The following is a 112,095-nucleotide window of genomic DNA, read 5'->3' on the forward strand; positions in this document are numbered from 1 at the left end:
CAGGCCCCTGGTGGTGATGGTTGATCTTGGTCGACAACCCTTCTACCAGGGGCTATCTGCGTTGCGGATCAAGGATGATGATCTGCAACGGACCCGTGACCTGCAGCGTCACGGTGGAATGGGCTCACTGTTGATGATGAACCGTGGTGAGCCACCGCCCGGCCGCCACACCAGGATCGCGACAAGAAGCTGGATCGCCCCGGTGAATACGACCACCAGGGCCGTGAGGTCGTGCAGCATTCGGCCGCCGGGTGAGGCCAGCAGCAATCCGGCCGCAGTCAACAGGTCAACAGGTCAAGCACCTGCAGGGTCACCGTAATCCGCATCGTCGGAAAGAACCGCGGCACGGCCTTCCGGGCGGAAGCGGTGTGTCGCGTGTTGAGCGTGGCCTCAGTTGTCATGACGAGATCTCCTCAGTCGTTGGATGCGCGACCCTGCGCACCCAGTGGTTTCGGTTAATTCCCGAAGGCGTCGGCGTGCTCGGCCACCCACTCGGCCCAGGAGAGCGCGGGACGGCCGAGGATCTTCTCCACCTCGCCGGTGACGAGTGCCGGTTGCCCGGCGCCTCGTGCATACCTGGCCAGCAGTGCCTCCACGAACCGTTCGGCCAGGCCCTGCCCGATCATGACCTGCCTGACCACCTCCGGCGGGATCTCCTGGAAGCGCAGCGGCCTGCCGAGCACCTCCCCGACGGTCGCGATCAGCTCCGTGTGGGTCAGGGACTGAGGGCCGGTCAAATCCAGCTTCCGGCCCAGGAGACTGTCGGAAAGCAGCGCGCGGACGGCGACCGCAGCCAGATCCCGTTCGTGAATCGGCGCCTCGGAGAAGGTCGCGTAGGGCCCGCGGACGACGTCACCTGCGCGGATCTGACCGCCCCATGCCAGGAGGGTGTTGACGGCGAAGGCGCTGGATCGCAGGCTCACCCAGTCCAGGCCGCTCGCCACGGCGGCGGCCTCGACCTCCTTGTTTCTGTCCCCGTTGAACCGGGACGGCTGATTGTCGAGGTCGTCCTCGACGTTGATCGCGGACAGCACCGCCACCCGCTGCACTCCGCGTTCCTTGGCGAGCGCCAGCAGTTCGGGAGCGGCGAGCCCCACGGCACGCGGGTGCAGGAACAGGCCTGCGACGCCTTGCAGGGCAGATGCGAGCGTCTCGGGCCGCGCCGGCTCACCCTCGACGACCTCCACCCCGTCGGGCAGACCGGCCGCTTGCGGGTTGCGGGTGATGGCGCGGACCTTGACCCCCTCGCTGACGAGCAGGCTGGTCAAAGGGCGTCCGATGGTGCCGGTCGCTCCGGTCATGAGGATCATTTGATCTTCCTTTCCATGGATTCGGTAGAGTTTGTCGGATTTGGGGACGGCGTAGCCGACTGTCCCTGGTCACCGTCCGGGGTCAGGGCGAGGACCAAGACGGCGAAGAGCGTGTGCGCCGCGAGCAGGACCACTGACGTTCGCCTTTGACCTGCTGGTATTGGATGTCCAGGGCCTCGAACGGGCCAGTGGCGCGGACCACGAGCAGCCTCGCGACGTTATCCCGGCCGTGAATGGGCTTCGGGCCCAGTGCCAGCGCTTGCCACTTCCATCGGTCCACAGGGTGACCTCAGGCGCCAGGACTCGCCAGTGGGGTGTCGGGGTTGCCGTTAACGTGGCGGCGATGCTGCGGAGTCAGCATCCAGATTCTGCGGCCGGAGGTCGTCAACTTCTGACGTCCAGTACAAGCGTGGGGTCCAAGGTCAGAGTGGCCACTGCCAGTCCGAGGAACACGATCGCCAGGAAGAACTGGGGTGCGAAGTCGTAGACGCGCAGGTGGGTGTAGAGGGCGCAGACGAAATAGAGGACGAGGCCGGCCGCGGCAGCCGTACCGATCAAGGGTACGCCGAGGAGGCCGAGCGCCAGCCCGAGCGCGCCTGCGGCCTTGAGCGCCCCAATCGGAAAGACCAGCCAGTTTTCCGGCACTCCGGCCCTTTCAAGCGCGGGACCGAGTGTCCGCATGATCGGCTTGAGACGGGTCATGGCGGCGAAGCCAGAGAAGGTGTTGAAGGCGATCGTCACCAGAGCGGTCACGACATAGGCGGTAGACACGAGAACTCCAAGGAATCGTCTGGTTACGGCGTGACTCGCCGGCACCTGGTCAGCCTCCTGAGAGGACCTTCGCGTCGGGAGTGTGACATCACCGCAAGCCACGTGTGATGTACGTCATTCCGATGTCACACTCCGAGCCTGTGAACACTCCCAGATCCCGAATCCGTGCTCGACGGATTCAGTACGTCAGATGGATATTGGGAGGCATCGTCGATGACCGTCGTTGAGCACACCGCGCCCGACAGCGCAGGTGTCATTCCACTTCCGGCCAGAGGCAAAGAGGTTCTCAAGGTCAATGTGTTCGAGCGGGGAATGTCGCTGAACACCCAGCTCGCGCCGATGTTCCCTTACACCGGACCGGGTGACCTCGTTCCGTGCGGGTGCCTGCTGCGCGGCCGTCCCGGGGAGGAATACGGGCAGTTCTGGCACGAGAACTCCCAGGAAGAGGTTGCCTATGCATTCGGATCGAACCTGGCCATGCTGCCCACAGGGTCCTTGGTGGTCACCCCCAAGATCCATGGGGTCAACTCCTTTCTCGAGGAGCGGCACAACCCCGACGCGTTCCTGTTCCTGGTCATCGTCCAGCGGCAGAGCGACGCCGACGCCAACCCTGAAGATCAGTACGAGGCGATCCATCTGCGCTGCGAGGAGTGCCACGAACTGCTGCTCAGGCACGTCTTCAGCGCCGACCCCACCAGGCCACAGGATGACGGCAGTGACAAGGACGATCGGTACCCCTCCTTCGCCACGGTTCACGGCGCCGTAGCGGCCACTGAGAAGTTCAACAACGACGAGGAGCTCCGCACCTGCGGCACGTGCGGTCACCTCAATGCCCCATTCCCGGCCGCGACCTGGGGTTGGCAGCACTACCTCACCCAGAGCCGGCTGGTCAACGTCGCCCGCTCGACGGCGCTCGCGACGGCCGGGGACAAGCTCTCACCTGAGGGGATCACCGAATGATCAAGCGGGCCAGGTTCCAAAATGTGTTCGACCTCGCAGGCGAGATCGGCCCGTGGGACGAAACCCTCGTCGCACCACCTTTCGCCGATCCGCAGGTGTACATGTCACGGGGTTCGAGCCCGCAGCCTTTCTTCCTCATCTGTGAGAAGGACACGCTCCTGATGCAGTGCACCGGCATCGCCGACGTGGAGCTGCGGTATACGAACATGCGTCACACCAGGCTGGAGGTGGGTGACATCCTCTACATCCCGGCTGGGACGCCCTGCCGGATCGAGCCGCAGGAGGAGGCCATCCACCTCCGCTTCAAGGCGATCACCCCGGGGCTCGAGGGCGTGGCCTGGTTCTGCCCATCCTGCGACGCCGAGGTCTGGCGGCATGAGTTCCACGCCGGGGCGTTGCCCGTACAGCAGGGTTACCTCGACGGCTGCCGTGCGTTCAACGCCGAGGTGGGGCGCCGTATCTGCGACTCGTGTCGCACAGTCCACCCGCAGGTGGACATCACTGGATACTCCTGGGCCCGTACGGAACAGCCCGGATGAGATTAATGAGGAACGAGATGAGAATCGAACTCAACCGTGAGCTCTGCGCGGGCTCCGCCACCTGTATCGGGTTCGTGCCCGCCGCATTCAAGATCGGCCAAGACGGCAGAGCCGTACTGCTGATCGAGGACGTTGACGGGATCGATGCCGCGCACGTGGCAGATGCCGTCGCGAACTGCCCGGTCGAGGCCATCAGCCTGATCGACGGCAAATGATACGCACACGGTGAAGCGGATCGTCGTCGTCGGCGCCGGCCTGGCCGGGCTGCGCACCGTCGAGGCCCTGCGCAAGCTGGGCTTCGACGGTGCGGTCACGCTCCTGGGCGCCGAGGAGATAGGCCCCTACGACCGGCCGCCCCTGTCGAAGCAGGTGCTGACCGGGAAGGGGGATCCGGCTGAGACCGCCTACCGGAGCGCCGCCCACTATGCCGACCTGCGGGTGGAGTTGCGGCTCGGCCAACCAGCGACGGCACTGGACCTGACCTCGCGTACGGTCAAGACCGATGGCGGCGAGCTGTCGTTCGACGGGCTGATCGTGGCGACCGGAGCGGCTGCCCGCCTGCTTGCGGTCGAGAGCGGACCGTCACGTATCCACCGGCTGCGGACGCTCGACGACGCGCGAGAGTTGCGAGATGCCCTGCAGGTGAGCCGGCACGTGGTGGTCATCGGGGCCGGGTTCATCGGATCGGAGATCGCCTCCAGCGCCCGCATGCTGGGGCTGGAGGTCACTCTCCTGGAAGCCGCTCCGGTGCCCCTCGCGCGGGTGGTCGGCCCGCAGATCGGTCAGATCTGCGCGGCACTCCATCGGGAGAACGGAACCCGGTTGATCTGCGGTGCCCAGGTCGGCTCCGTGGAGGGCTCCGGCAGGGTCAGGCTCACCGATGGGCGGATCATCGAAGGCGACCTCGTGGTCGCGGGCATCGGGGCGGCGCCGGAGACCGGCTGGCTGGCCAGCAGCGGGCTGACCGTGGCTGACGGGCTCGTCTGCGACCCCTTCCTGAGCGCCGGCCATCCCGCCGTGTACGCCGCCGGCGATGTCGTACGGTGGCGAAATCCGTTGTTCGGCACCAGTATGCGGACGGAACAGTGGACCAACGCGGTGGAGCAGGCCCGTCGCGCCGCCGCGAACCTGCTGGCCGACCCGGGCAAAGGGCAGCCATACGCGGGCGTCAACTATTTCTGGTCCGACCAGTACGGCGTGCGCATCCAAAGCGCCGGCATCGCCGAGGCCGACGAGGTCCGCGTCGTCCACGGGTCACCGGCGGAATTCCGCTTCCTGGCCTACTACCGCAAAGGCGACCGGCTCGTCGGCGCCTTCGCCATGGACCAGCCCGTGCCGCTGGTCCGCAGCAAGTTGCTGATCGAGGCGCGCACGAGCTGGGAGGAGGCGCTTTCACTCGTAAGGGCAGGGGAGATCCTGACCTGATCCACGTCGATTGGATGGGGGAGCACGGTGGCCCTCCTCGCGGTCGCGATCAGCCGGTGGTATGGCGCAGTCGGCCAATGTGGACGGCCTCTCCGAGGGCTGGATCAGCGGCGCGTGCGGGCGGTGCGGCCGAGAACTTCTTTCACATCACCGGCGGCGCCGACTGCATCAGTATCCCCGGCATGCTGGTGTGGTAACGCACCAGCGCCGCCCACCCCTGCTCACTGGTCACGATGTCACCCAACGTGCCTCCGATGAACACGTTCGCCATGTTGTCGAGCGGCGCTGCCGTGCTCGGTACACCCCCGATGGGCTCGTCGTCGAGCACTCTCAGGTGCCTCGACGAGGGGACCGCCTACCGCGCGGTGAAGGTGCCTCCGCCGGGCCGGGTTCAGGCGCCGACCGGGCGCCAGGCCGGTCGGCCGCCGTTGATGTGGACGCGGCCGAAGACTACGTCGGCGAAGTGGACGCCGAATCCGATCGTGTCGGGCTGGGCCAGCTCGGTGACGAGGCTGCGGCGGAGGCTGGTGGACTGTGCGCGGTCGTGGTCGGCGGTGGCCTCCCATAGCGGGTGGGTGATCTGGACTGGAGTGGAAGGCGTCGCCGTAGGCGATCACCCGCTGCCCGCCGGCGCTGATCACGTAGGCGGTGTGTCCTGCGCTGTGGCATGGGGTGAGCATGACGCGGACGCCGGGGAAGATCTCCTCGCCCTCGCGCACGGTGCGCACCTGCGGCTGCATGGCCTGCTCCGGGCGGATCTGGACGTGGGGCGGGCGGATGGCGGGCATGCCGAGCATGGTGGTGCGATGGCGGCGGACGGCGGAGACGGCTCGGTCGATCTCGGCGCGGTCGGCCTGCGACAGCTGCGAGAGATCGCCGGTGATCTTCGCGATCAGTCGCCGGATCCTGGAGATTTCCTCGGCTGAGGGGGTCGCCTCGGTGCGGGCCCAGTCCTCGATGTCGGTGGCGGCTAGGACGCGTTCCCGGTTGCGGAGCAGGCCATCGAGATAGGCCTGCAGATCGGGCAGGTAGGACACATCGGTGCGGAAATGGTCGCAACAGCCGGCGCAGCGGAACCGGTAGGGGCAGGCGTTGCCGCCGCCTTGACGTTGGAGGGTTCGGCGCAGATCCCGAAGGGGACGGCGACTTGCCCGATGGAGCGGCGGACGTGCTCGGAGTCCAGCAGCGCCTGGGCGTCGCGCCAGACGCGGTTGCCGTTCCGGTCGAACTGCATCGCGGTCACGCGGTCCACGGCCTGGCGGCGACGTTTCTCACCGACTATTGGTAACCCCGGCTAACAGAACCTGCGGAATGAGATCGTCGGCTGACATGGTCGCGTTTCCGTCAGGATCATGGCCCTAAGGTCGGGTCGCCCCGCGCTTATTGGCTCGCGAGCCCGGGCAGAACCAGCCGCTGCGCGTTCCCGCCTACCGGGTAGCGGGCCACCTGGTGGGCCTGGCCGGTGTTGACGTTGACTGCGTACGTGCGGACGTCGTCCCGGTTATGGTAGACGATCGCGACCTCGGATCCGCTGGTCCATAGTGCGGTGCCCCTTACAGCGCTGCCACGGCCTGCGGGCAGCCCGCGTATGGACACCTTCCGCAGGGTCCGTCCGGTCTTGGCGTCCAGCACGGTGAGCCTGCGCTTGGTGTGGTCCGGGAACTCGAAGGCGGCCACCGTGTGGCCGTCCGGGGCGATCTCGCTGAACATGATGAACTTCCCGTTGAAGCGCACCGGCCGGCCGCCGCCGGTGACCGGCATCTGCCACAGGTCGGTCTTGACGTAACGGACCAGTTCGGCGACGCCGCCCTTGATGCTGACCACCTCGTACTTGCCGTCCACCGGCCGGCTCTTGCCGGTACGCACGTCGATCAGCAACCCGGGATCCTTGGTCCCCTCGCGCGGATCGAAGATCACGTAGCGGCCGTCGTCGGAGAGCGCCAGCATGGAGGCCAGGCCGAACCGCTCCTCCTTCACGGTGACAGGTGAGGTCACCTGCGTGCCGCCCACCAGATCACGGACCACGTGTGCTTGGGCCTGGCGACTGTAGTAGACGAGCATGCGCCCGTCCCGGCTGATCGCGACGGGCACGTTGTTGTGCTTGGCGGTCGCGACCAGCGCCTGCGGCACCCGGTAAGTCGTGCCGCTCCGGGTGACCACCCGCCACTCGACCGTGCCGCAGTCGATGCGGACTGGGTTGCTCTGGTGCTTGCAGCGCGTCTGGAATGCGTACGCGATTGGCCCCACCGCCCCGTCCGGCAGGTCGGGAACGGTGTCCACCCGCTGCGGCGTGGCCGTGCGGTCGGCTCGCTGCCACGGCAGCGCCACGGCAGTGCTCGCCGCGCCTACCACCGCGACCGTCGCGACGGCGGCCAGCACGGCGGTGGCCCGCCGCCGGCGCCGGTGGCCCGCCATGGCCACGTCGGCCAGGTCAACCAAAGGCGCCTCTGCGGCGATGCCGTCCAGCGCCTCACGCAGCCTCGTCATCGGGCCACCTCCTCGATCTCCGGGTCGTTCAGCAGGTACGCCAGTTCGGGCGCGAGCGCCCGCAGGCGGCTCAGCGCGTGATGGGCCTGGCTCTTGACGGTGCCGAGCGCGCAGCCGAGCGCCTCGGCGGTCTGCGCTTCGGTCAGGTCCTCCCAGAACCGCAGCACGATCACGGCCCGCTGCTTGGGCGTCAGCTTGGCCAGCGCCTTGCGTAACATGATCCGCTGGAGCGCGGCGTCGTCATAGGAGGCGCCACGCTCCGGCAGATCGGCACTCGGCGCCTCCGGCCGCGGCCGACGCTTCCACGAGATGTACTGGTTGACGAGCGCCTTGCGGGTGTACGCCTCGGGATTGCCGCCGCCGGACAGCTTGGACCACTGGCCCGCGACCTTGATCAGGACGCTCTGCAGCAGGTCCTCGGCGAGGTGCGCGTCTCCCGTGAGCAAGTACGCCGTCCGCATCAGCGCCTGTTGGCGGGCGAGCACGAACTCGCGGAAGTCGTCGTGACGATCCAATGTGATCTCCTCTCACCCGTTCCAACGCGACCCACCGGACGAAAGGTTGCACCCTTTTCTCAGGCGTCGCGATACGGGTTTCCCGGCGTCCCAAGACGGGAGTGGCGGCGGGAGTGACAGTCGGCGTGGCGGGTGGAGGAGATCGCGGACGGATGGCAGCGCCTGCGCCTGGCGGCGGAGGGCGGCCCGAGCGCAGGGGCGGGAGGTGACATAAGGGGCCTGCGAATCCTAGAACGGTGGGGTCCGATAGGGTTTGATCATCTCTCGTCGGCATAGATGCCGACGTGGCCGCCTCCGTTGGGACTATCCGCGCCGGTTCCTGCAACGTCTGTTGTGGCGGCGGAAACTCCGGGATACCAGCCCATCTCGGCTGAGGCCGTGCCGGCGAGGAGTCCGATGCCAAGGGCACCCGCAGTGAGGCTTATAGCGGTGATGCGCTTGATCGTGTTCATTAGTGTTGCCCTTCTAGTGCTTTCCCAGATGGCCGTAGACGGCCCGCAGGCCGTGATGACAGACCGCGAGCGAGGCGTCGCCTCGGGCGGTCCTGTCCTAAGATGACCGTGACGGGTCGGAGTGTGACATCCCGCAGCCGATGAGAGACAGATCACATAGCGGCGGCGATGTCGTGCTCCGGGCGCGTGACCGGGCTGCGACTGCGGCGTCCAGCTCCTTCCCGGCCCTGGTGGCCGCGTCGGGTTCGCTGAGGAGACGGTGGCGGTCGATGACCTCACGCTGGAAGATCTCGTCGGGTTCGACCAGCGGCCGTACGGCCCCCAGAGCCGCGAACCCGTCTCGGCTGGCACCCGAGCCCTGGGAGGAGGCTGTGGGTCTTCTATGCCTCTTCTGGGCTCGCGGCGGCTTTCGATGGTTATCTGGGGGTTGTCAAGCGAACTAGCTGGTCACCCCCTTGGAGCCGGTGCGGTTGACTCCGGCCTCGGCGGCGAGATCTTCAGACCAGGAGACCCAGGGTTCCGGGCGTTTCCCACGCCGTCAGATGCCGCTCAGGGTCGGTTTCCTCCTGGGCGCACTGGTTGATCAGTTCGGCGAGGGCTCGCCGGTCCTGCTCGGGGAGGTCCTGCAGGAGTGCGATTACCGGCTGGAGCACCTCCATCGCGGCCTCGGGAGTGATGGCGTCGTCGTCGCTGAGGTCCAGACTGATGACGATCTCGGTGAGGGCTTTGGCGAGGGTGCGTTCGAGCGTGGTCATGGTGGGGCTCCTGCCTGGTCGTTGAGGGGCGGTGGGGCCCTGGTCAGCCTGCGGCCGGTTCGGTGAGCCGGGCTTCCAGATCGGCGATCATCTGGGACAGCAGGCTGGTGTTCTCCTGCCGGACCACCTGCGGGCCGACCTTGTCGATGCCGGCGACCTTCGTGATGCACTCGTCGGCGGCCTTGGCCATCGTTTCGAGGTCCTTGCGGGCGATCGAGCGGGCGTTGTCGGCCTCGAAGGTGGTGGCGCGGTGCATGTCCTTCATCGACGTCATCGCCGCTCGGGCGGCGGACATCGCGTCGCGGGCGCTGAACTCATCGCCGTGTCCGCGGCGCATGTAGCGCGTGACCCAGACCCGGCGCCGAGCCGGGTCGGCCGACGGCATGAACCTTTCCAAGCGGTCGCCCCGGTTGGCCGCGATCACGCGGACGACACCGACGGCCCGCCGCAGCCGGGGACCGTCGTTGATCCCGACGCCGGTGGCGATGTCGGCGTAGCTGACCTCGCGCCCGTGGTTGCTGCGCAGCCAGATCATCACGTCCGCGACGTCGTTCTCGGCCTGCGTCCAGCCCATCGCGTCGCGCCGTGGTGTCCGCCGTGGGCTCACAGCAGCTTGCCGTTCTCGTCCAGGAACTTCGCCAGCGCGGCGTCGTCCAGGGCCGAGCCGGTCGCCAGGTCCCGGACGGCGCTGATGGCCGCCTCGGCGCCGTCGCAGAGCTCGGCGATGGCCTCGGCGCGATCGGGGGTGAAGCGGATCTGCTGCTTGTGCAGCAGCGACAGCGCCCGCGAGGCGGCCATGCGGATCTCGGCCATGGCGTTGAAGACGTCCATGGATGCATCGGCCTCGGATCCGTCACGGGCCGCTCGGGCTTGGGCCGCGAGCGACTCCCGCTCACGGCGCAGCTCCCGGGTGCCGGCCGTCTCCAGCGCCGCCCCCAACCCTCGCTGGACGGCGGCCTTGAGCGTGTCCCGCTCGGCGCGCAGCTCCTTGATCTGCGCCCGGGCCAGCTCCAGATCGCATGCCAGGGACGCGGCCGAGGCACTGCCGCCAGCCACGGCGGTGCGCCGCGCCGCCTTGGCCTGCCCGGCGATCGCGCGCTCGACGTGCTCGCGGACCCCCTCGGTATAGACCAGCGTGTGCGACACCCCGGCCGCCCGGGCGACGCCCCGGAAGGTGATCGGCTCCCCACTGGCCTTCAACTCCTCCAGCACGGCCATCACCCTGCCGCGTTTGACCTGGCTGTCGGTGCGCCGCAAGGCCCGCAGCGCCTCGCCCGGACTGCGGCCTGTGGTGTGCCCAGAGGCGGGCAGGGGCCCGCTCACGCGCTCTCCTGCCTGGGCCGGCCCGGAAAGCGGGGCATGCCCAGATCGGTGACCCCGCCCTCGGTGGCAGCGCGCGCATGCTTGGCCCGGACGATGCGCAGCACCTCGGTGGCCTCCAGCAGTTCGGCCCGCTCATCGGCGGGCAGCGCCTCCAGCTTGGCTCGGGCAATGCCGGCGATCTTCTCCATCGCCTCGATGTTGGCGTCGAAGTTTCGGATCACGAACTCGTCGACCTCCCAGGCGATCGCCGTGTCCCGGTCGGCCCGCATCGCCGCGATCTGCTCGTCCACGGCCGGCAGGTGCGAGGGGTCAGGGGTGAAGAACTTGCAGGCGGCGCACTGAAAGCGGATCACGCAGGCCTTCCCCCCGGCTCTGACGTTGCTCGGCTCCTCGCAAAGGCCGAAGGGCACCGCCACCGACCGCGCCTCGTAGGCGAGGCCGGAGCAGGCCGGCCGGGCCCGGCCGGTGCGATCGAAGCTGTGGCGGCTGACCATCTGAACCGCCTCCCGCTTTCGTTTGAGGGGGACCGTAAAGTACCGGGCCGTGGTCTGCATAGATCGGTGATCCATAAGCTCCCGCAGCACGTCGATCGGCACTCCCGCATCAGCGTGCCGCTGGCAATAAGTGTGCCGGAATGCGTAGGGGAAGATCAGCGAGCGGTCGAACGGCAGCCGCCGCCCGTCCGGGCCGAACTCCTCGGCCAGCAGTTGCGGCACCGCATCGGCGAAGGCCCGGATGATCGGCGAGATATGGTCGGATTCCAGGTGCCGCACCTGCCCGAACTCCCCGGCCGGCGGGAACAGGAACCCTTCAGAGCCGGTCGGCAGGTCGATCGTGGCGCGGACGGCCTGCCAGCTGTGGACCGTAGTCACCGTCTCGGCCGGGATCGGCAGCCGGCGCCCATTGCGCAGGCCCTTGCCGTTGTCCCAGCGCAACAGCCAACCCTCCCCGTCCTTCTCCAGGCAATCGGCCTCCAGCTGCGCGATCTCATAAGGGCGGCGACCGGTATCACGCAGCAGCTCATAGATCGCCACCGACATGGCGTGGACCTGCTCCTTCGACAGCCGCCCGTGGCTGACACCGTCGCCCAGCAACGCGATGTGGTCGTTCAACTGGGCGATCACGGAATCTGGGATGGCCTTGCCGATCTCGTCCTCGTTCGGCTCGGGCTGCTTGATGACGTGACTGGGGTGCCGGACGAAGGTCGCCGACATGCCGTTCAGGCGTTCGGTGAGCCGGCCCCATTCCAGCACCTTGAACCACATCGTCAGCAGGTTGGACTTGTGCTTGAAGCCCATGTCCTGCCCGTCGGCTTTGACCAGGTGCTCAAAGCCCGCGACGACCGCAGTCATGTCGGCGAACCCCAACGCCGCAACGTCCAGCCCACCGCCGGGACGGGCATCCAGCGCCTGGGCCGCCGTCTGCATCGCCTTGTGTGCCCGGCGGACCTCGGTGGTCGTCGGCTTGGTCTCGGAGATCCAGGCCACCAGGATCTCCCGCAGCCAGCCCTGCCGGATCATCGAGATATCCAGATCACCGGGCCGGGCGGTGGGCTTGCCTCGCTTGCCCCTAGCTCCGAGATCGGCCAAATCCAGCGTCGGCCGACTCGCCGGATCCACCCTGCGGAACCGGTCGAACGCCGCCCCCACCACCCGGAACATCTCGCGCAGCAGCGCATCGACGTTCGCCGTCGCCCGCCGCGGCAACGCCCCCAGCGAGAACGCCGCGATCGAGGAGACCTGCTGCTTGGCCAGCACCTCGACCGACTGACGGACCGCTGTCGGGTCCAGCCGCCGCCCCCGATTATCGCGCGTAGCCAGCGCGAACAGCACCTCCAAGCGGACCAGCGGCTCCAGCGGAGCCAGCGAGAACTGGTTGACGATCAGGAACGGGGCCTGACGGTCCAGCCAGGCTGCGTCCACCTCCTCCAAGCCGTCGGCCTTCAGCCGCCGGGCATGCAGGTCACAGATCCCCGAGCCCGGCCGCCCATCCCGCGGGCAGCCCCCGACCAGACAGGCCGGCAGCGGATTGTAGGCGGCCGGGGCGGCAGCCCACGCCTGCAGATCATCAGCGCCGGGACGTTTGCGCTGCATGTCCTTGTGCCGCAGCGAACCATGCGCGGCGCACAACCCCCACACCGCTCCGTGTCAACGGCCATTTGGTTCTCCCCGTGGGCAGCCCACCACGATGCAGGGCCTGGCCCGGCCGTCGATCACCCGGTTGCGATCCGGGACAAAGCCCTCCCGGAAGTCCTCGATCGCCAGCCCTGACTTGCGGAACGCCTTCTCACACAGATCACACATGACCTGGGTGCGCGAGATCCGGTCGCAGGCTGCCACCGTGCAGCGGTAGGCCACCGTGCACCGGTTGTCGACATCGCCGGTGAACAGCCTCGTGTCCGCATCCCACTCCCCGGGCCGCCAGGGCGACGGGGTGTTCACCGCCAGCCACTCGGCCCAGGCCGCAGCCTCCGCCGGCGCCCCCGCAGCCGCCTCGCCCTCCTCGGCCGGGCTGCGCAAAGCGATCACATTGTCGATGACGCTGTCCGGCCCGCTCACGACCGCGCCTGCCTTCTCGCGGCGGCCACCATCTCCACGGCCTCGCGCTTGTCGGAGTCGGTGACGTGGGAATACACATCCTGCGACGAAGCCGAGACATGGCCGACGATCTCTTGGACCACCCGGCGGTCCACCCCGGCCCGCCGCATCTTCGTGATGGCACTGTGCCTTAGCATGTGCGGCCGGGCGCGGAATCCGGCGCGGGCGGCCAGGCGGCAGAACAGCTCGTAGGCGTTGTCGTACTTCATCGGCTCGCCCAGCGGAGGGTGGAACAGGTTGACGAACACCATGTCAGCCCCATGCCGACACCGGTGGCCTCGGCGACCGCGTCCCGCTCGTACTGGTAGTGCGAATACGCCTCGATCGTGTCGCGCTCCACCGGGATCGCCCGCGGCTGCCGCGCATTGGCGAACGCGCCGTTGGCGTTCAGGCGCCGCCGGACGTGGACGTGCGGCCCCTCGTGCCGGCAGCCCAGCACCCGAGAGTCCGGCAGCAGGTGCATGTCCTCGCGGCGGAGCCCAGCGCTTCACCTATTCTCATGCCGGTCTCGGCAAGAAGCTGGATGAGGAAGGCGTCGCGGGCGTGCCGGGTCAGGCTGAGCAGCACGGCGATCTCCTCATCCGACAGCCACTCATAGCGCGGGACCGCGACCCGGAACTTGATCGTGCGGGCCATCACCGTCCGGTTCTGGCCGTCCTCGCCCGCGTCGAACCCCGCCGGCAGATAGCGCAGATACTTCGGCCGGGACAGCGCGTTGACCAAGGTCGGCGGCACCCACCCCTGCAGGCAGCACCATGACAAAAACTCCACGACCGTCCCCATGATCGCGTTCGCGGTGCCCTCGCTGCGATATCGCGCCTTCGCCCCCGGTCTGCGTGACCGCGCCGGCATTGACTCGTCGACCAGCCACCGCATCATCACCATCAGCTGCGCCAGGCTCGGGCGCGACCAGTCCACGCCGCAGCCCAGGCAGTACGACAAGTACAAGGCGATCCGGCCCGCGTAGGTCTTCTCGGTGTTGAACGCCCGGCCCGCCGCGCGCAGCCCCGCCAGGTACGCGCACGCCTCGACGTGCAGCCCAAGATCCTCATCGAAGACCACCACCCACGACACCGACCCGTCGGCGGCCACCGCCCGCTCAGGCCGGTAGAACCGAGGCAGTGAACCTGACATGCCTGACATGCCGGAAGACCCCCGAAGTCACTCGTGAGGCAAGACGCGATCACGTTACATGCCACACATGTCTGACTACAAAGAGTCACCCAAGATAACCTCACGTCCCCTGACGTGACCTACTTGCCTGACAACCCCAGATAATCCGTCAGGCAAGTTCCCAGAAGGCCACTTGCCTTACTTGCCTGCCAGCCCAGACGGACCCCAGATAACAGGAGCAAGCGTCGGCGGCATGACCTGCCCAACTGTCGCCTGGTCCGATTCGCAGACGATTGGTGCCTGCTGGTGCACGGCACCAAGGCCGACGCGGAAAGCCTCCGCGATGAGGGGTCCTGGCCCCGATGGGCCTGCGCCTATCGCCGGACAAGACCCTGATCACCCACATCGACGAGGGCCTCGTCTTCCTCGGCTGGCACATCCAACGTCGCCGCAAACGAGGCACCAACCGGTACTACGTCTACACCTATCCCTCACGCAAGGCCCTCAAGGCGGTGATGGCCAAGGTGAAGGCGCTGTGCCGGACAACAGGGACTCACCTGCCGTTGGACACTCTGCTGCTTCGGCTCAACCCGATGCTGCGAGGCTGGTGCAACTTTTTCCGGCCTGGAGTGTCCAGCGCGACCTTCCAGTACCTCAGTTCGTATGTGTGGAAGCGCGTCATCAAGTGGATACGACGCAAACATCGTCGGACCTCATGGAAGGAACTGCGACGTCGCTACGGCGGCGGTCAGTGGTGGCTGGCCAGCCAGAACAGGCAACTGTTCGACCCGGGAAGGTGAGCACCACGCGCTACCGATACCGGGGCGTAGCTGGCATACCCTGCCCCTGGCAGACCACTGGGTGAGCACGATCAACAACGTGGGCGCCACGACGGGACTTGTGGAGCGCCCGGTGCCGTGAAATGGCACGCCGGGTGCGGGAAGCGGCTCGGAGAAACGGGCCGGTTGAAAGACCGGCACCGCGCTCCGGGCCGACTTCACCACCAAATATTCTACCATATCACCGCAAACTGGCGGGGGCGGCCGTTTAGACGACACGGATGGCCGGCGTAGATCTGGTCGCGCCCACAGAGCGATCGCCGTGGCGTCAGTTGGACGAGGGCTTTCATCCAGTCGCGCACCGCAGCCCGAGGGCCGACGACTGTGCTGACAAAGGCATCAAGACGCGAAGATGTATGGATTAGGTCGATGATCGTCCACATCGACCCGACCACGACAGCGATAAGGATGTTCAGTATGCCAGCTTTGGATGATCTTCTCCGGCCAGAGGTTTACCCGCGGTCCTCCATCTACGATCCGGCGTGGCTGGTGAGCCTGAACATGGGCCCGAACCCGCTGTGGCTGTTGGAGGACCTGTCGCGGGATCTCGATCTGAGGCCAGGCATGCGGGTGCTCGACCTGGGCTCAGGCAAGGGAGCCACCTCGGTGTTCCTGGCCCGGGAATTCGGCGTGCAGGTCGTGGCCGCCGACCTGTGGATCGCCACCGATGTCGCCGAGGAGGTCTTCGCGGCGGCCGGAGTGGCCGATGAGGTGTCAGCGGTCAACGCCGAGGCCCACGCCCTGCCGTTCGAACCAGAATCCTTCGACGCAGTCGTCAGCATCGACTCCTACGAGTATTTCGGCACAGCTGACAGCTATCTAGCCTACATTACGCGATTCCTCAAGCCTGACGGCCAACTGGGCATCGCGACTCCCGCAATGACTGCCGAGGTCCGCAACCTGGGTGCCATCCCGCCCCATGTCAAGGCTCTGGTCGGGTGGGAGGCCATCGCCTGGCACACCGCAGAGTGGTGGCGCTTCCACTGGGACATCACCGAGCTGGTCACTGTGACCTCGGCGCGGCTGCAGGAGGACGGCTGGCACGACTGGCTGCTATGGACCCGCGCGTGCCTCGACGCCGGCTCCAGCGACCGAGCATCCCTCGAACAGACCATAGCCATGCTCGAAGCCGATGAGGGTGAATTCCTGTCGTTCGCGCTGGTGACAGCGCGCAAGAACAAATCCGTTTCAATGCGCGACTAGCGCCTGCCCGCCGAGCGTGCCTCCGACGACGATGGGAATGTCCTGCAGCGAAGCCTTCGACCTGCCCAGGCCGGGAGGCGCTGCTTCGCGCCTCCGCACACACGGGCCGCACCGCCCTGACCCCATCTGTCCGACCGTGACCATTGACGGTGCTCGTGACGATGAGGTCGGGGCTGTATGGACCGTTTCCCAGCAGCAGCTCGTCAGACACACAGCAGCCCAGATTGTGAACCTTGTGCCCGCAGTTCCTCAACAAACATCAGGTTCACCGGCGGCGACGAGCCGGCCCGTCTGGGTTCGTCGACCAGTTGACGGGATCGCCCCCTGTGGTCCTGGGCAGCGCCCACCTCGGCTCCGACCGCTGACCGCGGTCGGACGGCGCGACGCCCAGGAGGGGCATGACTGCCTGGTCGAGGAAACGGATGATCTACTGCTCGCTGGGAGCCACGCCCTCGTGCATGAAGTGCTGCAACAGCGGGCCGCTTACCACTAGCACCGGCGTCATGTGTACCGCCCGCCGGGGATCTCGCCGCAGGCGGCGGCCTGGCATAGCGTTTCCAACATGAGCTGCTGGCGATGGCTGACGATTCGCTCCATGAGGGCGTCGACGACCAGGTCCTCCTTGGTGGTCCAGTAGCGGTAGACCGACGTCGGGCCGAGGGAATGGTGGCCTTCGAGTCGTTGCTCCGCCGCTTCCCTGGATCCGGCTCCCGTGTCCGCCGGACGAGCTCCCACTGGCGCCTCCAGGGTGCATTCATGATCTTCCGCGGCATGGAAGCGCTGCCAGTCACTTTCCAGCGCTGATGGGGCGAAGACGCCGCCCCAGGTCGTATGGCTGGCCGCCGGATCGCCCCTGCAGTACGACACGGGGTCACGTCCACGGTGATCTACATGCTCGACCGCCTCGCCCACAGCAAGGTTGCCTAGATAGTCGGCGATCGGGGTGGGCTTTCGACCGGTGAGGCGTTCGACGCGTGCGTGGTCACGTCCAACCAGCCGTCGCGCCCGTACTTTCCCAGACCTGTCCAGAGCAAGGGGAGATCCTCGCCTGATCTTCTTGCCTGTACACGGCATGGGCCCGCGAACGGGTGCTCTCGATCGCATCGTTCGTGGACCCATGCGCCCGGTTCCTTAACGCTGGCGCAGTAGCTCGATGACCGGCGCCATGGCGTCCAGGCCGCCCTCCAGAACCGTGATGTAGCGGAATCCGAACCGCTCACGGTTCCTTCTGAGCTTGTCGGCGATCTGCTCCGCCGTACCGACCAGGAAGCCAGGAACCTCGCCGCGCTCTTCGATGCTCAGCGACGGCGCGAGGTGCTGGAGCCGCTCGAGCGCCGTACGCCGCGCGCTGGTCACCATTACCGCCGGGGCCTCGTGGTTGAACTCCACCTCGGCGATCCGGTCGCCGAGCAGGGCACGCACCCGCTCCACCCGTTCCGCCATGGCCTTCGCTCCAGCGAAGACGGGCAGCCCCACTCTCCCGTTCGGACCGTCCGCACCGCCGTTGAAGGCGATGATGTCGGCGTGTTGGGCCGCCAGTCGCAAGACTCGCTCGCCCCGGCCCGCGAGGAGCAGGGGCGGCCGACGCCGCGACGGGTCAGGGTTCACCGCCGGGTCGGTGAACAGCCGGTGCAGGTCGGCCACCACATGCTCAAGGAGGGCCGCGCGCTCGGCCGGTGTCGGGTATGGCATGCCGAGCGTGTGGAGCTTTTCCCGGGAGGCTGAGGGCCGCCCGGCGGCCAAGCCGAGTTCGAGGCGGCCGTCGATCAAGAGATCTGTGGTGGCGATGTCGCGAACGAGCAATGCGGGAGTGTAGAAGGTGGCATCGAGCACGTACGTACCTATCCGTGCTCGCTCGGTGGCCTCGGCGGCCGTGATCATCGCGGGGAATGGAGCGGGTTTGCCGAGGTGGTCGATGACGGAGATGGTGTCGAACCCGATGTCTTCGGCTTTGCGGCACTTCTCCTTCCATTCGCGGCGATCGGCGGCCGCCTGCAGGGCCACGCCGAATCGGAACGCCCGGCCGGTCATGCGGCATCCTGGGGCTGGAAGTGGTGGGCGTGTTCTGCCGCCCATTGCGCGAACGTGCGGGGCGGGCGGCCGGTGATCTTCTCGACGTTATCGGTCAACGTGGTGCCGTACTTGTTTGGCGTGCCGACCATCTGAAGAAAGATCTCCACGACGTCTGCATCGCGGACTCCAGGTATCTGGGTGAAGGCCCGGAAAAGCGACAGGTTCGGTCGCTTGCCCAGCGCGCCCCACTCCTGTCGTGTCTGGTCGGGCGTGAGTTCCTCGAAACGTAGGTCCCGGCCGGTTGCCTCGGCCAGGTGGCGGATCATCTGGCGGGCGGTCAGGACCTCCGGCCCGGTGAGGTGGTAGGCCTGGTCGGCGTGGCCATCCTGGGTCAGGACCGTCGCGGCCACGGCGGCGATGTCGGACTCGTGGATGGGCGGAGACTTGCGGTCGCCGTACGGCTCGCGCACGACGCCGGTGGTGCGCAGCGGCTCGCCCCAGTCGGTGAGGAAGTTGGCCATGAACTGCACCGGGTTCAGGTAGGTCCACTCCAGGGGGCTGGCCCTGACGGCGGGCTCCAGACTGCCCTCCTGCCAGCCGCCCAGCAGCGTGACCTTGCGTACCCCGCCTTCCCGGAGGAGATCCACGATCTGTTGTCCGTTGCCCAGCGGCTGGTAGTCGCCGCCGAAGGTGATCAAATGGGCGGCGCTGATGCCGCCGAACGCTGGGCGTAGCGTGCCGGCATCGGTGAGGTCCCCGCCAATCACTTCTACGTCTTCGGGCAGGCTGGCGGTGGCCGGGTTACGGGTCAGCGCCCGCACCTTCTGGCCTTGATGGAGCAGGTGGTAGATGAGGTGGCGGCCGACGGTTCCGGTCGCGCCGGTGACGAGAATGGTCATGATCTCCTAGAGGGATGCGGGCAGCCTGAGTGTGACATCGCATCAGCGGGGACGGAGGCCGTCGAGTGCGATCTCGGTGAACCGCCGCCAGTCGCCGGCGGCATTGCGGATGACCGCTGCCAGCCCACAGACGATCATGTTGACGTCCGCGATCGTCACGTCCGGCCGGATCGTGCCTAACACCGCCGGCCCGCGCTCCTTCGATCAGCTTCGCAATGATGGCGTGGAGCGCCGCGCGCGTCTCCCCTTGCGGCTCGGTCGAGCCCATGGCCTGCTCGATCACGTCGGACATGCCGCGATCTTGCGTCAGTACCTCGCCGACATGGCGCAGGAACAGGCTAAGCGCCAGAGACGGGTCGGCCTCGGCCAGGCATTGCGCTTTCGCGAAGGCGATCATCTAGGCGGAGCGGTGCTCGGCGACGGCCTCGATCAAGGCTTCGCGGGTCGGGAACTTCCGGTAGAGGGTCCCGACGCCGACCCAGGCCACCTTGGCGACCTCCGACATCTGCACGTCATAGCCGTGCTCGGCGAACAGCGCCCGGGCCGCCTCTAGGACGCGGTCGCGGCGCCCGGCGGGTGGGAGTGCTACATCGAGGACCTTGCTGAGGCGGGGCAGGACGCAGTGACCACCAACGGAGAGTTTGACCCGAAGAAGCTCAACCCCATCGCCACCAAGCACGAGATCACCTACGAAGAGTGGCGATCGAGGAGTGCTGAGATCCGGGCTCCTCCGGCCGTGGCGAGCCAGGTCTCGAAGCTCGTCAGCCCGGGGTGCAGCTTGCGGGCGGCCGGGATATCGGCCCCGTAGCCGCCGGAGCCGTTCAGGAAGGCGATCGCGTCGGCGAAGTCCTCGCTCTGCGCACGCACGGTGTCGAGCGGCAACCCGCTCGGCAACCGCAGACTGATGGCCGGAGTGGCCATGGCCACGGGAGCCGGAGGTCCATGGACGGCGGTCGAACTACTGCGCTGAACCAAGGCGGAAGGGAGAGACGCCCAGCTGACCCGTTCCGCGGGCGGCTGGGCGCCTCTCACCATGGCTGCCATCAGCGGACAATCTTGGGCAACCGGCGGACCGCGGATGATCGTTGTTCGATCATCCGAAAGGCAACGCGTCCGCGAGGTCGTCCCCCAGGTCCCCGAGCAGCCCAGCGCCGTCGACCACAGCGTCGAGCCCCCTGGCCCCGGCGTCTATCACCCGCTGACCGACATCATCGGCGTCGTTCACAAGGAACTTGCCGACGACATCGCCCACCTTCGCTCCCGCGACACCGCCGATGAAACCACCGACGACAGCGCAACCCCCAGCCAAGGGGGTGAGGACACCAGTAGCAGCACAGCCACTCCCCGCTAAGAGAGCGCCTCCGGCTGTCCCCGCGACCGCCCCGCCGAAGGTCGCGAGTCCGCGGACCGCCACCCGCAGGACTCTCTCCCCGGCGTTGAGGTCATCGCGGTCACGGTCCTCCTGCAACTGCCGCGTAAAGCCGTTCAACAGTGGGAAGACGCTGTTCCTGCTCAAGGAGCGATAACCGTTCCATAAGGCTCTGAATGCGCGTTCCTTCCACCCTCTGTGAGGTTCATCACCGGAGACTCTTCCGAACGGCGCCATTGCCGTACTCGTACGCCACGGACGCTTCTTGTCCAGTGCGGAGCGTCCGACACCGATCTGTGTCCAGGTCCTCCCCTTCCGTAGCTTTGCGGCTCCCGCTACTGCCTTCTTGACCGCTCTGGCGATGGAGAGGAAGACGCTCCCGATGAGCTTGCCGTCGGGGTCGCTGAAGGTGACAGGGCTGTCGCCGGCGTAGGCGTAGCCGTTCATCTGCTGCGGATCCTGCGGATCGATGATCGAGTCGACGCTGATGAACCTGCCGAGGCCCGGATCGTACTCTCGGACGCCGAGCTGCGTCAGCCCGACGGAGGAGTCCCTGTTGCCGCCGACGAACCCCTTCTCCCCTGGCCAGGTGCCGCTCGGCTGTCCGCGTAGCTGTCCGAAGGGTTTGAAGCGGCGCTGGACGACCTCCTGGGTGGCGACGTCGATGGCGATCTCGCCGGTGCCGTTGTGGTCTCCCGCCAGGAAGTGCGCTCCGCTCGGCCGCCGTATCGCGACGGTGGCCGAGTCGTGGGTGTAGTACCGGGTGGCCTCGGTGCCGCCGGTGGTGGTGTTCAGGCGCAGCTCCATGCCGGGCAGGTAGAGCGTGGTCGCCCTCGGCTCGCGGCGGATCAACCGGTTGCCGTCGGCGTCGTAGAGGAAGGACGTGACCTCGCCGTCCGCTGTGATCTTGGTCAGCAGGCCCTCGGGGTCCCATTCGAGCGCCTGGCCGGGGCGGCTGATCGTGTTGCCCGTGGCGTCGTAGTCGTAGCTGTCTGTACGGTCGCCGGCCCCGCCGGTCTGTGTCACCGAAGCCACCGCATGTGGATGGGGCTGCCCGCTCGCTGGATAGGTGTAGACGCGAACGGTGTCGGCCGTGCCGGCGGTGGCGTGGCCGACCTCCTTGGTGCGATTGCCGGTCAGGTCGTAGGAGAAAGACTCCCAGTACGGCGCCACGCCGCCCACCACTGAGGCGGCTGGAGCGGCGGCACAGGTCGTGGTGCCCTGAGTCCACACCTCCGTCAGGCGGCGCAGGTAGTCGTGGGTGAAGCACTGGGTGTCGGTTCCGGAGCGGGAGACGTCGGCGATCTGGGTGATGTTGCCTGCGGGGTCGTAGGTGTAGGTGACTGCGCGGTCCACGCCTGCGACGTCCTCGCGGTCCACGCGGGAGGACAGAAGGCGCTGGGTGCCGTACTCGTAGGCGTTGGTCAGCCAGGTCTTTTTGCCACCGGCGGACAGCTCGTACTGTTCGGGCTTGCCGGAGAGGCTGTGGATCGACCTAGTCACGTAGGTGCTGAGCCCGGAGGTCGTGGTCGGCCGTCGAAGTTCGTCGTAGGAGTGCACGACTGTCTCGGCCGGCAAGCCGCCCGCGGCGGGGAGGCTGGTCGACTGGACGGTACCGTCGAGCCGGTAGCGGGTGTCGAACACATAGGATCCGGACAACCCCTTCTCCGCGACCGGGATGGTGACCGTGGTGCGGATGGCGCGGTCCAGCGTGTCGTAGGCGTTGACGGCCACGGTGTACGGCTGACTGTCGACGACGCGGGTGGAGCCGGAGAGCAGTCCCTTGCGGATGGTGTCATAGGTCCAGGACGAGATGACGGGACCCGTCGCCGATCCGTCCCGGGTCGCCACCTTGCGTCCGAGTCTGTCGTATTCGTTGACGATCTTCTTGCCGCGCGCGTCCGTGATCGAGATGATCCTGTCCAGGTTGTCGTGGGTGAATGTGGTCGTGCCCCGGTCCGGGTCGTCGTTCTGGATCTCCCGCCCGCGCAGGTCGTAGTGGTGGGTCCAGGTGTTGCCCGCCGGGTCCGTGACGGTGGCCTGCCGGCCGCGTGGTGTGTAGGTGTAGGTGGTTTTGTCGTAGGCGCCGGTTGGTGCGTCCCCGCGATACTGGCGTAGTTCCACGATCAGTCCGCGGGCGTCGGTGAGCGTAGTGGCTGGGGTGTCGCCGTCTGGAGGGTCCACGGTGACCCGGCCGCCCGCGTAGGAGGTGACAGTGCGCCACCTCTCCTGGCTGTCACCGTTGCCGACGACGAACCTCTCCAGGACCGTGCGGTTGCGTCCGTCGTGCTCGTACGCCTTCTGGGACTCGACGTTGCCTTCAAAGGGGCCGAAGAGCGTCGCAGAGGGGGCGCCGGTGGAGTAGTACTTCTCGTACTTGCGTGCCATGTTGCCGCGCGAGTCGTAGAGGTTGTCGGTAATCAGCCGCCCGCCGTTCGGGCCGGGGTCCTGAGTCTGGCGTGGCCGCAGGAGGCCGTCGTAGAGCTGATACGACGGCGTGGTTTGGCCGCCGTCGGCGGTCAGCCGTTTGGTGCCGATCGCGACCATCGCGCCATCGGTCGTCTGATAGCTGTATTCGAGGTTGGGGTTCTGCCCTGCGGTGGCGGATCTGTCGGGCAGCCAAACCCTCGTCAGCCGGCCGAGCGCGTCGTAGGAGAGGTCGGTGCGCTTGCCGCTGGCGTCGATCTCGGCTGTGGGCAGGCTGAATGCCGGATCCAGTTCCTTGATCGTGGTCTGGCTGGTGGTTGCGTCTCCCGCCTTCGCCGGCGGGCTGGTCACCTTGACCTGGGTGTTGAGTGCCGCCGTGTCGGTGTAGGCGGTGGTCGTGACATTGCCGAGGGCGTCCGTCGAGGTCAGCTCTCGCCCATAGGAGTCATAGGTGGACGCCTCCTTGCGGATGTAGGTGGGGGTGGTGCCGTCGTGCGCGGCGATCTCCTCGGACTTGGTCAGAAGTCCCTTGGTGGGCGCGGCTCCGAAGGCTCCGCCGTCGTAGAAGGAGCGGTCGTCCTCGATGACGTGCTTGCTCCGGTCGGGGGTCGCCGAGCAGTTCACAGAGACGGCTTCCACTCGTGAGGGGAGGTTGAGCAGCCAGGAGGACTTGTTCTGTGCGTAGCTGGTGCGGACGCATTTGTCATCGGCGGTGGTGGACAGGTCGCCCTTGTCGTCGACCTGGGTGGGCAGGCCGGTGGTAGTTTCGTGTGTGGTCACCGTCTCCGTCTGACGCCAGGCGCCGCCGTCCATCAGCGTCCAGGTCTTACTCGCGCCGATACCGGTGAGGTTGGCAGTGGTCGTGCCCCAGCTCCTGGTCCTTGTGGCCGTCTGGTGCCGCCACGGGGTGTTGACGGTCTTCGTCTCGACGGTCCCGCCCGGCTTGTCAAACTCGGCCTTCTTCAGCTCGAAGCCCTGGAATGCCTCGTGATCGACGTGGCTGCCGCCCTCCCCGTCGGACACAGTCACCTGTTTGACACCGCCCGAGTTGTTCAGCCGATCTCCGTGCATGCCGCGTAGGTACAGGTAGTCGGTCTGGGATCGCGGGTCGTTCCAGCCGCCGGTCGTCATCCGGACATGCCCGTAGCCGCGCCACTGCGACCATGTCTTGTCCTTCTCCTTGGTCAGACCGTCGTCGTCATCGAAGTGCCAGGCCGCACCGCCGAGGTAGGCATAGTTGGTGAGCATGTCGGGCGCGCCACCTGTCCTGTCGACCTGGACGACCTGGGTGACGACGTACTTGTGGAACCAGTCCGTGATCGGGTCGGCGTAGCCCGCCGGAGTCCACTTGACCGGGAAGCACCTGCGGGTGTTCGTCTCTGGAATAGGCAACGCGTCCAGCGTGCAGTCGGCGCCGGAGTAGCTGACGTCGATCTGGCCGCCGGACTCGTCGTAGATCGCCCCCACGCGGTACTTCACGAACGGCGCGATATCGTCGCCGATCTTGTCCAGGCGGTTCGGAAGCTGCACGTGGTTGAAGGTCACCGACGGCAGCGTGACGGCCGGCGTAGTGGCGTGACCGGTGTGGGTGATCGACTTCACCAGCAGGGCGCGGTCGATGTCCGCGTCACCCCAGCGGTGTTCAACGGCCCACGAGTCCACGTTGCGGTAAGCCCCGTCGGCTTTGAGCGCTTGCGTGGTGACGCTGGTGAGCCGCTTGCGGGACCAGAACGTGGGCGACACCGTTCCGTGGGTGTCCTTGCATTCGGTGCCGGCGTCGCAGTTCAGATCCCACGGTACGTCGGCCCATCTGGTGGGGTTGCTAGTTATCTTGCTTTCCGCGCAGTCGAAGTCGCTGGTCGGCAGGCAGCGCTCGGCGACGCCGAAGGTCACCCTGGCAGGGGCCTTCACGGTGAACAGGGTATCGGCGCGCTGGCCGTATTCGATTCTGCTCAGCCAGCCTTCCCTGACGTAGGGGGTCTCGTCGGCGGGCTTGAGGTTACGGCCGTAGTGGTTGCGCTCCTGGGTGTAGAAGTAGGAGACGGCGTTGCCGCGTGGGTCGACGATGTAGTCGAGGTTCCACTGGTAGGCCTGCTGGCACCAGGAGGAGGCGAACGTGGCGCCGTGGCAGGGTTCGCCGGCGTCGTCGCCGAAGACTGGGCTGGTCCAGGCCGAAGCGGTCTCCGGTTTGCCGCTGCTCCAGCCGGGCAGCCGGTTGAGGCCGAAGAAGTACTGGGTGCCGTCGGTGCCGGTCACCTTCCAGTACTCGCCGTCGTTGTCGCCGTTGGCCTTGGCGCTATCCTTCAGCAGCTCGATCCGGGTGCCGTCGTCGTCCTTCATCCGCCAGGTGCCGTCGGCGGCCTGGATGAGCTCACCGCCCTTGCCGTTCCAGCTGATGGTGGCGTTGTCATAGGCCCAGCACCGGTCGCCGGGCGAGTTGCCCCACTCGTCCTTGGGCGCGCCGTCGTCGGAGCAGGGCTTGTAGCCGCGTTGGATGTGGCCGGGCCACAAGCCGAACCCTTCGCCGATCCAGGACGGCTGGTTGTTGGTGTTGGAGGTGCGGCCGTCCAGCGTGCCGGATGAGTAAGAGATCGACACCTCGGGCTCCAGCGAGCCGGGCACCGGCGGCACCCGCATCGGGTAAGACCAGGAGAAATCACCGGACTGTTCGGAGACGTTCCAGGTTGCCGAGGGGGAGAGCTTGCTCGCCGAGTAGTCGCCCTTGTCGCTGGACGTCCCCGCCACGGCGGCGAGCACCGTCGTGGCGGCCTGCGATTCGATGGTGGCCGTGAGGGTCTTTCGCTCGGTGTCGTGACGCGCCTGCACCGGCGTCCCGGTACGGCAGGCCGCCACGTCGGGGGTGGTCAGCGCACACGCGGGCAGCCGCACCAGCCGCAGCCGGCTGCCGAATGAGCCGCCGTAGGCGGAGGCGAGCCGCGAGTAGTCCAACTCGACGTCGGTCGGACCCTGTGCGGTCAAGCTGAACAGCCGCCCGTTGGCCGTCACCTTCGCGTTTCCCGACGCCCTCAGCTCGGCGGCTCCGGGCGTGGGCCAGGTCGCCGTCTGTGGGACGGGGTCCGGCTTGCGCGGGATGGCGGCCAGCGGCTTGCCCTTGACGATCCGCTCGGCGCTCTTGACCTCGGGTCTGCCGTTCTTCGGCCCGGGATCGGCGTATGCCGGGGTCGCCACAAGCGTCCCGGCCGCGACGACCAGGGCCGTGAGCACGGCTAGGCTCCGCCGCAGGACCGGGTCCGTTAACCCGTACATGGTTTCCTTCCACACAGCAACGCAGGAATGGCACTGGTAGTCACGGGGCCAGCCGGGCCCCCGTCGGGTCAGGAAGCGGTGCCCGTGTCAAGCTCAGCGCCGCCGGCCAGCATCTGGATCTGCTCCTGCGACGCGACTCCTTGGAAGGCCCAGACGTCGTCGATCACGCCGGGCCAGTATTCGCCCCAGACCCCATCGCTCCTGGTCCTGCCGAGGTGGAAGGCCTTGGTGGCGTTGAATCCCTTGACGTTGAAGCGCCAGGAGACCTTCTCCTCGGTCTGCTCCAGCTCGCCGTTGACGTAGAGGCGCATCTCGTCCTGGAAGGCGTCATAGACGATCGCGACGTGGTCCCAGGAGAAGCCGGATTGAAAGGCCGAGTGCTCCGCGGTCGGCTTGGCCGCCCCGATGGCATCCTTGTCGGGGATCTCGATCTGGTAGCCACCCGCGCTCACCGGATCCGCCGCATCGGGACGGTAGCGCAGCGTGAAAGCGCTGTTGACCTCTCCTTCCTGGCTGAAGATCGTCACCGGTTTGGCCGGGCGGCCCGCGGTGGTCACCCAGCCTGCGATGGTGAAGCTGTCGTCGGTGCGGACCGCCGGCATGTCGGTGGCGGCGTAGTCCCCGTTGCCGTCGAGGACCAAGCCGCCCGGCGGCGTGCCGACCCAGCCCGCGCCCTGATCGATCAGGGCGTTGCCGTAAAGGGTGACGTGCCGGCCGAGCGCCGCATCGTCGGCCGAGACGGATTGCGGGGCGCCGGTGGCCAGCGAAGCGATCTCCGAATCGGTGATGGCCTGGTTGAAGACGCGCACGTCATCGATGTCACCAGGGAAGAACGCGCGGACCGCGCTGCCCCAGGCACCGGCGCCGATCAGCAGCGGGCCAGTGGCGTTCCAGGCGGTGGTGAAGGAGGTCGTCTGGTTGAGCTTGCCGTTGACGTACAGCTTGATCTGCTTGGTTGCGGCGTTGTAGACACCGGTCAGGTGGGTCCATGTGTTCGGCTGCGGGACGCTACTGGACTGGGCCCGTACGATCTGCGCCGACGTCGTGTCGTTGCTGAACCTGCCGAAGACCCAGCGGTTGTAGGGCACCGAGTAGGACAGCTCGAACGCGTTGCGCTGGCTGCCCGCCTGGGTGGTGATGACCGAGGTGGATGCGGGCTTGGTCGCCGGTAGCTTCGCCCAGGCCGAGACCGTGAAGCTCTGGCTCGTGTCGAGCACCGGCCCGGCGGTCTTGAGATAGCCGGTGGAGCCGTCGGGGCGCACGGCCTTGCCGATCTTGCCGGTGGCACCGAAGGTGATCGCGCCGACCTTACCCGCTGGGTATGTGCCGTTGACCTCCTCAGCCCTGGTCGCCCCGGCGGCCTCATCGAGCTTCCAGTATGCGGTGCTCTGCCGTACCGCAGCGGCCGAGTCGTTCAGCTTCCAGCGTGCTTTGATGACCGGGTGCTGGGTGAACAGGTCGCCGACCTCCTCGGGCATGAGGAGTCGATCAAAGATCCGCACGTCGTCGATCTCGCCGGGGAAGAACGAGCGGGGCGTGCCGTCCCAGGCGCCGGTGCCGATGTACAACGGATGGCCGGTGGGGTGCCACGGGGTGGTGAATGCCGTAGTGTCCTGGAGTTTTCCGTTGACATACAGCTTGATGTGCTTGGCGATCCCGTCGTACACGCAGACCAGGTGCGCCCATTCACCGCCGTCCGGGGAGGCGGTGCCGGTGGCCCGGACGACCGTCGCGTCGGCGTTGTCTGCGCTGTACCTGGTGAAGATCCACCGGTCATGGGTGGGGCTGTAGATCAGCTCGAAGGAGGGGCGTGTGACACCCGTCTGGCTGACGACGATGCCGGAGTGCGCGGGTTTGTCCTCTGGCAGCCGCGCCCAGGCCGACACCGCGAAGCTCTGGCTCGTGTTGACGACGGCGCCGGTCGTCGCTGCGTAGCCGGTGCTGCCGTTGAGCTGCATCGCCGTCTTGGAGATGCCGTCCACGCCGAGAGTGACGCCGTCGTTGACGGTCGCCGGGTACGCGCCTCCCGCGGCCACTACCTGCGTGGATTCCACCGGCTCGTCCAGCGTCCACTGGGCCTTGGCCGGAGCGCCGGCTTTGACGCGGAAGGCGTACCGGCCGATCTCGCTGACGTTGCCTGCGGTGTCGAATGCCTGCACAGTGACGTAGTTGAGGCCGGCGTGGTCGGGTGCGACGTCCAGCGTCACCGCGCCGCCGGTCGAGGACGGCCTGCGCTCGATGGCTTGGGTCGGGTTGCCGTTGATGCCGAACCAGTACTTGACGACGTCGCCGGAGGCGGAGTCGGCCGTGAAACGTCCGTACCTGCCGACCCCGTCGATCCACGGATCGGCCTCGTTGTCCGGATCGGACTCGGGATAGGCGGTTGAGGACAGGACCGGCGCTGCTGGAACGCTCTTGTCGTAGGTGAAGTAGCAAGCCGTTTGCTCGCCCGCGTGGCTCCACGGACTCCACTGGTAGCCATCCCAGGTGCGGACGGCCCAGGAGATCGTCTTGTTCTGGGGAATCGTGGACGGCACGGTCACGTAGAACGTCGAGCCGGTGGTCTTGGGGCCCACCTGCTTGGTCCACTGCACCTCACCATCCCAGCCCAGCCGGAACTCCGCGGTCACCTTGGCGGCGCTCTCCGAGTCGGGGTCGTGCAGCACGGCGTAGAGGGTGGGCGGGACCCGCACCGCAGGCGGAGAGGAGGCTACGCACTTGCCGCCCGGGCTCATCGTCAGGTTGGACTGTTTGGGCTGCGGGGGCGGGTTGTTGTACTCCACTCTGAGCCAAGCGTCGTCGGCGAAACGCTTCCAAGCGTAGCGATCGTCCTCATTTGCGGCCTTGAGCCCGAAAGTGGTGGTAGACCAGCTACCGGCGGCGGCCTGCCGCACGGCGTCGACGGCATTGAACTCCACGTCACCCGCGGGGCAACTGGACGACCAGCCCTTGGCCACGTCACGGGAGTCCAGGTGGTCAACCCAGTTGTCGGCAGTGGAGTTCCACGTCGATCCCTCCACGAATCCCTTGGTCCGCCAGAGCTGCACCGACCTGTCCGCGCAGGAGTAAGCCCACGTTTCCTTCGCGATGAAGGTGGCGGAGATGATGTGCTTGCCGGCGTACGCGCTGGTCAGCATACGATAGAAGATGCGCTTGACGTCCGAGGGCTCGCAAGCGCTGTCCGCTTCGCACAAGCCCACGCCGGCAGTGGAGCTGCCGCCGAACTTGTAGTAAGAATCGCCAGGATGCGCTCGGGACACATACGCCCAGCCTGACGCCTTGACCGTCTTCCATACCGGGTCAATGTAGACAGGGAACCGCGTGTCAGGATCGTTGATCAGTTGCAGGTTCGGGGTGAGGACGAGGCTGTCGCCTCCGACCGCGGTGTCCAGTTCGGCCACCTGGGAGACCGGCGAGGGCCCCTTAGCCAGATCGTCCTTGGCCGCGGTGGGTGGCACGCCAGAATCCCACATGATCGCACCGGGAGCCTCGAAGAGCTTGCCTCCCCCGGCACGATCCTGGGCCGTCAGCCGCCCGTCGCTTTCTCTGCGCACGTCGAGCCCTTCAGCATGCAGGCCGAAGGTGAGCTTGGCCAGGGCGGGACTGGCCGCCGCCTCTCGGTTCTTCACCACAAGCGTGTGCGCGAATCCATCCACGTCCGCTCGCACGACGAGGTCGATCCCCGGCAGCACCTCTGGGTAGACGGCCGAGTCGGCACGCAGCTCGGGCTGGGGAAGCCGCCCCGGCCACCTGATCGCCATCTCGCGCCCGGCATACGACATCCGCGCCAGCGGAGTCTCGCCCCCGCCGGACACCGCCAGGCCGATCACCGTCGCCCGCGGCCCGATGGTGCCGTCAGACCGCCTGACCATCGTCAGATCAGGCTTCACCCATCCGCCGTCCTGCCTGACCCGGACCGGCCGCAAGTGCTCCACAGCGGTGAAGCTGCCCTCGGGGTTGGCGAAGACCTCTCTGGTCTCGCTTCTTTTGGAAAGGATCTCTACCGGGGCGTCCGCCTGCCGGGCCGCGCCTCGAGCCGCCTCTTCCGACGGGGCAACTGGATCTCCGGTATTCGCCTCCACCGGCAATCCCATGGAGAACACCAACGCAGCGCATAGCGCGGTCAGCCTTCGTAACACAGCCATCAACCTCATCTGAAGCAAGGGGAAGGATGATCGGACCGATCCACCGGACCCTGAGAGGGATTGGGCCGCCCACAATGTGACTAGCTGCACGTGTGACAAAGCCCACTGCATCGATCCGCCCGCCGCGCGCGACCCAGCCAGTACTTCGTTATGCAGGCAATTGCTGGCTAGCCGGCTCGCGGGGTTGCCATCACCAGCGCGAGATCAGGAGGACAGTCCCGTCCCAGCGCGCTGTTGGAAGGTCAATCATGATCCCGGCGCTTTCGCCGCCCGGACCAGAGAGCCGAACAGAGGCTCCCTTGCCCTTGAACGAGGGGGTGCGGCCGTCGCTGATCGCCGACCTGATACCGGGCACCATCGCCATCCGCGTCGCCATCGACACGCCCTGCCCTCCCCTGATGAAATCATCACCCTGGTCGACGGCCTCCTGCACGGCTTCGCCTGCGCGAAATGAGACCACTCGACGGCCATCAGGCTGCGCTGTCCCGGCCCAGCATTGAAGCCAGGCCGGGCCGGTTCGTCACGCCTTCATGAGCGCGAACACACCCCAGCCGAGCAAGCCCCTCTGGCGGAAGGTGAAGTCGCAGCCGTTCGCTCGACAGCTCGGTCCGCCACGAATGAGATCCAGGTCACATTTCTGCGCCGGATGTCACAGAAGGCCACCCATGGGGCTCGTAGACAGCAGCCGCACATAAAGGGAGACCTCTGAGGCCCGATGTCATCCAGGTGTTCGCCGACCATCGCGAGCTCCTATGCCCCATCGTCCACAACACGCTGGGCAGCGTCACCGGTACCGAGGACGTCCTGCAAGCGACCTGGCCGACGTGCCCGTCCCCATAGGGAAGACGAACGCCCTGGAAAGCAGCGAAACGCCCAGAACACCAAAAGTGATCGAACGGCAACACTGAGCTTTCGACGCGGTTTCAGTGCCATTTCGGCTTACTTACCAGCATGACTCCCGTAGGAAAACCAAGAAAGACGGAAACGGAATGACGAAGAATCTGCCAGTCATGATATCGATGGCGGCGATCGCTGGTGTTCTCACGACCCTGCCAGGTGGGACCGCCCAGGCAGCGACATCCGGCGCAACGTCAGCACCGGCAGCCCAAGGGGCACGGCAAACCGCCATCAAGCACAAGGCCAGCATCAAATGCACCCGCCCCAAGGGCGCTAAGACCAACTATTCCTGGGGCGACGGGTCAATGTCGGTCACGGTCTACTTCAACAACCATTGCTCGCACCAGGTGCGGGCGAAGCTGCACATCAAGAACTCCATTGGCGGCAACTTCACAAAATGCCTCGTCACCAACGGCGGAACGAAGGGTCGGAAGAAATTCAATATAGGGCTGGCCAGCACACTTACTGAGATCACCAAGGGCTGCTGACCACTAACATGCACGCGGCGGGACGGCGATCAGCGGTTCAGGCGAGCGTTGGATGCGTCACTGCGCGGATTCGTGCCGCGCAATACCTTTCCAGGGCATTCGCCAACGCCTACGAGCCGCCGTCCTGCTCGACTCCATGGGAACGGCCGGGAAAATTGCCGGGTGCCGACCTAATTCCCGACGGCCAGCGCACCAGTAGCGGCGCCATCGCCAGCAACCCGGCCAAACCGCAGAGTCCGATGACGAGTGGTGGATCCTGCCATAGATCTGACAGAGCTCCCGCCCCGGCGGTGGCAGCGCACATCCCCACCATCAGGCCCGCCATGGCGACTCCGTAGGCACGACCCCGGTGACTGGCGGGCACCTCTTGGATAAATCGGGCATTGAGCGCTATCTGGAAGGCTGTGCCGTACCCCGTGATGGAGAGCAGTGTCAGGACAATGGGCAGTGGCGGGTCGGCGAAAATGGGAAGCATGCTCGCGCAGGAGAGAAGGGCCATGCCGGGCACCAGTCGCCACCTACTGGCCGGCGTCGTGAACCGGCCGTAGACAATGGCACCGCATACGGCCCCGAATGGCATCGCCGCCAGCAACAGGCCGTAGGTGGCATGGCCACTGTGCAGGTAAGCCGCGTACGCCGTCATCAGACCTTCCGGAGCGGTGGTGAACGCCGCTCCCACCCAGGCGAGCATCACGAAGGAACGCAATCTACGACTGGTCAAGATCATCCGTAGGCCATGAGCCGTGTCTCGGAGGACCGTCGTGCGCTCGGAGCATGGTGCAGCGGGGCGGCGGACCACAAAGGCGGTCAGGAGGGTCGCGGACAGCGCGAAGGTCATCGCATCGGCAAGCAACACGCCCCGCGGAGACACCAAGCTCAGGAGCACACTCCCGGCGGCTAGGCCGATCACCTCGGCCAGCTGCGCCGATACGCTACTGATGCCGCTGCCCACCACGTACGCGTCGCCGTGCAGGACCTCGGACATCGTCGCGGAACGCGCGGCCAGTGCCGGAGGCGTGAAGATGGAAGCGGCAAAGAGCACGGCCACCTGCACAGCCACTGGCAGGCCTGGTACAGCGAGCGTGGTGACAAGCACCGCACGGGCCACATCACAGCTGATCATCACAGTGCGGCGGGGGAACCGGTCGGCCAACGCGGCCAGCACCGGTCCGATCACTACCCACGGCAGATAACTGACGCCGAACGCGACCGCGGCCAACATCGCCGATCCGGTACTTCCGAACACGAGCAGCGATACGGCGACCTTGGAAAGCTGGTCACCAGCAAGAGACAATAGTTGAGCGGCAAGGAGCGCACGAAACTCGCGCACAGCGAATACTTCTCGGTAAGTCGCCATTTCACAATCCTGCATAACGGAACGGCGGGGCTCGACACACGATTCGAGCGAGCCCCGCCGCGGTTTTGTTACCACCAGATGTTTCCACGGTTGTACATGCGACTCACCTCCTCGTTTTCGTGATCCGCTACCACCACTTGAGAGGGATGTCAGCCTGAAAGTGTGACGCGATAGTCTCTGATGGGAGATGGATCACACCGATCTCTGTCGCGATCGGCGCCCGCCTCTGGGAAGCCCTCGGAGCGTTCGGGGAGGCGGCGGTTGCCGCGGCACCTAGCTCCAGCACGTGCAGAGCCTGCCGCCTCGACACGGTCATGACGCTGCGGTGCGCGTTTCGGGGCCTTGCGACCAGGCTTGCGAGAGCAACACGACGCTCCCGCCGAACAGCAGCACGCCGAGGGGTACGTGGAGTTCGGGGGCGCGGGCTTCGCCGATGGCCGCTTCGGCCATCGACAGAATGAGCAGGAAGACACTGTTGATGATGAACCGTGGTGAGCCACCGCCCGGCCGCCACACCAGGATCGCGACAAGAAGCTGGATCGCCCCCGTGAACACGACCACCAGGGCCGTGAGGCCGTGCAACATCCGGTCATCCGGCCGCCGGGTGAGGCCAGCAGCAATCCGGCCGCAGTCAACAGGTCAAGCACCTGCAGGGTCACCGTAATCCGCATCGTCGGAAAGAACCGCGGCACGGCGTTCCCAGCGGAAGCGGCATGTCGCGTGTTGAGCGTGGCCTCAGTCATGGGGTGCTGCCGATGAAGTCGACGATGGGTTCTGCCAGTTGCCGCGGCTGGTCCTCCTGGAGGAAATGTCCGGCTTCCGCGATCGTGACATGAGGACGTCCCTTGGCGCCTGGGATGCGCTCGGCCATGTTCTCGCCGTGGAGGCGGCTTACCGGGTCGTGCTCGCCGTACGCGCACAGGAACGGGGTCTCGAGCTTCTCCAGCACGGTCCAGGCGTCACGGTTCGCCTGGCTGGCCTCGTCCTGTGGTGAGATCGGTACGAGTAGGGGGAACTGCCGCGCGCCCGGAAGATACGGCTCGCCCGGGAACGGTGCGTCGTAGGCGGCAAGGACGCGAGGATCCACGCCGGCACGGGAGCCGCGAAGGTTGCGCGCCACGACGGCGCCCACACTGAAGGGGTTGGAGCGCTGGCTGGACTGCAGCCAGTAGAGGAAGAAGGGGCCCATCTCCTGGTCGCCCACAGGCAGCATCGTGTTGGTGGCGATGACGCGGCGGAACCGGCCGGGATGCTCGGCGAGCAGTCGCAGGCCCAGCAGGCCGCCCCAATCGTGGCAGATCAGCGTGACATCGTTGAGGTGGAGCACGTCGAACACGACACTGCGCAGCCAGTCGAGGTGGGACTGGTAGGTGTAGTCAAAGCGGTCGGCCGGCTTGTCGGAGCGGCCGAATCCCACCAGGTCCGGCGCGACACAGCGATGCCCGGCCGCCACCAGCGGCGGGATGATGTGCCGCCACAGGTAACTCCATGTCGGTTCGCCGTGCAGGAGGAGCACCGTCTCCCCCGACGGCCGCTCGGCGCGTTCGTCGAGATAGTGCACGCGAAGGTTGGTGCCGTGCCCGTCACCGGAGTCGATCTCGGCGTAGTGCGGCTCGAAGGGATAGCCGGGCAGGTTGTCGACGCGCTCGTCTGGCGTTCTCAGCACCTGCATGGCTCTCTGCTTGTCATGCCCCCAAGAGAGTGCGCGGGGTCGGGAAAGTGACAGCATCAGCGCAATGTGACCTGTTTCATATAACGCAGCGGCTCGCGCGACAGCTCGGCACGCATGTCGGGCATGAGCTCGTCATTGAGGTTGGCATCCAGCCTCGGCGAGGTGATCGGCAAGCTGCCGCCGCAACAGAGGGACAAGGCCGTCGCCGACCTACGGCGCTGGTCCGATGAGGAGGAACGGCATGGCAGAGGCGCGGATAGTCTCAGGGGCGCGGAGGGGCGACGTACGGTCACGCTCCCTGGCTGTTCAAGGCCACCGGCGACAGACCCGGGCAGTTTCGGCTCCATGATCGGGTGCGTGGACTACCGCTCCAGCCCGGAGCTGCACGTCCACGATGACCAGCACGCCACCTTCTAAGTCCTGGAGGGCGAGCTGACGGTGCAGGTCGGAAACGAGATGTTTGACTTCGGCCCGGTGACTTCGTCACGGTGCCGCCGGGGGTGCCGCACTCGTTTCGACATCCTGCGCGAGGACCTGCCGATCAAGGCGATCAACGTGATAACGCCGGGCGGCCCCTCAAGGCGTTACCAAGCTCGCCAACCGGAACCTTGCCAACGAGAACTGGGCTGGGCTGGAGAAGGAATGCGGCGCCAGAACGTTCTCCCCCTGTCCGAGCGCCTCCATCTCCTGCGAACCGGAGAGCCGCAGATCGCGCTGGACGCCTACGCGCCAGCCTCGTCCACCACACCGACAGTCCGCTGCTCGACGACGTCGCGATGCTCCTGCTGCGCTGGCATTGACGGATGACCTCTCGCCGCACCGTTTGATTGTGGCCGCACTGAGCCCTATGGGGCGTAGGTCACATTCGCCGGGCGGATGTCACATTGGCGGCCATGCGCCTCCTCATAGGGATGTACCGAGCCGGGGTGGAGCAAGCATCCCGACTTCCCGATCGAGCTCGGCGTCAAAATGACCGGACACCACTCCTGGAGGATTTTCCATGCTGTCCCGCCCGCACCACAAGACGCTCGGACATCGATCGCCGTCACAGCTGCTGTCATTGACCGCGGCGCTTGCCCTCGGCATGGCGGCCGTCTGGGGCGCCCCGGGCATGGCCGACCCAGTGGCCGCCGCACCCGGCAAGGGATCGAACGTGGATAAGTACCTGGGCGAGTGGAACTACGACCAGCCGGACCGCGAGACCATGAGGAACATCGCGGAAATCAGGTGCCCAGCCACGCGGCCCGGCTGTGAGAGCCCCATTCCGAAAGCCCCACCCGGCACGGCCATGCAGATCCCCCAGATCGGCCGGATCGTGTTCACCAAAGAGGCCGACGGAAAGGTTGTGGGGCGCACCGACCGAGGCTGCACCTGGCGGTTCACCGCGCAGCCGGACTCCCTCCAGCTCGATCCGCCATCCCAGCACTGCGTCAATCGCGTGATCAACTCGGGCTACACCATCACCCGCTGGTCTGTGACCGTCACGGGCCGACGCGAGAAAGAGACCATCGAAGGCGTGAGCCACCAGCCAAACGGCGACTACGACTTCGTGCTAGAGCACGGGGCCCGCACCAAGGTCGGGACAGAGCCGTGGACCAAGGCGGCCAAGCGCTTCACGGGCCAGTGGACGTACGTCCCGGCGGACCCGTCGCAGCTGACCAACATCGTCGTGTACCGGACACCGGCGCCGGACGGGTCGGTGAAGATCAGCCGATTAAAGCAGCGCGGCCTCGTCGACATGGTAGTGAAGCCGGATCGTACGATCGCCGCCCGGACCTCGGACGGGTGCCGATGGACCCTGGCGGCACGCGGGAACACGGCCGAACTTGACCCGCCCGGACAGGTCTGCCGGCGCCCCGGTGAGACCGTCACCCTCGACTTCTTGCAGGTGGCGAGCGACGGGAAGCAACAGGCATCGATCATGAACGGTACCGTGCGGCGCGACGATGTCGAATCCCGCTTCCTGCTCAATGTGGGAGCCCTCATCAGGCGATGACACGGCGGCCTCCGTGCGAACAGGTCAGCCACCTGCCCCGCGCGCTGACTCGGCGGCTCCTGCCGCTAGCGTGATCTAGGAGAAGGGGGGTGGGGCGGGCTTGCCGAGGTGGTCGATGACGGCGATGTCGAATCCGATGTCTTCGGCCTTGTGGCACTTTCCTTCCATGCGCGGCGATCGGCGGCAGCCGACAGGGCGATGCCGAATCTGAACGGGTGGCCGGTCATCGGGCCCCTGCGGCTGGTACAGGTGGGCATGTTCGGCTGCCACTGGGCGAACGTGCGGGGCAGCCGGCCGGTGATCTGTTCCACATGGTCGGTCAGGGTGGAGCCGTACTCGTTGGGCGTGCCGTACATCTGCAGGAGGATCTCCACCAGGTCTTCCTCGCGAACCCCCTGGGCGTCTGGGTGAAGGCCCGGAACAGGGGACAGATCCGGCCGACTCGTGGATGGGCGGGCTCTGGGCAGTCACCATTCGCGACGCCAGCTGTGCGCAGCGGCTGGCTCACCCCAGTCGGTCAGGAAGTTGGCCATGAACTGCACAGGTTCAGGAAAGTCGACTCTAGTGAGCTTCCTTTTGATGGCCCACTCCAACGCGCTCTCCTGCCAGCCGCTCAGGACGGTGACCTTGTACACCCCGGTCCGCAGGCCAGTTCCACGATCTGTTGCCCGTTCTCCAAGGGCCGGTAGTTGCCGCCGAAGTTGCTCAGGTGAGCGGCGGTGATGCCGTCGAAGGTGGGGCCCAAGGTAGCACGGTCAGGTCGCCGACCACGATATCGACCCCTACCGGGAGGTTCGCGCTGGCGGGGTTGCGCGTCAGCGCCCGCACCTTGTGATGACGCTGAAGCAGGTGGCCAGAGAGGTGGCGGCCGACGGTTCCGCGGCTCCGGTGATGAGATGATCATAGATCCCGAGAGGAAGCAGACGCCCGGTTTGTGGCATCCGAGAACTACCTGCCATTGAATGACGGGCTGCGGCCGTCGCGCTGGGCGGTGAGCGCCTCTGTTCGTCCCCGCCTTCACTGGCAAAGGCGCCCGTCCCTCAGGCCGCTGGTCTTCCTAGCGCGGCACTTCCCCGCCTTCAAGAAGCTCCCGTCCAGACTGATCGCCTACGGCCCGCGCCCTGAACACGCCCCCGACTACGCTCGCCGATGAAACGCGGCTGCTTTCACGGGAACCTCGTTCCTGGCGGCGTCGCTCTCGCCGATGCCGGGCGCGACGTCGTGCTGCATGAATCTTGTGGCATGTGCTGTGATGAGATCAGCGGCGCGCGTAGTCGGGAGCGTGTTCAGGGCGCGGGCCGTAGGCGATGAACCGCGCAGGCATCCGGCGAAGGGCGGGGACATGACGGCCGAGGAACAGGAACGCTCCCGGTGGCCCGGACCGGCGGCCTTCGAATGCGGGCACGAACATGACCCGCTGCATCGCGCGTTGAGCGGCCTGTACGATGCGCGCCGGCCGCTCGCGACGTGCCTGGACGCGGGCGAGGTCGGCGGTCGTGACGTTTGCTCGGCGCAAGGGGTCGGCCAGCAGTCGCGCCGTGGCGACTGCGTCCTGGATGGCCAGATTGATGCCCACTCCTCCGACCGGTGTCATGGCATGTGCCGCGTCTCCGATGCATAGGAGCCCGTCAGTGAACCAGTGTCGCAGCCGGTTCATCTTGACATCCAGCAGATGCACTTCGTCCATGCTGGCGATGGCGTTCAACCGGTCGGCGAATTCTGGCCGCAGCCGCCCGATGCGCGCGCGGAAACGCTCAACGCCCTCTGTCCGCAGCCGGGCGTCGTAACCCTTGTGGGTCAGGTAGGCCAGCTGGTAGTAGTCGGCTCTGAACAGCGTCATCAGGATTTCGTCGCCCTGGATCTTCGGCAGCAGCCTGGCCACCTCCCCCTGCTCGTAGGCGTGCCGCGGCAAGCGGAACCACCAAGTGTCGTAGGGGACGGGAAACTCCCTCAGTGTCAGACCCGAAACACGGCGAAGGGTCGACTGACGTCCTTCGCAGGAGATGGTGAGGTCGGCTCGGATGTGCCCCTCGACCCCCTGCGCGGTGCGGTATCGCACGCCCACGGCCTTCTTGCCCTCTTTGAGCAGCCCGGTCGTCTCCGTGTTCATCCGCAGCGTGAACGACGGCTCCTCTGCCGCGGCCTCGGCGAGGAAGGTGAGGAGATCCCATTGGGGCATCATCGCGACGTAGTCGTACGGCTTGGGAAGGCTGCCGAAGTCGCCCAGCGTCACCATGGTCCCCGTACGGTCAGGCATCTCCAGATTGCCCATCCGGCTTTGAGGCAGCTCCCGGAACTTCTCACCCAGACCCAGTTCGTCCAGTAAGCGGATGGTCGAAGCGTGGACGGTGTCGCCGCGGAAGTCACGCAGGAAATCACCGTGCTTCTCCAGCACCGTCACGTCGATTCCGGCTCTGCCGAGGAGCAGGCCCAGCATCATGCCGGCCGGTCCTCCGCCGGAGATCACGACCGTGGTGTCAGTTGTGGCCACGTCCTTCCCTTCCCCAGTCATCTCATCAAATGATGAATTCGTACTTCACATGTTACCTATAGAGATGTCACATGCATAGGAGTTCGTGGAGCTGATAACTGTTGCGCTGACGGCGGGTCGCGGACGCGGCCTGAGCCCGACGGAGCCCCGGAGGCGGAGCGCACCCGTACACGACGCGGTGCGCCAGCCCCGCTCTCCGCCATAGCCGCGCCTCGGCCAGGACGGTGTCGGCCGGGCACACGTGGGTGACCATCCCCAAGCGCTCCGCTTCATGCGCGGTGACGGCGTCGCCGGTCAGGAGGTAGCGCTTGGCGAGTGTGGGCCCCAGGGCCAGTGGCCAGATGACCTGGCCGCCGTCGCCGACAGCGATGCCGAGCGGTACGTGCGCGTCGTGGATGCTGGCCGTGTCGGCTATGAAGACGGCGTCGCAGAACAGGGCGATGGTAGCGCCGATGGAGGCCGCGTCCCCGTTGAGTGCGGCGATAATCGGCACCTCGACGTCGAGGAGGTCCCAGATGAGCTGCCGCGCCACCTGATATCCCGCGTCGATCACCGCCAGCCCGGCCTGACGCTGCCACAGCAGCGAACCAACGACGTCGTTCAGACCCGTGAAGAAGTCAGGGCCGGAGCCGGTCAGCACGATGGCGCGGGCCTCGCGCTCGGCCCGTAGATCGTGGAAGAGAGTGCCGAGGGCTTCGTGGATGGCGGCGTCCTGGCCGGGCGACGCGGCTGGATCGGGGAGGAACACGGTCAGGACCTGACCGGTCCGCTCGAAGCGCATCATGCCGCACCACACCAATGGTGCAGGGCCTCGCGGAGCTGCGGGCCGTCGGGGTGGGTGGCTGTCCAGGCCAGGTAGCCGTCGGGGCGGATCAGGAGCGTGGTGGCGTTGCCGTGCAGGATCGGTCCGTCGGCGTGGATCGCGTCGACGCGGTCGCGCCACGGCTCGGCCGCCTCGCGCACACCGGAGGTGTCGAGCAGGACGAAGCGGCTGCCGCTCATCCGCTCATACAGCCGGTTCGAGCCGAGGGGCAGGTCGGCAACCCGTCTGCTGGCCATGGGGGGGAGCCGGGTACGCCGTTGGGGAGCGGTAGTGGATGCCGGGACCGGAGAGCGTCAGCCGGGCTTTCTCCGAGATCTTCGGGTGGTTGACAATCGCGGGGCGCGATGTAGGGGCGTAGCAGGCGGACCGGGGCGGGCGCGTCGGCCAGGCGCCGCAGCAGGTCGGTCAGGCGCAGGACCGTGCGGCCGACCGGATGGCGTTCGGTCTGGTAGGTGTCCAGCAGCCAGTCCGTGCCCATCCTTGGTGGGTAGCGGCGAGTTTCCAGGACAGGTTGGCGGCGTCCTGGATGCCGGTGCTCATGCCCATGGCGCCGAGCGGGGAGTGGACGTGGGCAGCGTCCCCGGCCAGGAAGACGCGCCCGACCCGATAGCTGCGTGCCTGCCTGCGCTCGCTCAGGAATCGGGTGGACCAGCTCATCTCCACAAGCCCCAGGTCATCACCGGCGATCCTGCGCAACGCATCGCGCACCTCCTCGATGCTCACCGGCTCATCGATCGGAACGTTCTGCCCGGTACGATCCCAGATCGTGGCGCGATACCGGCCGCCGCCGTAGGGGGGCAGCAACACCGCGCCGTCGTCGCCGATGAACGGGTTGACGGCCAGCGGCAGCTCGCGCTCGAGCAGCACGTCGGCGAGCAGAATGCGGGTGTCGTAACTGCGGCCGCTGAACCCCACCGACAGCAGGCGTCGGACGGCACTGTGCGCACCGTCACAGCCGACCACGTAATCGGCGCGCTCGCTCCGCCCATCCGCCAGAGTCAGCGTTACCCAGCCGGCGTCCTGAGTCAGGCCGGTAATCTCGGCGCCACGTACGATCTCGACACCCAGCTCCAGGGCTCTCTTCTCCAGGGCGGCCTCGGTGCGCGCCTGCTGCAGGATCAGCACGTACGGGAAGCGTCTGTCCGGGTGGCGCATGTTGAAGACCAACTCGGCGCCCTTGATATGCGGCCGCACCTCGGAACCTGGATGCCCTGCTTGGTCAGCCCGTCGGCCAGGCCGCGCATGTCGAGCAGTTCCAGGGTGCGGGCATGGATTGCGAAGGCCCTGGTGAGATTGGACTCTTCGGCCCGCCGTTCCACGATCTTGACGGGAATCGCGGTCTTGACCGCCGTCGGGTGGCCGATGATGTTCGATGTCCGCGCCCGGCTGCAGGTCCATGGCATGCGCGACGACGCCATCGGCGGCCAGGTGATTCCATGCCTCCTAAAGGGCCACGACCCGCTTGGCGCTGGTGCCGGCCCGGCGGGCGAACTCCCGGGCACTGATGCGCCGGAAGGTGTTTGGCCGCAAACACCTGGACTGATGTTCGAGTCGAACACCGTCGCCATCACCGGGCGTGACCCGTCTGGCGACCAGATAGGCCATCAGCCACGGGCCTTTGCGCTCCAAGGTGGCGAACTGGGCGATGTCCGCGCCGAGGGCTTCCTCGCCGTCGTCGCCGATGGCCTGCCGGCCCAGGACGGGACGATCCTGTGGACCTCGGGCGCACTACCGGGCAAGACTCACGACCTGAGCGCCGCCCGCATCTGGGCATCCTGCGCACTGGACAAAGCCGGGATTGTCACTTTGGCCGACAAGGCGTACCAGGGAGCCGAAGGTCCGATCGTCACCCCGTACAGGGCAAGAATAAGCCCGAGTCGCAGAAGCAGGCCAACCGCTCCCACGCCCGGCTCCGCGGACCCGGCGAACATGCCACCGCCCAGCTGAAGAGCTGGAAGATCCTCCGAAAGCCATGCTGCAGCCCTTCCAAGGCCGACCACCTCTGCGAGGCCATCGCCGTCCTTCAAAACCACCGTGTCGGCAGGCCGCCTGAGGATGAAAACATTCACAGGGCGACGGCGCATGCCAGTCGGTGAACGTTGTCGGAAGCCGTGTGCGGGAGAACCGCACGCACGGTTTGAAGCGGCAGGGACTGGAAGCGGAGCATCAGCCACCGCGCCAGTCCCTGACCCTACTGAGTAGTGCGTTCAGGCCCAGCCGTCACCGCTCCTGCAACCGTCCGTAGTTGTCCCCTTAATCTTGCACACTATGATGTTGACATACATGTTTTCCGGCAAATCCCCTGTCTTCCATGGCGTGCAGTACGGCGAATCGTAACCTTGGGTGGTGGCACTGCGAATAATTTTGCCTTCAGAGTCGAGCATCCACGCTTTGACGCCCCAGCCATCAGGCTCGGTATCACAGGCCCTCAAAGCATCGCCAGGATAGTTGCTCCCAACGGGATCGGAATTGAAGTGTCCATATCCGACCGAGGGGCAATAAGTCAAATCGCAGTCCTTTACGTGCACTATTGCGTCATTGCTGGCCTGTGCGGGGGACGCAGTCATGGCTACTGCCGCAGCCGCCGTTCCCGCCGCCACTAACACGCGAGAAATATTTCGCATATCCACTCTCCCATCTGTTGGCGCCTCGGCCGGCTATATATTCACGGATCACGCTATTAGCACGGCGCGGCAGCGCGGTGACCCACATCGGCTGCGGCGCTGCGAGGGAATATCGCCGACCTCGACGAGTTGTTCACCGTGTCGTGCACCGCCGATGGCGCATGCCCCTCCTCGTGACAGCGGAGTTGCTTCCTCGAAGGGGAAGCGAAGTCACATACTGTGAGACTTGTTCGTGTCCGATGTGTGACATCAACCCGAGGAATGTGACTCAGATCACATGATGTGACACGGCCGTTCCGAGAGCGTGAGGGTGGGTTGGAACGCGAGCGACGAACCAGGATCGCGATGTGGTCACGGGCGGTGTGTTGGCCCCGGAATGAGACGAAGCTCCGGCTAACAAGGGTCTTCTCACGGACCACCCTGGTGTTCTGGGGGTCGGAGAATGCAGGGACAGCCATCAGCAGTGAGACCTGACTTGGCTCACGTTCAAGATCAAATCCGAGTGATGGCTCGCTGACTTGGGATTCGCCGTCGAGGATGGCGAAAAGTGCGTACTAAACCGGCCGCATCTCTACCCTGTAGGCCGTGTCTCCGTACGTGCGGACGGTGAAAACAGCCTCAGGGGCGCGGGCGGTGCAGATCGTGTACTCCTCGCGCCGCGGGTCGCGGAAGATCGAGCACTTCGGATCCGCGCACGACGACGCCGAGCTGGAGACGCTCAAGGTCATCGCGCGTCAGCGGCTGGCTACTGGGCAGGAAGAGCTGGATCTCGGGCTGGATGACGCCGGCCCGGCCGCGGGCGGTCCGCTGGAGATCGCCAGCTCTCGGATGGAACATCTGTGGGATGCCCTGTCCCGCGCCTATGCCGCGCTCGGGTTCGACGCCGCAGCCGAGGGTGATGAGGTGTTCCGGCAGCTGGTGCTGGCCCGGGTGATCGAACCGACCAGCAAGCAGGACAGCCTGCGCGTGCTGGACGAAGCGGGCATGACCCCGGTGTCGTATGCGACGGTGAAACGCCGGCTGCCGCTGTATGCCGACCAGCAGTGGCGCAAGGCCTTGGCCGAGGCGTGCGCGGCGCACGCCCGCTTGGGACCGGCAAGCCTGGTGCTGTACGACGTGTCGACGCTGTATTTCGAGACCGACGCCGGGGACGGGTTCCGCGAGCCGGGCTTCTCCAAGGAGCGGCGGCTGGATCCGCAGATCACGATCGGGCTGCTGACCGACGCCTCCGGGTTCCCGCTGATGGTGCAGGCCTTCGAGGGCAACAAGGCCGAGACCCACACCATGCTCCCGGTCATCCAGGCGTTCATGACCGCCCACCGGCTCGCCGACGTCACCATCGTCGCCGACGCTGGAATGATCTCCGAGGCGAACAAGCAGGCCATCGAGGAGGCAGGCCTGTCGTTCATCCTCGGCATGAAGATCCCCGAGGTCCCCTACGTGGTCAAGCAGTGGCGGCGCGAACACCCCGACACCCAGATTCCCGACGGGCACATCTTCATCCAGCCCTGGCCCGCCGCCGCTACGCAGTCCCGCCGGGACCAGATGATCTACTACCAGTATCGGGCCGACCGGGCCCGGCGCACCCTGCGCGGCATCGACGAGCAGGTCGCCAAGGCCGAACGCGCCGTCGAAGGGCAGGCGCCGGTCAAACGCAACAGGTTCGTCCGGCTGGACGGCGCGCTCAAGAGCGTCAACCGGGACCTGGAGGCCAAAGCGCGGGGACTGGCCGGGCTCAAGGGCTACATCACCAACCTGCCCGGAATCACACCCGCGTTCGTGATCGAGGCCTACCACCGGCTGTTCGAGATCGAAAAGTCTTTCAGGATGAGTAATGAAGCGTTCTCTCCTGGTCCCGGCGGAACGCATGTCCAGACTCAGCAGGCGCCGTTGGTGACGCAGCAGTGGCTGAAGGTGCAGGGTCTGGAGTGGCCCCCTCGCCCGCACCGCCTCCACAGTAGATTGCCATCCTGAGGCCGTCCCACCTGGTGTTGGACAAATGGCCGGAGTCGCAGGTACACGGGCCCACAGCCAACGCCTGTGTCTGGGGGACGACGTGAGCGAGCAGGTTGTCGCCCAGGGCTTCGAAGATCTTCTTCATCGATATCGGTTCCTTTCCGGTGATTTCAGCACGCTCACCGAGCGTCCAGCACGGTGCTGACGTGCAGTTGCGCCACGCGTTCGAAGCTTCATCGTCGTCTTCTCCTCCATGGAGCCGGACGCTCCGGCCAGACGCGGCAGGCAACACGCGCGCTTGTTTCTTCCGTCTGTCTTCCGGCTCGGGAAAGCCAGCTCGCGGTGCACTAAAAAGAGAGGAAAGCCTGTGCCCCCATCACGATGGTCTGTAGCAACATCTGGCGTAGCAATTCATCGCCCCTGGGCGGGTCGCCGAGCGTTGTCACCAAGCGGGCACTGCCCGGCTCGTGCGATTGGCGCTGGCCGGGTCGGGCAGGGCGCATCGGCTGGTTTCTCGTCCCTTCGGTGACCAGGATCATTCGGCGGACTGCTCGGGGATGTGGGTGAGTTTGTCGGGGTTGCTGACGGTGTAGATGTCGCGTACTTGGGAGCCATCGGGGGTGAGGTCGACGACCATGACGGCGTAGGGGGTGTTCTGCACGAACAGCACGGCGGAGGGTTCGCCGTTGACCTGGCGGTATTGGATGTCCAGGTCGTCGAGAGGCCGGGCGGTGCTGGCGGTGAGGACGCGGGCGACGTTGTCGCGGCCGTGGACGGGGCGGGGGCCGGCGGCGCTCGACTTGCCACCGCCGTCGGACCACAGCGTGACCTCTGGTGCCAGGAGTTCCAACAGAGCTTCCAGGTCGCCGCCGAACGCGGCGGCCACGAACCGCTCGGTCACCTGCTGTTGGAGGTGTGGGTCGACCTGGGTACGGGGTCGGCGGGCCTGGACATGTTCGCGGGCGCGGTGGGCGAGCTGGCGTACCGCGGTGGGGGTGCGGTCGATCATGGCGGCGATCTCGGTGTGCTGGTAGGCGAACACCTCGTGCAGGATGAACACCGCCCGCTCCAGCGGAGTGAGCGTCTCCAATACCACCAGCAGCGCGAGCGAGAGGGTGTCCGCCCGCTCCGCGTGGTCGGCGGCATCGGCGGAGGTGATCAGCGGTTCGGGCAGCCAGGAGCCGACATAGGTCTCCCGCCGCCGCCGCAGGGCGCTCTGGTGGGCCAGTGCCTGGTTGACCGCGATCCGCACCAGGTAGGCGCGCGGGTGATCAATCTGATCCGGGCTCCTGGACGACCACGCCAGCCATGTCTCCTGCAGCACGTCCTCGGTGTCGGTGACACTCCCGAGCATGTTGTAGACGATGGAGAACAGCAGCTCGCGATGGTCGGCGAACACCTGAGTGGCATCAGACATCACAGGTCCCCTCAATATGTGACTGCTCCAGAGAGCGCGTGGCAGCAGTGATGTGTGACACCGTCCCGTCAAATGTGACCTAGATCTCATCCGCCGGAAATTCATTTACCGTGCGCTTGAGCGCGGGCTAGGGTCGCGGATCACGATCTCGTGACGGAGGAGTTGTTTTATATGTTGGTCAATCGCGTGCGTAATCTCGCCGGCTCGGTTATTCGACCATCGCACGTTAGGACTCATTCCCTTGGATCTGCCACGTAGCTTCACCATCCGGGAGCACAGCCACCGGATTCTCGACCCGTTCACCTCGGAAAAGCTCGCCATACTGGGTGCCGCGATCGGGCTGCGCCCGGGCGCTTCCGTACTCGATCTGTGCTGCGGCAAGGGCGAGATGCTGGCCACCTGGGCCCGCGACCACGGCATCACCGGCACCGGCGTAGACATCAGCACGGTCTTCCTCACCGCCGCGCGCAAGCGCACCGCCGAGCTCGGCGTCGCAAGCCAGGTGACGTTCGTGCACGGCGACGCCGCCGAGTATGTGGCGGCCGAGCGCGTCGATGTTGCGGCGTGCGTGGGGGCGACCTGGATCGGCCAGGGCGTCGCCGGGACCGTGGCGCTGCTTGAGCGCAGCCTGCGGCCGGGCGGCATGCTGCTGATCGGCGAGCCGTTCTGGCGCGCCGATCCGCCCAGCCAGGAAGCCGTCGAAGCCTGCCATGTACGGACGCGGGAGGCCCTGGAGACGCTGCCTGGTCTCGTGGCGCTGTTCGACGGTCTGGGCTACGACCTCGTCGAGATGGTTCTGGCCGATGAGGACAGCTGGGACCGGTACGTCGCGGCCCAGTGGCTGAACATCCGCACCTGGCTGGATGCCAACCCCGACGACGAGCTCGCACCCGAGCTTCGGGTTGAGCTGTCCCGGGAGCCGCTGCGCTACACCAGGTTCCAGCGGCCCCTGCTCGGCTGGGGCGTGTTCGCGCTCATGAAGCGCTGACGACGATTTCCTGGTTCAGCCCTTTCCCGCTGGGCGGGACAACGGCAGTCGGGCAGCCGTCCTTCCCACGGCTGCCCGACTGCGTCGGCCCAGTGAGGGACACGATGTGCTGCCGGCCCGCGACACAGGTCGTGCGGCAAGTGGTGGCGAGTCGAGTGGCCTTACTTCGCGTGGGCGAAGCCATAGAGAAGACCATCGACCACGGCAGTGAGCTCGTCGGGGTCGGGCAGGGGCGTGTCGGTGGCGACGCGGACGGCGATGATGCCCGAGATCAGGTCCGCGATCAGCAGGGGGCTGGTGGACGCGGGTAGCTCGCCCCGCTTCACCGCGCGGTCCACCAGCACGGTGATCAGCTCTAGGCGGCGGTCCAGCACCGCGCGGAACAGGTGGGTGAAGGCGGGGTCGCGGCAGGCTTCGCCGAGTGCTTGCCGCATCAGCATGCGGATGCGCGGGTTGGCGAACACACGCATGATCTGCGACAGCGTGTCGTGGAGATCGCCGCGGATGGAGCCGGTGTCGGCGGGATGGAACTGCTCGATGCTGACCTGAGAGAACGCCTCCAGGATCAGATCCTTCTTGGTCGGGTAGCGGCGGAAGACCGTGGTGCGGCCCACGCCCGCGTAGGCGGCGACGTCGTCGAAGGTCATGTCAAAGCCTCGCTCGAACAGCAGCTCGGCCATCGCCTTGCGGATGGCGTTGTCCACCTCCGGATCGGGCCGGCGGCCTCCACGGTTGGTCGGCATTCATGTGCTCCTTGACAGGTTCCGGTATTTAGAGTACCAAATGAGCAAAGCGGTACTTGTAGTACCGGAACTTGAAGTATCGGATGGAGGACGCCGTGAGCGTCATCATCGTGGGAGCGGGACCCACCGGACTAGCACTGGCCGGAGACCTTGCCGCCGCCGGAGTCCCGGTCAAGATCCTGGAACGGAGGGCCGAGGAGTCCAACCTGACCCGGGCCTTCGCCGTGCATGCCCGCACGCTGGAATTGCTCGATATGCGCGGCCTGGCCGACGGGCTTGTTGCCCAAGGGATCCAGGTCCCGCAGGTGCGTGTGCACCTGAAGGGTGCGGAGCTGGCGTTCAACATGTGCCACCCGGACAGCCGCTTCCCGTACGTGCTCATCCTGCGCCAGGCGCGCACCGAGGCTGCTCTGGAGGAACGGGCCCGGGATCTGGGCGTCGAGATCGTCCGCGGCGCCGAGGTGACCGGCCTGGCGCAGGACGCCGACGGCGTCACGCTCGCCCTGTGCACCGGGGGCAGCGAACGTGCCGATTACGTGGTGGGTTGCGACGGAGCGCACAGTGCCGTGCGGCGGCTGCTCGGGGTGGGGTTTTCCGGCAAGAGCTACGACACCCGCATCCTGCTGGCCGACGTTCTGCTCAAACGCCAACTGCCGCTGGCCGTGAACCCGTTCATCGGCGACGACGGCGCCGTGCTGCTGCCTCCCTACGGTGATGGCTGGTTTCGCGCCACCATCTGGGACCGAACCGGCCAGAACATCCCGATCGACCAACCCGTCGACATTGAAGAGGTGCGCGACTCGCTGCTCAGGATCGCCGGCGACGATCTGGGCCTGGCTGAGATGAGCTGGTCCACCCGGTTCCTCAGCGAGCGTCGGCAGGCCCGCACCTACCGGGTCGGCCGCGTCTTCCTGGCCGGAGACGCGGCCCACGTGCACTCGCCGCTCGGTGCCATGGGCATGAGCACCGGCATCCAGGACGCCGCGAACCTGTCGTGGAAGCTCGCGGCCGCGCACCAGGGATGGGCACCGCCCTGGCTGCTGGACACCTACCAGTCCGAACGCCACCCGGTGGGCCGCACCGTGCTACGCCTCACTGACTTGCTGCGCCGCCTGGCTGATGCGCCCGCGCCCATTCGCCTCCTGCGTCCCTACATCGCGCCCGCGATCATCAACCACCCGAAGATCTCCGAGAAGGCCCGGCTGACGCTCTCGGGCCTGGGCATCCACTACCCGACCCCGGATGGCACGCTCGCCTCACCGATGGCCGGTCATCGCCTCCCCGACCTGCGGCTCGGCACCGGCCGGCTGTATGAACGGATGCGAGGCCGCTTCGTCCTGCTCGACGCCACCACCACACACGAGGCGGCCGGACCATGGCACGACCGCATCGACGTACTGACCGCCGACAGCCCGATCCCGTACGGCGAGGCCACCACGCTCCTGATCCGGCCCGACGGCTACCTCGCCTGGACCGCCACCCACCCCAACCTGCAACAGATGCGCCTGGCGCTGCGCCAATGGTGCGGGCAGGCCTGATGATGCGCCACGAGCGGACCGGCCAGGTCCTGACCGTCCACCTTCCGAATCCGGCGGAACTGACCGGGCAGGACGCCGCCATCCACGAGAACCTCGGCAAGCTCTTCCACGACTCCACGACCTGCGCGCCGAGCGCGAGACCCGCGCCGTCGTGCTCACCGGCTCCCGACCTCACTTCTTCACCGGACTCAACGACGTGGCCGGCTCGCTGCTGTGGCAGCGCCAAGCCGGACTGGGAGTGATCGACGCGGGCCGCCAGATCGCGCGACGACTCATCTGGGACCTCCTCGACGTCGAGATACCGGTCATCGCCGCCCTCAACGGCGACGCCGTCTCCATCGGCGCCACCATCGCCCTGCTCTGCGACGCCGTCTTCATGGCCGACACCGCCACCCTCCGGGACCCCCACGTGCAGCTGGGCGTCGCCGTCGGCGACGGCGGCCAGGCCATCTGGCCGCTGGTGGTCGGGCCCGCACTCGCCAAGCGCTACCTCCTGACAGGCGACCCGATCACCGCCCAGAATGCTCTGCGCATGGGCTTGGTCACGCACGTGTCTTCCGCCGACACCGTCCTCGCCGAGGCAACCGGCTTCGCCCAGCGGTTGGCCGCAGAGGCGCCCCTGGCGGTCCGCTACACCAAGACGGCCGTCAACCGTCTGATCAAGGACGCGATCGCCGGCGCGTTCGAGCAGGGGGCTCGACCACGAGCTGCTGACGTTCATGAGCGAAGACATGGTCGAAGCGCTTACTGCTCGGCGCGAAGGCCGTATGCCTTCTTTTCAGGGCAAGTAGGCCCAGGATGCTGACCGGCAAGCGAAGCCAGACTGCGCGCGACCGGGAGCCTGGCTTGGGTGTTGCCCCGCGGGTCTCCTCAGCCCGTGGTCGATGGTGTGGCGATAAAGGTGTTGATGACCTGCGCCAGCTGTTGTGGCTGGTCTTCCTGGAGGAAGTGGCTCGCGTTCGTGATGGTGACGTGGGTGGCGCCGGGGATACGTTCGGCGATGCGCTTCCCGTGTGGGCCGGTGACCATGTCGTGCTCGCCGTACGCGCACAGGAACGGGATCTGCAGCTCTTCCAGTACGGCCCAGGCGGCGCGGTTGGGTTCGCTGGCCACGTCATCCGGCGAGATGGGCGCGAGCAAGGGGAACTGGCGTGCTCCCTGCAGGTAGGACTCGTCCGGGAAGGGGGCGTTGTAGGCGGCTTGGACGGCGCGCTCGAGCTCGTCCAAGGTGCTGCGGTCGATGATCTCGCCCGGTTTGAACGGGTAGATGCGCTGGCTGCGCTGTAGCCACTGGACGTAGAACGGGCCCATCTCGTCGGAGTCACCGGTGGGCAGCAGCGTGTTGGTGGCGATCACGCGGCGGAAGCGTTCGATGTGCTCGGCGAGCAGCCGCAGTCCCAGCATGCCGCCCCAGTCGTGGCAGACCAGAGTGACGTCCCGCAGGTCCAGGGCGTCGAAGATGGTCTCGCGCAGCCAGTCCACATGTGCCTGGTAGGTGTAGTCATAGCGGAAGGCGGGCTTGTCCGAGCGGCCGAACCCGACCAGGTCGGGCGCGACGCATCGATGTCCGGCCGCGACCAGCGGCGGTATCACGCGCCGGTACAGGTAACTCCAGGTCGGCTCGCCGTGCAGCAGGAGGATCGTCTCCCCGCTGGGATTATCGGGGCGTTCGTCCACGTAGTGCACGCGCAGCCCGCCGCTGATCTCGGTGTAGTGAGATGCGAAGGGGTAGTCGGGGAGGTTGTCGAAACGCTCATCCGGGGTCCGCAGACTATTCATGCCCTCTCAGAGGCGTCCAAGGGTCATGAGTGTGACATCGGAGCCGGCCGGGTTGTCACCGCCGTCAATGCCGTGACCAGCGGGAAGACGACGATCAACGCCAGGGCGTGGGTGAATCCGAAAGGTTCGGATAGGGCGCCGGCCAGGGCGGATCCGGTCGCGCCGCCGACGAAAAGCATGAGGTTGAGCAGTCCCATGCCCATGCCGCGCAGTTCGAGCGGGAGCCGGGCGGATATCTCCGTGGGAAGCAGGACCTGGGTGAGGGCGAAGGTGGCCAGGTTGAGCGAGGCGGCGGCGACCGCCGTCCACGGCCCTCCTGCTCCGGTGGCCGCCACGGCCACGGCGGCGGCCGTGGTCGCGGCCACCACGGCCAGCAGCCAGCGGCTGTCGCGCGGGCGCAGGCGTCCCGCCAGCCGGGAAAGCAAGGCGCCGGCGGCCGCGCCCGGGAGAAACGCAATGCCGATCGTGAGCCCGCTCCAGCCGTGCGCGGCCAAGATTTGCGGCACTGCATACATGGCGGCGAACAGTCCGCCGAACACGCCGACGCCGATGACACCGCGATCCAGAAGCCGCCGTTGGTGCCACGGGCCGGGGGATGAAGCCGTCTGGGCTGCGGTGGACGCGCCGCACCATCAGGGCGGCGGCCACCAGGAGTATCGATGCCTGGGCGATGAGGGCTGCGGGTGGCAGGTCCAGTGTTCGCGCCTGGATGAGCATCATCAGGGTGCTGACTGTCACGGTGAGGATGGCGGCGCCGGTCAGGTCCACCGGTTGGCCTGATCCGGCTCGCCGTACCAGAGGCAGGCACAGCGGCACGGCCAGCAGCGACAGGGCTGGGAGGACGAGGGTGAGACGCCAGGTCAGCCAGGTGGTGACGAGTCCGCCGACCAGAGTCGCGCTGGCAGCGAAGCAGGCCATGACGATGCCGTAACTGGCTAGAGCCTGGCGGCGGTGCGCGGGTTCCAGCGTGGTGAGCAGCGCGCCTCCGCCGGCCGCCATGGCGCCCGAGCCGGTGGCCAGGAGCAGGCGGCCGGCGACCAGCATGCCAAGGCTAGGTGCGAGTACGCACACGACGGCTCCGGCGGCCAGGACCAGCGCGCCCGTGAGTAGCGCGGTCCGCAGGCCACGCGAGGTCGCCAGCCTGGCGAACACTGCGGTGCCCACGCCGAGTGCGAGGGCGTGCGCGGTCAGTACCCAGGCCACGCTTGCCGGACCGGCGTGCCATGCCCGCGGCGGTGACACCGAAGACGGTGGGGCCGAACAGTGCCCCCAGCCGTAGCGCGGTGGACCGCGAGGAGATGCGCTGGTGGGAGGCGATCATAGTGGTCATCGGGTCTGCTTTCCGTGCTGAGACCGGGCGGCGGTCCAGGCGGGGTCGTCGAGGAAGTGCACGTCGTAGTGCTCTTGCAGGGGGAGCAGGCTGTCGAACGGTTCCAGGCCGTGTTGGATGCGTCCCAGAGCGCGGAAGTAGCCGAAGCGGTCGACGCCTGAGGTCAGGACCACCAGCAGGTCGGCCGTGCTGCCGGGTGTTGCCCCGAAGGCGTGCGGCATGCGCGGCGGGATCACCACCAGCCCGCCCCGGCTCACGCTGGTCAGCAGGCCGTCGAGCAGGAACTCCACCGTGCCGTCGAGCACGTAGAACAGCTCCGTCGACAGCGCGTGGTGATGTGGTCGTGCACCGTCGGCGCCCTTGCCGAGGAGGAGGCGGTTGGCTCCCAGCGCGCCGCCGGTGTCGCTGGCATCTGCCAGCAGCTGGAACCCACCGCCACCCGGCAGCGCCACATACTCGGCATCGTACGGCTCCAGGATCAGCGCGTCACCGAAAGAGGACATGATCAGCTCCCTTGTATTGAGATCGACATCTATTCGAGCGCGGGAAGAACGCGGCAACCAGGAGCGTTTGGCACGTGCATCGATCACGGATCGTGATAAATCGCGGGAGGGTGCGTGGAGCTGCGGCAGTTGCAGTACTTCGTAGCGGTGGCCGAGGAGGGCGGCTTCAGCCGGGCCGCCGAGCGGCTGCACATCGTCCAGGCCGCGGTCAGCCAGCAGATCGCCCGACTGGAACGCGAGCTCGGCGTGACCTTGTTCGACCGCTCCACCCGGCATGTGCGTCTGTCCAATGCCGGGGAGTTGCTGCTGTCCGAGGCGCGAGCCGTGCTGGCCGCCGCCCATCAGGTCCGCCAGGTGGCTGCCGACATCGTCACAGGCAAGGAGGGGATCTTGCACCTGGGTGCGGTGCAAGGGCCCGGTGACCGCATCCATCGCCTGCTGAGCGAGCTGGCGGTCATCGCGCCCAGGCTTCAGGTACGGCTGCACCGCCTCGGCCTGGTCGAACGGCTGGCGGCCGTGCAATCCGGGGAACTGGACGCGGCCCTGGTTCGCGCTCTCACCGAGGCTCCACAGGTGGAGTTGCTGCCACTGTGGAGCGACCCGCTGTTCGTCGCGCTACCGGCGAGCCATCCGCTCGCGGCGGAACCCGTTCTGCGCGTGGAGCAGTTGGCCGGTCTCCCCTTGCGGCTCGCGCCCCGTGACCACAACCCGCCCTTCCACGACCTGATCGTCGAGGCGATGCGGGAGGCCGGGGCCGAGCCGCTGCTGGGGCCGCCGTTCACCGCCCTGCTCGACACGCTCACCGCCATCGGCTCAAGCGCGCCGTCCTGGACGGTCTTCTACCAGGTGACCGAGCTGCCTTCGCTGCCCCGAGTGGCCATCCGTGCCCTGGCCGCGCCGACGCTGATCACATCGCTGGCCGTACCTCCAGGCCTGCCCACACCGGGCGTACGCCATCTGCTCGAGGCCATCGCCTTGACCTCTGGCACAGGGCTTTGACCGTGAGCGTCAGTCTGCGATCGCGCCGGTGTTCCGGGCGAAGGTGCGGCGGTAGTCGCGGGGCGCCACCCCACGGCGGAGGACGAACTTCTCGCGCAGCACCGCCGCGCTGCCGTAGCCAGCCGCGCGGGCGATCTCCTCGATGGGCAGGTCCGTCGCCTCGAGCAGCTCCTCGGCACGGTTGAGTCGCTGGGCCGCCAGCCAGGCGTGCGGGATGGTGCCGGTGGCGGCCTTGAACCGCCGGGCGAACGAACGTCGGCTCATCAGCGCGCGGACGGCCAGCTCGCCGATCGGGATCCTGCGGTCCAGGTTGGCCCGCGCCCAGACGATGGCCTCCGACAGCCGCCGGTCGTCGCCGTCGGAGGGCACGGGCGTGTCGATGTAGAGGGCCTCAGGCCGGACCGTCACCGCGGGGTGGCGGATGGCGAGTTCTTTGGCGAACTGCCAGTGCGTCGTCGCCTCCAGCCCGTCGAGGAGCCCGGCCTCGGCCAGCAGGAACGTGCCGACGCAGTGACCTGCGATAATCGCGCCTCGCCGGTAGGCCGTGCGCAGGGCGTCCACGATGGTCGTGGTGAGGTCCGCGCGGAACTCCTGTCCGGGCAGCTGCGAGACCTGGCTCGCCATAACCGGCCGAGCTCGGATCTCAGCGCTCCTGGATTCCCGATAGGTGGATCCCTACAACTGCTCCTCGTAGATGATCTCGTACTTGGCGGCGATGATGTTGAGCTTCTTCGGGTCGAACTCTCCGTCAGTGGTCGGCGCGTCGGGTCCGGCCTCGGCAAGGTCCTCCATATGCTGAGCGGTCGCATCCCTGGCGCCAAGGTTCAGTCCACATCACCATCTCCAACGCTGGCCACTTCGTCCAGGAGCTTCAAGGGCCCGCACTCGCCGCCGTCATCGCTGGGTTCATCTGTTCGACCGCAAAGAAGCACGCGGCATGACCGTTCTCGTCAGCGGGGCAACCAGAACCGTCGGCCGCCACGTCGTCGACCACCTGCTCCGCCACGGCCAGAAGGTGTGCGCTCTGACCCGCGATCCGGCCGGCGACACCGTTCTTGAGGACCTCTTTGTCTCACCCCGGAAGCGGGATAGCGCCCGAGCTCTCCGTGCGGCGAGCTCAGCAACTGTCATCGGTGATACCTCTTGATACCTGCTGACAGATCGAGAAAGAATTCACGGTCTGAGAGCATTTGGGGCCCCGGAGTGTGACACCGAGCGACGTACATCACATCACCGCGGGCGATGTCACACTCCCCGAGATGAGGGCTCTCTCAGAGGAACAACCAGGTGCCGACGAGTCACGCCGCCACCAGACGATTTCCCTGGAGCTCTCATGTCCACCGCCTACGTTGCCACCGCCCTGGTGACGATCGCCTTCAACACCTTCTCTGGCTTCGCCGCCATGACCCGCCTCAAGCCGATCATGCGAACCCTCGGTCCGGCGCTCGACCGGGCCGGAGTGCCGGAATCGTGGTTGGTCTTTCCCATCGGCGCGCTAAAGGCCGCGGGCGCTCTCGGGCTGGCGCTCGGCCTCCTCGGCGTACCGCTCATCGGTACGGCTGCCGCAGCCGGCCTCATCCTCTACTTCGTCTGCGCCCTCTACACCCACCTGCGCGTCTACGACTTCTCACCGCAGTTCTTCCTGGCGATCGTGTTCCTCGGACTGGCCGTGGGCACCCTGGCTCTGGATCCCACACTGGTGCTGAACGTCGCCAAGTGACAGCGCCCTGTGCCGTCGCCGTCCCGAGTGATACGCGCGGCTCCGGCCCTTCTCATCGCTAACGATTCTGCCTTCTACGATGATGATCGAGTCGGACCGCGATGGGGCCGGCGGATGACACCTCAAGCACACCCCATGCAGCCAAATTGCCGGGGGCGCGGCCCGCGCCCAGGCGAGCGGGAGCAGCGTCCCGACAGCCGCCCGGCCCGGGCCTATGCGTGGCTGCTTCAGCGACGCATCGGCCAAGGCCCGCGGGTGAGATGAGCAGTTCGCGACGGCTGGTGGCCCAGGCGGCGAATTGGCCTGATCAGCACACGAGCGGTGACCGTGGCACGGCCGGGTGGCGCCCGCCACCACGCCGACGACCCGGTAGCGGCCGACCCTGCGTCGGCGAGAATCGTCTCGGAGACGACCACCTCGCCGACGACGGCGGCGGGCGCCGCCGCACGCAGCCGGAGTAGGGCGAGCGCCGCCGACGCCCAGTCACCTGCATAGCGACGAATTCTGCGCCTGCCATGTCCATTGGGAAGCGAACGTCGGGGATGGCGGCGCGGACGCCCGGGATCTGGGGAAGCGTCCGGCCGCTCGTTTGATCGTGGCCGCCCTGAGCCCTCATATGGCGTCGGTCACATTTACCTGGTGGATGTCACATTGGCGGCCGCGCGCATCCTCCTAGAACTGTGCCGAGCCGGGGTGGATCAAGCACCTCGATTCCACGGGTTGAGCTCGGCGTCAGATGACCCGACACTCCTGGAGGATGTTTCATGCCGTCCCGCCCGCACAACAAGACGCTCAAGCATCGATCGCCGTCACGGCTGCTGTCGTTGACCGCGGCGCTGACCCTCGGCATGGCGGCCGTCTGGGGCGCCCCGGGCATGGCCGACCCAGTGGCCGCCGCACCCGGCAAGGGATCGAACGTGGATAAGTACCTGGGCGAGTGGAACTACGACCAGCCGGACCGCGAGAGCATGAGGAACATCGCGGAAATCAGGTGTCCGGCCACGCGGCCCGGCTGTGAGAGCCCCGTTCCGGGAGCGCCGCCGGGCACAGCGATGCAGATACCCCAGATCGGCCGGATCGTGTTCACGAAACGTGCCGACGGAAGCGTCGTGGGGCGCACCGACCGAGGCTGCACCTGGCGGTTCACCGCGCAGCCGGACTCCCTCCAGCTCGATCCGCCGTCCCAGCACTGTGTCAATCGCGTGATCAACTCGGGCTACACCATCACCCGCTGGTCTGTGACCGTCTCGGGCCGACGCGAGAAAGAGACCATCGAGGGCGTGAGCCACCAGCCAAACGGCGACTACGACTTCGTGCTGGAGCACGGGGCCCGCACCAAGGTCGGGACGGAGCCGTGGACCAAGGCGGCCAAGCGTTTCACGGGCCGGTGGGAGTACGTCCCGGCGGACCCGTCGCAGCTGACCAACATCGTCGTGTACCGGACACCGGCGCCGGACGGGTCGGTGAAGATCAGCCGATCAGAGCAGCGCGGCCTCGTCGACATGACGGTGAAGCCGGATCGTACGATCGCTGCCCGGACCTCGGACGGGTGCCGATGGACCCTGGCGGCACGCGGGAACACGGCCGAACTTGACCCGCCCGGACAGGTCTGCCGGCGCGCCGGTGCGACCGTAACCCTCGACTTTTGGCAGATGGCGAGCGACGGGAAACGGCAGGCGTCGATCATGAATGGCACCGTGCGGCGCGACGGTCTCACAGCCGGCTTCCTGCTCAATGTGGGAGCCCTTACCAGGCGATGACACGGCAGCCTCAGCTCTTCGGCCTTCCTTTTGGTCCGGTCGATCACCAGCCGTCCGTTCTTCAGCTGGCAGATCCGCCGCTGGAGCGTGGAGTGGTCGCGCAACGCGCGCTCGGCACGGGCGTGGGCCTACGCCCTGCCGCGGGCCTTGACGCCCATCTCCCGCTTGGCTTCGCGCTCGCGCTGGGTCTTGATCCGCGCACGCTGGCGGCTGACTAATCCTGTTCGGGCCGGTCGGCGCCGGCAAGACCCACGCCGAACAAGCCTTCGGCCACCTGGCCATCCGTCACGGCGCCGAGGTCCGTTTCGCCAATACCAGCCGCGTCCTGGCCAACCTGGCCGACGGGCACGCCGACCGCACCTGGCACACATGACGTTCCCCCGAAGTAGTGGATGATCGCCCCCGGACCCTCTTACCTAGAGTGATCTTTGCCACGCTTTGGAGGTACCTCGGGTCGCGGCAGCTCGCGAAGGCTTGCCGCATGCAATCAAATGCATATATCGTCGATTGCATGACGGGCCGCTGGCAGATCGAGCTCGAACCCGAGGTGCGGGATTGGCTGGAGCTGCTGCCGTTCAGGTTGTACCGGCGGGTGGAGGACAAGGCCGACCGTCTGCTGGATGAGCCGACGACGCTCGGCGAGCCGTACTCGCGCCACCTGGGCGGCAAGCTACGCGAGCTGCGATTCGAGCTGGACGGCGAGGCCGTGCGCATCCCGTACTGGCTCGCGCCCGGGCGGCGGATCGTTCTGCTGACGGTGTTCCGTAAGACGAAGATGCGTGAAGCGTCGGAAGTAGAGCGTGCCCATCAGGCACAGAAAGTCTGCGAGGCCGAACACGGCCATGCTCAGCACACCTACGATCGGCGCAAGGAGAACTGATGAACCACAGCGCGTGGAAGACACGCCGAACCCGGCAGCTTGCCGATGAGTCGGTGGAGTACGACCAGGAGTACGTCGACGCGCGGTTGGCCGGCGATCTCGGCCAGGCGGTCTACAACCGCCGGATCGAGCTTGGCCTGTCCCAGGCCGAACTGGCCGAGCGGGCCGGAATGACACAGCCTCAGGTCTCCCGGATGGAGGGCGGCGACACCGTACCCACGCTCCCGCTGCTGCGGCGCCTGGCGAAGGCCCTGGACGGTGTGTTGAACGTCGCCATCGACGAGGGTGACTCCCGCGTGACTTTCAGCCCGCACGCCGCGTAAAACCCGAACCCGGTTGTTGGGCTGGGGCGAGAGTTCGCTCCAGTTGGCAGGTGAGAGCGTACGAGCCGCTCCACAAGGCGGCTCGACTGCACAGGGCTTGATCACGTACGGGAGACGTACAGATGCGGGCACGTACATAGCGTTCCCACAGGTCAAGAGCATGAATTCGTCCAGCCTCCGGAGCCGGGTGCGCAGGTTCGAATCCTACAGTGGGCACTTGATCTTGACCGGTGTTTTTGCCGCTGGCTAGAGCGAGCATCGTACGAACGGGCGGGCCTCCAGTCTCACGGAGTCTCGCCACTGCTGTGGGCGGCCGACGCCGTGGTGAGCGCCACCTGGTGGCTCGACGGAGTGCCGACCTTGTCGCCTCGTCGGTGATCGAGCAAGCCATTGTGGTCACCAGCCTTCTCCACCTTGTACGGCTTGCGCCTGCAGGAGGCGTTCGGCGAACACCTCCTGCAGGCGGCCATCGCCATGATCTACGAGTCCATCCCCACCCCGGGGACACAGCACCCGCGACGGCCCGAGGGCGCGCGCTTCGGCGAGGCGATCACCACCCGCTCCGCCGCCATGCTGAGCCGTCCCGGGATCCGAACCTGCCCGCGCGATGCCGCCACCTGTCCGATGCAGACGTCGGGTCCGGTGACATTCAGCCCTTGGTCGTCCCACGCTTGGGCGAGCGATCCTGGGCCTACCGCATCACCGGCAGCGGGGAGGCGAATACACATCAGTGGTTCGCCCCGGCCAGCGGTTCGTCGGCGACTGCGTGGTGTGCCCACGTGACGATGCGGCTGGAGCGGGCGAACAGCCAGATCGCGAGCCAGCCGATTCCCACGGCCAGGGTAACGAGTCCGAAGTCCAGCGCCGCCTCGGGCACGAAGGCCCGCAGCGACACGGGTACGGCGCCGACGGCGTACAGGACCAGCGGAGTGGTGGGGACCTCGCGGGACCGGAGCATGGCCGCGACGAAGGCAAGGGTTCCCAAGAGGAACAGGATGGATGCCGCGGTCAGCGCGATGCCGAGCGTGCCGTCGAGGAGCGCACCAATCGTGTGGTTCGGGAGGTCGTTGAAGACGAGATTGATGACGAACTCCACGCCGACCAGCGCGGACAGGGCGAATGCGTTCAGCAGGAAGGCGACCAGGCCGAAGGTGCCGGCGCGGCGACCGAAGGCGAGGTAGAGGGCGGTGACAAGGGCCAGCGCCAGGATCTGGGCGAGCGGGGCGACCAGTTGGGTGAAGGCAGAGGTCGGGATGACCTCCGCGCGCTTGGCGGCATTGATGAGCAGGACGACGGCGCTTCCGCAGCCAGCGGCCGCGGCGATGCGATAGAGCGTCGCAGGGACGGGATGGGACATGGCTTTCTCCAACGGTTTCGATGGTTGACGGCTCCCGGCCGGAGGCCAAGGGGCTGGTGGAACGAGGGGCTGGTGGAACGAGGGGCTGGTGGAACGAGGGGCTGGTGGAACGAGGACTCAGTCAGGTGCGTCGATGACCTCTACCGAGATCAACGTGGCGCCAAGGTCGCGTACCTTGGCGAGCAGGCCGTGGAGTGCCGCTTGGTCGGGCACGAGACCGCGCAGGGTGGTCGTCCCGTCGTTCTCGTGGGTGAGGGTCAGATCGTCGAACCATGCGGTCCAGTGGTCGTCGAGGTGACCGTCGATCCGGAGCTCGTAGCGGGCGGGCGCCTGTCCTCTGCTGTCCTGGTCGCTCATCGGGACTTCACGACCGGATCTGCGGACCGGCGGGCCGGCTGCCGACGGATGAACCACTCGGCGACGGCAAGGTTGATCGTCCAGCCCGCGCCCTGCAGAAGGGCCTCGGTGAGGTCGCTCGCCCCGAGGATTGTCTCCCCGATGCCGAGGGTGAACACGTGGGTGCCGGCGCCCAGGGCGAGGGCGTAGGCGCGGGTCATCCACGCGCGGTGCCGGGCGACGTCGCGCCGCTTGATGGCGAGGACGCCGAGGACGAGGCTCGTGGCCATGCCCGATCCGGCCAGCAGCCGGAACGCGAAGAGCAGGTCACCGCCTGCAGCGCGGGGATAGAACAGCGTCAACCACAGCGCGGACAGCGCAACGACCATGCCGGCGAGGACGACGAGGCGTCCGGAGGCCCGATGCCAGCCGACTCTGCGGCGGCGGAGCCCGGCGGAGAACTGGAAGGCGCCGAGGACGGCGTACACGATGACGCTGACGATGTGCGCGACCAGCGGCACGGGTGAGGGGTCGTTGACGCGGGAAGGCAGCAGATGCGGGCCGCCCGACAGTTCGACGAGTCGGGCCGAGCCGATTAGGACCGGGACCAGGCTGAGCGCGACCAGCGCGGCGGGTACCCGCCAGGTCGGCACGCGGCGCCGGACCGGCTGCAAAGACTGGGCCGGAGCTGCCTTCTTGCCAGAGGTCGGACCGTGCTCGGGTCGGTTTCCCGCGAAGGACCCGGTTCGGGACGTCACTCGACACCGGCCGCGTCGAGCCGCGCTCTGGGGTCGCTTTGCACGGACTGATGGGAGGTGCCACGCTGTTCGCGCCAGAGCGAGTACCCGAGGCCGGCCAGGGCCAGTCCGACGGGGAATGCGAGCAGCCGGTCGAGTGCGTGCGGGAGAAGAGGCACCAGGAGTGTGGCCACAGCTCCGACCGCGAGCAGCAGGGCAGCCCACCGCGCGAGGATGCGGGCCCGGAAGAGCGCGACACCGAACAGCAGACCGCCGAGCAGGTAGCCGACCGCCGCCACCAGATTGGCCAGCGGCAGGGGCCCGACGCCGCCGGTGACGGCAGCTCCGGCGAAGGTCGCGAGGAAGTCATCGACATACTGGGGCGCCTGATTCGCGAGCGGCGGCAGGACGAACACCTCGACGAAGGTGACCGCAATCGTGAGCACGAAACAGGCTCCGAACAGCAGGAACCCGACCAGGCCCAGCACGCCGGCCTCCGTCACCTGGCGCAGGTACAGCCCGGTGAGCCCGACCAGCAGCAGGACGGACATCGCCATGGTCAGGAGCGCGGTAACAGTCCAGGCGGTCGTTGTGACCGTTGCGACGTCCTCGTGGGGATGGATGAGCTGGATGAGGATGAACAGCAGCCCTGCCACCACGGCCGCCAGGCCGGCCGCACAGGTGAGTCTGGTGGTGGTAACGGACATGAAGCTTCCCTCGCTTCGAGTCGCCGTGGCCAGGTGCCGCGGATGACTCGGAATCTAGGAAGCAAGGTGGTGACCGGGCATCCCCACACGATGTGATTGACGTGGTGAGAGCGGCGGCAGGGCTAGAGCAGGCCACGCTCCCGGGCGCGGCTCACAGCCGCCGGGCGGCTGTTGACGTCGAGCTTGGTGAAGATGTGCTTGGTGTGGCTGCGAAAGGTATTGAGCGAGATGAAGAGCTCGCGGGCGATCTCCGGCCCGCTGAGGGTGCTGTTGAGCAGTCTGAGCACCTGCAGCTCGCGCTCGCTCAACCCCACTGCCGACGGTGGTGTCACCTGGTCCGAGGCGTCTTCGCTCGGAGTGCGGGCGCGGAGCATGCGACGAGCATGGTCGCCAAGCCGGCCACGTTCGTCGGCGGCGTGCAGCAGCGAGACCATGGGCTCACCCTCATCGAGGAGGAGCCGGCCGTAGCCCCCCGGTTCGGGTGTCTGGCCCAGGGCTCGCTCCAGCGCGTCGAGCGCGCGGGTCAGGTCGCCCTGGGCCTGGTGTGCGAGCGCTTGCAGCATGGCGATTTCGAGGAGACTCCCTGATCGTGCGGCCTGTGTGGCGGCCTCGTGCAGCAGGCCCAACAAGCCGACCGCCTCGCGGATGGTGCCGGCGTCCGGGTGGCTGCGGTGCTGCGCGATCAGCAGCCGCACCACAGTGAGGTGGTCGAACTCGCGGAGATAGCTGAGGTCATCCATGGCGGGCAGGCCGCGTTCGCGGGCCCAGTCGGCGGCCTCCGAGAGCTTGCCCTGGTTGATCCGGATGCGCGCCCTCATCGCCGCGATCGGCCGTACGTCGGGGAAGAAGCCGCGCACGTAGAGCCGCTCAGCCTGGTCCAGCAGGGAGATGGCTCCGTCTGGGTCGCCGTCCGCTTCCCGGATCCGCGCCATCGCCAGGAACCACCGGTGCCGGTTCTCCGTCATCTCGGCCCGCTCCCCGAGCGCCTTGGCGGTCTCGAGGTGTTGGGTCGCGCCTGCGAGGTTGCCCAGCTCACGGTCGAGCTCGCTCAGACCGACATGCAGGTCCGCAGTCGGGAGCGGCAGGGCTGTGCCGTGGGTATCGCCGTGGGCAGTGGCCTCTCGCAACGCAGCCTCGTAAAGCCCACGGGCCCGTTCAGGTCGTCCAGCCGCGAGCCACATGTCCGCCAGGACGATCGTGCCGCTCAACGCGTCGGCAAGATTCCCGGCAGCGCGCAGGCTCCGCACAGCCTCGGAGAACGTCCGCAGCCCTGGCCCGATCTCGCCGTTCGCCCAAGCTGCGAGCCCGAGGAACCCCGCGGCGGCGCCACGGGCGAGGTGGGCGCCCGGCCCGGCCATCTCGAGCGCTCGCTGCGCGTGCTGCGCCGTACCTGCTGCGTCGCCGCGGGCTTGCGCGAGCGAGGCACGGTATATGGCCAGAGTCATCGGGAGGGTGCGGAGCTCCTCGTTGCCGGCGTCCGGGGCGCTGCCGGCGGCGAGTGCCCGTTCGGCGTCGTCCAGGCGGTCTTCGACCGCGTCGAGGTCACCCGAGACCATCAGCCTCCAGCCGTAGAAGACGCTGAGTACGGCGCTGCGCCGGACCACGTCGTCGGGGAGTGCGGCGAGCCAGCCGAGGAGCATCGCGTCCTGCCGGTTGCGGCGCAGCGCGGGCAGGGCCAGCTCCATCAGGTGGGCCGCGTGATCGAAGTCCCGGGCAGCCAGGGCGTGCCGGACGGCGTCCTCGGCGAGATCATGGCGCTCGTACCAGTCGCTCGCGCGCCTGTGCAGCACCGGGATCAGTTCGGGCTCCTCGCTGCGCAGGCGCGCGCGGAGCATGTCGGCGAACAGGTGGTGGTAGCGGGACCACTCCCGTCGGTCGTCGAGGGCGACGACGAAGAGGTTGCCGCGATCGAGGTTCTCCAGCATCGCGACACTGTCGGTCCGTACGGTGACGGCGTCGCACAGCGGCGCGGCGAGACGGTCGAGGACGGCGGTGTGCAGCAAGAACGCACGGACGTGCGAGGGCTGGTGCTGCAGCACCTCGTCGACGAGGTAGTCCAGGACGAAGCGGTGGCTGCCGGTGAACGCTCCGATGAATCCGGAGACGTCGACGTGGCCTCGCAGCGAGAGGGCGACCAGCTGGAGTCCGGCGATCCAACCTTCGGTGCGGGTCTCGAGTGCGTCGACGTCCGGGGTGGAGAGGCCAAGGCCCATGACCTCGTTGAGGAAGCTCATCGCCTCGTCCGGTGTGAAGCGCAGGTCAGCGGCGCGCAGCTCAACCAACTCGTCGCGGGTCCGCAGGCGGGACAGTCGTAGCGGCGGATCCGAGCGGCTCGCGACCACCAGGTGCAGCTGCGGGGGCAGGTGGTCGAGCAGGAACGTCATCGCCTCGTGCACCGGCCGGGCGTCGATCACGTGGTAGTCGTCGAGCACGAGCACGATCTGCCCGGCGGTCCGCGCCACGTCGTTGATCAGTGCGGTCAGGGACGCCTCGACCGGGAGCGCGAGCGTACCGTGAAGGAGGCCGAGCGCCTCGTAGCCGAGGTCCTCCCCCAGTCCCTGCAACGCGGCCACGAGGTGGGTCAGCAGACGCGGAAGGTCGTTGTCGCCGTCGTCCAGCGACAGCCAGGCCACCCGCGCCGCGCGCTGACGTCGCGTGGTGTGCTCGATCCAGTCGGTGACCAACGTCGTCTTGCCGAAGCCGGCGGGCGCCGAAATGAGTGTCAGCCTTCGGCCGGGATCCAGCGCAGCGTCCAGCCGATCGATCAGCCGCGGCCGAGCAACCAGTTGAGGGCGTCTTGCCGGCGCAAACACCTTGGTGGCCAGCACCGTCGTGGGCATCTCCCGACTATCCCTCAGTTCGGTGCTTCCTGCTTGCCATGAAAGCCCATGGGGGACCTGGCACCCAGCCCGGCCGCAGCCCTACGCGCTGGCCGCACCGCCCTCACCGGCACGCTGACGCCGGGGGGACAGGCACCGCGCTTGCGCCAGAGGAATGTCCTGCTTTGGTCGGCCTCTTTCGAGACCAAGGTTCGATGCGGGGGCGTGCACGTCGTTCGTAGCTTCGGTACATGACGGAACTCCGCACACCGCCCGCCAGCCGTGTCCACGAGGTCGACGTGCTGCGCGGGTTCGCGCTGGCGGGCATCCTCGTCGCGAACATCGGCTTCTTCGCCGACCCCGGCTACGCCATGGCGGGCAACATGCCCATGCCCGAGGGGCCGGTGGCCATGGCCATCACCGCCTTCGTCCTGACGAAGTTCTACATCATCTTCTCTTTCCTGTTCGGCTACTCGTTCACGCTGCAGATGCGCTCGGCGGAGCGGGCAGGGGCGAGCGTGAAGGGCAGGACCCTGCGCAGGTGCCTGGGCCTATTCGTGATCGGCCTGCTCCACGGGATCCTGCTGTGGGTCGGCGACATTCTCACCCTGTACGCCGTGCTGGGCCTGATCCTGCTCTCGCTGCGCAACCTCAGGCCCAAGACCGCCGTCGTCGTCGGATCGGCCATCATCGGCGTGCTGACCCTGCTGTGGTCGGCGCTGGCGTGGCTGACCACGCTGGACCCCACCGCGGGGCAGCCGGCGGCGGATCCCGCCGTGGCGGCGAGGGCCCTGGACCTGGCCACCGGCGGGCCGCTCGACTTCCTGTCCCTGCAACTGGAACTCTATCCGCCGCTCGTGACGATGATCTGGCTCTTCCAGGGGCCGACGGCGCTGGCCATGTTCCTGTTCGGGCTGGCGGCGGGCAAGTCCAGGCTGCTGGAGGAACCCGAGCGGTGGTCGCGGCTGCTGCCCCGAATTCAGTGGGTGGGATTCGGAGTCGGCATTCCGGGCGGAATCCTGTTCGCCTGGACGTCCGGTGCCTCGGGCCCTGGGGAGGTGGCGGGTGTTTCGGTGAACACCCTCACCTCGATCCTGCTGGCCGCCGCCTACGTGGCGACCCTGCTTCGGGTGATCAGGCGCTTCCCCGCCGCAGGCCGCGCGCTGGCGCCTGCGGGGCGGGTGGCGGCGTCCAACTACGTGGGGCAATCCGTGCTGGCGTGCCTGGTCTTCACCGGGTACGGCCTGGCGCTGGCGGGCAAGCTGTCGCCGATCGCCGTGATGGGCGTGGCCCTCGTGATCTACACGGTTCTGCTGTGGCTTAGCGCGCTCTGGCTGCGGAACCACCGTTACGGGCCCGTGGAGCACGTCCTGCGCCGCATCACCAACTGGACCTAGTGCCGCGTCAGGCCATGTTTGCCCTCTTCACGCTGCGGCGGAGGCGAGGGTTATCGGTGTTGCGGTTTCGCCAGCGATGTAGCGGCGGATCATGCTGCCCTGCTCGCGGTGGCGGCAGGGTGGGGCGGCTGCGCTACCCGGCGGTCATCGTGTTGTGCCTCACCCAGCTCATCCTGGTGATCGACAACAGCGTGGTGAACGTCGCGCTGCCCCAGATCCGGCACGCGCTGGGCTTCTCGGCGACCGGACTGTCCTGGGTGGTCACCTCCTACGCCCTGGTCTTCGGCGGTCTGGTCCTGCTCAGCGGCAAGGTGGGATCGATCATCGGCCCGCGCCGCGCGTTGCTGATCGGCGTGTCGATCTTCACCGTCGCCTCGGCGCTGGGCGGTGCGGCCACGACGCCGGCGATGCTCATCGCCGCCCGCGTCCTGCGATGACATCGACGAGCTCAGCGCTGTACGGTCAGCACCACGCGCTGGTAGGAGGTGAGGGTCGGGGTGCCGTCGTCCGTGCCTTGCAGGATGAGGTGGATGGTCTGGCCAGTCGCCGCGTCGTGGGGAATCTGGAGCCGAACCCGGGTGAGGCCGCGCGTGAGCCCGCTCTGGACCAGTTCGACGGTGCCCGGGTAGGTGCCGGCGTCGGTGTACTGCCACCACGTGGCGGTGACGGCGTTCCGGTCGGGGTCGGTGACGTGCCCGTGGAGCGTCACCACCTGGCCGGGGCGGACGTCACGATCCAGTTGTCCGGAGACGCTGACTTCCGGCTGGTGGTTGACCGCGTCGTACCTGCGGGTGGTGGTCCACTTCAGCCGGGTGGCGAAGTCGTGCTGGGCGGCGCGGAACCAGCGGGTGGACGGGTAGTCGGCGGACGCGGTGCCGTCGGGAGCGACGTCGGTCCCGGCGCGGCCGCCCCAGCCGCCGTAGCTCGCGTCGGTGTCGGCGCGCAGGCCGTTGTCGATGAGGTTCATGAAGATCGAGGTGTCTCCTTCCGAGATCCACGATCCCTTCTCCCGGATGGACGTCCATACGATGTAGCCCATCGCGCGAAGCTGCTCGGCGGTCAGGCCGGAGAAGCCGAAGAAGTCGAAGATGTCGCCGGGCACCATCTGCTTGCCATCGCCCCAAACCCGGTAGAACGGCCCGAACGGGCCGACGCCAGACACGTTGGCCCTGGTCCACTCGGCCGACAGGAGTTCCGCGTCCTCGGGCAGGACGACGCGACGAGCACCGTAGCCCCAGATGGTGGTGGCCATCTGGCGGAACTCGATGTCCGGCCAGTTGGGTTTGATGTACTTGGCGTAGGTGTCGTCCTGGTCGCCGAACGCCTGGATGATCGCCTTCTGCGAGACCTTCCGGTAGATCGCCTGCCAGTGCCGCGTGTTCTCGTACTGGTCCTTGATGGATTTCAGGGCGCGGGCGATGGTGCTCTGGCCCGCGCCGGTGAGCAGGTACAGCGGGCCGGACTGGTGGTCGAGCAGTTTCCGCTTGATCAGGTCGGAGCCGGGAGAATCCTTCGAGATGTCGCCGTCGAACTCGATGTTGCCGTCGAGAATCATGGACCTCAGCTCCCCAGGGCTCGGGTACCCCCTGGCGTGTGTCCGGAGATTCGGGTACGCCTGCGCGTAGAGGTCGACGGCCTCGTGGATGAAGCGTTCGCCGGGCTTCCACCGCCAGGAGGTGCACGGGCAGATGTCGCGCCCGATCCGGTCGTACTCGCGTCCGGGGACGAACCAGGTGGTGCCCTTGCCGTCGCCCGCCCAGTGGAAGCCGCTGCTGGCGTACAGCAGGCCTTCGGTGTCGAACTCGTTGCTGTAGAGCAGGTAGCGGATGAGGGTGTTTTGGTCGTCCAACTCGGGGTCGTGCATGAGGATGACGCGCGGCTTGCCGCCGCTGTCCCTGTGGCGAACGTCGTCCGCCATAGGGGCGGCGGCCGCCGCGACGGGCAGCGCCACGCCGCAGGTGACGAGGACGACGAGCGCTGGGATGGTGGCTCTTTTCAGCATGCGGCCGAGTAACGCCGCAGTCCGTCTCATTTCTGTTCCGCTCCTTCTCTGCCTGGTTGCCAGCCTCGTCCGACCCGGGACGGGTGCTACTTCCTGGCGAAGACACCGAATTCGTCGGCGTTGCCGGCAGTGACCAGCTCGCAGTCGATGGACTGCTTCTCCTCCTTGTCCGTCTTGCCGGTCTTGATGAACTGGTCGGCCTGATCCACGGCGCTGGTCGCGCCGAGCGCGGCCGGCTGCAGCGCGGTGGCGTGCATCTCGCCCGCCTTGACGGCGGCGATGGCGTCGGGACTGCCGTCGAAGCCGACGACCACGACCTTCTTCAGCAGGCCCGCGGCCTTCAGCGCCGCGACCGCGCCCAGGGCCATGGTGTCGTTGCCGGCGATGACGCCCTGGATGTCGCGGCTCTTCTGGATGATGGTCTCCATTTTGGTGAACGCCTCCTGCTGGTCCCAGTTGGCGCTCTCCTTGGCCACCACCTTCATGTCGGGATACTGGGAGATCACGTCGGCGAACCCTTTGGAGCGCACGCTGGCGTTGGTGTCGGACTCCTTGCCGACCAGCTCGACGTAGTTGCCCTTGTTCTTCATGGCCTCGACGAACGACTGCGCGGCGAGTTGGGCGCCCTGGGAGTTGTTGGAGACGATCTGGGCCTTGGCGATGCCGGTGGCGTTGATCTCGCGGTCGATCAGGAAGACGGGGACGCCGCTGTCGGTGGCCTTGCGGACCGGGCCGATGGAGGCGTCGGCGCCGGCGTTGTCCAGGATGATCGCCTTGGCCTGGCGGGAGATGGCGGCGTCGATCAGCTCGCTCTGCTTGTTCGGGTCGTCGTCGTGGGAAGCCACGGACGTCTGGTAGCCGAGCTTCTCGGCCTGGGCCTTCGCCGCCTCGGCCTCTGCTTTGAAGAACGGGTTGTCGTGCGACGGGGTGATGATCGCGATCAGACCGCCGGCCGCCGCGGTGTCGGGTTTCGCGCTGGTCGCGGGCTGGTCGCCGCCGCCACTGCCGCACGCGGCCAGCGTGGAGCAGCCGAGCAGGACGGACAGGGCCAGGGTGACGACGCGTGTGGGGGGCATCGGTGTCTCCTTGTGGTTCAGTTGTGCTTCTTGCTTGCGGCGACCGCCGCCGCAGCGGCGCCCCGTCGCTTGAATCGCTGCTGGCCCTGGTCGAGCATCACGGCGAGGATGATGACCGCGCCCTTGATGAGGATCTGCCAGAACGTCGACACGCCCAGGATCACCAGGCCGTCGGCGAGGAAGCCGATGACGAAGGCGCCGACCAGGGTGCCGCGCACGGTGCCCCGGCCACCGCTGAGCGCGGCGCCGCCGATCACGACGGCGGCGATCGCGTTGAGTTCGTACGTCTCCCCGGCCTGCGGGGCGGCCGAGGTCAGCTCCGAGGCGATGATGAGCCCGGCCACGGCCGCGCACGCCCCGGAGATCACGTACACGATGGTCTTGACCCGCCGGATCGGCACGCCGGACAGGTCGGCGGCCCGCTCGTTGCCGCCGGTGGCGTACAACCAGCGGCCGAAGGGGGACTTGGCCAGCAGCAGCACGATCGCCACCGCGAGCACGATCATGATCCAGATGGATGTGGGCAGGCCGAGCGGGCGGCCGCTGCCGAGCAGGCCGAAGCCGGTGTTGCCGAGGGCGGGGTTGCCGCCCAGGTTGGGATAGGTGGCGCCGTCGGAGATGAGCATGGCCGCGCCGCGGGCCACGTACAGCATGCCGAGCGTGGCGATGAACGGCGCCACGTTGAAGCGGGTGATGAGCACGCCGTTGACGGCTCCGACCGCCATGCCGACCGCGACGCACAACACGATGACCACCCACACCGGCGGGTAAGCGATCAGGCCACCGACATGCAGGCCCTGCAGCAGCTCGCCGGCGACCACCCCGGACAGTCCGACGATGGAGCCGACCGACAGGTCGATGCCGCCCTTGAGGATGACCAGCAGCATGCCGAGCGCGATCACGGCGTTGATCGCGACGTGCTTGGTCATCGTGATCAGGTTCGGCACGGTCAGGAACGAGTCGGACAGCAGGCTGAAGATCACGACAAGCACGGCGAGCGCGATGAAGGCGCGCAGCTCGAAGGCGATGTTCAGCAGCGACAGGCGGCGGGCCCGGGAGGCGGCCTGCTCCGGCGGTGCGGTGGTTGCCGTTGCCGTCACGCTGGACCGTCCTGATCTCCGGCCTGGGTTCCGCCGTCGGACACGCGCATCAGTTCCTCCCTGGAGAGCTCGCCGCGCCGAAACTCGCCGACGAGGGTGCCGCGGGCGAGCACGAGCAACCGGTCGGGGATGTGCAGGGCCTCTTCGGCGTCGGACGTGGTGAACAGGACGGCCAGGCCGCGCCGGGCCTGGGCCGCCATCAACTCGAAGATGTCGGCCTTGGCGCCCACGTCGACGCCGCGGGACGGCTCGTCCAGCAGCAGGACGCGCGGCCCGGTCAGCAGTGCCTTGCCGATGATGACCTTCTGCTGGTTGCCGCCGCTGAGCGAGCCGATGGCCGCCTGGGCACCGCTGGTCTTGACGGTGACGTCGGTGATCGTCCGGGCGACGGCGGCGCGCTCACGCGGCTCGGAGACGAACAGGCCGCGGACGAACGTGCCGAGCGCCGCCAGGGACAGGTTCTGCCCGACGGACATGGTCTGGACGAGGCCGTCGCGCTGGCGGTCCTCGGGGACCAGCACCACGCCGCAGTCGATGCGCTCGCGGATGCCGCTCTCGCCGAGCGGTGTCCCGGCCAGCAGGATCTCACCGGAGTCGGGGCGCAGGCGGCCCGCGAGTGTTTCCAGTAGCTCCGTGCGGCCGGAGCCCATCAGCCCGTAGACGCCGACGATCTCCCCTTCGCGGACGGCGAGCGACAGCCTGTTCACGGCGAGCCGTTCGGGAGTGGCCGGATCGGCGACGGTGAGGTCGCGGACGGTCAAAGCCGCCTGGCCGAGCACCGGGTCGCGGCTGGGGAACAGGGCGTCCTGATCCCGGCCGACCATCTGCTCGACGATCCAGCGAATGTCCACCCGGGCGGCCTCGGCGGTGGCGACGAGCGCGCCGTCGCGCAGCACCACGACGTCGTCGGCGATGTCGAGGGCCTCATCGAGGTGGTGGGAGATGTAGACGACCGCCACACCCGCGGCAGTGAGCTCCCTGATCACCCGGAACAGCACCTCCACCTCGGGCGCGGTCAGGGCGGAGGTCGGCTCGTCCATGATCAGGACGCGGGCCCGCTGGAGCAGGGCGCGGGCGATCTCCACGACCTGCTGCTGGCCCAGCCGCAGGTCACCGACCAGCCGGTCGGGATCGACGTGTTCCTCCAGCCGGTCGAGGACGGCTGCCGTCGCCGCGCGCTGCGCCTTGCGGTCGACGGCGCCGAACGCCGTGCGGACCTCGCGGGCCAGGAACAGGTTGTCCTGGATGCTGAGGTTCGGGCACAGACTCAGCTCCTGGTGGATGATGGCGATGCCGTGGTCGGCGGCGTGCCGGGACGACTGGAGCCGCACCGGCCGCCCGTCCAGCTCGACGTGGCCGGTGGTGGGCTGCTCGATCCCGGCCAGGATCTTCATCAGCGTCGACTTGCCGGCGCCGTTCTCGCCGAACAAGGCGGTGACGCGGCCGGGCGCGACGGCGAAGTCGACGCCCTTGAGCGCGTGGGTGCCGCCGTACACCTTGGTGACCTCGCAGGCCCGCAGCACCGGCCCGGTAAGAGGCGCCGTCATGAGATCGCCACGGGGGTGATCGTCACGGTCTGCGGTGTCAGCAGGGTGAAGGCCCCGATGAAGGAGATGCCCTTACCGTCCAGCGCCGCCACGTCGAGCCCTTTGAGGAGCTTGTCGCGCATCTCGTTGTTCAGGGCGGTGGCCGCGTCGGCGTACTCCACCTGGTTGGTGAACTGGCCGAACGTGATGAACCCTGCCGCATCCCGCAGCGCGGTGCCGTTGATGGCCGGGCCGATCTGCAGCGACACCCTGGTGTCCTCCGGCAGGCCCTCGACGGCGACCGGCAGCAGCCCCGACTTGGCCTGCCCGGCCTTGCCCGTCGCCTTGACGGCGAAGGTGTAGGGTCCGGTGCCCTGGCGTTTGCCGTACTTACGCCCGGCGGCCTCCTTGTCCTCGGCCAGGGCCTTGAGCAGGACCGGCAGGTCGACGGCGGCGGCCTGGACAGCGGGCACGACCTTGGTCTGGTAGTTCTGGGCGCCGAAGGCGGCGGGGTCGAACTTCTTCGGCGCCGCGGCCGCCGCGCTCTCCGCCGTCCGGTACTCGGTGTCGGCCGCCATGAGGACGACCAGCACGGCGATGGCCGCGGCGGTGATCCAGCGGGCTGGTATGCGCCGGCGACCGGTCGGCGCCGTCGTGGTCATGTGCCGCTCCTTTCCTCCGGAGGCCGGGATCTGCGGACCGCCCCGTGCCAGGCGTCCTTCCTGGCCGCGCGTTCCGCCTCGTCGAGGGCGGGCTCGAACTCGTCCGCGGGCCGTGGCCGCTGTTCGAGCTGTTCGAGGGTCCACAGCTTGGCCGCGAGCCCGGCGGCGTCGGCCGCGCCGAGGCAGGACAGGTTGTGCTCGCCGGAGCGGGCGACGACGCGCCCGCTGAGGTCGGCCTGCAGTCGCATCAGCCGGGCGCTGTGGGTGAGCCCGCCGTCCGCCATGAGGACCCGTACGCATCCGACCGCCTGCTCGATCGCCGCCACGACGTCCTCGATCTGGAAGGCGACGGCTTCGAGGGCGGCGGCGACGAGTTGGCCGCGGCGGGTGCCCAGCGACAGGCCGGTGAGGACGGGGGTGGCGTCGGGCTCCCACCAGGGGGCGCCGAGTCCGCCGAAGGCAGGGACGAAGTGCACGCCTTCCGGTCCTTTGTCCTCGGCCTCAGCCAGCAGCGTCTCGGTGGGGACGCCGAACAGCTCGGCGAGCCAGGCGATCGTGCGGCCGGTGGCGCGGATGTTGCCCTCGACGCAGAGCGCGGGGCCGTCGATGTCCCAGGCGATGCTGCGGCACAGCCCGGGCGCCCCGTCGATGCCGCTGCCGCCGTCGCCGATGGCCATCACCGACGAGCCGGTGCCGTAGGTGGCCTTCACCACTCCGGGGCGCCAGCCGGCGTGGGCGAACATCGCGGCGTGCGAGTCGCCCATGACCGCCAGGACCGGGACTCCGTCGGGGAGCGGAGCCAGGTCGCGGACGGCGGGGAAGGCTCCGCAGGAGGCCACCATCCGGGGCAGCACGTCGCGCGGCACCCCGAACAGCTCCAGCAGCCGCGGGTCCCATTCCCTGGTCTCGATGTCGAGGAGCTGGGTGCGCGAGGCGTTGCCGACCTCGATGACGTGCTCGCCGCCGAAGCGGCTGAGGAGCCAGGAGTCGACGGTTCCGAGGCACAGCTCGCCGGCGCGGCTGCGCCGCCGGTCCGGATCGTACGCATCCAGCAGCCAGCGGGCCTTGAGCGCGGAGAACATGGGATCCAGCGGCATCCCGCTCACCGCCCGCACCAGCTCGGCCGCGCCGGTGGCGGCCAGCTCGCGGCACCGGGCAGCGGTGCGCTGGTCCTGCCAGCTCAGCAGCGGTCCGAGGGGCTCGCCGGTGCGGCGCTCCCACAGCACCAGCGACTCGCGCTGGTTGCTGAATCCCACGCCGGCGATCCGACCGGCCTGTGCGGGGTCGACGCAGTCGGCGACCGCGCGCCGTACGCTCTGCCACAACTCTTCGGGGGACTGCTCCACCCACCCGGGGCGGGGCTGGGTCTCGGTGACCGGCGCGACCGCGCGGGAGACGACCCGGCCGGCCTCGTCGACGAGGAGCGCCTTGGTGGAGCTGGTGCCCTGGTCGATGGCCAGGATGAGCGGGTCAGCCATGGCGGAGCAGCCCTCGCGCGGATTCGGCGATGCCTTCGGGGGACATCCCGTACCGGTCGAGCAGGAACGCCGCGGACCCGGTCGGTGCGAACTCCGGTACACCGAGGATCGTGACCCGCGTCGGATGATGCCGGACGACGGTCTCGGCGACCGCCCCGCCGAGGCCTCCGGCGGTGGTCGACTCCTCGACCGTCACGATGCCGGCGGTCTGCTGTGCGGCGGCCACGACCGCCTCCACGTCGAGCGGCTTGACCGTCGGCATCGACAGCACCCGCGCCGAGATCCCCTCCGTCGCGAGCTGCTCGGCGGCGACCAGCGCGCGCCACAGCACCGTCCCGTTGGCGATCAGTGTCACGTCGGTCCCCTCGCGCAGCGCCACCGCTTTGCCGGGGACGAACGCGTAGTCGTCCGCGTTGACCTGGGGCACGCTCATCCGGCTGACCCGTACGAACACCGGCCCGTCGACCGCGGCCGCCCAGCGCAGCGCGGCACTGGTCTCGACGGGGTCGGCCGGGACGATGACGGTCAGGTTGGCGATGGCCCGCAGCCAGGCGATGTCCTCGATGGAATGGTGCGTCGGCCCGAGCTCGCCGTAGGCGACACCGGGGCTCATGCCGCAGAGTTTGACGTTGTGGTTGGAGTAGGCGACGTCCGCCTTGATCTGTTCCAGCGCCCGCGCGGTGAGGAAGCAGGAGGCCGCCGACACGAACGGGATCCGGCCGCCATTGGCGAGGCCCGCGGCCACGCCGACCATGTCCTGCTCGGCGATGCCCACGTTGATGAGCCTGTCGGGGAAGGACTTGCGGAAGCTGTTGAGCTTGCTGGAACCGATCGAGTCGTTCACCACGCCGACGATCCGGTGGTCCTCGTGGGCCAGCTCGGACAGGGTCGCGACGTAGGCGTCCCGGCAGTCGTGGCGGGGCAGGTCGGCGACCGAGGTTCGCGGCATCAACGCTCCTTGCCGAATCGGGGATGGCGCACCGTCTCGAGCTCGCTCAGCGCCTGGTGGTACTCCGCTTCGTTCGGCACCTTGTGGTGCCAGGCGACGTTGTTGCTCATGAACGAGATCGGATGCCCCTTGTGCGTGTGGGCGATCACGAAGGTGGGCTTGCCGGGCCGGAACGGCACGGACGACAGCACCTCCAGCAGTTCGCCGTGGTCGTGCCCGTTGACCTCGACGACGGCGAAGCCGAAGGCGGCCGCCTTGTCCGGCAGCGGATCGAGGTCGTTGGTCTCCTTGACCGTGGCACCCTGCTGCAGCCGGTTGCGGTCGACGATCACGGTCAGCCGGTCGAGCTGATACTGCGCGGCCGCCATCATGGCCTCCCAGTTGCTGCCCTCCTGCAGCTCTCCATCGCCGACGAGCACATAGGTACGGCGCAGGGACACATCCAGCTTGGCCGACAAGGCGTGTCCGACCGCGACAGGCAGCCCGTGCCCGAGTGGTCCCGTGTTGGCCTCGACGCCTGGGACCTTCGTCCGGTTGGGATGCCCGTTCAACGCCGACAGCGGCTGGAGGAAGGTGGCGAGGGCGGCGACCGGGAGGAATCCGAACGCCGCCAGCGTCGTGTACAGCGCGCCGGCCACGTGGCCCTTGCTCAGGATGAACCGGTCGCGCTCTGGATCGGTGACCCGGTCGGGGCTGATGTCCAGCACCGCGCCGTACAGCGTGGCCAGGATGTCGATCGCCGAGAAGTCGCCGCCGATGTGCCCGGCCCCCGCGTGGTGGACGAGCTTGAGGTCCTGGATCCGGATCTGCCGGGCGGCTTCGGCAATGTGCGCGATCTGTTCCGCGCGGCCCGCGTGCGCGTCGAGCCGGCCAAGCACGGGCATCGTGACGTGCTCGGCGATCTCCAGCGGCTGGGTCGTGGCCGTCATGCGTCCTCCAGTCCGGCCATCGAGGTCAGCAAGGCGTTCTGGACGAGCCGTTGCGCGGCCATCGCGTCGTGCGCGGCCTGGGCGGCGGCGAGGGCCGCGTCGTCCAGCACGTCGAGCGCGCGGTGCACCGCCTTCAGGAAACGGATCGCCTGCTTGGCCGCCTGGACGCTGTCCTCGCGGAACGGGAACTGGTCCAGCTGCCACACCCCCTGCCAGTCGTTCTTGCGCAGGGTGTGGAAGAACTCGAAGGTCTCCACCAGGTGGACGGAGCCGACGACCATGTCGTCGTCCCAGCCGCGCATGTTGTCGTTGACGTCGATCGCGAACAGGCGCCCGTAGTCGATGGCCAGCTGCGCCGCGTCGGCGGGTGTCTCCTGCCCGTACAGGGAGTGGCCGAAGTCGAGCAGGATGCCGAGGTTGGGCAGGCCGATCCGTTCGATGCCGAGCAGCGTCCTGGCCACGCTCGGGAAGATGATCTTCACCCGCGGTTCGCGTGGCTTGTACTCGATGACGTAGTTGATCTCCGGATGCGCGGAGCACAGCTCTGTCAGGCCGTCGAGCGCGAGTTGCCAGATGTCGTGGTAGTCCACCTGGAACGGGTAGTCCCAGCCGTCCTGGCCGGGCCACAGCTTCACATAGGAGCAGCCGAGTTCCAGGGCCACGTCGGTGGCATCGTGCATCAACGCGAGCGCGCGTTTGCGTACCGCCGGGTCAGGGTTGGTGAACGAGCCCTTCACGAAGTCCCGCGTGTAGATCTCGGGGGTGATCGCGATGGCTCGCAGGCCGTTGGTGTCCAACGCGGCCTTGACGTCGTCGAGCGTGCCGCCGAAGCCGGCGAACGGCCAGTTGAGGTCCACCACCGACAGGTCGCCCACGGCTCCGGCCCGGTCGATCTGCTCCAGCAGGCCTACCGGCGGGCCGTACCCGTCGGTGGCGTAGCGGTCCTTGTACGTGGCGAAATGCCAGATACCGGCGCCGAAGGTCGGCATATCTGTCACGATGATCACTCCTAGCTCTTCATCCCTTGGTGGCCCCGGCGGTCAGGCCGCCGACGATCCACCTCTGGAGCAGCGTGTACGCGATGAGGATCGGCACGACCGCGATCAGGATCCCCGCGGCCAAACCGGTGTTGTTGTTGGAGAACTGGCCCTGGAAGTTGAGCAAACCGACAGGCAGGGTCTTGTTCGCGTCGGAGCTCAGCAGGATCAAGGCGAACAGGAACTCGTTCCACGTAGCCACGGCGTCCAGGATCGCCACCGTGACCAGTGCAGGTGCGGACAGCGGCAGCACGATGCTCCAGAAGATCCGCCAGTCCCCGGCGCCGTCGACGCGCGCCGCCTCGACGATCTCGTTCGGCAGTTGCCGGAAGAACGACTGCAGGACAAGGACCTCGAACGGGATGCCAAAGGCCAGGTACGGACCGATCAGCCCGACGACGCTGTCGGTCGCGCCGGCGGTGCGCATCATGATGAACACCGGGACGATCGCGATGTAGATCGGGATCGTCAGCCCGAGGAAGACCGAGAACATCACCGTCCGGCGGAACTTCATCCGCAGCTTCGCCAGGGCGAATCCGAGCATCGCCGAGATCAGCACGCCGAGCGGCACCTTGAGGATCAGCAGCAGGGCGCTGTTCCCGTACGTCGTGGCGAAGTTGCCGATGTCCCAGGCGTCGGCAAAGTTCTCCCAGGTGAACGCCGACGGCCAGGACAGCGGGCCATTGCCGATGAAGTCCGAGAGCGGCCGGACCGCGGTGACGAGGAGCAACGCCAGCGGCGAGATCCAGAAGACCGCCACCACGGCCACCACGATCGTCAGGCCGAGGCCGCCCTTGCCCTTGGCGGGCTGCACCGGCTCGGCCGGGGCGACGGCCGTCGTCGTGGAGGCGGAAACAACCGACGTCATGTCGCGCGCTCCCTGGTCTGCGACAGCACGTACGGGATGCCGACCGCGATCGCCACGACGGTGATCACGACGGCGATGGCCGTGCCGTATCCGGCTTGGTAGTACTGGAAGACGTTGGCGTACATCCACGTCCCCATCACCTGGGTGGCCGTGCCCGGACCGCCGTAGGTCATGGCGTAGACCATGTCGAAGACCTTGAAGGAGTCGATGAGGGACAATGCCAGCACGATGTAGTGCGCGGAGCGCAGACTCGGCATGGTGACGTGCCAGAACTGGCGCCGGCGGCTCGCCCCGTCGACTCTCGCCGCCTCGTAGAGCTCCGAGGGGATTCCTTGCAGGGCGGCGAGGTAGAGCAACATCGGGAACCCGGTCCGCAGCCACACCGCCGGCACCATCACCGCCCACAGCGCGGTGGAGTCCTGCCCGAGCCATGGCTGGGCCAGTCCGTCCAGACCGATCAGGCCGAGGAACGCGTTGATGGCGCCGTACTGGGGGTTGTAGAGCCACCCCCAGATCGAGGCGATCGAGACGAGCGGCAACACGCCCGGCGCGTAGAAGATCAACCGCAGCACGGGTTTGCCGCGGACCTTGCCGTTCAGCACCATCGCCAACGCCAGGCCCATCGTCACTGGGAAGACGATCGTCACCAGCGACCAGATGAGATTGTTCTTCGCCGCGGTAAGCACCACCGGATCGCTGAACATCCGCGCGTAGTTGTCCAGCCCCACGACGTTGTACGCAGGGCTGAGGCCGTCCCAGTCGGTGAAGCTGAACCACAGGGACGACACGGCGGGATAGACGAGGAAGACGACATAGACCCCCAGCGCGGGAAGGGCGAACAGCCACGGCCGCCATCGCCCCCGCCGCGCTGGATACGTGCTCGCGATTGCCATCAGCCGCCCCGCGTCAGTTCCTGGCCCAGGCGGAGACGATCTCCTGCATCTTCTTGGCCGCCGCGGCCGGCGTCATCGCACCCTGGAGAAGATCGCTCTGCACGCTGAAGTACTGGTCCGACTCCTTCTTGGGGAAGGCCTGGTCCTGGATCGTGTAGAAGGGGCTCGCGTCGTACTTCTCGGCCCACTCCGCCGACAGCGGCATCTCCTTGGGGTCGGGCTCGGCGCCCTTGACCGTGGACGAGCCGATCTGCATGGCCTTCTGGCTCTCCGGCTTGAGGAGGAAGTCGAGCAGGGCCGCGACCTTGTCCTTGTTGCCCGACCTGGCGTTGATCATGTAGCCCTCGACGAAACCGGAGTGCCGGGCGGGGGACTGGTCGGTCGGCAGCTGGAAGTTCCCGAAGTCCTTGGGGTCCTTCTTGGCCGCGAGGATGGCCGTCGTCTCCGTCCACTGCCCTTCGATGTCGTAGGCGACCTTGCCCTGCACGTACCAGTTGCCGACGTCGGCAGGGTCGAGGCCCAGCGCGCCCTCGGGCAGCCACTTCTCGTCCTGCCACTTCTTGAACAGCGTGAACGCCTCGACGACCTCCGGCCGGGCCCAGCTCTCCTGCCCGGCCAGCAGCTTGTCGTGGAGGTCGGGGCCCGCGGTGTGCTCCAGCAGGTATTCGAACAAGCGCATGATGTGCCAGCCGTACTTGCCGCCCAGCCCGCACGGCGTGATGCCGGCGGCGACGAGCTTCTCGTTCATCTCCTCGAGCTCGGCGTATGTCTTGGGCACGTCGTCGACGCCTGCCTTGGCCAGCAGCTCCTTGTTGTACCAGGCGCCCAGGGCACGCGCCGTGAACGGGACACCCGCCTTGACGCCGCCGAAGGTCATGCCCGCGATGGCCGCGGTGTTGATGGAAGAGTCCCAACCGTACTTCTGGTAGTACGGCGCGAGGTCGGCCGCCTGCTTCGCCTTCGCGAACGGCGCGCCGAGCTGCCCGCCCCAGATCCGCCAGATGTCGGGACCGCTGCCGCCCAGCAGCTCTGTCCGCAGCTTGTCGGGATACTGGGCGGCGCCCGAGCCGGGAAGGCTGTCGACCGTGGTGGTCGTGCCGTTTTGCTCGTCGAACTTCTTCACCTGGGCCTTCAGCGTGCCGATGGTCGAGTCGTCCTCGTAGGTGAACAGGCGGAGCTTGTTCGACGCCGGTGCCGTTCCGCCGCCGCCGCCGCTGAGTGAGGCACCGGTACAGGCGGTGACACCGAGCCCGGTCACCGCCACGGACGAGAGGGCGAGGAATCCCCGACGGGTGTACGACCTGCCAGTCATGTCGATCTCCTAACGATGGGCGGGGCGTCAGCCGTGCTCGCGGCCGAAGGCCCGGATCTTGGCGAACATGTCCTCCAGCAGGAACCGCACGTCGACCTCCTCGCAGACCCGGATCGGGTGGTTCGAACCCGGCAGGTAGGAGCCGTCCGCGCCGAAACGGGGAGCGGGTCTCACCCGCAGGTTTCCACTCTTCGGGAAGAGCATCAGCGCGATGGCCGGCGAATCGCCCAATGAACGGGACTCGATCGGCTCAGGGTGGTAGGCCGCGTTCCACTCGCGGAGCTGCTTGATCAGGTAGCGGCCCAGCGGACCGGCGTCGCCGATCTTCTCATCCAGCTCGGCATAGCCCACCGAGACCTTGGTGTAGACGTCCCTGGGCACCTGCCACACGGCGATGCCAGAGTCGAACACCACGTTGGCGGCGTGGACGTCGTTGGACAGATTGAACTCGATCCCCGGGCCTTCGTCGTACCCGCAGTACCCGGAGCCCCCGATCCAGATCACGACCACCGGTCGCCGGACCAGTTCGGGGTCCAGCAGGATCGCCGAGGCCATGTCGGTCAGCGGCCCGAGAAAGGCCACGTGGAGCGGGTCATCCTGGCTCGCGAGCCTCGACTCCTCGATGATCAGCCGTGCGCCGGGCGAGTCCACCGCGGTGTGCTCGTCCGGCAACGCCGTTGCAGCGCCGTTCGCGACGGTGACGGAATCCGCCAAGCCGAGCAGGTCCAGCAGGAGGTCGATCTCCTCACGGGACTCCTCCATGCTCCGCTGCGTACGCCGGGTGCCGAAGTGGGCCGGGATCAGCGCGCGGATGTCAAGAGCCGGTGACAACAACCCGTGGACGATGGCGAACTGGTCATCGGCCTCGTTCTTGGCGTCGGTGTTGATGATCACTCTGCGTTTGCGCATCACAGACTCCAGTGCATAATTATGCGATAGTGCATAATATTCCGTGCCCGTAGGTTGGCCGATCTGCGGATGGCTGTCAATAACCTTCTGCGGCGTTCGATGGTGAGGAGTGCTTCTCGTGGGCGAAACAAGCGGCCGTGGTGCGCTCGTGCGCAGAACGGTGTATGGGCACTGCTCCAGGTGGCGACGGCCCTGGTCCATCTGCGCGAGGAGGGACCTCCTGGATGGAAAATGTTGGACGATGAGATTCAGCGACGGTGAAGGGGACGGCTCCTGATGGCTGTGCACGCGAGCGGCGCCGGCCGGTCTGTCCCCGACGGGCGGGTGCGGCTGATCACCAAGGTCGCGCACATGTACCACGAACAGGGCATCCGCCAAGCGGACATCGCCGACGCTCTGCACATCTCCCAGACGAAGGTGTCCCGGCTGCTCAAGCGTGCGGGCGAGATCGGCATCGTGCGAACGGTCGTCGTCGTCTCCCAGGGCGTGCACCTGACGCTCGAGCAAGCACTGGAGGGCCGATACGGACTGCGGGAGGCGGTCGTCGTCGATGTCGAGGGTGACGAGTCGGAGATCATCGCCAGTATCGGCTCGGCCGGAGCAGCCTACCTCGAATCGACCTTGGCCGGCGGAGAGCGGATCGGCATCTCGCCGTGGAGCCAAACGCTCCTGTCGGTCGCTGACCGGCTGCACCCGCTGCGCGTGGCAGGCGCAGACCGCGTCGTTCAGCTCGTCGGCGGCGTCGGCGAAGGTGCCGTCCAGGCCAAGGCCAACCGCCTGCTGAATCATCTCGCCGAGCTGATCGGCGCCGAACCGCTCTACGTCCAGGCTCCCGGCTTGGTCGGCACAGCCGAGATCCGCCAGAGCCTGGTCAACGACGTGGCCATGCAATCCGTGATCGAAGAGTGGCAGAGCCTCACGATCGCACTGGTCGGTATCGGCAGCGTGGAGCCCTCACCGTTGCTGCGCGACAGCGGCAACGCGATCGCCCCCGCCGACCAGGACCAACTGATCGCGGCCCATGCGGTCGGCGACGTCTGCCAGCGGTTCTTCGACTCGACCGGCGAGCTGATCCACAGCGACCTGAACAGCCGCGTCGTCGGGATCGACCCGGAGATCTTCCGGACGATTCCGCGCCGGATCGGCATGGCAGGTGGCGTACGCAAGCGCGCGGCCATCCGCGCGGCGATCAGCGGCGGCTGGGTCAATGTCCTCATCACCGACGTCGTAACGGCCCGCGCGCTGCTCGATGAGCCATCCCAGGGATGACCGGCAAGGAGTGATCAACACACGGTCAGCTTGAACGTTCGCTGCCCGTGGCTCCATGCGGACCGCACCACGCTGCTGGCGCGCGCTCACGATCTCGTCACTCATGTGAGGCTCGGTGTTCAGCACGCGTGAGACGGCCTTAGCGACACTCCGGCCAGGCAGGCGACGTCGGGCCCAGCGTTGGCTGATAGCGGCACGGCCGGGCCAATTGACTCATAGCGCCGGAGCTTCATCGTCTCCTTCCAAGCAGCCGCGGGAGAACGCACGCGGCGGACGCCGAGGCTTCCAGGGCCGGCGACGCGCTCGTGAAGGGCGAGCGCTGACACCAGGCGATGACCAGCGGTTCCGGCCGCTGACCAGGGCGAGCATCGTACGAACGGGCGGGTCTCCAGTCTCACGGAGTCCCGCCCGTTCTCGTTGGCGCTCACTAGTAACGATCGAAGATGGCCGTTACTGACCTGCGATCATGCTGTGAACAGGCAGACCAGGCTTTCGGCGAGAAAGGCTCACGGAACTGCTGTCAGGCTGAGGGACATGACCATCAACAAGGTCCTGGATAACGCAGTGCTCGCCGTTCAGTGCGACATGGACGCGACCGGCCTCGCCGGACGACTCGGCTTCGCTACCCCGGAGTGGGACGACCTCGGCTACTTGCGCGTCGAGTACAAGGGGCAATATTCCAGCCTCGGGCTGCGCGGTGACGAGGAGCATGAGCCGGTTGCCACCCTCGTGCTGATCGCTGATCTGGCCCAGGAAGTGATCGCTGAGCAGGATGGGAAGATCTGGCCGACCTGTCCAGCACACTCTCTCGGGCTGCATCCGAAGCAGGTGGGTGGGGCAGCGCTTTGGACATGCAAGGGTGGAGGCGGGCACGTCGCGGCTGCGATCGGAGAACTGGAGTGACGGGGCCTGACACCCGAACCATCGACGTTCACTCAGCCCCTTCGCCTCACGTGCCGGGCGTCCCGAGCGTGACGCGTCTACTTCAGGGGGCGAAGATGTCCGTAGCGGTGATGCCGAGGACGTCGTCGTCCAGGTTGATCAGCGTCTCTCTCGCGCAGACGGCGTACCGCAGCTCGTCTGGGTCCGCGAGGTCAGCGACCTTGCGTTCCAGTCCCCGGCGGATGCGCGCCGCATCCACCTGCCGCGCCCATTTCGACTCTCCAGCCAGGATGGGCTTTCTCGTCCTGCCCTGCTTGGCCAGGACGACGGCGTCGAGCTGATCTTGGCCGTCGTGCCGCCACCAGGGTCCGACCGCGACGACCGCGGGGCCGAGCCGGCCTTCGACCGCCAATCGTCGCAGGTGGTCGCGGAACGCCCCCTCGTAGATGGCCCCCATGTGGTCATCGAGGTCGTTCAGCAGGGCGTCGACGATCGTCGCCCCGAGGCCGCGCTCGATCTCGGCTCGATAGTGCGACAGGATCCCCAGGTAGAACGCCAGGAAATTGTCGGCGATCCGGTAGATGCGCCGCTTGCTGCGCGCCGGGTCCTCGGTGACCGGGATCAGGCGTTCCACGAGTCGCATCGTGATCAGACGCTCTAGAGTGCGGCTCGCCTCCGCCCGGATGGCGTCTTCGATCTCATGGTGCTTCGTCCGTCCTGCGGCCAGGGCGTAGAGGATGGCGGCCGGCTTGTCGCCGGATTCGATCTCGGTTCCCAGGACCCGCTCCCCCTCTGTGAGCAGGAGCGCGCCCGGGCGGCAGGCCAGTGTCCGCAGGTTCTCCCGCACCGAGAGATCCTGCTGCCACCACTGCAGGTAGAGCGGCATCCCGCCGGTGATCCCGTACACCAGCGCACGATCCGCCGGAGGCAGGCCAGGAAGCATCGCGGCCGCCTCGGCCGGGCGGAACGGATGCAGCAGAATGCTCTCGTCGAACCGGCCGTACAGCGGCTTGCGGTAGTCCTGCATGGCCGCCATCACCCGGACCGAGGATCCGCAGATCAAGATCCGCAGGCGGGTGTGCCCCTGCGACCGGTCCAGAAACGCCCGCAGAATCGTCGGCAACGCGGGCGAGGCGGCGATGAGCTCGGGAAACTCGTCCAGAACGAGGAGCAGCGGCTCGTCCCGGGCCAGCTCCGCAAGGCCGTCGAGCAGATCTTCCCAACGCTCGTACGGCCGCTCCCGCAGATCACGAAGCGACTCCGCCGCCACCGGCGCCATCCGGCTCGACAACTCCCGGAGCTCGTCCACCACGGGCCGCCGCGCCGCGGTGTGAAAGACCATCCGCTTACCTTCGGCGAACTTCTCGATCAACGCGGTCTTTCCAACGCGCCGCCGTCCCCACACCATGGCCGGACGCGGCGCGGAGCCCGCCCACCACGCTTCGAGCGCCGCCAACTCCTCAGCCCTGCCAACGAAAACCCCACGCGGCAAAACTGTCATGAGATGTAACTAACGTCCTTGGTAAGTTACAAGGGATGTTAGTTGCGTGGGGCCTTGTGATTCGAGTTCTGGCGGGGCCGGGCACGTACGTGAGCGCGTTCCCCCTGGGGCCCGAACAGGATGAGCAGCTCGACCGGCGTGGCCCCGGCGTTCCCCATCCAGTGCGGGACATGCGTGTCGAACTCGGCCACCTCACCAGGCGCCAGGATGAGCTCCTGGTCACCGAGCACGAGCCGTAGCCGGCCGCTGAGCACGTAGACCCACTCATAGCCTTCATGACGCTGCGGATCGGGCTCCGCAGGGCCCATCGCCCCGGGAATGATCAGCTTGTACGCCTGCGTGCCGCCCGCCTTGTGGGTCAGCCGGATGTAGATCATGCCGTCGCGCTGGATCGGCCGCAGGTGGACGCGTGGGTCGCCGGTCTGCGGTGCCCCGATGAGCTCCTCCAGTGGCATGCCGTAGGCCCTGGCCAGCGGGAGGAGGAGTTCGAGGTTCGGCCGCCGCCCACCGCTCTCCAAGCGCGACAGGGTGCTCTCCGAAATGCCGGTTTCCGCGGCCAGGTCGGCCAGGGTCAGGCCGCGATGGTGGCGCATCCGCCGAAGCCTCGGACCCAGGGCCGTCAGCGCGGCGTCGAGATCGTCGTCCACAGTGGCCATCCTTGCTGGTTCGGCAACGAGGAAACGCAAGCGCCGGACGCGGCTCCACGTCCAGCCATGGCGTCAAGCGTCCACACATGCGCTCGCATTCCCCCGGGGCACCTCTTGCCGGCCCGGCAATTTTTTGTGCGTCCGCCTCCGGGGGCGACGCAGACTCGCAGCCGTGCGACGCCTGCCAGGCGCCGAACACCGTCAGCACTGGCCACCGTCAGAAAGGACGCTTACGGTGAGCACCCAATCCCTCCAGAGCGCCGGCCATGATCCGGGCGACGACCGCGTCATCCCGCCGGATCAACGGCCGGCGGAGAGCGGCGACCACCCACCCTCCGCACAGCGGCTGCGCTACCCGGCGGTCATCGTGTTGTGCCTCACCCAGCTCATCCTGGTGATCGACAACAGCGTGGTGAACGTCGCGCTGCCCCAGATCCGGCACGCGCTGGGCTTCTCGGCGACCGGACTGTCCTGGGTGGTCACCTCCTACGCCCTGGTCTTCGGCGGTCTGGTCCTGCTCAGCGGCAAGGTGGGATCGATCATCGGCCCGCGCCGCGCGTTGCTGATCGGCGTGTCGATCTTCACCGTCGCCTCGGCGCTGGGCGGTGCGGCCACGACGCCGGCGATGCTCATCGCCGCCCGCGTCCTGCAAGGTGTGGGAGCGGCGCTGGCCGCGCCGGGCACGCTCGTGCTGCTGATGTCGATCACCAGGCCCGGTCCGCAGCGCGCCCGGGCGATGAGCGTGTTCGTGCTGTCCATCGGCATCGGCGCCGGGCTCGGTCTGGTGCTCGGCGGGCTGCTGACCACGTCCCTGGGCTGGGAATGGGTGATGTTCGTCAACATCCCCATCGGCCTGGTCGTCCTGGTCGGGGTACGCCTGCTGGTGCCGGAGGCGCCCCGCGCGCCGGCCCGCCTCGACGTCGGCGGGGCCGTCGCATCCACGATCGGCATGACCGCCCTGGTCTACGGTCTCATCAACGCCGAGTCCCAGGGCTGGGCCAGCCTGCCGGTCCTCGTCTCGTTCGCGCTGGCGATCGCCGGGCTGCTCGCCCTGGTCCTCATCGAACGGCGCCACGCCGCCCCGGTCGTGCCTCTGGGGTTCTTCACGAGGATGCGCAGCGCGGCCCCGCTGCTGGCCATGATGCTGATCCCGGCGGGCCAGGCCGGTTTCCTCTACTTCGCCGCGTTGTTCACCCAGAACGCCCTAGGCTTCACCCCACTCCAGACGGGGTTGTCCGTTCTGCCTTTCAGCGCCGCGCTGCTCGTCACGAACCTGTTGACCGGCCGTCTGGTGCCGCGGTACGGAGAGCGGATCGTCGGCTCCCTCGGGATGTCCGCCCTGCTCGCGGGGTTGGTGTGGATGTCGCGGATCGACGCCGCCGACACCTTCGCCAGCGGCCTGCTCGGGCCGTTCGTCCTGCTCGGCCTCGGTGCGGGGCTGACCGTCGCGCCGCTCACCGCCGTCATCATGCACCAGGCGCCGCCCGCCCATCTCGGCGCCGCCTCCAGTCTCAATCAAGCCATGCAGCAGCTCGGCGGCGCGCTCGGCCTGGCCGTGATGACCACCGTCTACGGTGCCGCCGCAGCCGGAGCCGGTGAAGCGGGGGCGATCGCCGCAGCCGGAGCCGGTGAAGCGGGGGCGATCGCCACCGCCCTCACCGCCGGGGTGGTCTTCCCCCTGCTCGCCCTGATCCTCTTCGCCACGTGGGCCCGCCCCACCACGACCACGCACTGACCGGCAAATACAGGAATACGGAGAACCACGATGAGCGACGCCCACGTTCCCACCAGCCCGATCATCGGCAACGACACCAGCCCGCAGGAGTTCGCGCGCGCCTGGCGGGAGTGGAGGGCCGGCTGGGAGCAATGGCTCACCCAGCCCCTGGGCTGGCTGGCCGCCACCTCCCATGCATGGCTCGACGACACGCCCCGGAGCTATCCCGGGCTGCCCGGCCTATGGTGGCAGCACGGGGACGCCATCCACATCGACCCCCAGGGAACCCCGATGACGTTCGGCGAGGAAACCTTCACCGCCGAACGCCGGTTCACCCTCGCCGGCGCCCCCGACGACCTCCGGGTCACCGTGGGCGAACGGGAGGTGGGCATCACCTACCGGGGCACGTATCTGATCGTGACCTACGACCCGAACTCACCAGCACGACGGGACTTCGACGGCGTGCCCGTCTACGAGCCCAGCCCGCGATGGGTGTTGCCGGGCCGCCTCGAACGCTACGATTCGCCCGCCTCCGTGACGCTCGACTCCGTCGAGCGGAACGCCCACACCCACGAAACGCCCGGCCTGGTGCACTTCGAGTACGCGGGCACCGAGCACACCCTCCAGGTGCTCAGCTCACACGGAATGCTGCTCACCGTCTTCACCGACGCCACCAGCGGCGTCGCCACCTACGGGGCCGGCCGCTCCCTGGACATCTCCAGCCCGGACAGCGAGGGCAATGTGATGCTCGACTTCAACCGCACCGTCAACCTGCCTTGCGCGTTCAGCGAGCACTTCCCCATCTGCCCGCTGCCGCCATCGACCAACCGGCTCCCCTTCGCGATCGAGGCCGGAGAGAAGACACCCCACTGAGCGAACTCAGCGCGTGAGTGAACGGCACGCGCATGACCTTTTAACGCCGCCTGGCGCATCCGGTCCGCTGGCGACAAGAGCTCGGCGGGCCAGGCGCAGCGTGACGACGCCGGAGGGGTGGATGCGCGCCCCGGGTGTCGGCGTCGCGGCCGGCGGTGGGCAGGGCGTGGTAGGCGGCTTCTGCTGGAGGTTCAGGCGTGGCGGGCGAGCCAGACGGTGGGCTGCCGGCGGATCTGGTCGATGGAGGTGAGCGCCGCGCCGATCACGGCGGCGTCCGGGCCGAGCAGGGCGGGGCGGACGGTGACGGGAGCCCAGGCGGCGGTGAGGACGCGCCGGTCGATCTCGGCCTTGGCGGTGGCGGTGAGCCAGGACGACATCAGCGAGAAGCTGCCGCCCAGCAGCACGGTGTCGATGTCGAGGATGTTCAGTGCGCTCGACAGGGCGATGCCGAGCGCGGTGCCGGCCCGCTCCAGGGCGGCGAGCGTGGAGGGGGAGCCTGCCTCGGCGCGCTCGGTGACAGCGTTGTCGGGATTGACGGATTCCGGAACGGGGTCGTCGCCGACGATGGCGGCGGTGCTGGCGTAGGCCTGCAGGCAGCCGCGAGCCCCGCACGGGCAGGCAGCGCCGTCGGGGTGGACGGTGACGTGGCCGAACTCGCCGCTCCAGCCGCGGGCGCCGCGCATGAGGTGGCCGCCAAGCACGATCCCGGCGCCGATGCCGAGGCCGCCGGAGACGTAGACGAAGCTGTCGAGGGTGTTGTCGCCGGCGTACAGCTCGCCGAGGGCGGCCAGGTTGGCCTCGTTTTCGACGGCGGTGGTCAGGCCCATGTCGCCGAGGAACGTTCCGGCGGGTACGTCGCGCCAGCCGAGCGCAGGGGCTGAGCGAACGATGCCGCCGTCGACCGGTCCGGGCACGGCCAAGGTGGTCGTGACCACGGTCAGGTCCTTGGCGGTGACGGCGTCGATGGCCTCGCGGGCCATGCGCGCCAGCTCGGTCAGGACGGCGGCGGCGTCCCGGTCGGCGTAGCGGGCCGGGACGAAGGTCAGGTGGCGCACGGTGCCGGTCAGGTCCACGACGCACGCGGCCAGGCCGTCGGCGCGGATGTCCAGGCCGAGCCCGGCGGGACCGCGGTCCGACAGCGTGAGGCCGACGCGCGGGCGGCCCGCCCGGCCGCTGTGGGTGACGCCTTTCTCGGTGATGAGCTGTCCGGCCAGCAGTTCCTCGGCGATGCGGGTGATGGTGGGCCGGGTCAGCCCGGTGGCGGTGGCGAGCTCCGTGCGGGAGATGGGACCACCCGCGGTGAGGATGCGCTGGAAGACCACCTCGAGGTTGAGGTCGCGCAGGTTCTCCTGCCGGACGGCGCCCTCGGGCGAGCGCGGCGCGCTGGGCCGGAAGGCGGCGGTCATGTCGCCAGCCGGGCCGCGTCTTCGGCCGTGAGGCGGCCGTCGGCCACCAGGACGACCACGGTGCGGGAGATCGTCTCGTCCGGCTCCAGCACCAGCGGCTCCGCCCAGGCCACGCAGGAGCCGACGCCGAGGTAGTCGCGGGCCCGGACGAACCAGGGGTCCTGGGCGGTGTCCTCGTCGCCGGGCCGGAAGACCAGGGTCCACTCCGGGGCGGCGACGGCGACCCAGGTGGCGCTCCGGCCGTGCACGGGCTCCACGCCTTCGCCCGCGGCGCTGAACACGGCGGCGCCGGTGACGTTCGGCCCGCGCCAGAAGAAGCCGCCGTAGCCCGCGCCGACCCGCCCCTTGGCCGCCGGACTCCGCATCACCAGGGCCCGCTCGGCGCCGTTGGTCAGCTGGGTCCGTACGGCCAGCGACCAGACGGTCCCGTCGACCGGCGTGCAGGTGATCGTCCGCCGCTCGTGCAGCAGCAGCCCGTCGTCGGGCCCCAGCCAGCGCAGGGCGTGCGAGAGCGAGGTCTCGCTGCGGCTCAGCCAGCGTTCGTGCCGCTGGCTGCCGTGATTGTCGAGCCAGGCCGGCCCGTGACCGGTCACGAAGGTGCGCCCGCCCCAGAAGTTGACCCCGTCGAGGTCGGGGAAGGTCACGCCGATCCCGAACTGGTGCGGGTGGGAGTCGGGCATGGCGTCGGTCACGGTACGGCCGGCCAGGGTGCGCACGGGATGCAGGAAGGGGCGCGGTGAACTGGAAGCGGGCGCCTTCGGCTGCCAGACATAGGAGGCCACCTCTCGTCCATCCAGCCGCAGCACTTCCGTGGCCATCTCGCCGCCCTCTCGCATTCGGGGATTATGAGCGTAGTCCCCGGGCGGTGCCGCCACGAGCAGGGCGGGGGTCATGGCAATGGCAATCCCAGCTCATCCAGATGAACGGCCTTGCCGGTGCGCAGCGACTCGTTGCCCGCCACGCCGACCAGCACACTCGCGGCGCCGTCGGCGAACCCGGCGTGCCTGCTCAGCCGGTCTCCGGAGGGACCGCGGAAGACGTCGTGCAGGAGCATGGCGTCGCCGCCGCCGTGGCCGCCCGCGCCTTCGGGGATGGGCACCTCGACCGCAGGCTCCCAGTGGCGCTGCAGCAGCAGACGCGAGCCACGTTGCCGGTGTCCCGCGTCAGCGACGGCACTTTCGCTCTCCGACAGAGCACTCGGGTCCAGGACTTCGGCCGGGGCGACGGCCGGCTTCGAGGCGGCGGTGGCCGCGCCGATCGTCGAGGAGGCGCCCGCGGGTGAGACGTGGGGCCGTTCGACCACGTCGAGTTCGATGCGCCCCGCCGTACCGTTGATCGCGACGCGGTAGCCCTCCCACGGGCAGTGCGCGTGCAGGGTGTAGGACATCGACGCGCCGCCCCGATAGCCGACCACCACGTTGAGGTTGTCCTCGATGGTGATGCCGTCGGAGAACACGTCGCGGTCGCGGATGTAGCCGTCCAGGTGCTCGCCATCCCGGTAGAGCTCGCGGAGCTTCTCGTCCGAGGCCAGGTCCAGGGAGAACGGGTCGCCGTCGATGAGGCCGCGCGCGGGCCGGGTGCCCAGGCCGCGGCGGCGGGCGTTGCCGGGGCCGTAGAAGCGTAGCCCGCCGCGGGCGAAGACCACCTCGGGACGGTCGCCCAGCCACCAGTTGACCAGGTCGAAGTGGTGGGTGGCCTTGTGCACCAGCAGCCCGCCGGAGGCGGCCTTGTCGCGGTGCCAGCGGCGGAAGTAGTCGGCGCCGTGCACGGTGTCCAGGCACCACTCGAAGGTGACGGAGGTGACCTCGCCGATTTCTCCGTCGGCGATGAGCTGCCGCATGAGCGCGTTGCGCGGGGAGTAGCGGTAGTTGAAGGTGACCGTCAGCTCCGACGTACCGGCCTGGAGCGCGTCGTGGATCTGCCGCACCCCGGCCAGGTCGATGGTCATGGGCTTCTCCACCACCACGTCGACCCCCGCCAGCAGCGCACGGCTCACGTAGCCGGCGTGCGTGTCGTCGCGGGAGGTGACGAAGACGACGTCGCTCTGTTCGAGCATCTCGTCGTAGGCGTCGGGGAGGTAGTGCGGCAGGGGGGCGCCGACGATCCGGTCGTAGTAGGCCATACGCACCTCGTTGGTGTCGCAGAAGGCCACCGGACGGCCGAGGTCGGCGTAGGGGCCGAGCAGGGCGGCCAGGTACATCTGGGCGCGCGAGCCGGTCCCGACGAAGGAATAGCGTTGCATCTACTTCAATCCCGTGGTGGCGATGCCCTTGACCAGGTACTTCTGGCCGGCGATGAAGAACCCGATGACCGGGGCGAGGGAGACGAACGACATGGCGAACATCTGCCCCCACTGGGACTGGCCCTCGGAGTCGATGAACTGGCGCACCGCCAGCGGCACGGTGTAGAGCTCCTGCTCGGTCAGGTAGAGCAGGGGAGAGAAGAACTCGTTCCAGGTCGAGATGAAGGTGAAGATCGCCGTGGTGGCGAAGGCGGGCTTGCACAGCGGCAGGATCACGCTCCAGAAGATCCGGAACGTGCCCGCGCCGTCGATGCGGGCCGCCTCGTCCAGCTCCTTGGGCAGGGAGCGGATGAACTGCACCATCAGGAAGATGTAGAACGCGCTGGTGGCCAGGAAGTTCGGCACGATCAGCGGGAAGTAGGTGTTGAGCCAGCCCAGCTTGGCGAAGACGATGTACTGCGGGACCAGCAGCACGTGACCGGGGAGCATCATCGTGCCGAGCGTCAGCGCGAAGAACAGCTTGCGGCCACGGAAGTTGAGCCGGGCGAAGGCGTAGGCGGCCAGCGAGCATGACAGCAGGTTGCCCAGGATGCTCAGCACGGCGATGACGACCGAGTTGACCAGATAGAGGTCGAAGGGGAACTGCAGGGCCGTCCAGCCCACGGTGTAGTTGGAGAGGTCCCACTCGGCGGGCCAGAGCGAGAGGTCCTTGAAGACGATCCCGGCCGGCTTGAGCGAGCTGGACACCAGCCACAGCAACGGGTAGAGCATGACGATGCTGACCAGGCAGAGCAGCAGGTGTTTGGTAAAGCGCTTGCGGCGGGTGTTGCCGATGCGCTCGAGGTAGCTCTCGTCAGTTGTCATAGTGCACCCACCGCTTGGCCAGGAGGAAGTTGAGGCCGGTGAACGCCGCGATGATGATCAGCAGCATCCAGGCCATCGCCGAGGCGTAGCCCATGTGAAACTGCTCGAACCCCTGCTTGTACAGGTAGAGGTTGTAGAACATCGTGGAGTTGGCCGGCCCGCCCTTGCCTCCGCTGAAGATGAACCCCTGTGTGAAGGTCTGGAACGATGAGATCAGCGACTGGATCAGGTTGAAGAAGATGATCGGGCTGAGCAGCGGCAGCGTGATCTTGCGGAACTGCTGCCACTTGTTCGCCCCGTCGATCGCGGCGGCTTCGTAATACATCGACGGGATCTGTTTCAGGCCGGCCAGGAAGATCACCATGGGCGAGCCGAACGTCCAGATGTGCAGGATGATCAGCGTGGTGAGGGCGTAGTCCGGGTCGGACGTCCAGCTGATCTTCTCGATGCCGAAGAAGCCGAGGAAGGCGTTGACGATGCCGTTGAGGCCGAAGATGTAGCGCCACAGCAGCACCAGCGCCACGCTGCCGCCCAGCAGCGAGGGCAGGTAGAAGATCGCCCGGTAGACCGGCAGGCCACGCACGCCCCGGTTGAGGAGCATGGCGACGCCCAGCGCGGCGGCCAGCGACAGCGGCACTGAGACGAAGGTGTAGACGAACGTGACCTTGACCGACTGCCACCACGTGTCATCGGAGAACATCTCGGCGAAGTTCTCCAGGCCGATCCAGTTCGGCACGTTCAGCAGGTTGTAGTCGGTGAAAGCCAGGTAGAGCGAGGCGAAGAACGGGATGATCGTGAAGGCCATCCCGATGAACCAGGGCAGGATGAACAGGTAGCCCGACCGGTCCTGAGGGGGTTTCGCCGCCTTGCGTGGCGAAACCGGCGCCTCGGGCACGGCCGGGTCCTTCACAGACGTGAGCGTCACTGCGACAGGGCCTTCGTCGCCGCTTCGATGACCTTCTTGGCGGCCTCGGCCGGGGTCAGCCGCCCGTGCTCGACCTCGGGAGCGACCGCGGTGAGTTCGTCCTGGATGCCGCTGGCGCCCTTGGGGTACGGCGGAACGGCGACCAGTGTCTGCTTCTGCAGGCCGATCAGATAGTCGGTGGCCACCTGGTCGTCCTTCTCCAGCGTCGGCTTGATCGCGTCGGCGACTACGGTGCTGGCGGGAACGCCCCGGGTGGTGCCCATGGCCTTGTTGGCCTCCACGTCGTTGATGAGGAAGTTGAGCAGCTGCAGCGCCTCCTTCGGATGCTTGGAGGTCGCGGCGATCGACCACAGTGCCGGGGTGCCGATGTTCGTGCCCCGCCGCTTGGCGGTGGCCTCGCCGGGGATGCCCAGCAGCACCAGGTTGCCGCCGGAGACCTTGTTGTAGCCGAGGAGGCCGTTGCTCGGGATGATCTGCGAGGCGATGGAGCCCTTGGCGATGTAGGACTGGTCGGGCGAGGAACCGATGGTTTCGACGAACCCCGCGGGCGGGAGGCCTCCCTCCTTCCGCATGTCCTCGAACATCTGGAACCACTTGGTCAGCGTGGCCTCGCTGACGCCGAACCGGCCGTCGGCGGTGAAGAGGTCCTCGCCCTGCTGGGAGACGTAGACGACCAGGTTGGCCAGGGTCGCCGGGTCCACCAGGGTGCCGTAGACCTTCTTGCCGCTCTTGTCCGTGATCTCCTTGGCGAACGTGGCCAGGTCCTCCCAGGTCCAGGTGTTGCCGTCGGGGATGGTCACGCCGTACTGGTCGGTGATCGTCTTGTTGACGATGTAGCCGATCGCGTTGAGGCCCGAGGGGATGCCGTAGACGGCGTCGCCGACCTTGCTGAGGTTCGCCGCGGCCTCGCTGAGGTTGGTGGTGTCGACGATGCCGGGGTGGTCATTGAGGTTGAGGAGCGACTTGCGGTCGGCGTACTCCCGCAGGCTGTCCATACGCATCATCATCAAGTCCGGCGGATTGCCGGCGGCGAAGCGGGTGGCCAGCTTGTCCTTGTAGGGGCCGCTGTCCTGGTATTCGGTCTTGATGGCGATGCCCGGGTTGGCCTTCATGAACAGGTCGAGCGCGGCCTGGGTCTTCTGGGCGCGGAAGGCGTCGCCCCACCAGACCATGTTCAGCGTGGTCTTGCCGGAGGCGGACTCGCTGCCGCCGCCTCCGCCGAAACCACGTCCACAGGCGGCCACGGCCAGACCGAGTCCGGTCAGTCCGGCGGTGCGCAGCATGTCTCTTCTGGAGATCATCAGTCGTTTGCCCTTCGCACGGGGGGTTGCCAGGAGGCTACGGCCGGGTTTCCGATTACGTCAATCCGTGAAAGAAATATTAAGGAAAGCCATTGACGGTAATTCTGCGGCCTTCCTACAGTGAGGGCACCTCGCCCCAGACTCCCCAGCCGTGGCGACTGCGGAGACCGCCACGGCCGGATCTCCCTCAGGAAAGCGACCCCCCCTGTGACCACTGCGCGTCATGCCGCCCTGGCGGCTGCCACCCTGACCTTGCTCGCCGCCCCCGCGCCCCCGGCCTCAGCCGCCTCAGGCCACGTGGGCGGCGGCTACCACATCGTCAACGCCGAGACCGGCCAGTGCCTGGACATCAAGCTCCGGGAGCAGCCCTGCCGCGGCCGCACCGCCGAGCTCCGCCTGGAGGCCGCGGCGGCCGGTCAGGTCCACCTGGTCAACGGCGCCAATCGCAGCTCCGCCGAGGTCACCCTGACCTACGCGGGCGGCGGCAAGTACCAGATCGCCGACCGGCTCTGGACCTTCCGCCCGGTGGGCGGGCCCCGCCACTGGTCCGGCCAGGCGGATGGCTTCGCCGCGGGCACGACGGGAGGCGAGGGCGGCCAGGTCGTCACCGTGACCACCCAGGAAGAGCTGAACACCTACGTCACGGCCGCCGAGCCGTACATCATCAAGGTCGCCGGCCCGATCGAGATCAGTCCGAAGGGGACCGAGCTCAAGGTGGCCTCCAACAAGACCATCATCGGGGTCGGTACGGCAGGCGAGATCGTCGGCGGCGGCTTCTTCCTCGGCGCCACCACGAGCAACGTGATCATCCGGAACCTGACGATCCGCGACACCCTCATGCCCGAGGACGACCCGGATGACAAGGACTTCGACTACGACGCCATCCAGATCGATTCCGCGACGAAGGTCTGGATCGACCACAACCGGCTCGCCCGGATGAACGACGGCCTGCTCGACAGCCGCAAGGACGCCACCGACATCACGGTGTCGTGGAACCAGTTCCTGGACAACAACAAGACCCTCGGCATCGGCTGGACGGCCAACCTCATCACGCGGATGACTCTCCACCACAACTGGTTCGCCCGCACCAATCAGCGCAATCCCAGCGGCGGCAACCTGCTCAACATGCACATGTACAGCAACTACCTGCAGGACATCAGGTCGTACGGCAACTGGGCGCGTGGCGAGACCAAGGGCGTGATCGAGCACAGCCTCTTCCACAACGTGGCCGACCCGTACTTCGTCGATCCCGCCGGCGAGCTGGTCCAGCGGGGCAACGTCGTCACCGGCACGAGCTCCTGGCGCGACGGTCTCATCAAGGAGCAGGGGGCCGCCTTCGACCCGGCGAGCTTCTATTCCTACACCCTCGACCCCGCCACCGCCCTTCCCACATTGCTGGCCGAGTCCTCCGGTCCGCAGCCCACCATCGGCCTTTGACCAGGCGTCAAGGGCATTGCCACGACCGGTCTCGAACAGATGACGAGGACATCATGAGAACACAGAACCTCAGCAAGGCACGTCGCTGGATCATCCTTACCGCCACTGCGTTAGTGCTGCAGGCGGGCGTGGTGTCGCCCGCCAGTGCCACGCCTCAGCCGACGGTGGCCGCCGACGGGAGCGGGACATACACCACCGTCCAGGCCGCCATCGACGCCGTGCCGAGCGGCAACACCAGCCCGGTCACCATCACCGTCGCGCCCGGCACCTATCGGGAGATCGTCACGGTGCCGTCGAACAAGCCGTACATCACGCTGCGCGGGCTTGGCCGCTCGCCCGAGAGCACCGTCATCGTGAACAACCGCCACGCCGGAGCGTACGGCACCACGGGCAGCTCGACCATGTTCGTCCACGGCCACGACTTCACCGCCCGCAACCTGACCATCGCCAACGACTTCGACGAGAGCACTGCCACCAGCGGCGGGCAGGCGGTGGCGCTGTACACCCGGGCGGACCGTGCCGTCTATCGCGACATCCGCGTGCTCGGCGACCAGGACACCCTCTACGCCCGTGCCGGCCGTGCCTACTTCAGGAACTGCTACGTGGAAGGCACCGTCGACTTCATCTTCGGCGAGGCCAGCGCCGTCTTCGACCGCTGCGACATCTACCAGAAGCGGCTCACCGGCGGTCCGATCACCGCGGCGAGCACTCCGGCGGAGAGCACCTACGGCTTCTTGTTCTACCGGTCGGCCATCACCGGCGCCGCCGACAACGTCACCCAACTCGGCCGGCCGTGGCGCCCGGATGCGCAGGTGCTGTACCGGGAATCGTGGCTGTCATCCACCATCGCCACCGCACAACCGTGGATCAACATGTCCGCGAACTCCTGGACCGCCGCCCGGTTCTTCGAGTATCGCAACACCGGACCCGGGGCTGCCGTCCATGGCAACCGTCCGCAACTGGCCGACGCCGACGCGGAGAACTACACCCCCCAGAAGTACCTCGCCGGCTCGGACGGATGGGACCCCTTTGACCTCTGATCCGCACGACTAATGACCTCCGGCCATGCCCGAGTACCGCTCGACCCCAAGCGCGGCGTCATCGTGGAAGGACCGTGGCCGGTCTGGTCCGGCACGGGCCACGCGGACCGTTCACGCCCGCACCGGCCAACCCCATCTTTTCCGCCGCAGCACCAACAGGCCGATCCAGGCCATCGGCCACGCCGATCTGGTCGACACGCCCGAGGGCGACTGGTGGCAACGGCGAGGCGCCTCGGGCCTGGAGCCCGATGCCGGCCGAACCCGAGCGTGACGACTTCGACGCCACGGCGCTGTCCCCGCGCTGGATCTCACCCCGAAGCCGCCCGCCACACGCGTGGTCGCTGACCGAACGGCCGGACCGGCTCACGCTGCGGGCCACCGGTGGCACGTTGGACCGGCCCGGCGCCACCTTCCTCGGCCGCTGGCAACAGCACCACGACGTGCGGGTGGCCGCTCGGCTGGATCCCGGCACGGGCCGTGGCGGCCTGTCGGTGCCACCGACCGTCACCGCCCGCGATCACATGACCGGCGACCCCTGGGCGTGGTCGCCACCGGCTTCACCTCCTGATCTGCTGGGCGCGCGGAAAAAACTTACTGAGTGACGCGCCCGACGCGGTCGCTCTCGTCGCTGGACATCGCCAGCGGCCATCCGGTCCCACCGTCTCCGGCAGCGGGCGGACTTCTCGCCCATCTCATCGTGACCGGTCTGAGAACCGACACATCGATCGACTTCCCAGACGGGGCATAACCGGCCCCGTCACGTGGCCGCGCAATCGCACCCTCCGCAGCTGCTGAGACACCCGGCCAAGAGCGGTTGCCACTGGCCGACCGTCGAATTTCCGCACAGAGCGACGACGACGGAGGCCGCAACGCCGCCGAGCGGAACCAGCCGGCACGTGCGCCTGGCATACCTGGGATATACCCGCCACCTGCACAATGCCGATCGGAGGTGAACGATGTTCCAACTGTTGGGACGCTTGGCGGTGGTCGACGGCGGGGGCCGCGCGATCGACGTCCGGGCCGCGAAGCAGCAGGCGATCCTCGCCGTTCTCATGCTGCACCCGGGCGGAGTGGTCAGCGTTGATCGACTGATGACGGAGCTCTGGCCGGACGAGCCGCCGGCCACGGCCAGAGCGAGTCTGCAAACGTATGTTTACCGCCTGCGACGCACTCTGGCACCGCTTGCCGCCTACGGTGTCAACCTGATCACCCTCGCGAACGGCTACACCCTGGTCGTCCCGGATCGAGCGGTGGACATCAGGGTGTTCGAGCAGTACTTCACCCAGGGATCGGAGGCGCTGGCCGCGGGCAGTCCGGCGGTGGCGGCCGGGCTGCTGCGGGAGGCGCTGGACATGTGGCACGGTCCGCTGGCGCCGGAGATCGACGTCGAAACTGTCCGCTGCGAGCGCCGGCGCCTGGACGCGGTGCACCTGACCGCGTCCGAGCTCTGGGTGGAGTCCGAGCTGCGGCTCGGCCTCCACAACTGGGTCATCCCGGAATTGGAGCGCCTCGTCGAGGCCCACCCTTTCCGTGAGTCCCTGTGGGAGATGTTGCTGCGTGCCCTGGCCGGGCGCGGCCGCCGTGCCGAAGCGCTCGCCGCCTACCGGCGCATGCGTGACATCCTCAGTACGGAACTCGGCATCGAACCGGCCGACTACCTACGCCGGCAGCATCAGGACATACTCCGAGGCGCGTCGACCTAGCAACAAGCCCCTTAATGCGTTCTACGGGAGTGCCCCCTGGCCGGCGCCAGCCAGGGGGTGGTCCCTTTACTTGGCTAGGCGCACCGCTTTTTCCAGTACGGCGTGCAGTCGCTCGTCCAGCACTTGTAGTAAGCGCAACAGATGCTGCCCGTACAGGTCGTGTGGTCGAGGATGCAACGTGGCGTGCATGCGGCCTGCGCGTCGCCGGCCGGTACGACAAAGGCGACGATCCGGTCCGCCAGTGCGGTGATGGTCTTCACCTGTCCCACCTCTCTCCGTCGATTACTCGCACACAGTGACGTAATGAATGGAGCAGTCGCCGTTGACGCACCGCATCCTGTAGCACCCAGGGGACGGTTGGCCGATGACCGTGCACCTCGGGGTGCACGCCGCGTCAGCCTTGACCGTGGGGATCAACCGGTCGATGAGCTTGTCCAGCATTCTGTCTTCACCTCCTTTCTCCGGTCTCCGGCGAGTTATTCGCAAAGAGTGACCGTGCGATAGGTGCAGTCGGCTCGATAGCACCTCATCTTGTAGCAGCCGGTGTTCGGGTCGTAGCTGACCTGCACGCACCTCACGGTGCACGCCGCGTCAGCCTTGGCCGTCGGAATCAACCGGTCGATGAGCTTGTCCAGCATTCTGTTTTCACCTCCTTTCTCTCTTCGGGTTCACCTGGCGCGGCCGTCTCGTGATAGCCGCGGGCTTGGAGGCGGAAGAGGCGGGCGTAGGTGCCGTCCACCGCCATGAGGTCGTCGTGGCTTCCGCGCTCGGCGACGACCCCGTCCTTGAGAACGACGATCAGGTCGGCGTCCCGCACCGTGTTCAGCCGGTGGGAGATGAGCAGGCTGGTCTGGCCCGCGCGGTGGTGGCGCATCCGGGCGTGCACGTCGGCCTCGGCTTCGGGGTCGAGACCGGAACTCGGTTCGTCGAGGATCATCAGGTCCCGTCCGTCGCGGAGGAAGGCTCTGGCCAGGGCGGTTCGCTGCCACTGGCCGCCGGAGAGCACGACGCCTGTCGAGGAGTCCTCGCGGTCCTCCTCGCTGGTGAACATCCGGGTGAGCAGCGTGTCGTAGCCGCGGGGAAGGGCCGCCAGCAACTCGTCCACTCCGGCTCTTCGCGCGGCGGCGCGGATCCGGTTCAGGTCGTCACGGGCTCCGACGTCTCCCACGCCGATGTTGTCGCGGGCGGAGAAGTCGTAGGCCATGTGGTCCTGGAAGACGCCGCTGATCCGCTCCCGCAGCGCCTCCGGCCGGACGTCGCGCAGGTCGGCCCCGTCCCAGAGGATCGCTCCCCGGCTCGGGTCGTAGAACCGGCAGAGCAGTTTGACGAGCGTGCTCTTGCCCGCGCCGTTGAGCCCGACCAGCGCAACGGCCGCGCCGTACGGGATGAACAGGTCGACGCCGCGCAGGATCCAGGGATGGTCGTCGCTGTAGCGGAACCACACGTCACGCAGTTCGATCCCCCGGCTCAGTCGCGGTAGCGGCGCGGAGCCGGCCGGCACGACGAGGTCGGGCTCGGCCCTGACCACCGCCACGTAGTGGCCGAAGAGCCGCAGGTTGTGATGGGTGATCGCGATGCCGTTGACCAGGGTGTCGAGCGCGCCCTGGACGGCGACGACGGCGACGGTGAACATCGACACGTCCCCGACGGTGAGCGTGCCGGTCCGGGCCGCGCCTATGGCCCAGATGAGGCCGCCGCCGGCCACCACGGCGGACAGCAGGGCGAGCGCCCCCTCCGCCGACAGCTCCTTGCGGTCCATCCGCCGCTTGCCCGCATGGGTCGTCGACAGCTCGGCCATGAGCCGGCCGCGCAGGAATCCGCCCAGGTTGAAGAGCCTGATCTCCTTGGCCGCCTCGATCGTGCTGAGCAGCGTGCTGTAGAAGAGCTGCCGTCGCTCCGCCGGGCCGATCTCCCACATCATGGTCGTGCGCTGGCGGGACAGCTTCAGCTGCGCGATGAGTGCCGGTACGGCGGCGCACAACACGATCAGCGTCATGGCAGGACTGATCACCAGCATGGATCCGACGAAGCCGATCACGGTGACGGCTGAGCGGACCAGGCCGAAGGCCTCGGTGACGATGCCGTCGGCCCTGGACGTCCCTTCCTGGGCCAGGCGCAGCCGGTCGAGGAAACGCGGATCCTCGAAGGGCCGGAGCCCGGGAAATCGTGCCGTGGCCGCGAAGAGCCGGTCCGTCGTGGTGGCCGCCATGGCGCGGCCGATCTGGCCGCCGAGGTACCGCGAGCAGTGCGGCAGGATCGCGGCAGCGACGCCGGTACCGGCCAGGCCCGCGGCGAGGCCCAGCAGCTCGGCCAGGGAGGCCGTCCCGGTGAGGCCGTCGATGACCAGCTTGGTCAGCCAGGCCACCGCGACCGGCGCCGTGGCCATGCCCAGGAGAGTGAGCGCGTACCCGATCATGGGAACGGCGGCGCCGCTCCAGCCGGTGGCCGCCGCCTCACGCGCGGAGGCGGTCAGGCGCACCCCGTCAACGGCCATGCTGCGGCTCCAGCTTCCGGAGAGTGACGGCATGGAGGTCGTCGGCGTGGAAGAAGCCGTGCTCGCGGGAGTCGAAGCTGGCCTCGGTGTTGTCACCGATCAGGACGAACCTGCCGGCCGGGACGACGTCGTCGGCGACGACCTTCCGTACCCACTCCGGGACCGGATCGCCGGGCAGGGCGGCAACGCGTTTGACCAGGAACTTGCTTCCGGTCGGGCGAGGGCTCAGGACGACGACGATCTGCCCGTTGCGCAGCGCCGCCAGTTGCGTGCGCCGGGACAGGATCCGGTCTCCATGGGTCAGCGCCGGGGCCATGCTGTTGCCGCGGACGCGGATCACCAGGTACGTCGCGCGCAGCCGTACGGCCAGCAGGGCCAGACCCGCGAGCCCGCACGCCGCCGCGAGGATCGCCCGCCTCACGACGCCTTGACCTCGGCGGGCATGGTGTGGCCGCTGCTGACGACCGTGTCCGCGGCGTCGATCGTGATGACCGTCGGGTACGCGTTGACCTTGAACGCCGTCTGGAGGGGTCCCCCGGGCACCTCCGTGACGACACGTGCCACCTCCGAGAGCCGTTCGATGTCGGCTGCGGAGTCATGGCCGGGGTCGGCGACGACCACGGCGAGCACGGCGTCCGACGTGCCGCGTGCCCGCTCCACGAAGAGTGGGAGCAGTTCCTTGCACGGCTGACAGCCACGCGAGAAGAAGCCGACCAGCGCGGGTCCGTTCAGGAGCTCGTGGGAGATCGGCTCACCGCTCGTGGTCATGGCGGCGAACTGCGGGACCCTCGCGCCGGGCGAGAGGTCTTCCGCCATCATCGACGGCGGCAAGCTCTCCCTGCGCAGCCGGCGAATCACGCCGACGGTCAGCAGCAAGTTCACCATGCACAGCAGACCGACCAGCACGACCGCGGCGACCAGGTACTGCATCTGCCCTCCCCCTATCTGTCCATGAACAACTCGGCGATGTCGTCGAAGGCGATGAGCACGACCGCCCCCGCCAGCCCGGCCGGCAACGCCACGGCCAGCGCCGGCGCGGCCGGCGGCCCGCCCGTGAAGGTCACCGCCATCCCACCCAGCACCACCACCAGCAACAGCAGGGCGTTTCGCACCAGATGCACCCAGCCGAGCGAGACCTCGGACGGGCCGAAGCAGCGGCAGGACACTCGCATGCCCCGCCAGGCGATGACAGCGATCACCAGGCTGAATGCGCCGAGCATGATCCCGCTGAGGACCAGCCCGATCTCCGGGATCGCCATGAGCGCAGCCGTCGCCGCCTCACTCGTCGCGACCACACCGGCCACCGGAAGGCGAAGCCGTTCCGGCACGATCACCAGGGTGGACGCGAAGGAGCGCAGGTCCGCGCGGCTGCGCAGCTTGGTGAACGCGGCAACGGCGAACACGGCCCCGATCAGGACCTGGCACGCGACGAGCAGGAGATCCACGATCTGGATATTTCACGATCCCGCTAGCCCGGCTCTGGCGCGCTGTTAGCCCGGCCCTCGCGCGCCGCTAGCCTGTGTGGCTCGAGAGCGCCGCCACGTCCGAGCCAGTGGGCCTCTAGAGTCTTGGGCGTGGAGAGGATCTTGGCGGCAGCCTCGGCGGTCTTGGGCAAGAGGGTCAGCCGGCCGGTCGATCTGGGCGGGAGCTCGCGCAGCCACGTCCTGCGGTGTGTGACTGACGATGGCGGCGCGGTGGTGGTGAAGGCGTATCGGGACACTGCGGGCTTCGCGGCCGAGGCGGCCGGGTTGCCGCTCAGTGGCGGGTTCGGGCCCCGGTTGCTGGCTGTGGACCCGTCCTTCCCGCTGATCGTGATGTCGGACCTCGGCGTCGCGCCGAGCCTGGCTGACGTGCTGCTCGGGGACTCGGCGGAAGCGGCGAGGGAAGGGCTGCTCGCGTGGGCGCGGACCTACGGGCGGATCGCCGTGGCCGCCGCAGGGCGACAGCAGGAGTGGGAGCGATCTCGGGCCGCATACTCGGGGGAGGGCGCGGGATGGCGTCTCTTCCGCGACATAGGCGATCTGGGAGAGGTGTTACCCGTTGCACCTTCGGGGCTTGAGGGCGAACTGACGGCGCTGGAGGCGAGCAGCGAGCGGTATCCGGTGTTCTCCCCAGGCGACATCTGCCCGGACAACAACCTGCTGACAGCGGCTGGGCTGCGGGTGCTCGACTTCGAGGGCGCCGGATATCACTCGGCCTTTCTCGAAGCGGCCTACGTACGCATGCCGTTCGCCACGTGCTGGTGCGTGTTCCGGCTGCCGCCCGGGTTGGAAGCGGAGATCGAGGACGTCTATCGCAAGGAGGTGGTCGCCGTTCATCCCGAACTGGCCGACGACGAGCTTTGGGAGGCAGGGATGAGGGAGGCGGTGGCCACCTGGACGATTTTCATGACATGGGTCCTCTTGCCGCGGGCCCGTAAGCGGGATCAGCCCATGCATTCCACCCGGACGCCGGTGCCGAGCGAGCGCCAGCTCCTGCGCTACCGGTGGGGTCATCTGCTCAACGAGCTCGACCGGGGCCGGGACGAGCTCCCCGCGGTCCGGGAAGCCGTCCAGGCATGGTTGGAGACAACCGCAGAGTGGAATGTCGCCGAGTTGCCCCACTACCCTGCCTTCACCTCGACTGGGCCAGGCTAACGGTGCTTCTTTGCGGTCGAACGGATGAAGCCGGCGATGACGGCCGCGAATGCGGGCCCTTGATCCTCCTGCACGAAGTGACCGGCGTTGGAGATGGTGATGTGGGACTGACCCTTGGCGCCGGGGATGCGACCGCTCAGCGCGCTGTGGTCGCCCCGGGTGATGTGGTCCTGGTCGCTGAACGCACACAGGAACGGGATGTCGAGGCTCTCCAGCACCGCCCACGCCTCGCGTAGCGCCGGAGTGTTCTCGTCCTGCGGGGAGATCGGGATGAGCAGGGGAAACTGGCGGACGCCCGGCAGGTAGGACTCGTCGGGGTAGGGCGCGTCGTAGGCGGCCAGTTCCTCGAGGGCCAGGTCGTTGACGGTGAAGGAGTCGATGACCTTGCTTGGTTCGAACGGGTGGATCCGCTGGCTGGACTGCAGCCACGCGGCCATCATCGGCCAGCCTTCGCCGAGGTCCTCCTCCCCGGTGGACAGGCCGGTGTTGCTGGCCACCACGCGGCGGAACCGACCGGACTGCGCCGCCAGCAGCGGCAATCCCAGCGCGCCGCCCCAGTCGTGGCACACCAGGGTCACCTCGCGCAGGTCGAGCCGGTCGAACAGGGCTTCCCGCAGCCAGTCCAGATGGTTCCGGTATGTGTAGGCGAAGCGGCTCGCCGGCTTGTCGGACTTGCCGAAGCCGATGAGGTCGGGGGCCACGCAGCGGTGTCCGGCCGCCACCAGCGGGGGAATGACGTGCCGGTAGAGGTAGCTCCATGACGGGTTGCCATGCAGCAGCAGGACCGTCTCCCCGCTGGGGTCGGCGGGCGTCTCATCGATGTAGTGCATCCGCAGCCGGGCCTGGCCGATCTCGACATAGTGCGACGCGAACGGGTAGTCGGGCAGATCGTGGAAACGTGCTTCCGGAGTGCGCAACGCTTGAATGGTCATGTTGCTGTGAGGGATGTGGGCGGCCGGAGTGTGACATCACGGGATGGAGCCTGCTGAGGGCGATTGCCATGAACCTTCGCCAATCCCCGGTGGCGTTGCCGTAGCCGGGCAGCCGAGCAGGGGCCGCTCACGAAACATCCTCCAGCTTCGCCCCCTCCCGAGGATGCTTCCGCGGGCGCTTGGCCGGTGACGAGGTGGGTGTGGGCCGTACGCGCGCGTTCGGCCCATCGGTCGGCTGAACCCGCTGATTCATCTTCGGGCGGAGACCGTCGTGCTTCGTGTCGTCGCTCACCAAGGGCGGACTGACCCAGTGCAAGGCGGCCAGGCCCGCTGTCATCGTGGCCGCCGCCACTCCCGCGAGGACGAGATGACGGCGGGGAAGCCCGCTCCCGTTGCCGGAGGCCAGACGAATACCGACGATGGCGGTACGCAACAGCACTCCGGTGACCGCGCCCAGCAGGAGCGGCACCACCTGGCCAGGGATCGGGCCGGCCCCGGCGACGAGGACGCCGACGGCGGGACTGACACACGAGACCACCAGCCAGGGCCACAGCCGCTGCCGGGCCATGTCGAGAAGGGCGGCCAGAGCCAGGCCCTCGCTCGCGGAGTGCACCATCAAAGCGATGACGACGACGGCCGAGGCGGCAAGCGCCAACGTCGCTCCTTCGATGGTGCGATGCACGGTCAGGGCCGCCGCCGTCCCCATTCCGCCGAACAAGGCGGCGCCGACGGCTTGTTTGACCCGCCGGTGCAGACCAGGTGCGTGCCTTGCGAGGGTCTTAGGGCGACGGTGGCCATGCCCGCAGCCCTTACGGGTGAAGTAGGTGATCAGGAGGAAGCCGACGGCGACGGAGAGGCCGACGACCCACAGCGGAACCCCGTGCTCGACGGCATCCTGCCAGGCGTCCGGGAGGAGATCGGTCAGCGCCGTGACCATCATCATGGCCGAGGCGACGGTCAGCCACATGGTCAACCGTTCGGAGGCACGCCGGGCCAGCCATGCTCCGGCCAGCGTGGAGAGCGAGACCAGCCCTACGGCGAGCCACGCCTCGGCCCCCGGTCGCCCGCCTTCAAGCACAGGTCCGAGGGCAAGCATCCACGTCGTTGTCTGCACGGGTCCTCCCTATTCAGGCGGCTGGCGATCGGTGATCGGATCGGCGTCGGATGAGGAGGTCGGCCGGCTGTCGCCTATCTCCGTCAGCTCGGCGAGGAGGTGCTGGATCTGGCTCAGCTGGGTCTGCAGAGTGTTCGCCAAGCGGTCGCGATAGTCGGTCACCGAGCGACTCAGCGAGTGGACCTGCCGCTCCAGTGCTTGCTGAGCCGCGGCCTGGTCCAGGGACTCCTCGACGAGAGCTTCGGCCCGGTCGCGGGCCTCCCGCGTGATGCGGTCCGCCTCCTGACGGGCGGCGGCGACCGCGCGATCGGCCGTCTCTTGGGCCAGGGCGATGATCCGGGCGGAATCGGCTTTCGACCGCGCATCCGAAGTGTTGCGAGCGCTCAGTTCGGCGTTCTCTCGCAGGAGCACTCCCAGTGAGGCCTCCACGTGGCCGAGGAAGGCGTCCACCTCGGTCAGGTCGTACCCCTCCCGCAGGCGGACCACGGTGAAGACCTGGTTGCGGACCGCGGTCGGGTCCAGCACCTTCGCGGGACTCGTCAGGTACGTGCGGACTTGGCGCTCGTCGAGCACTTCGGTAGGGGCGTGGTCATGCCCGTCCTGGTCTGGGTGCATGGCCGTGTCCTTTCAACTGATCGATTGCTGAGCGATGGCGCTTACGCAGAGTTGTTGACTCGTTACCTAATGCTTAAACATCTGAATCGCTGTTCAGGTGTTTGGTGCTGCCATGCTCGACATGACCACGGTCACGGACATGGCCACGCGGTCAGCGTGGACGCCGGCCGGCGCTTTCTGGGCGGCGCGCTGGCGTTGATCGTCGCCTTCATGGCGATCGAGGTGGTCATCGGCGTGATCGCGCAATCGCTGGCATTGATCTCCGATGCCGGTCACAGGCTCACCGACGCGGTGGCGATCGTCTTCGCGCTGATCGCCGCCAAGCCGCCGCAGGGCGGGTTCACTACGGGCTCAAGCGTGCGGAGATCATCTCAGCTCAGATCAACGGCATCACGCTGCTGCTCCTGAGCGCCTACTTCCTTTACGAAGGCGTCCGCCGTCTCATCGATCCTCCCGAGGTGGAGGGCGCGTACGTGGTGGTCACCGGGCTGGCGGGCTGGGCCCGAGCCGACGCGCTGGCCGCGCTGGTGGTGGCCGGGCTGATGCTCAAGGCCGGATGGGGCCTGGTCAGGGACGCCGGCCGGGTGTTCATCCGCCTGAACTGATCACCGTCGGCGAGGCCCAAGCGCATTGCGCCGAGCCGCACGGCCCCGTCCACCCGGGCGTCCCGGGATGAGAGAGCAGCCGCCGTGGTCGGTCTGGGGGCGACCTTCGTGGCGCAGAACGGGGCGCGAGCAGCGCCGCGCTGGTCGGGGCGGTGGAGGGTCAGGCGTTGGCAGGCACGGCGGCGGCGCGGAGGGTTTCGAAGTTGGCGACGTACTGGCCGTAGATCCCGCGGTCGTTCACGCGCAGCAGGGTCTCGTCGTTGCGGCGCAGTGACGTCTCGTTGAAGTTGTGGCTGCCCGTGTACACCTTGCCGTCCACCAGCAGGTACTTGGAGTGGATGCGCCCGGGCAGCGCGCTGCCGTCGGCGAGCAGGCGCAGGTCGACGCGCGGCTCGGTGAGGAGACTCTGCTTGACCTCCGGGCTGAGGATCCCGGCGACGATCTGCACGTCGCAGCCGCTCCTGGCCAGCTCGCGCAGCCGGTCGGCGATCGCGATGCGGAAGGTGTCCCACTCGGACATGCCCACGCGGATCTTCTCACCCGGCCGGCACGACACCCTGCGCAGGCTGTCGACGATGATGTCGCCCTCGGCCTGCGGGAAGAAGGTGGCGACGACGGAGCCGGTGTGCACGGTGCGGTTGTAGTCGAGGTTCTTGCGCTCGGCCGCGAGGTCCTCGAAGTAGCTGTTGTACGCACGCGACAGCTGCCGGTCATCGGTGAAGGTGACGGCGTTGTTCCAGTACGTCGTGGAGTTCAGGTCGGTGAGGTTGGCCGACGACTGCACGACGACGTCGGAGGCGGAGCCGGTGCGCGAGAACAGGTAGAACTTGTTGTGCTGGCCCTTGTTGCCGATGCACGCGGCGGTGCCGCCCGACATCGGCCCGGTGCAGACGTGCAGCCAGGAGTTCGCCGTGATGTCGGTGCCGAGTGCGGCGGCGAGCTGGGCGGCCACCGTGCCGCCGCGGGTGTCGCCGTCGACGAGCACCTGCACGTGAACGCCGCGGTCGCGGGCCTTGATCAGCTCGGTCGCGAAGCCCTCGCCCGCCGCACCCGACATGACGAAGTGCGCCACCCTGATCCTGGCGCCCGCCGGGGTCTGCTTGATCATGGAGCAGAGCCACTGGACGATGGCGGCGCCCTCGCCCGCGACGGGGTTGTTGAACACGGCGACCGTGGTGACCGGGACGAGGGGCGCGGCGGCGCAGGTGGAGTCGGCGGCCGACGCGGGGACGGACACGGCGAGCGGTAAGGCCAGCGCGGCGGCGGCCAGCGCAGACATGACCGTCTTGGTCATGGAAATCTCCTTATGAGGCGGCGAAGTGGCAGGCGACCGGGTGACCGGCGCCTCTTTCGATCAGTAAGGGTTCCTCGTCGCGGCACCGATCCTGGGCCAGCCAACACCGCGTGCGGAACCGGCAGCCTGTCGGCGGCGACAACGGGGAGGGAACATCTCCCGACAGGACGATCTCGTGACGGTCGGTCTCTCGCCAGTCGTCGATCCCGGGCGCGGCCGACAGCAGCGCCTGGGTGTAGGGGTGGGCGGGCTTGGCGTAGATGCTGTCCTTCGGGCCGATCTCGGCGACCTTGCCGAGGTACATCACCGCCACCCGGTCGCACAGGTGGTGGACGACGCCGAGGTCGTGGGAGATGAACAGGTAGGCGACGCCGAGGTCGCGCTGGAGCTCCTGCAGCAGGTTGAGAATCTGGGCGCGGACCGAGACGTCGAGCGCGGAGACAGCCTCGTCGCAGATGATCAGGCGCGGCCGCACGGCCAGCGCCCTGGCGATGCTGATGCGCTGGCGCTGCCCGCCCGAGAACTGGTGGGGGTAGCGGTCGGCGTGCTCGGGCCGCAGCCCTACCCGGTCGAGCAGGTCGCGCACCTCCTCGTCCCATCGTTCGCGTGGCACCAGGCCGGGGTGGATCCGCCAAGCCTCCTTGATCAGCGCAGATACCTTCATACGCGGGTTGAGCGACGCGTACGGGTCCTGAAAGATCAGCTGGATCTCCTGCCTGAGCCGCCGCAGCTCCTTGGCGGGCAGCGACGCCAGGTCCTTGCCCTCGAAGAGCACCTGACCGGAGGCAGGGCGGACGAGGCCGACAATGGTCCTGGCCACGGTGGACTTGCCGCAGCCGGACTCGCCGACCAGGCCCACGGTCTCACCTTCGCCGACGGTGAGGCTCACCCCGGCCACCGCCTGCACCTCGACGCGGCGCGTGCGGTAGGTGGTGACGAGATCGACGAGCTCAAGCATGCGCGATCACCTCCTCGGCGAAGTGGCAGGCGCTCGTGCGCCCGGGTCCGAGTTGACGGGGTTCGGGATCGCTCTCGCGGCAGACGTCGCGGGCGAGCGGGCAGCGGGCGGCGAAGGAGCAGCCGGTCAGCGGCTTGCTCAGGTCGGGCGGCTGGCCGCCGATCATCTCCAGCGACTTGTCGTCGCGCACGGAGGGCACGGCGCGCATCAGGCCGCGGGTGTAGGGGTGGGCGGGCCGCTCGTACACCTCGGGCACGGTTCCCGTCTCCACGATCCGGCCCGCGTACATGACGGCGACCCGTTCGGCGGCTCTGGCGACCACGCCCAGGTCGTGGCTGATGAGGATCATGCCGAGGCGTTCCGCCCGCTGACGTTCGCGCAGCAACCGCAGGATCTGGGCCTGCACGGTGACGTCCAGTGCGGTGGTCGGCTCATCGGCGACGAGCAGGCGAGGGTCGAGGGCCAGCGCCATGGCGATCATCACGCGCTGGCGCATGCCGCCGGAGAAGCGGTGGGGATGCTCGTCCAACCGCCGGGTGGCGTCGGGGATGCCGACCAGGCTCATCAGCTCGGCCGACCGACTGCGCGCTTCCTTCCTGCCGAGGCCGCGGTGCCTCCGGAACATCTCGCCGATCTGGTAGCCGACCGTCAGCGACGGGTTCAGCGCGCTGAGCGGGTCCTGGAAGATCATCGAGATGCGCTCACCGCGGAGCTTCTGCCACTGCTCGTCGGTGAGCCCGGTGACCTCCTGCCCCTCGATGCGGATGCGACCTGCGGCCAGCCGGGCGCCGTGCGGCACCAGGCCGAGCAGCGACTGCGCGGTCACGCTCTTGCCGCTGCCCGACTCGCCGACGACGGCCAGCGTCTCGCCCTCCTCGACCTGGAAGGAGACGCCCCGCACGACGCGAGTGCCGCCGAACTCCACGGCCAGGTCCTCGACCTCCAGCAGGGGGCTCATGCGCTCAGCTCCGTCATCGGGTCGGACAGGTCTCGCAACAGGTCACCGAGCACGCCGATGCTGACCACCACGAGCGCCAGCGCGAGGCCGGGTGCGGCGGCGATCCACCAGGCGGAGGCCAGGTAGTCGCGGCCCTGCGCGATGGTGGCGCCCCAGGAGGCCTGCGAGGCGGGCACGCCGAGGCCGAGGAAGCTCAGCGAGGCCTCGGCGACCATGGTCAGGCCGACCTGCACGGTCGCCGCCACGAGCAGCGGCGGCAGGCAGGAGGGCAGGATGTAGTGGATGAGGATGCGCCCGTGGGAGGCGCCGAGGACGCGGGCGGAGTCGACGAACTCGCGGTGCCGTACGGCCAGCGCCGACCCGCGCACCACTCTCGCGAAGATCACCCATCGGGTCACGGCGAGGGCGATGATCACGTTGACCATGCTGGGCCCGAGGACGCCTGCCAGCAGGATCGCCAGGAGCAGGCTGGGGAAGGCGAGCTGGATGTCGCCGATGCGGGAGACGATGCCATCGGTCCAGCTACCGAAATATCCGGACAGGAGGCCGAGCACCAGGCCGATCGACCCGCCCACCAGCACAGTCACCAGCGCCACGGTCAGCGACGTGCGCATGCCGGCCAGCACCTCGGCCAGCAGATCCTGGCCCACCTGGTCCGTGCCGAGCCAGGCGATGGCGCCGTCGGACAACCGGCTACCCGGAGGCAGCAGCCGGTCCTGCGGGCTGGTGACCGCGGCCTCGAACGGGACGAGGAGCGGCCCCACCACGCCGGCGACCGCGAACAGCAGCACGGTCCCGATGGCCAGCCGCGCTCGCAGGGGCAGCCGCCGGAGGACGGCGGTGTCGAGCGTCATGCGTTCTCCAACTGGATCCTGGGGTCGAGGTAGCTGTAGAGCACGTCGACCAGCAGGTTGAGCGTGATGTAGCAGACGGTGACCACAGTGAGGACGGCCTCGACCACGGAGTAGTCGCGGAAGGTGATCGAGTCGACGAGCAGCGAGCCGATCCCCGGCCAGGCGAAGACCACCTCGACGATGACGCCGTTGGCGATGAAGAAGCCCATCAGCAGGCCGAGCATGGTCACGACGGGCACCAACGTGTTGCGCAGCACGTGGATGTAGAAGACCACCCGCCTGCTCAGGCCCTTGGCCCGAGCCGTGCGCACGTAGTCCTGGTTCATCTCCTCAAGAATCCCCGTGCGCACCAGACGGCCGAGCCAGCCGACGAACGGCAGCGCGAGCGTGAGCGCGGGCAGCAGCAGGCTGGCCATGGTGCCGTCGGCGGTGCTCGGCAGGATCTGCAGCAGCCTGGCGAAGATCAGCGAGAGCATGATGCCGATCCAGAACGGCGGCAGAGCCTGCCCGACCAGCGACGAGACGGAGACCAGGTGGTCGGCCACGGTGTTGGCGTGCCTGGCCGCGAACGTGCCCGCCAGGAAACCGAGCACCACGGTGAAGATCATGGCCCAGATCGACAGGCTCAGTGTAGGGCCGAGCCGTTCCAGCGTGGCGTCCAGAGCGCTGCCGCCCTGCCGCCAGGAGTCGCCGAAGTCCAGGCGCAGCACGTCGAGCAGGTGACCGAAGTACTGCGCGATGATGGACTGATCCAGGCCCAGCTCGGTGCGGAGCTCGGCCAGCTGCTCGGGGGTGGCCTGGCTGCCGAGGATCAGCTCGGCGGGGTCGCCGGGCAGCACTCGCAGCGCGATGAAGACGATGGTGACCGCGCCCCAGATCTGCAAGAGCGCCTGGGCGAGGCGGCGTCCGAGGAATCCGGTCATCGGCGGCTCGATCCGCGCACGATGAGCGTCGGCGGGAAGAGGATCTTCTCCGGCGAGCCCGTGGCCGACTTGGTCAGCCGCCGCAGCATGCAGTCGACCGCCGACACCGCGATGTCCGCGG

The 112,095-nt window shown here is 67.8% G+C and carries 110 protein-coding genes and 4 pseudogenes (1 of these 114 only partly in view); 34 read left to right on the forward strand and 80 right to left on the reverse strand.

Features of this window, described 5'->3' with window-relative positions:
* Positions 1–108: 108 nt before the first annotated feature.
* The 3 genes from Q9G87_RS25230 to Q9G87_RS25240 all read right to left on the reverse strand — a co-directional run bounded on the left by Q9G87_RS25230 (position 109) and on the right by Q9G87_RS25240 (position 2,081).
* Positions 109–240 carry a hypothetical protein gene (locus tag Q9G87_RS25230; protein ID WP_305918936.1) on the reverse strand — a complete coding sequence of 44 codons (132 nt, stop codon included), beginning with the start codon at positions 238–240 and terminating at the stop codon, positions 109–111.
* A gap of 215 nt (positions 241–455) precedes the next feature.
* Complete coding sequence (locus tag Q9G87_RS25235; RefSeq protein ID WP_305918937.1) at positions 456–1,310, reverse strand: NAD(P)H-binding protein; 855 nt, start codon at positions 1,308–1,310, stop codon at positions 456–458.
* A gap of 384 nt (positions 1,311–1,694) precedes the next feature.
* A complete protein-coding gene (locus Q9G87_RS25240) occupies positions 1,695–2,081 on the reverse strand; it encodes a DoxX family protein (protein WP_305918938.1) in 387 nt (128 codons plus the stop codon).
* A 213-nt stretch (positions 2,082–2,294) separates the two neighbouring features.
* Here Q9G87_RS25240 and Q9G87_RS25245 point away from each other — a divergent pair, with 213 nt between their 5' ends.
* The 5 genes from Q9G87_RS25245 to Q9G87_RS25265 all read left to right on the forward strand — a co-directional run bounded on the left by Q9G87_RS25245 (position 2,295) and on the right by Q9G87_RS25265 (position 5,931).
* The gene (locus Q9G87_RS25245) at positions 2,295–3,041 is read left to right on the forward strand and encodes a cupin domain-containing protein (protein WP_305918939.1); all 747 of its coding nucleotides are present in this window, start codon (positions 2,295–2,297) and stop codon (positions 3,039–3,041) included.
* Entirely contained in the window at positions 3,038–3,580 is a 543-nt protein-coding gene (locus Q9G87_RS25250; protein ID WP_305918940.1) for a cupin domain-containing protein, read from the forward strand. The genes Q9G87_RS25245 and Q9G87_RS25250 overlap by 4 nt, the downstream gene beginning before the upstream one ends.
* Before the next feature lie 17 nt (positions 3,581–3,597).
* Entirely contained in the window at positions 3,598–3,795 is a 198-nt protein-coding gene (locus tag Q9G87_RS25255) for a ferredoxin (protein WP_305918941.1), read from the forward strand.
* A gap of 10 nt (positions 3,796–3,805) precedes the next feature.
* A complete protein-coding gene (locus Q9G87_RS25260) occupies positions 3,806–5,005 on the forward strand; it encodes an NAD(P)/FAD-dependent oxidoreductase (RefSeq protein WP_305918942.1) in 1,200 nt (399 codons plus the stop codon).
* A 254-nt stretch (positions 5,006–5,259) separates the two neighbouring features.
* The gene (locus Q9G87_RS25265) at positions 5,260–5,931 is read left to right on the forward strand and encodes a hypothetical protein (protein ID WP_305918943.1); all 672 of its coding nucleotides are present in this window, start codon (positions 5,260–5,262) and stop codon (positions 5,929–5,931) included.
* Between the two features lie 454 nt (positions 5,932–6,385).
* Here the strand turns inward: Q9G87_RS25265 and Q9G87_RS25270 are convergent, their stop codons facing one another.
* The 10 genes from Q9G87_RS25270 to Q9G87_RS25315 all read right to left on the reverse strand — a co-directional run bounded on the left by Q9G87_RS25270 (position 6,386) and on the right by Q9G87_RS25315 (position 14,268).
* Entirely contained in the window at positions 6,386–7,492 is a 1,107-nt protein-coding gene (locus Q9G87_RS25270; RefSeq protein ID WP_305918944.1) for a hypothetical protein, read from the reverse strand.
* On the reverse strand, positions 7,489–8,007 hold the full coding sequence (locus Q9G87_RS25275; protein ID WP_305918945.1) for a SigE family RNA polymerase sigma factor: 519 nt from the start codon (positions 8,005–8,007) through the stop codon (positions 7,489–7,491). The genes Q9G87_RS25270 and Q9G87_RS25275 overlap by 4 nt, the downstream gene beginning before the upstream one ends.
* Positions 8,008–8,264: 257 nt before the next feature.
* Positions 8,265–8,459, reverse strand: a complete 195-nt coding sequence (locus Q9G87_RS25280) for a hypothetical protein (protein ID WP_305918946.1) — start codon at positions 8,457–8,459, stop codon at positions 8,265–8,267.
* Between the two features lie 497 nt (positions 8,460–8,956).
* Positions 8,957–9,214 carry a hypothetical protein gene (locus Q9G87_RS25285; RefSeq protein WP_305918947.1) on the reverse strand — a complete coding sequence of 86 codons (258 nt, stop codon included), beginning with the start codon at positions 9,212–9,214 and terminating at the stop codon, positions 8,957–8,959.
* 43 nt (positions 9,215–9,257) lie between these two features.
* Positions 9,258–9,788 (reverse strand): hypothetical protein, encoded by a 531-nt coding sequence (locus Q9G87_RS25290; RefSeq protein ID WP_305918948.1) that lies wholly within the window; start codon positions 9,786–9,788, stop codon positions 9,258–9,260.
* A gap of 29 nt (positions 9,789–9,817) precedes the next feature.
* Positions 9,818–10,537, reverse strand: a complete 720-nt coding sequence (locus Q9G87_RS25295; protein WP_305918949.1) for a DUF6262 family protein — start codon at positions 10,535–10,537, stop codon at positions 9,818–9,820.
* Positions 10,534–12,369 carry a tyrosine-type recombinase/integrase gene (locus Q9G87_RS25300; RefSeq protein ID WP_305919310.1) on the reverse strand — a complete coding sequence of 612 codons (1,836 nt, stop codon included), beginning with the start codon at positions 12,367–12,369 and terminating at the stop codon, positions 10,534–10,536. Before Q9G87_RS25300 ends, Q9G87_RS25295 begins: the two co-directional genes overlap by 4 nt.
* Before the next feature lie 315 nt (positions 12,370–12,684).
* Positions 12,685–13,095, reverse strand: coding sequence for a hypothetical protein (locus Q9G87_RS25305; RefSeq protein WP_305918950.1), 411 nt, complete (start codon positions 13,093–13,095; stop codon positions 12,685–12,687).
* Complete coding sequence (locus Q9G87_RS60780; RefSeq protein WP_371825819.1) at positions 13,092–13,385, reverse strand: tyrosine-type recombinase/integrase; 294 nt, start codon at positions 13,383–13,385, stop codon at positions 13,092–13,094. The genes Q9G87_RS25305 and Q9G87_RS60780 overlap by 4 nt, the downstream gene beginning before the upstream one ends.
* 136 nt (positions 13,386–13,521) lie before the next feature.
* Complete coding sequence (locus tag Q9G87_RS25315; RefSeq protein ID WP_305918952.1) at positions 13,522–14,268, reverse strand: site-specific integrase; 747 nt, start codon at positions 14,266–14,268, stop codon at positions 13,522–13,524.
* 341 nt (positions 14,269–14,609) lie between these two features.
* On the opposite strand from Q9G87_RS25315, the gene Q9G87_RS25320 reads away from it, so the two are divergent.
* The gene (locus Q9G87_RS25320; protein ID WP_305918953.1) at positions 14,610–15,047 is read left to right on the forward strand and encodes a group II intron maturase-specific domain-containing protein; all 438 of its coding nucleotides are present in this window, start codon (positions 14,610–14,612) and stop codon (positions 15,045–15,047) included.
* Between the two features lie 408 nt (positions 15,048–15,455).
* Entirely contained in the window at positions 15,456–16,289 is an 834-nt protein-coding gene (locus Q9G87_RS25325) for an SAM-dependent methyltransferase (RefSeq protein ID WP_305918954.1), read from the forward strand.
* Between the two features lie 501 nt (positions 16,290–16,790).
* Here Q9G87_RS25325 and Q9G87_RS25330 read toward each other — a convergent pair.
* From Q9G87_RS25330 to Q9G87_RS25370, 9 genes are all read right to left on the reverse strand, one after another.
* Positions 16,791–17,024, reverse strand: coding sequence for a hypothetical protein (locus Q9G87_RS25330; protein WP_305918955.1), 234 nt, complete (start codon positions 17,022–17,024; stop codon positions 16,791–16,793).
* A 396-nt stretch (positions 17,025–17,420) separates the two neighbouring features.
* Entirely contained in the window at positions 17,421–18,320 is a 900-nt protein-coding gene (locus tag Q9G87_RS25335; protein ID WP_305918956.1) for a TIGR03621 family F420-dependent LLM class oxidoreductase, read from the reverse strand.
* Positions 18,317–19,201: an SDR family oxidoreductase gene (locus Q9G87_RS25340; protein WP_305918957.1), complete on the reverse strand. Its 885-nt coding sequence runs from the start codon at positions 19,199–19,201 to the stop codon at positions 18,317–18,319. The genes Q9G87_RS25335 and Q9G87_RS25340 overlap by 4 nt, the downstream gene beginning before the upstream one ends.
* Before the next feature lie 42 nt (positions 19,202–19,243).
* Complete coding sequence (locus Q9G87_RS25345; protein WP_305918958.1) at positions 19,244–19,384, reverse strand: hypothetical protein; 141 nt, start codon at positions 19,382–19,384, stop codon at positions 19,244–19,246.
* A gap of 214 nt (positions 19,385–19,598) precedes the next feature.
* Positions 19,599–19,880, reverse strand: a complete 282-nt coding sequence (locus tag Q9G87_RS25350) for a TetR/AcrR family transcriptional regulator (RefSeq protein WP_305918959.1) — start codon at positions 19,878–19,880, stop codon at positions 19,599–19,601.
* 8 nt (positions 19,881–19,888) lie between these two features.
* Positions 19,889–20,128, reverse strand: coding sequence for a hypothetical protein (locus Q9G87_RS25355; protein ID WP_305918960.1), 240 nt, complete (start codon positions 20,126–20,128; stop codon positions 19,889–19,891).
* A gap of 166 nt (positions 20,129–20,294) precedes the next feature.
* Positions 20,295–26,222 (reverse strand): RHS repeat domain-containing protein, encoded by a 5,928-nt coding sequence (locus Q9G87_RS25360; RefSeq protein ID WP_305918961.1) that lies wholly within the window; start codon positions 26,220–26,222, stop codon positions 20,295–20,297.
* Between the two features lie 110 nt (positions 26,223–26,332).
* Entirely contained in the window at positions 26,333–30,358 is a 4,026-nt protein-coding gene (locus Q9G87_RS25365; protein WP_305918962.1) for a LamG-like jellyroll fold domain-containing protein, read from the reverse strand.
* Positions 30,359–30,599: 241 nt separating this feature from the next.
* A complete protein-coding gene (locus tag Q9G87_RS25370) occupies positions 30,600–30,842 on the reverse strand; it encodes a hypothetical protein (RefSeq protein WP_305918963.1) in 243 nt (80 codons plus the stop codon).
* Positions 30,843–31,398: 556 nt separating this feature from the next.
* Between Q9G87_RS25370 and Q9G87_RS25375 the strand changes: the two genes are divergently transcribed.
* Positions 31,399–31,794 carry a hypothetical protein gene (locus tag Q9G87_RS25375; protein WP_305918964.1) on the forward strand — a complete coding sequence of 132 codons (396 nt, stop codon included), beginning with the start codon at positions 31,399–31,401 and terminating at the stop codon, positions 31,792–31,794.
* A gap of 109 nt (positions 31,795–31,903) precedes the next feature.
* On the opposite strand, the gene Q9G87_RS25380 is transcribed toward Q9G87_RS25375, so the two are convergent.
* The 3 genes from Q9G87_RS25380 to Q9G87_RS25390 form a co-directional block, all read right to left on the reverse strand.
* Positions 31,904–33,151 carry an MFS transporter gene (locus tag Q9G87_RS25380; protein WP_305918965.1) on the reverse strand — a complete coding sequence of 416 codons (1,248 nt, stop codon included), beginning with the start codon at positions 33,149–33,151 and terminating at the stop codon, positions 31,904–31,906.
* A 312-nt stretch (positions 33,152–33,463) separates the two neighbouring features.
* Positions 33,464–33,736, reverse strand: coding sequence for a hypothetical protein (locus Q9G87_RS25385; protein ID WP_305918966.1), 273 nt, complete (start codon positions 33,734–33,736; stop codon positions 33,464–33,466).
* 154 nt (positions 33,737–33,890) lie between these two features.
* Positions 33,891–34,823: a haloalkane dehalogenase gene (locus tag Q9G87_RS25390; protein ID WP_305918967.1), complete on the reverse strand. Its 933-nt coding sequence runs from the start codon at positions 34,821–34,823 to the stop codon at positions 33,891–33,893.
* A 1,000-nt stretch (positions 34,824–35,823) separates the two neighbouring features.
* Here Q9G87_RS25390 and Q9G87_RS25395 point away from each other — a divergent pair.
* Entirely contained in the window at positions 35,824–36,819 is a 996-nt protein-coding gene (locus Q9G87_RS25395) for a hypothetical protein (RefSeq protein WP_305918968.1), read from the forward strand.
* A 65-nt stretch (positions 36,820–36,884) separates the two neighbouring features.
* Here Q9G87_RS25395 and Q9G87_RS25400 read toward each other — a convergent pair whose 3' ends face one another.
* The 7 genes and pseudogenes from Q9G87_RS25400 to Q9G87_RS60790 form a co-directional block, all read right to left on the reverse strand.
* Entirely contained in the window at positions 36,885–37,193 is a 309-nt protein-coding gene (locus tag Q9G87_RS25400) for a hypothetical protein (protein ID WP_305918969.1), read from the reverse strand.
* 331 nt (positions 37,194–37,524) lie between these two features.
* A pseudogene (locus Q9G87_RS60785) lies at positions 37,525–37,689 on the reverse strand (hypothetical protein); the annotation flags it as partial.
* 388 nt (positions 37,690–38,077) lie between these two features.
* On the reverse strand, positions 38,078–39,310 hold the full coding sequence (locus Q9G87_RS25405; protein ID WP_305918970.1) for an FAD-dependent oxidoreductase: 1,233 nt from the start codon (positions 39,308–39,310) through the stop codon (positions 38,078–38,080).
* Positions 39,311–39,377: 67 nt separating this feature from the next.
* On the reverse strand, positions 39,378–40,094 hold the full coding sequence (locus Q9G87_RS25410; protein WP_305918971.1) for an enoyl-CoA hydratase/isomerase family protein: 717 nt from the start codon (positions 40,092–40,094) through the stop codon (positions 39,378–39,380).
* A complete protein-coding gene (locus Q9G87_RS25415; protein ID WP_305918972.1) occupies positions 40,091–40,369 on the reverse strand; it encodes an aromatic-ring hydroxylase C-terminal domain-containing protein in 279 nt (92 codons plus the stop codon). The genes Q9G87_RS25410 and Q9G87_RS25415 overlap by 4 nt, the downstream gene beginning before the upstream one ends.
* 169 nt (positions 40,370–40,538) lie before the next feature.
* Positions 40,539–41,327, reverse strand: a complete 789-nt coding sequence (locus Q9G87_RS25420; RefSeq protein WP_305918973.1) for an FAD-dependent oxidoreductase — start codon at positions 41,325–41,327, stop codon at positions 40,539–40,541.
* Positions 41,252–41,701 carry an FAD-dependent monooxygenase gene (locus tag Q9G87_RS60790; RefSeq protein WP_371825820.1) on the reverse strand — a complete coding sequence of 150 codons (450 nt, stop codon included), beginning with the start codon at positions 41,699–41,701 and terminating at the stop codon, positions 41,252–41,254. Before Q9G87_RS60790 ends, Q9G87_RS25420 begins: the two co-directional genes overlap by 76 nt.
* Positions 41,702–41,819: 118 nt before the next feature.
* Here Q9G87_RS60790 and Q9G87_RS25430 point away from each other — a divergent pair.
* Positions 41,820–42,229: pseudogene (locus Q9G87_RS25430) on the forward strand (transposase family protein); the annotation flags it as partial.
* Positions 42,230–42,340: 111 nt separating this feature from the next.
* Here Q9G87_RS25430 and Q9G87_RS25435 read toward each other — a convergent pair.
* Positions 42,341–42,757: a hypothetical protein gene (locus Q9G87_RS25435; RefSeq protein ID WP_305918975.1), complete on the reverse strand. Its 417-nt coding sequence runs from the start codon at positions 42,755–42,757 to the stop codon at positions 42,341–42,343.
* A 585-nt stretch (positions 42,758–43,342) separates the two neighbouring features.
* Between Q9G87_RS25435 and Q9G87_RS25440 the strand changes: the two are divergent.
* Positions 43,343–44,632, forward strand: a pseudogene (locus Q9G87_RS25440) (IS1634 family transposase); the annotation flags it as partial.
* 616 nt (positions 44,633–45,248) lie between these two features.
* Here the strand turns inward: Q9G87_RS25440 and Q9G87_RS25445 are convergent.
* Complete coding sequence (locus Q9G87_RS25445) at positions 45,249–46,130, reverse strand: RNA polymerase sigma-70 factor (RefSeq protein ID WP_305918976.1); 882 nt, start codon at positions 46,128–46,130, stop codon at positions 45,249–45,251.
* Between the two features lie 241 nt (positions 46,131–46,371).
* Between Q9G87_RS25445 and Q9G87_RS25450 the strand changes: the two genes are divergently transcribed.
* Positions 46,372–47,118, forward strand: a complete 747-nt coding sequence (locus Q9G87_RS25450; RefSeq protein WP_305918977.1) for an SAM-dependent methyltransferase — start codon at positions 46,372–46,374, stop codon at positions 47,116–47,118.
* A 161-nt stretch (positions 47,119–47,279) separates the two neighbouring features.
* Here the strand turns inward: Q9G87_RS25450 and Q9G87_RS25455 are convergent, their stop codons facing one another.
* Entirely contained in the window at positions 47,280–47,861 is a 582-nt protein-coding gene (locus Q9G87_RS25455) for a TetR/AcrR family transcriptional regulator (protein WP_305918978.1), read from the reverse strand.
* Positions 47,862–47,956: 95 nt separating this feature from the next.
* Between Q9G87_RS25455 and Q9G87_RS25460 the strand changes: the two genes are divergently transcribed.
* A complete protein-coding gene (locus Q9G87_RS25460) occupies positions 47,957–49,399 on the forward strand; it encodes an FAD-dependent oxidoreductase (protein WP_305918979.1) in 1,443 nt (480 codons plus the stop codon).
* A 121-nt stretch (positions 49,400–49,520) separates the two neighbouring features.
* Positions 49,521–50,204 (forward strand): enoyl-CoA hydratase/isomerase family protein, encoded by a 684-nt coding sequence (locus tag Q9G87_RS25465; protein ID WP_305919311.1) that lies wholly within the window; start codon positions 49,521–49,523, stop codon positions 50,202–50,204.
* Positions 50,205–50,269: 65 nt separating this feature from the next.
* On the opposite strand, the gene Q9G87_RS25470 is transcribed toward Q9G87_RS25465, so the two are convergent.
* From Q9G87_RS25470 to Q9G87_RS25485, 4 genes and pseudogenes are all read right to left on the reverse strand, one after another.
* Positions 50,270–51,178: a haloalkane dehalogenase gene (locus Q9G87_RS25470; protein WP_305918980.1), complete on the reverse strand. Its 909-nt coding sequence runs from the start codon at positions 51,176–51,178 to the stop codon at positions 50,270–50,272.
* Positions 51,179–51,201: 23 nt separating this feature from the next.
* Entirely contained in the window at positions 51,202–51,684 is a 483-nt protein-coding gene (locus Q9G87_RS25475) for an MFS transporter (RefSeq protein ID WP_305918981.1), read from the reverse strand.
* A gap of 307 nt (positions 51,685–51,991) precedes the next feature.
* A pseudogene (locus Q9G87_RS60795) lies at positions 51,992–52,420 on the reverse strand (MFS transporter); the annotation flags it as partial.
* 84 nt (positions 52,421–52,504) lie between these two features.
* Entirely contained in the window at positions 52,505–53,011 is a 507-nt protein-coding gene (locus Q9G87_RS25485) for a cupin domain-containing protein (protein ID WP_305918983.1), read from the reverse strand.
* 114 nt (positions 53,012–53,125) lie between these two features.
* On the opposite strand from Q9G87_RS25485, the gene Q9G87_RS25490 reads away from it, so the two are divergent.
* On the forward strand, positions 53,126–54,010 hold the full coding sequence (locus tag Q9G87_RS25490; protein ID WP_305918984.1) for a LysR family transcriptional regulator: 885 nt from the start codon (positions 53,126–53,128) through the stop codon (positions 54,008–54,010).
* A gap of 9 nt (positions 54,011–54,019) precedes the next feature.
* Here the strand turns inward: Q9G87_RS25490 and Q9G87_RS25495 are convergent, their stop codons facing one another.
* Complete coding sequence (locus tag Q9G87_RS25495) at positions 54,020–54,634, reverse strand: GlxA family transcriptional regulator (protein ID WP_305918985.1); 615 nt, start codon at positions 54,632–54,634, stop codon at positions 54,020–54,022.
* A 313-nt stretch (positions 54,635–54,947) separates the two neighbouring features.
* On the opposite strand from Q9G87_RS25495, the gene Q9G87_RS25500 reads away from it, so the two are divergent.
* The 6 genes from Q9G87_RS25500 (at position 54,948) to Q9G87_RS25525 (ending at position 58,693) form a co-directional block, all read left to right on the forward strand.
* Entirely contained in the window at positions 54,948–55,157 is a 210-nt protein-coding gene (locus Q9G87_RS25500; protein ID WP_305918986.1) for an NAD-dependent epimerase/dehydratase family protein, read from the forward strand.
* Positions 55,158–55,343: 186 nt separating this feature from the next.
* Positions 55,344–55,730: a DoxX family protein gene (locus Q9G87_RS25505; RefSeq protein WP_305918987.1), complete on the forward strand. Its 387-nt coding sequence runs from the start codon at positions 55,344–55,346 to the stop codon at positions 55,728–55,730.
* Positions 55,731–56,494: 764 nt separating this feature from the next.
* Positions 56,495–57,490, forward strand: a complete 996-nt coding sequence (locus Q9G87_RS25510) for a hypothetical protein (RefSeq protein WP_305918988.1) — start codon at positions 56,495–56,497, stop codon at positions 57,488–57,490.
* 274 nt (positions 57,491–57,764) lie between these two features.
* Positions 57,765–57,863: a hypothetical protein gene (locus Q9G87_RS60800; RefSeq protein WP_371825831.1), complete on the forward strand. Its 99-nt coding sequence runs from the start codon at positions 57,765–57,767 to the stop codon at positions 57,861–57,863.
* A gap of 138 nt (positions 57,864–58,001) precedes the next feature.
* Positions 58,002–58,370, forward strand: coding sequence for a type II toxin-antitoxin system RelE/ParE family toxin (locus tag Q9G87_RS25520; protein ID WP_305918990.1), 369 nt, complete (start codon positions 58,002–58,004; stop codon positions 58,368–58,370).
* Positions 58,370–58,693 carry a helix-turn-helix domain-containing protein gene (locus Q9G87_RS25525; protein WP_305918991.1) on the forward strand — a complete coding sequence of 108 codons (324 nt, stop codon included), beginning with the start codon at positions 58,370–58,372 and terminating at the stop codon, positions 58,691–58,693. The genes Q9G87_RS25520 and Q9G87_RS25525 overlap by 1 nt, the downstream gene beginning before the upstream one ends.
* Before the next feature lie 727 nt (positions 58,694–59,420).
* On the opposite strand, the gene Q9G87_RS25530 is transcribed toward Q9G87_RS25525, so the two are convergent.
* The 5 genes from Q9G87_RS25530 to Q9G87_RS25550 all read right to left on the reverse strand — a co-directional run bounded on the left by Q9G87_RS25530 (position 59,421) and on the right by Q9G87_RS25550 (position 64,670).
* Complete coding sequence (locus Q9G87_RS25530; protein WP_305918992.1) at positions 59,421–60,050, reverse strand: hypothetical protein; 630 nt, start codon at positions 60,048–60,050, stop codon at positions 59,421–59,423.
* 117 nt (positions 60,051–60,167) lie between these two features.
* Positions 60,168–60,407, reverse strand: coding sequence for a hypothetical protein (locus Q9G87_RS25535; protein ID WP_305918993.1), 240 nt, complete (start codon positions 60,405–60,407; stop codon positions 60,168–60,170).
* The gene (locus tag Q9G87_RS25540; protein WP_305918994.1) at positions 60,404–61,039 is read right to left on the reverse strand and encodes a DUF2306 domain-containing protein; all 636 of its coding nucleotides are present in this window, start codon (positions 61,037–61,039) and stop codon (positions 60,404–60,406) included. Before Q9G87_RS25540 ends, Q9G87_RS25535 begins: the two co-directional genes overlap by 4 nt.
* A gap of 101 nt (positions 61,040–61,140) precedes the next feature.
* Entirely contained in the window at positions 61,141–61,830 is a 690-nt protein-coding gene (locus Q9G87_RS25545; protein WP_305918995.1) for a hypothetical protein, read from the reverse strand.
* A gap of 122 nt (positions 61,831–61,952) precedes the next feature.
* Complete coding sequence (locus tag Q9G87_RS25550) at positions 61,953–64,670, reverse strand: LuxR C-terminal-related transcriptional regulator (RefSeq protein WP_305918996.1); 2,718 nt, start codon at positions 64,668–64,670, stop codon at positions 61,953–61,955.
* Between the two features lie 230 nt (positions 64,671–64,900).
* On the opposite strand from Q9G87_RS25550, the gene Q9G87_RS25555 reads away from it, so the two are divergent.
* Both Q9G87_RS25555 and Q9G87_RS25560 read left to right on the forward strand, forming a co-directional pair.
* Entirely contained in the window at positions 64,901–66,046 is a 1,146-nt protein-coding gene (locus Q9G87_RS25555; protein WP_305918997.1) for a DUF418 domain-containing protein, read from the forward strand.
* A 119-nt stretch (positions 66,047–66,165) separates the two neighbouring features.
* Positions 66,166–66,483 carry an MFS transporter gene (locus tag Q9G87_RS25560; protein ID WP_305918998.1) on the forward strand — a complete coding sequence of 106 codons (318 nt, stop codon included), beginning with the start codon at positions 66,166–66,168 and terminating at the stop codon, positions 66,481–66,483.
* An 11-nt stretch (positions 66,484–66,494) separates the two neighbouring features.
* Here Q9G87_RS25560 and Q9G87_RS25565 read toward each other — a convergent pair whose 3' ends face one another.
* Genes Q9G87_RS25565 through Q9G87_RS25625 form a run of 13 tightly spaced genes read right to left on the reverse strand, consistent with a single transcriptional unit; the run spans position 66,495 to position 80,787 of the window.
* Positions 66,495–68,078: a DUF1593 domain-containing protein gene (locus Q9G87_RS25565; protein WP_305918999.1), complete on the reverse strand. Its 1,584-nt coding sequence runs from the start codon at positions 68,076–68,078 to the stop codon at positions 66,495–66,497.
* A gap of 56 nt (positions 68,079–68,134) precedes the next feature.
* A complete protein-coding gene (locus tag Q9G87_RS25570; protein WP_305919000.1) occupies positions 68,135–69,124 on the reverse strand; it encodes a D-ribose ABC transporter substrate-binding protein in 990 nt (329 codons plus the stop codon).
* Between the two features lie 17 nt (positions 69,125–69,141).
* Entirely contained in the window at positions 69,142–70,224 is a 1,083-nt protein-coding gene (locus tag Q9G87_RS25575) for an ABC transporter permease (RefSeq protein ID WP_305919001.1), read from the reverse strand.
* A complete protein-coding gene (locus Q9G87_RS25580; RefSeq protein WP_305919002.1) occupies positions 70,221–71,771 on the reverse strand; it encodes a sugar ABC transporter ATP-binding protein in 1,551 nt (516 codons plus the stop codon). The genes Q9G87_RS25575 and Q9G87_RS25580 overlap by 4 nt, the downstream gene beginning before the upstream one ends.
* Entirely contained in the window at positions 71,768–72,412 is a 645-nt protein-coding gene (locus Q9G87_RS25585) for a DUF2291 family protein (protein WP_305919003.1), read from the reverse strand. The genes Q9G87_RS25580 and Q9G87_RS25585 overlap by 4 nt, the downstream gene beginning before the upstream one ends.
* Positions 72,409–73,890 (reverse strand): FGGY family carbohydrate kinase, encoded by a 1,482-nt coding sequence (locus Q9G87_RS25590; protein ID WP_305919004.1) that lies wholly within the window; start codon positions 73,888–73,890, stop codon positions 72,409–72,411. Before Q9G87_RS25590 ends, Q9G87_RS25585 begins: the two co-directional genes overlap by 4 nt.
* Positions 73,883–74,839 carry a transketolase family protein gene (locus Q9G87_RS25595; protein ID WP_305919005.1) on the reverse strand — a complete coding sequence of 319 codons (957 nt, stop codon included), beginning with the start codon at positions 74,837–74,839 and terminating at the stop codon, positions 73,883–73,885. Before Q9G87_RS25595 ends, Q9G87_RS25590 begins: the two co-directional genes overlap by 8 nt.
* Positions 74,839–75,768: a transketolase gene (locus tag Q9G87_RS25600; RefSeq protein ID WP_305919006.1), complete on the reverse strand. Its 930-nt coding sequence runs from the start codon at positions 75,766–75,768 to the stop codon at positions 74,839–74,841. The genes Q9G87_RS25595 and Q9G87_RS25600 overlap by 1 nt, the downstream gene beginning before the upstream one ends.
* Entirely contained in the window at positions 75,765–76,757 is a 993-nt protein-coding gene (locus tag Q9G87_RS25605; protein WP_305919312.1) for a sugar phosphate isomerase/epimerase family protein, read from the reverse strand. Before Q9G87_RS25605 ends, Q9G87_RS25600 begins: the two co-directional genes overlap by 4 nt.
* A gap of 28 nt (positions 76,758–76,785) precedes the next feature.
* Complete coding sequence (locus tag Q9G87_RS25610; protein WP_305919007.1) at positions 76,786–77,673, reverse strand: carbohydrate ABC transporter permease; 888 nt, start codon at positions 77,671–77,673, stop codon at positions 76,786–76,788.
* Positions 77,670–78,566 (reverse strand): carbohydrate ABC transporter permease, encoded by an 897-nt coding sequence (locus Q9G87_RS25615; RefSeq protein ID WP_305919008.1) that lies wholly within the window; start codon positions 78,564–78,566, stop codon positions 77,670–77,672. Before Q9G87_RS25615 ends, Q9G87_RS25610 begins: the two co-directional genes overlap by 4 nt.
* Positions 78,567–78,579: 13 nt before the next feature.
* On the reverse strand, positions 78,580–79,878 hold the full coding sequence (locus Q9G87_RS25620; protein ID WP_305919009.1) for an ABC transporter substrate-binding protein: 1,299 nt from the start codon (positions 79,876–79,878) through the stop codon (positions 78,580–78,582).
* 27 nt (positions 79,879–79,905) lie between these two features.
* A complete protein-coding gene (locus Q9G87_RS25625) occupies positions 79,906–80,787 on the reverse strand; it encodes a nucleoside hydrolase (RefSeq protein WP_305919010.1) in 882 nt (293 codons plus the stop codon).
* A 417-nt stretch (positions 80,788–81,204) separates the two neighbouring features.
* On the opposite strand from Q9G87_RS25625, the gene Q9G87_RS25630 reads away from it, so the two are divergent.
* Both Q9G87_RS25630 and Q9G87_RS25635 read left to right on the forward strand, forming a co-directional pair.
* Entirely contained in the window at positions 81,205–82,056 is an 852-nt protein-coding gene (locus Q9G87_RS25630) for a sugar-binding transcriptional regulator (RefSeq protein WP_371825821.1), read from the forward strand.
* Positions 82,057–82,590: 534 nt separating this feature from the next.
* Positions 82,591–82,959 (forward strand): hypothetical protein, encoded by a 369-nt coding sequence (locus tag Q9G87_RS25635; RefSeq protein WP_305919011.1) that lies wholly within the window; start codon positions 82,591–82,593, stop codon positions 82,957–82,959.
* A gap of 82 nt (positions 82,960–83,041) precedes the next feature.
* Here Q9G87_RS25635 and Q9G87_RS25640 read toward each other — a convergent pair whose 3' ends face one another.
* Together Q9G87_RS25640 and Q9G87_RS25645 are read right to left on the reverse strand one after the other, a co-directional pair.
* Positions 83,042–84,439 carry an ATP-binding protein gene (locus Q9G87_RS25640; protein ID WP_305919012.1) on the reverse strand — a complete coding sequence of 466 codons (1,398 nt, stop codon included), beginning with the start codon at positions 84,437–84,439 and terminating at the stop codon, positions 83,042–83,044.
* Between the two features lie 38 nt (positions 84,440–84,477).
* On the reverse strand, positions 84,478–85,086 hold the full coding sequence (locus Q9G87_RS25645) for a helix-turn-helix domain-containing protein (RefSeq protein WP_305919013.1): 609 nt from the start codon (positions 85,084–85,086) through the stop codon (positions 84,478–84,480).
* 235 nt (positions 85,087–85,321) lie between these two features.
* Here Q9G87_RS25645 and Q9G87_RS25650 point away from each other — a divergent pair, with 235 nt between their 5' ends.
* Together Q9G87_RS25650 and Q9G87_RS25655 are read left to right on the forward strand one after the other, a co-directional pair.
* Entirely contained in the window at positions 85,322–86,821 is a 1,500-nt protein-coding gene (locus Q9G87_RS25650) for an MFS transporter (protein ID WP_305919014.1), read from the forward strand.
* 30 nt (positions 86,822–86,851) lie between these two features.
* Positions 86,852–87,673 carry a DUF1684 domain-containing protein gene (locus tag Q9G87_RS25655; protein WP_305919015.1) on the forward strand — a complete coding sequence of 274 codons (822 nt, stop codon included), beginning with the start codon at positions 86,852–86,854 and terminating at the stop codon, positions 87,671–87,673.
* A 191-nt stretch (positions 87,674–87,864) separates the two neighbouring features.
* Here Q9G87_RS25655 and Q9G87_RS25660 read toward each other — a convergent pair whose 3' ends face one another.
* The 6 genes from Q9G87_RS25660 to Q9G87_RS25685 are packed head-to-tail and all read right to left on the reverse strand — an operon-like array spanning position 87,865 to position 94,411.
* Complete coding sequence (locus tag Q9G87_RS25660; RefSeq protein WP_305919016.1) at positions 87,865–89,079, reverse strand: ROK family transcriptional regulator; 1,215 nt, start codon at positions 89,077–89,079, stop codon at positions 87,865–87,867.
* Positions 89,076–89,915, reverse strand: coding sequence for a DUF6807 domain-containing protein (locus Q9G87_RS25665; protein WP_305919017.1), 840 nt, complete (start codon positions 89,913–89,915; stop codon positions 89,076–89,078). The genes Q9G87_RS25660 and Q9G87_RS25665 overlap by 4 nt, the downstream gene beginning before the upstream one ends.
* Positions 89,916–89,968: 53 nt before the next feature.
* A complete protein-coding gene (locus tag Q9G87_RS25670) occupies positions 89,969–91,321 on the reverse strand; it encodes a Gfo/Idh/MocA family protein (RefSeq protein WP_305919018.1) in 1,353 nt (450 codons plus the stop codon).
* Positions 91,322–92,185: a carbohydrate ABC transporter permease gene (locus tag Q9G87_RS25675; protein ID WP_305919019.1), complete on the reverse strand. Its 864-nt coding sequence runs from the start codon at positions 92,183–92,185 to the stop codon at positions 91,322–91,324.
* Positions 92,175–93,095, reverse strand: coding sequence for a carbohydrate ABC transporter permease (locus tag Q9G87_RS25680; RefSeq protein WP_371825822.1), 921 nt, complete (start codon positions 93,093–93,095; stop codon positions 92,175–92,177). The genes Q9G87_RS25675 and Q9G87_RS25680 overlap by 11 nt, the downstream gene beginning before the upstream one ends.
* Before the next feature lie 11 nt (positions 93,096–93,106).
* Positions 93,107–94,411, reverse strand: coding sequence for an ABC transporter substrate-binding protein (locus tag Q9G87_RS25685; protein WP_305919020.1), 1,305 nt, complete (start codon positions 94,409–94,411; stop codon positions 93,107–93,109).
* Between the two features lie 207 nt (positions 94,412–94,618).
* Between Q9G87_RS25685 and Q9G87_RS25690 the strand changes: the two genes are divergently transcribed.
* The 4 genes from Q9G87_RS25690 to Q9G87_RS25705 all read left to right on the forward strand — a co-directional run bounded on the left by Q9G87_RS25690 (position 94,619) and on the right by Q9G87_RS25705 (position 98,591).
* Complete coding sequence (locus Q9G87_RS25690) at positions 94,619–95,848, forward strand: pectate lyase family protein (protein ID WP_305919021.1); 1,230 nt, start codon at positions 94,619–94,621, stop codon at positions 95,846–95,848.
* Between the two features lie 53 nt (positions 95,849–95,901).
* Positions 95,902–96,888 (forward strand): pectinesterase family protein, encoded by a 987-nt coding sequence (locus Q9G87_RS25695; protein WP_305919022.1) that lies wholly within the window; start codon positions 95,902–95,904, stop codon positions 96,886–96,888.
* 248 nt (positions 96,889–97,136) lie between these two features.
* Positions 97,137–97,490, forward strand: a complete 354-nt coding sequence (locus Q9G87_RS25700; protein ID WP_305919023.1) for a beta-xylosidase family glycoside hydrolase — start codon at positions 97,137–97,139, stop codon at positions 97,488–97,490.
* Between the two features lie 354 nt (positions 97,491–97,844).
* A complete protein-coding gene (locus Q9G87_RS25705) occupies positions 97,845–98,591 on the forward strand; it encodes an AfsR/SARP family transcriptional regulator (protein WP_305919024.1) in 747 nt (248 codons plus the stop codon).
* Between the two features lie 74 nt (positions 98,592–98,665).
* Here Q9G87_RS25705 and Q9G87_RS25710 read toward each other — a convergent pair whose 3' ends face one another.
* From Q9G87_RS25710 to Q9G87_RS25730, 5 genes are all read right to left on the reverse strand, one after another.
* Positions 98,666–98,851 carry a hypothetical protein gene (locus Q9G87_RS25710; protein ID WP_305919025.1) on the reverse strand — a complete coding sequence of 62 codons (186 nt, stop codon included), beginning with the start codon at positions 98,849–98,851 and terminating at the stop codon, positions 98,666–98,668.
* Positions 98,852–99,201: 350 nt separating this feature from the next.
* Positions 99,202–101,085, reverse strand: a complete 1,884-nt coding sequence (locus tag Q9G87_RS25715) for an ABC transporter ATP-binding protein (protein ID WP_305919026.1) — start codon at positions 101,083–101,085, stop codon at positions 99,202–99,204.
* Positions 101,075–101,506 (reverse strand): S26 family signal peptidase, encoded by a 432-nt coding sequence (locus Q9G87_RS25720; protein WP_305919027.1) that lies wholly within the window; start codon positions 101,504–101,506, stop codon positions 101,075–101,077. The genes Q9G87_RS25715 and Q9G87_RS25720 overlap by 11 nt, the downstream gene beginning before the upstream one ends.
* Entirely contained in the window at positions 101,503–102,015 is a 513-nt protein-coding gene (locus tag Q9G87_RS25725; RefSeq protein WP_305919028.1) for a TlpA family protein disulfide reductase, read from the reverse strand. Before Q9G87_RS25725 ends, Q9G87_RS25720 begins: the two co-directional genes overlap by 4 nt.
* Positions 102,016–102,026: 11 nt before the next feature.
* A complete protein-coding gene (locus tag Q9G87_RS25730) occupies positions 102,027–102,530 on the reverse strand; it encodes a MauE/DoxX family redox-associated membrane protein (protein ID WP_305919029.1) in 504 nt (167 codons plus the stop codon).
* 129 nt (positions 102,531–102,659) lie between these two features.
* Here Q9G87_RS25730 and Q9G87_RS25735 point away from each other — a divergent pair, with 129 nt between their 5' ends.
* Entirely contained in the window at positions 102,660–103,721 is a 1,062-nt protein-coding gene (locus Q9G87_RS25735; RefSeq protein ID WP_305919030.1) for a hypothetical protein, read from the forward strand.
* Here the strand turns inward: Q9G87_RS25735 and Q9G87_RS25740 are convergent.
* From Q9G87_RS25740 to Q9G87_RS25750, 3 genes are all read right to left on the reverse strand, one after another.
* Positions 103,718–104,638 (reverse strand): haloalkane dehalogenase, encoded by a 921-nt coding sequence (locus Q9G87_RS25740; RefSeq protein ID WP_305919031.1) that lies wholly within the window; start codon positions 104,636–104,638, stop codon positions 103,718–103,720. The two genes, Q9G87_RS25735 and Q9G87_RS25740, sit on opposite strands and share 4 nt — an antisense overlap.
* Positions 104,639–104,780: 142 nt before the next feature.
* Positions 104,781–105,767 (reverse strand): ZIP family metal transporter, encoded by a 987-nt coding sequence (locus tag Q9G87_RS25745; RefSeq protein WP_305919032.1) that lies wholly within the window; start codon positions 105,765–105,767, stop codon positions 104,781–104,783.
* Between the two features lie 9 nt (positions 105,768–105,776).
* Positions 105,777–106,382, reverse strand: coding sequence for a DivIVA domain-containing protein (locus Q9G87_RS25750; protein WP_305919033.1), 606 nt, complete (start codon positions 106,380–106,382; stop codon positions 105,777–105,779).
* Positions 106,383–106,538: 156 nt separating this feature from the next.
* Between Q9G87_RS25750 and Q9G87_RS25755 the strand changes: the two genes are divergently transcribed.
* Positions 106,539–106,790 (forward strand): cation transporter, encoded by a 252-nt coding sequence (locus Q9G87_RS25755; RefSeq protein ID WP_305919034.1) that lies wholly within the window; start codon positions 106,539–106,541, stop codon positions 106,788–106,790.
* 50 nt (positions 106,791–106,840) lie between these two features.
* Positions 106,841–106,987, forward strand: a complete 147-nt coding sequence (locus Q9G87_RS25760) for a hypothetical protein (protein ID WP_371825823.1) — start codon at positions 106,841–106,843, stop codon at positions 106,985–106,987.
* A gap of 160 nt (positions 106,988–107,147) precedes the next feature.
* Here the strand turns inward: Q9G87_RS25760 and Q9G87_RS25765 are convergent, their stop codons facing one another.
* The 6 genes in view from Q9G87_RS25765 to Q9G87_RS25790 are tightly spaced (at most 10 nt apart) and all read right to left on the reverse strand, a layout consistent with a single transcriptional unit that may run on beyond the window.
* Positions 107,148–108,281: a phospholipase D-like domain-containing protein gene (locus Q9G87_RS25765; RefSeq protein WP_305919035.1), complete on the reverse strand. Its 1,134-nt coding sequence runs from the start codon at positions 108,279–108,281 to the stop codon at positions 107,148–107,150.
* Positions 108,282–108,291: 10 nt separating this feature from the next.
* Positions 108,292–109,239 (reverse strand): ABC transporter ATP-binding protein, encoded by a 948-nt coding sequence (locus tag Q9G87_RS25770; RefSeq protein ID WP_305919036.1) that lies wholly within the window; start codon positions 109,237–109,239, stop codon positions 108,292–108,294.
* The gene (locus tag Q9G87_RS25775; protein ID WP_305919037.1) at positions 109,232–110,197 is read right to left on the reverse strand and encodes an ABC transporter ATP-binding protein; all 966 of its coding nucleotides are present in this window, start codon (positions 110,195–110,197) and stop codon (positions 109,232–109,234) included. Before Q9G87_RS25775 ends, Q9G87_RS25770 begins: the two co-directional genes overlap by 8 nt.
* Positions 110,194–111,051 (reverse strand): ABC transporter permease, encoded by an 858-nt coding sequence (locus tag Q9G87_RS25780; RefSeq protein ID WP_305919038.1) that lies wholly within the window; start codon positions 111,049–111,051, stop codon positions 110,194–110,196. The genes Q9G87_RS25775 and Q9G87_RS25780 overlap by 4 nt, the downstream gene beginning before the upstream one ends.
* Positions 111,048–111,974, reverse strand: coding sequence for an ABC transporter permease (locus Q9G87_RS25785; protein ID WP_305919039.1), 927 nt, complete (start codon positions 111,972–111,974; stop codon positions 111,048–111,050). Before Q9G87_RS25785 ends, Q9G87_RS25780 begins: the two co-directional genes overlap by 4 nt.
* Positions 111,971–112,095, reverse strand: the 3' end of a protein-coding gene (locus tag Q9G87_RS25790) for a LacI family DNA-binding transcriptional regulator (protein WP_305919040.1). It continues 919 nt past the right edge of the window; only the last 125 of its 1,044 coding nucleotides appear in the window; its start codon lies off the right edge, out of view; the stop codon is at positions 111,971–111,973. Before Q9G87_RS25790 ends, Q9G87_RS25785 begins: the two co-directional genes overlap by 4 nt.

Origin of the sequence: Nonomuraea turcica, assembly GCF_030718205.1 — a bacterium.
In the GTDB taxonomy this organism is placed as follows: Bacteria; Actinomycetota; Actinomycetes; order Streptosporangiales; family Streptosporangiaceae; genus Nonomuraea.

What these genes read in the sequence shown, in the direction of transcription:
- Q9G87_RS25435 (WP_305918975.1), bottom strand. Translation starts at nt 42,757, where the DNA reads ATGCGAAATATTTCTCGCGTGTTAGTGGCGGCGGGAACGGCGGCTGCG.
- Q9G87_RS25545 (WP_305918995.1), bottom strand. Translation starts at nt 61,830, where the DNA reads ATGTCCGTTACCACCACCAGACTCACCTGTGCGGCCGGCCTGGCGGCC.
- Q9G87_RS25770 (WP_305919036.1), bottom strand. Translation starts at nt 109,239, where the DNA reads ATGCTTGAGCTCGTCGATCTCGTCACCACCTACCGCACGCGCCGCGTC.
- Q9G87_RS25375 (WP_305918964.1), top strand. Translation starts at nt 31,399, where the DNA reads ATGACGAAGAATCTGCCAGTCATGATATCGATGGCGGCGATCGCTGGT.
- Q9G87_RS25685 (WP_305919020.1), bottom strand. Translation starts at nt 94,411, where the DNA reads ATGATCTCCAGAAGAGACATGCTGCGCACCGCCGGACTGACCGGACTC.
- Q9G87_RS25705 (WP_305919024.1), top strand. Translation starts at nt 97,845, where the DNA reads ATGTTCCAACTGTTGGGACGCTTGGCGGTGGTCGACGGCGGGGGCCGC.
- Q9G87_RS25700 (WP_305919023.1), top strand. Translation starts at nt 97,137, where the DNA reads ATGCCGGCCGAACCCGAGCGTGACGACTTCGACGCCACGGCGCTGTCC.
- Q9G87_RS25665 (WP_305919017.1), bottom strand. Translation starts at nt 89,915, where the DNA reads ATGCGAGAGGGCGGCGAGATGGCCACGGAAGTGCTGCGGCTGGATGGA.
- Q9G87_RS25280 (WP_305918946.1), bottom strand. Translation starts at nt 8,459, where the DNA reads ATGAACACGATCAAGCGCATCACCGCTATAAGCCTCACTGCGGGTGCC.
- Q9G87_RS25265 (WP_305918943.1), top strand. Translation starts at nt 5,260, where the DNA reads ATGAACACGTTCGCCATGTTGTCGAGCGGCGCTGCCGTGCTCGGTACA.
- Q9G87_RS25535 (WP_305918993.1), bottom strand. Translation starts at nt 60,407, where the DNA reads ATGAGCGACCAGGACAGCAGAGGACAGGCGCCCGCCCGCTACGAGCTC.
- Q9G87_RS25290 (WP_305918948.1), bottom strand. Translation starts at nt 9,788, where the DNA reads ATGGGCTGGACGCAGGCCGAGAACGACGTCGCGGACGTGATGATCTGG.
- Q9G87_RS25470 (WP_305918980.1), bottom strand. Translation starts at nt 51,178, where the DNA reads ATGAATAGTCTGCGGACCCCGGATGAGCGTTTCGACAACCTCCCCGAC.
- Q9G87_RS25675 (WP_305919019.1), bottom strand. Translation starts at nt 92,185, where the DNA reads ATGACAACTGACGAGAGCTACCTCGAGCGCATCGGCAACACCCGCCGC.
- Q9G87_RS25335 (WP_305918956.1), bottom strand. Translation starts at nt 18,320, where the DNA reads ATGACCGGCCGGGCGTTCCGATTCGGCGTGGCCCTGCAGGCGGCCGCC.
- Q9G87_RS25530 (WP_305918992.1), bottom strand. Translation starts at nt 60,050, where the DNA reads ATGTCCCATCCCGTCCCTGCGACGCTCTATCGCATCGCCGCGGCCGCT.
- Q9G87_RS25750 (WP_305919033.1), bottom strand. Translation starts at nt 106,382, where the DNA reads ATGCACCCAGACCAGGACGGGCATGACCACGCCCCTACCGAAGTGCTC.
- Q9G87_RS25385 (WP_305918966.1), bottom strand. Translation starts at nt 33,736, where the DNA reads ATGTTGCACGGCCTCACGGCCCTGGTGGTCGTGTTCACGGGGGCGATC.
- Q9G87_RS25715 (WP_305919026.1), bottom strand. Translation starts at nt 101,085, where the DNA reads ATGGCCGTTGACGGGGTGCGCCTGACCGCCTCCGCGCGTGAGGCGGCG.
- Q9G87_RS25785 (WP_305919039.1), bottom strand. Translation starts at nt 111,974, where the DNA reads ATGACCGGATTCCTCGGACGCCGCCTCGCCCAGGCGCTCTTGCAGATC.
- Q9G87_RS25695 (WP_305919022.1), top strand. Translation starts at nt 95,902, where the DNA reads ATGAGAACACAGAACCTCAGCAAGGCACGTCGCTGGATCATCCTTACC.
- Q9G87_RS25605 (WP_305919312.1), bottom strand. Translation starts at nt 76,757, where the DNA reads ATGCCGACCTTCGGCGCCGGTATCTGGCATTTCGCCACGTACAAGGAC.
- Q9G87_RS25415 (WP_305918972.1), bottom strand. Translation starts at nt 40,369, where the DNA reads ATGGCCAGCAGACGGGTTGCCGACCTGCCCCTCGGCTCGAACCGGCTG.
- Q9G87_RS25255 (WP_305918941.1), top strand. Translation starts at nt 3,598, where the DNA reads ATGAGAATCGAACTCAACCGTGAGCTCTGCGCGGGCTCCGCCACCTGT.
- Q9G87_RS25510 (WP_305918988.1), top strand. Translation starts at nt 56,495, where the DNA reads ATGCCGTCCCGCCCGCACAACAAGACGCTCAAGCATCGATCGCCGTCA.
- Q9G87_RS25620 (WP_305919009.1), bottom strand. Translation starts at nt 79,878, where the DNA reads ATGACTGGCAGGTCGTACACCCGTCGGGGATTCCTCGCCCTCTCGTCC.
- Q9G87_RS25565 (WP_305918999.1), bottom strand. Translation starts at nt 68,078, where the DNA reads ATGAGACGGACTGCGGCGTTACTCGGCCGCATGCTGAAAAGAGCCACC.
- Q9G87_RS25555 (WP_305918997.1), top strand. Translation starts at nt 64,901, where the DNA reads ATGACGGAACTCCGCACACCGCCCGCCAGCCGTGTCCACGAGGTCGAC.
- Q9G87_RS60790 (WP_371825820.1), bottom strand. Translation starts at nt 41,701, where the DNA reads ATGGCGACGGTGTTCGACTCGAACATCAGTCCAGGTGTTTGCGGCCAA.
- Q9G87_RS25520 (WP_305918990.1), top strand. Translation starts at nt 58,002, where the DNA reads ATGACGGGCCGCTGGCAGATCGAGCTCGAACCCGAGGTGCGGGATTGG.
- Q9G87_RS25655 (WP_305919015.1), top strand. Translation starts at nt 86,852, where the DNA reads ATGAGCGACGCCCACGTTCCCACCAGCCCGATCATCGGCAACGACACC.
- Q9G87_RS25660 (WP_305919016.1), bottom strand. Translation starts at nt 89,079, where the DNA reads ATGACCGCCGCCTTCCGGCCCAGCGCGCCGCGCTCGCCCGAGGGCGCC.
- Q9G87_RS25315 (WP_305918952.1), bottom strand. Translation starts at nt 14,268, where the DNA reads ATGTCAGGTTCACTGCCTCGGTTCTACCGGCCTGAGCGGGCGGTGGCC.
- Q9G87_RS25235 (WP_305918937.1), bottom strand. Translation starts at nt 1,310, where the DNA reads ATGATCCTCATGACCGGAGCGACCGGCACCATCGGACGCCCTTTGACC.
- Q9G87_RS25670 (WP_305919018.1), bottom strand. Translation starts at nt 91,321, where the DNA reads ATGCAACGCTATTCCTTCGTCGGGACCGGCTCGCGCGCCCAGATGTAC.
- Q9G87_RS25380 (WP_305918965.1), bottom strand. Translation starts at nt 33,151, where the DNA reads ATGGCGACTTACCGAGAAGTATTCGCTGTGCGCGAGTTTCGTGCGCTC.
- Q9G87_RS25365 (WP_305918962.1), bottom strand. Translation starts at nt 30,358, where the DNA reads ATGGGATTGCCGGTGGAGGCGAATACCGGAGATCCAGTTGCCCCGTCG.
- Q9G87_RS25500 (WP_305918986.1), top strand. Translation starts at nt 54,948, where the DNA reads ATGACCGTTCTCGTCAGCGGGGCAACCAGAACCGTCGGCCGCCACGTC.
- Q9G87_RS25640 (WP_305919012.1), bottom strand. Translation starts at nt 84,439, where the DNA reads ATGACAGTTTTGCCGCGTGGGGTTTTCGTTGGCAGGGCTGAGGAGTTG.
- Q9G87_RS25765 (WP_305919035.1), bottom strand. Translation starts at nt 108,281, where the DNA reads ATGACCAAGACGGTCATGTCTGCGCTGGCCGCCGCCGCGCTGGCCTTA.
- Q9G87_RS25550 (WP_305918996.1), bottom strand. Translation starts at nt 64,670, where the DNA reads ATGCCCACGACGGTGCTGGCCACCAAGGTGTTTGCGCCGGCAAGACGC.
- Q9G87_RS25455 (WP_305918978.1), bottom strand. Translation starts at nt 47,861, where the DNA reads ATGCCGACCAACCGTGGAGGCCGCCGGCCCGATCCGGAGGTGGACAAC.
- Q9G87_RS25600 (WP_305919006.1), bottom strand. Translation starts at nt 75,768, where the DNA reads ATGACGGCCACGACCCAGCCGCTGGAGATCGCCGAGCACGTCACGATG.
- Q9G87_RS60780 (WP_371825819.1), bottom strand. Translation starts at nt 13,385, where the DNA reads ATGGTGTTCGTCAACCTGTTCCACCCTCCGCTGGGCGAGCCGATGAAG.
- Q9G87_RS25635 (WP_305919011.1), top strand. Translation starts at nt 82,591, where the DNA reads ATGACCATCAACAAGGTCCTGGATAACGCAGTGCTCGCCGTTCAGTGC.
- Q9G87_RS25725 (WP_305919028.1), bottom strand. Translation starts at nt 102,015, where the DNA reads ATGCAGTACCTGGTCGCCGCGGTCGTGCTGGTCGGTCTGCTGTGCATG.
- Q9G87_RS25595 (WP_305919005.1), bottom strand. Translation starts at nt 74,839, where the DNA reads ATGCCGCGAACCTCGGTCGCCGACCTGCCCCGCCACGACTGCCGGGAC.
- Q9G87_RS25340 (WP_305918957.1), bottom strand. Translation starts at nt 19,201, where the DNA reads ATGACCATTCTCGTCACCGGCGCGACCGGAACCGTCGGCCGCCACCTC.
- Q9G87_RS25320 (WP_305918953.1), top strand. Translation starts at nt 14,610, where the DNA reads ATGGGCCTGCGCCTATCGCCGGACAAGACCCTGATCACCCACATCGAC.
- Q9G87_RS25485 (WP_305918983.1), bottom strand. Translation starts at nt 53,011, where the DNA reads ATGTCCTCTTTCGGTGACGCGCTGATCCTGGAGCCGTACGATGCCGAG.
- Q9G87_RS25610 (WP_305919007.1), bottom strand. Translation starts at nt 77,673, where the DNA reads ATGACGTCGGTTGTTTCCGCCTCCACGACGACGGCCGTCGCCCCGGCC.
- Q9G87_RS25285 (WP_305918947.1), bottom strand. Translation starts at nt 9,214, where the DNA reads ATGACCACGCTCGAACGCACCCTCGCCAAAGCCCTCACCGAGATCGTC.
- Q9G87_RS25495 (WP_305918985.1), bottom strand. Translation starts at nt 54,634, where the DNA reads ATGGCGAGCCAGGTCTCGCAGCTGCCCGGACAGGAGTTCCGCGCGGAC.
- Q9G87_RS25230 (WP_305918936.1), bottom strand. Translation starts at nt 240, where the DNA reads ATGCTGCACGACCTCACGGCCCTGGTGGTCGTATTCACCGGGGCGATC.
- Q9G87_RS25410 (WP_305918971.1), bottom strand. Translation starts at nt 40,094, where the DNA reads ATGATGCGCTTCGAGCGGACCGGTCAGGTCCTGACCGTGTTCCTCCCC.
- Q9G87_RS25325 (WP_305918954.1), top strand. Translation starts at nt 15,456, where the DNA reads ATGATCGTCCACATCGACCCGACCACGACAGCGATAAGGATGTTCAGT.
- Q9G87_RS25250 (WP_305918940.1), top strand. Translation starts at nt 3,038, where the DNA reads ATGATCAAGCGGGCCAGGTTCCAAAATGTGTTCGACCTCGCAGGCGAG.
- Q9G87_RS25445 (WP_305918976.1), bottom strand. Translation starts at nt 46,130, where the DNA reads ATGTCTGATGCCACTCAGGTGTTCGCCGACCATCGCGAGCTGCTGTTC.
- Q9G87_RS25580 (WP_305919002.1), bottom strand. Translation starts at nt 71,771, where the DNA reads ATGACGGCGCCTCTTACCGGGCCGGTGCTGCGGGCCTGCGAGGTCACC.
- Q9G87_RS25270 (WP_305918944.1), bottom strand. Translation starts at nt 7,492, where the DNA reads ATGACGAGGCTGCGTGAGGCGCTGGACGGCATCGCCGCAGAGGCGCCT.
- Q9G87_RS25390 (WP_305918967.1), bottom strand. Translation starts at nt 34,823, where the DNA reads ATGCAGGTGCTGAGAACGCCAGACGAGCGCGTCGACAACCTGCCCGGC.
- Q9G87_RS25505 (WP_305918987.1), top strand. Translation starts at nt 55,344, where the DNA reads ATGTCCACCGCCTACGTTGCCACCGCCCTGGTGACGATCGCCTTCAAC.
- Q9G87_RS25615 (WP_305919008.1), bottom strand. Translation starts at nt 78,566, where the DNA reads ATGGCAATCGCGAGCACGTATCCAGCGCGGCGGGGGCGATGGCGGCCG.
- Q9G87_RS25525 (WP_305918991.1), top strand. Translation starts at nt 58,370, where the DNA reads ATGAACCACAGCGCGTGGAAGACACGCCGAACCCGGCAGCTTGCCGAT.
- Q9G87_RS25245 (WP_305918939.1), top strand. Translation starts at nt 2,295, where the DNA reads ATGACCGTCGTTGAGCACACCGCGCCCGACAGCGCAGGTGTCATTCCA.
- Q9G87_RS25395 (WP_305918968.1), top strand. Translation starts at nt 35,824, where the DNA reads ATGCTGTCCCGCCCGCACCACAAGACGCTCGGACATCGATCGCCGTCA.
- Q9G87_RS25780 (WP_305919038.1), bottom strand. Translation starts at nt 111,051, where the DNA reads ATGACGCTCGACACCGCCGTCCTCCGGCGGCTGCCCCTGCGAGCGCGG.
- Q9G87_RS25585 (WP_305919003.1), bottom strand. Translation starts at nt 72,412, where the DNA reads ATGACCACGACGGCGCCGACCGGTCGCCGGCGCATACCAGCCCGCTGG.
- Q9G87_RS25775 (WP_305919037.1), bottom strand. Translation starts at nt 110,197, where the DNA reads ATGAGCCCCCTGCTGGAGGTCGAGGACCTGGCCGTGGAGTTCGGCGGC.
- Q9G87_RS25570 (WP_305919000.1), bottom strand. Translation starts at nt 69,124, where the DNA reads ATGCCCCCCACACGCGTCGTCACCCTGGCCCTGTCCGTCCTGCTCGGC.
- Q9G87_RS25590 (WP_305919004.1), bottom strand. Translation starts at nt 73,890, where the DNA reads ATGGCTGACCCGCTCATCCTGGCCATCGACCAGGGCACCAGCTCCACC.
- Q9G87_RS25625 (WP_305919010.1), bottom strand. Translation starts at nt 80,787, where the DNA reads ATGCGCAAACGCAGAGTGATCATCAACACCGACGCCAAGAACGAGGCC.